The organism is Modestobacter sp. VKM Ac-2978, assembly GCF_026968025.1.
Taxonomy (GTDB): Bacteria; Actinomycetota; Actinomycetes; order Mycobacteriales; family Geodermatophilaceae; genus Modestobacter.
Map to the genome: position 1 here is coordinate 1 of NZ_JAPVBP010000005.1, position 114,990 is coordinate 114,990.

Below are 114,990 nucleotides of genomic sequence, written 5' to 3' on the forward strand. Positions count from 1 at the left end.
GGGAGAGTAGGACGCCGCCGGACATAACTCCCAGGACGGGGTCACAGCTACGGCTGTGGCCCCGTTCCTGCATTTCCAGGCCAGCATCACGGGCACCGTCCATGCGATGTACGAGTTGTCCTCACCATGCCGGTCCCGGCGTCGGTGGAGCAGTGGGACGGCGTCATGTGGAGCAGCCGTGCCCGGCATCGACCGGCGGGCCGCCCCACCGTGGGCGCCACGTCACGTGACGCAACCGGTCAACGACGGCGATCGGCCGGCGTGCTGGTGGCTCCGATGTTCTCGTCGAGCCACCGGTTCAGCGGGGAGAAGGCGCGCCACGCGTCGCGGACCCGCTCGAGCGCCGCGCGGGTGTGCAGCCAGTCCGCCGGCGCCCACTGCTGGGCGCCGTGCAGGGACTTGTGCCGGAGCAACTCGATCCGTGGGTGGTCCGCCGGCCAGCCCCGTGGAGTCCGGATCAGCGTGTCTCCGTCGACCTCGTAGTCCGCGTCGCGCAGCCGGCGCACCACGTCCGCCAGCCGGGCGCCCTGCACATCGTCGCCGACGGCCCGGCGGTACCGCTCCACCTGGTCGGGCTGCAGACGCCAGGAGCCACCCGCGACGCGCAGACCGTCTGCGGACACCTGCACGTAGACCGAGCCCAGCCCCGCGCCGTCCGGGTGGAACACCGCCCCCTGGTGGATCTTGTAGGGCGTCTTGTCCTTGCTGAAGCGCACGTCCCGGTACGGCCGGAAGAGCTTGGGCGTACCGAACTCCGGCGCGAGCTCGTCGGCCAGCGCCTGGAGCGGCGCCCGGACGTGTTCGTCGTAGCTCGCCCGGTGCTGAGTCCAGTAGGTCTTGCTGTTGTCCGCCTCGAGGCCCTCGTAGAAGACCAGGGCTTCGTCGGGGAAGCCGGAGAACGTCACGGTGCTGCTCGCTCCTCGTCGTGCTCGTCGTCGTCCAGCCGCGTCGTCCAGCGGAGCTGGGACAGCGGGGCGGCGCCGGTGTCCAGCGTCCGTGTCCACCCGTCCGTTGCCCAGCCCGCCGAGCCGAGGAACCGTCCGGTCGCCAGGTCGTCCTCGGGGACCCATGTGTGCAGGGAGCGGACCCTGCGCTCGGTGGCCAGGTCGGCGACCGCAGCGAGCAGTCGGCTCCCGTGACCACGCCGGCCCCAGCGGGGCTCGACGAGCAGGGTGGCGAGGTCGGCGACGTCGGGGTCGTCCGTGGGGCCGTAGGCGGCGAACCCGACCACGGTCCCCGACTCCACGGCGACCAGCACGCCGTGTTCGGACGTCGGGGGCGCGGCCACCGCCGTCCGCCAGGTCGTCGTGGCGGCGTCGTCGTCCCACTCGTCGAGCACCTGTGCCGGGAGGAGGGAGCGGTAGGCGGTCCGCCAGGTGACCACCTGGACGCGGGCGATCGCCTCCGCGTCCGCGGCGGCCGCCGGTCGTACGGACACGTCGGCGCGGCCGGTCAGTCCGCGTCCCTTCGGCAGCTCCATCGGGGCAGCGTAGGCGGTGGGTCGGGTGACCGGCCTCGGCGTCCGCGGGGGCCGACTGCCTGGGTCTGCTTGGATCCCGGGCCATGGAGCACGAGGTCGTCCAGCCACCGAAGGCCCGGGCGGGAGACCGGATCGCCGTCCTGTCGCCGTCGTTCGCCGCGCCGGGGGCGTACCCCGCAGTGCACGAGCAGGGGATGCGACGGCTCGCCGAGGTGACTGGTCTCGTCCCGGTGGAGTACCCGACCACGCGGCAGGTCGGCGCCTCGGCCCAGGCGCGGGCGGCCGACATCGACGCGGCCTTCGCCGATCCCTCGATCCGCGGCATCCTGGCCTCCATCGGCGGCGAGGACCAGATCACGGTCATCCCGCACCTGGACAGCCGGCTGCCGTGCGCCGATCCCAAGCCGTTCCTCGGCACCAGCGACAACACCAACCTCCACCAGTGGTTGTGGGCGAACGGCGTCGCGAGCTTCTACGGCGGGTCCTCCCAGGTGCACCTGGGGCCCGGTCCCGGCGTCGACGACGTGCACGCGCGCTCGCTGCGCGCCGCGCTGACGACCGGCGGGTCGCTGGAGGTCACCGACCCGGGGGAGTCGGAGGACGTGGGCGTCGACTGGGACGACCCCCGTGCGCTGGAGTCGTCCGGCGAGCGGGAGGCGACCGAGCCCTGGGCCTGGGATGGCCCCGCTCGCTCGGTCACCGGGCGCACCTGGGGTGGCTGTCTGGAGGTCCTCCAGTGGGTCCTCACCGCGGGCAGGTTCCCCTTCGACGCCGCTGTGCTCGAGGGCGGGGTGCTGCTCCTGGAGACCTCGGAGGAGCTGCTGCCGGCGCGCGAGGTCGGCTGGATCGTCCGATCGCTCGGGGAGCGCGGCATCCTCGGTGCGGTCGCTGCCGTCCTGCTCGCCCGACCACCGGTCTCGGACTTCAGCCGTCGCCCGGCTCCGGAGGAGCGCACCCGCCTGCGTGCGGAGCAGCGGGACGTCGTCGTCGAACTCGTCGCGCGCTACAACCCGGAGGCGGTGGTCTGCACCGGCGTCCCGTTCGGCCACACCCGGCCGCAGTGGGTCCTGCCGCACGGCGGCAGTGTCACCGTGGACGGCGTCCAGCAGCGGGTCCACGCGGACTACTCCTGAGCCGTCCGGGCGCTGGGCGACCGGAGCGTCGGACCGGCAGGGCAGGATCGGCGGGGTGACGTCCTCCGTCGAGCGGCTGCCCGCCGGGCTGGCCCGCCGCATCGCCCTGGCCGCTCAGGGTTTCGCCGAGCCGCGGCCCACCGGCAGCGTTGGCACCCGGCAGCTGCGCCGGACCGCCGAGCGGCTGGCCGTGGTGCAGATCGACTCGGTCAACGTGCTGTCCCGGTCCCACTACCTCCCCTTCTTCAGCCGGCTGGGTCCCTACCCGCGCAGCGACCTCGACGCCGTCTCGAACCGGCGGCACGACGTCTTCGAGTACTGGGCGCACGAGGCGTCGTTCCTGCCGGCCCGGCTCCACCCGCACCTGCGCTGGCGGATGGCCGCGGCCGACCGGGAGGCGTGGGGCTCGATGACCAGGGTGCAGCAGGAGCGCCCGGAGTACGTGGCGGCACTGCTGGCGCGGGTGCGCACCGACGGGCCGATCCGGGCCAGCCAGCTGCAGGAGGAACGGCCCAACCGGCCGGGCAGCATGTGGAACTGGCACGCCGGCAAGGCCGCGCTGGAGTACCTGTTCTTCACCGGTGCGCTCACCGCGCGCGGGCGCACGGCCGGCTTCGAGCGGGTCTACGACCTCCCGGAGCGGGTACTGCCGCGCGCCGTCTTCCAGGCGCCGACCCCGGAGCGGCCGGACGCCGTCCGGGAGCTGGTCCGCACGGCGGCGCGGGCGCTCGGGGTGGCCACCGAGTTCGACCTGCGCGACTACTTCCGGCTCGCCCCGGTCGACGCCCGGACGGCGATCGCCGAGCTGGCCGACGCGGGCGAGCTGCAACCGGTCGAGGTGGTGGGCTGGGACCGGCCGGCCTGGCTGGACCCGCAGGCGCGACGGCCACGGTGGATCCGGGCCCGCGCGCTGCTGTCCCCGTTCGACTCCCTGGTGTGGGAGCGCCCGCGGGTCGAGCGCATCTTCGGGTTCCGCTACCGGCTGGAGATCTACACGCCGGCCGCGAAGCGGGTGCACGGCTACTACGTGCTGCCGTTCCTGCTCGGCGACCGGCTCGTCGCCCGCGTCGACCTGAAGGCCGACCGGCAGGCCGGCGTGCTGCGGGTGCAGGGCGCTTTCGCCGAGCCGGGTGTCGACACCGCCGAGGTCGCCGCCGCACTGGCCGACGAGCTACGGCTGATGGCCGACTGGATGGCCCTGGACGAGGTGGTGGTGGCCGGCCCGGGTGACCTGGCCCCCATCCTGGGCTCCGCCCTCGCCGGCGGCGCCGTCCCCAGCTGAACGGCTCCTGGATCAGCGCCCCGGGGCAGCAGCGGCGCGGCGCAGGCGCAGGTCGCCGGAGACCGAGGTGAGCAGGAGGGAGAGAGGTTCTCCCTGCGTCGCGTCCGAGCCGGGGGTGTCGGCGTCGAGGTCGGAGGTCAACCGGCCGGAGATGCTCTGCACGTCGAGCCACACCCGCAGGCCGGGCTCGACGGCGACCGTCGTGTCGCCGGAGACCGTGGTGACCCGGACCGTGCCCGAGACGGCCCGCTCCACCCGGACGTCCCCCGACGCCGTCTTCGCGGACACGTCGGTCGCCACCCGGCCGAGCACCACGTCGCCGGAGGCGGTGCGCACGTCGACCGGGCCACGGACGTCGTCCAGGTGCAGGTCGCTGGAGGCGGTCGTGATCGTGAGCGGACCGTCGACCCGGTTGGTCCGCACGTCCCCGCTGGCCGAGCGGACCCGGAGCTCGGCGGCGTGTTCGACCGTGACGTCACCGCTGGCGGTGGTGACGGTGACGCGGCCGTGAGACCCGCTCAGTTCCGCACCGCCGGACGCGGTCGCGATGGTGACGTCCGCGTCCGGCGGGGTGGTCACCTCGACCCCGTACCGCGGGGTCCGGGCCATGCGTCGTTCAGGCACCGCGACACGCAGCGCGGTGCCGGTGGCCGACACATCGATGCGGTCGAGCAGCTGGTCGCCGGCTCCGTCGAGCGCCTGGACGGTGACCACCACCTCGGTGGCGCCCTCCACCGCGCGGACCGCGACCTGACCGGCAGGGTTGCGCACCTCGATCGTGCGGGGTGGGTCCGCCGGCGGGAAGCGGTGGGTTCGGACGGTCACGGGGACTCCAGGTCTGTCAGCTCCGGGCGAAGCCGGAGTAGCGGCGAGGGCCGCGCGCGGAGCGCGGCGGGTCGGTCGGTTCCCGCAGGCCGTCGGCGACGGCGCGGACGAGCCAGGCGTTGAGCGAGAGGCCGGCCGCGGCGGCGGCCGTCTCGGCGCGGGACTTCAGTGCCTCGGGGAGCCGGAGGCTGATCCGGGCGACGGCCCCGTCGTGGTCGGCCTCGGGCTCGTCGAGCGGAGGACCCGGGACCGGCTCCGGCTCGTGGCCGGGATCGGGGGTGTGGACGACGACGACCTCGGGGTCGCGGCCGCGGACCCGGATGTCGACCAGCCCGCCGTCCCAGGCGGCGGTGACCTCTGCGGCCATCGCCGAGAGGGCCTCGGTGACGGTGAGCCGGACGGCGGGTTCCAGCGCATCGGCGAGCAGTCGGGCGGTCTCCTGCGCCTGCTCGGTGCCGGCTGCCGCGGCCGCGGTCAGTGAGCTGCGGAGGGCGTCGACGTAGTCGGTCAGGTCCATGGCCGCCATCGTGACGTCAGCTGCGGCCGCGCGATCGGCGGGGTCGGCTGCGTCGGCGCTGGTCCGGGGAGGGGTGGCTCACTGCGACCCGCCGCCGAGCCAGCGTGGACGGCGACCGTGGCGGTGCCGGGTGCGCGGCTGTGCGTCGGGTGGCGTCTTCGGCGAGCGTGGCGCCACGGCCTTCTGCAGGTCCTCAAGGTGTGTCCAGTTCTCCATGACATCAGCATGGCACCACTGTGACGTCACATCAAGCGGCACGGTGACGTCGGCGGAGGTCGTGGCCGGGGTGAGGCGGGTGGTGCTGCTGTCGTCCTCCGGGTCCAGCGGCTCCCTGCTGCTGCAGGGGACAGCGGCCTCCCCCCGTACGCTCGACAGGTGCCCGCCATCGCCCCCCTGAAGGTGCAGGTCGTCGCGCAGACGCAGTTCACCCCGCCGGCGGACGTGCCCTGGGAGACCGACGCCGACGGCGGGCAGGCGCTCGCGGAGTTCGCCGGGCGGGCCTGCTACCAGTCCTGGACCAAGCCGAACCCGACCACGGCGACCAACGAGGGCTACCTGCGACACATCCTCGAGGTCGGCCACCTGTCGGTGCTCGAGCACGGCACCGTGACCATGTACCTCTCCGGCGTCTCGCGGTCGCTGACCCACGAGCTGATCCGGCACCGCCACTTCTCCTACAGCCAGCTGTCCCAGCGCTACGTGCCCGAGCAGGACGCCGCCGTCGTCGAGCCGGCGGTCATCGCCGAGGACCCCGAGCTGCACGAGAAGTTCCTCGCCGCCACCGATGCCGCACTGGCCGCCTACGCCGAGCTGCTCGAGGGGCTGGAGAAGCGCTTCGCCGACGTCCCGAACGCGACGCTGCGCCGCAAGCAGGCCCGGCAGGCAGCCCGTTCGGTGCTGCCGAACGCCACCGAGACCCGCATCGTCGTCACCGGCAACTACCGGGCCTGGCGGCACTTCGTGGCCATGCGGGCCAGTGAGCACGCCGACGTCGAGATCCGCGAGCTGGCCATCGCCTGCCTGCGCGAGCTGCAGGACGCCGCCCCGCACGTCTTCGGTGACTTCCGGATCAGCGAACTCTCCGACGGCACCGCCGTCGCCGCGAGCCCGCTGGTCGCCGAGGGCTGACCCGCCACCGTTCCGTCCCCACCCACGATCGCGACGAGGAGTCGACATGCCCGACGTGGCCGTCCAGCCGGAGGTCGACACGCAGTACGAGGACCTGCTCCGCCGGGTCCTGGAGACCGGGACGCCGAAGGACGACCGCACCGGCACCGGCACGCTGAGCCTGTTCGGGGAGCGGCTGCGCTACGACCTGTCCAGCTCCTTCCCGCTGGTGACGACGAAGTCGGTGCACTTCAAGTCGATCGCCTACGAGCTGCTGTGGTTCCTGCGCGGCGAGGGCAACGTCGGCTGGCTGAAGGAGCACGGCGTCTCGATATGGGACGAGTGGGCGGCCGAGGACGGCAGCCTGGGCCCGGTCTACGGCGTCCAGTGGCGGTCCTGGCCCACGCCGGACGGCGGGTCGATCGACCAGCTCTCCGCCGTCCTGGACACGCTGCGCACCAACCCGGACTCCCGGCGGATGGTGGTCTCGGCGTGGAACGTGGCCGCCCTGCCGGAGATGGCGCTGGCTCCCTGCCACGCGCTCTTCCAGTTCCACGTCGCCGACGGCAAGCTCTCCTGCCAGCTCTACCAGCGCAGCGCCGACCTGTTCCTCGGCGTCCCGTTCAACATCGCCAGCTACGCGCTGCTGACCCGGATGGTCGCCCAGCAGGTCGGCCTCGAGCCGGGCGACTTCATCTGGGTCGGCGGGGACTGCCACATCTACCGCAACCACCTGCCCCAGGTGCGCGAGCAGCTCTCCCGGGAGGTGCTGCCCTTCCCGCAGCTGGAGATCGACCCGGCGCCGTCGCTGTTCGACCACCGCTACGAGGACTTCCGCGTCGTCGACTACCGGCACCACCCGGCCATCCGGGGTGCGGTGGCGGTGTGACCGATCCGGCGACCCCGCGGCGCACGGTGCGGATGGTCTGGGCCCAGACCACCGACGGCGTCATCGGCGCTGACGGCGCACTGCCCTGGCACCTGCCCGAGGACCTGCGGTTGTTCAAGGCGCTGACCGTGGGCGGCACCGTGGTCATGGGCCGCCGCACCTGGGAGTCGCTGCCGGCGCGGTTCCGGCCGCTGCCGGGCCGCCGCAACGTGGTGCTCAGCTCGACGCTGGACCCGGCGGAGCCCGGGGCGCAGGTGGTCCGGTCGGTGACCGAGGCACTCGCGCTGGACGGCGACCTGTGGGTGATCGGCGGCGGGGCGGTCTACGGCGCGTTCCTCCCCTACGCCGACGAGCTGGTGGTGACCGAGGTCGACGTGCAGCTGCCGGGTGACACCTGGGCACCCCGCCCGGGCCCGGACTGGGCGCCGGGTACGCGGGTGCCCGACCCCGGTTGGTCGGAGTCGACGACTGGGCTCCGCTTCCGGGTCACCCAGTGGGGGCGTGGGACGGTCGCCCCGGACCTCGTGGCCCGCGTCCTCGCCGAGCACGAGCAGACCTGGGTCGCCGCAGGGCGGTCCGGGGGTGTCGGGGCGGGCCGGTAGATTCCAGGCCATGACCCCGGCCACGACCACGGACCCCGCCCGACCGTTCGGGCGCGTGCTCACGGCGATGGTCACCCCGCTCGCCGAGGACGGCACGATCGACCTCGCCGGCGCCCAGGAGCTCGCCGCGCACCTCGTCGACCGGCAGTCGCACGACGGCCTGGTCGTCTTCGGGACCACGGGTGAGTCGCCGACCATCAGCGACGGCGAGCAGCACGCGGTGCTCGAGGCCGTGCTGGACGCCGTCGGTGACCGGGCCATGGTGGTCGCCGGCGTCGGCACGAACGACACCGCGCACTCCATCGAGAAGGCCCAGTCGGCGGCCCGGCTCGGCGTGCACGGCCTGCTCGTCGTCACCCCGTACTACAACAAGCCCCCGCAGGCCGGGCTGCTGCGGCACTTCACCGCGGTCGCCGACTCCACCGACCTGCCGGTGATGCTCTACGATATCCCGCCGCGCTCGGTGGTCCCCATCGAGGTGGAGACGCTGGTCCGCGCCGCGGAGCACCCGAACATCGTCGCGGTCAAGGACGCCAAGGGCGACTTCGGCGCCCTCATGCAGACCCTGGCCCGCACCGACCTCGCCTACTACTCCGGCGAGGACATGCTGAACCTGCCGCTGCTCGCCGTCGGCGCCGTCGGCGTGGTGAGCGTCGTCGGGCACCTGGTCGGCACCCGGCTGGCCGAGCTGATCGCCGCCGTCGAGGCCGGCGACCTGGCCCGGGCGCGGGAGGTCAACGACGAGCTGCTGCCGGTGTACACCGGCATCTTCCGCACCCAGGGCACGATCATGGTCAAGGCGGCGCTGCGCGAGCTCGGGCTCCCGTCCGGCCCGGTGCGCCCGCCGCTCGTGGACGCCACCGAGGAACAGGTGGCGCAGCTGCGCGTGGACCTCGCCGCCGGAGGTGTCGTGCTGTGACGACGTCGAACTCCCCGCAGCCCCACCTGGACCTGAAGGCCCCGCCGCCCCTCCCGGCCGGCGGCCTGCGGGTGATGGCGCTGGGCGGGCTGGGGGAGATCGGCCGGAACATGGCCGTGCTCGAGTTCGACGGCCAGCTGCTGATCATCGACTGCGGGGTGCTCTTCCCCGAGGCGGAGCAGCCCGGCGTCGACCTGATCCTGCCCGACTTCGGGGTCATCGAGCACCGGATGGACGACATCGCCGCCGTCGTCCTCACCCACGGGCACGAGGACCACATCGGCGCCGTCCCCTACCTGCTCCGGCTGCGCGCCGACATCCCCCTGGTCGGCTCCCGGTTCACCCTCGCGCTGGTCAAGGCCAAGCTGCGCGAGCACCGGATCGACCCGGTGCTGGTCGAGGTGGCGGCCGGGGACGACCACCTGGCCGGGCCGTTCCACTGCGAGTTCATCAGCGTCAACCACTCCATCCCCGACGCACTCGCCGTCGCGGTGCACACCCCGGCGGGCACCCTCGTGCACACCGGCGACTTCAAGATGGACCAGCTGCCCCTCGACGGCGTGCTGACCGACCTCGGCGCCTTCGCCCGGCTCGGGGTCGAGGGCATCGACCTGCTGCTGAGTGACTCCACCAACGCCGAGGTGCCCGGGTTCGTCACCTCCGAGCGCAGCATCGGCCCGGTGCTGGGCTCGGTGTTCGAGCGCGCCTCCCAGCGGCTGATCGTCTCCAGCTTCGCCAGCCACGTGCACCGCATCCAGCAGGTGCTCGACTGCGCGGCCGAGCACGGGCGCAAGGTCGCGCTGGTGGGCCGTTCGATGGTCCGCAACATGGGGGTCGCCCAGGACCTCGGCCTGCTCCGGGTGCCTCCCGGGCTGATGGTCAAGCTCGACGAGGCCACCGCGATGCCCCCGGAGCAGGTGGTGCTGGTCAGCACCGGCTCGCAGGGGGAGCCGCTGTCCGCGCTGGGCCGGATGGCCCGCGGTGACCACCACCAGGTCACCATCGAGGCCGGCGACACGATCATCCTGGCGTCCTCGCTGGTGCCCGGGAACGAGACCGCCGTCTACAAGGTGATCAACGGCCTGGCCCGGCTCGGCGCCACCGTCGTGCACAAGGAGACGGCCCGGGTGCACGTCTCCGGGCACGCCCCGGCCGGGGAGCTGCGCACCCTGCTCAACGTGGCCAAGCCGAAGTACCTGATGCCGGTGCACGGGGAGTGGCGGCACCTGCGGGCGCACGCCGCGCTGGCTCAGGAGACCGGGATGAGCCGCGACCGCATCCTGCTGGCCGAGGACGGCGTCGTCGTCGACCTGGTCGACGGCAAGGCGTCGATCGTGGGCAGCGTGCCGATCGGCAACGTCTACGTCGACGGGCTCAACGTCGGCGACGTCGGCGAGGAGTCTCTGCAGGCCCGGCGGATCCTCGGGGACGAGGGCTTCGTCGCGCTGACCGTGGTCATCGAGCCCTCGACCCGCACCATCGTGCGGCCGGTGCACCTGTCGACCCGGGGCTTCTCCGACGACCCGGCCGCCTTCACCGAGGTGCTCGCCCTGGTGGAGGACGAGCTGAAGCGGGCCCTGGCGGCCGACGAGCAGGTCGACGCCCACCGGCTGTCCCAGGTGATACGCCGGACGGTCGGCAAGTGGGTGTCGGACACCTACCGCCGCCGGCCGATGATCATCCCCACCGTCCTCGAGGTCTAGCCGGGAGCGGATCGGGACGACGACGTCGCCGGGTCAGCTGATGCGCTCGGCGGTGACCACCAGGTTGTCGACGTAGCTGCGCGCGCCGCGGTCGAAGTCGCCGGTGCAGGTGACCAGCCGCAGCACGTCCTCCGTCGTCGCGCCGAACACCGCCGCCGTCGGGAACTCGTCCTTGGGCACCTGCTCGCTGCCGGTCACCTCGTACCGGGCGACGGCGCCGCCGGCGACGGTCACCTCGACGACGTCGCCCGGCACGAGGTCCCGCAGGTCGGCGAAGACCGCCGGCCCGGCCGTGGAGTCGACGTGACCGAGGAGGACGGTCGGGCCCCGTGACCCCGGCCGGCCTCCGCCGGTGAACCACCCGGCGTCGTCGAAGTCCGTCGGCACCTCGGCCGTGCCGTCAGCGGCCAGGCCCAGGTCGACCAGGTCGCGCCGGACCCCGATGGCCGGGATCGAGAGCGACTCCGGTTCCGGCACCGCGGCCGGGTCGAGCACCGTGGCGCCGACCGCCGCCGGTGCGGATGCCGCCGGCGGCGAGCTGGTCACCGGCGCGACGGCACCGGGCGGTGCCCCGGCCGCGGGACCGCTCACCGGGCCGCCGCACCCGCTGAGCGCGAGGGCCGCACAGCCGGCCAGCAGGGTCCCGCGTCCGGGGCGCACGGATCAGCCCCGGACCGAGCGGCGGTGCAGCCCGAACGCCGCTGCCCCGACCAGGGCGAGGGAGCCGCCGAGCGCGGCCAGCGGTGCGCCGGACGTCCCGTCCTCCGCCGTCCCGCCGGCGCCGGTCTCGATGCCGCCAATCGGCACCTGGGCCAGCTGCCCGCGCACCGCGCCCGCGACGAAGGCCGCGGTGTGGTTGTCGGTGGCGAACGCCGACGGGTCGGCCTCGATCTCGGCGAGGGAGAACCCGCTGCCGGTGTCGGTGCCGTCGGGGGCGACGCCGGTGGTGAACGGGCCCTCCAGGCAGCCGCTGCTCACCAGCTCGCCGCTGCCGTCGTCGACCGGGTCCGGCAGCGCGATCCGCGGCGGACCGGACTCGCCGGCCGCTGCCTCGTGGATGTGCGTCGAGGTCTTCGCCGCGCTCTGGTACGGCGGGGTCACCCCGGTGAGGGTGATGTCGTAGCAGATGATCTCGAGGTCGGAGTTGATCCGGTACATGAAGCTGCCGGAGGCGCCGGGCTCGCCCGGGGTGGGCACCCCGTCGGTGTCGACCACCGCGTCGGGCGTGGCCATCGCGGTGAACGCGCTGGTGAAGGTCGACGGTTCGGCCACCTCCGTCTCGGCGGAGGCGGTGCCGGTTCCGGTGAGGGCGACGACGCCCATCGCCCCGGCGACGACGGCGGCGCGGGCTGTGCGGGTGCGGGTCATGGCTGGCTCCTGGTCTCGGGATCGGACAACGGGGTCTACGGACCCCGGCGCCGTCCCGTTCACCGGCTCAGGAACTCGAGCTCAGGAGGTCGAGCTCAGAAGGTCGAGCGCAGCACGACCGCGCCGCTGGCGTCGACCACCTGGAAGCCCTCGGCGTCGTCGCGCAGGACCGGGGAGTTGAGGTTGCAGAACAGCTCCGCGGGGCCGGTGCCGAGGAAGGCCCCGGCGGGGGCCGCGTCCCCGTCGTCCTCGAGGACGGCGACCCGGTAGACCTCCCCGGCGGTGAAGCCGGCTCCGGCGAGCTTCACCTCCACCCCCCAGGTGTGCGGCACCACGTCGGCGGTCGCGGTGATGTCCGGGTCGGTGACCTCGACGGCCACGCTCTCCAGCGGCGGTGGGGGAGGGACCGGCCGGACCAGCCAGCCGACGGCGAAGGCCGCGGCAGCCGTGGCCAACACCAGCGAACCGGCGGCGAGCCGGGTCCGTCGGCGGCGCCGGGCCGGATCGGCCCGGGGGAGTGCGCCCTCGGCGGCGATCCGGGCCAGGACGGCGTCGGCCAGCCCGGGCGGGGGCGCCGGGTCCTCGTCGAGCCGGTCGGGGTCGGCGTCGGCGAGCCGGGCGGCGATCGGGGCCAGCTCGGCCAGCTCGGCGCGGCAGGCGGCACACCCCTCCAGGTGGGCCCGCACCACGGCGCGCTCGTCGGGGCTGCCCGCCCCCAGGGCGTACACGCCGAGCTCCTCGCGCAGTGCACGGTGCGCCTGTTCCTCGTTCACGGTTCCACCCCCATCTCCTCCATCGCCAGCCGCAGTGCCTTCAGGCCGTAAAACACCCTGCTGCGCAGTGTGCCCACCGGTACGCCGAGCTCCGCCGCGACCTCGGCGTGCGGCCGGCCACGCAGGTGGGTCTCCACGATCGCGGCCCGGTGTTCGACCCCGATCCGACGCAGCGCCTCCTCGACCACCCAGGCGTCGACCAGCCGCTCGTCCAGGGCAGGCCCGGGTGGGCCGGGGTCGTGCCGGGTGCCGTCGGTGAGCTGGCGCTGCCACGGGCGGGCCGCGCCGCGTCGCGCCTCGTCGACCAGCAGGTTGCGGGCGATGGCGAACAGCCAGGTGCGCAGGCTGGCCAGCCCGGGGTCGAAGGACCCCGCGGACCGCCAGGCCCGCAGGAACACCTCCTGCACGACGTCCTGGGCAGCACCCTGGTCACCGAGGTGACGCAGGGCGAAGCGGTAGAGCTCCGGCCCGTGCGCGGCGTAGGCGGCCGGGACGTCGAGGTGGCCGGTCCCGGCCGGTCGCAGCTGCCGCACCATGTCCCACCTCCCGATCGCCGGATGCCCTACCGGTGTGTACGGCGCTGGGACCGGATCGGTTCACCGGGCGTCGTGCCCGCGTTACGGACGCACGATCTCGATCGGGGTGATCCCCTCTGCCTCGGGCAGGCCGAAGCCGAGCACCTGGGCGTAGAAGGACAGCTCGCCGTCCAGGGCGGTGCGGATGTTCTCCGCCTTGCGGAAGCCGTGCTGCTCGCCGGCGAAGAGCACGTAGGCGTGCGGCACGCCCTTCGCGCGGAGGGCCGCGACCATCAGCTCCGCCTGCTCGGGCGGCACCACCCGGTCCTCGTCGCCCTGGAAGATCGCCAGCGGGGTGTCCAGTGCGTCGGTCGCGTTGATCGGCGAGCGCTCGGCGTAGACGTCGGCGCCGGCGGGCCACGGTGCGATCAGCCCGTCGAGGTAGCGGGACTCGAACTTGTGCGTGTCGGCGGCCAGCGCGGCCAGGTCGGCGACGCCGTAGTGGCTGGCCCCGGCAGCGAAGACGCCCGGGCGGAAGGTCAGCGCGGCCAGCGTGGTGTACCCGCCGGCCGAGCCGCCGCGGATCGCCAGCCGCGCCTGGTCGACGCGCAGCCCGGCGGGGCCGTCGCCGGAGGAGAGGTACCGGGCGCAGGCGACGACGTCGTCCAGGTCGGCGACGCCCCACTGCCCCTTCAGCGCCTCGCGGTAGCGCCGGCCGTAGCCGGTGGAGCCGCGGTAGTCGACGTCGGCGACGGCGAACCCGCGGGAGGTCCAGTACTGGACGCCGAGGTCCAGCACCGACCGGGCGGCGGCGGTGGGCCCGCCGTGCACGAGGACCAGGAGCGGCGGCAGCTCGTCGTCCGGGCCGGTGACCTGCGGGTTGGTCGGCGGGTACACCAGCGCGTGGGCCTCGGCGACCCCACTGGGCCCGGGCTCGGTGGGGAAGGTGACGTGCTGGGGGCGGGAGAACCAGGCCGGGTCCAGGCCGAGGTCGCGGGCCGGGCGGAGCACCTCGGGGGCACCGTCGGGACCGACCCGGAGGACGACCGCCTCGGACGCCGGGCCGCCGGCCACGCACACCACGCCGTCGGAGGCGCCGCGCACCTGGCCGAAGGCCCAGTACGGCAGGTCGAACTCGCGCGCCGTGCCGTCGGTGTCGAGCACGGCGAGCCGGTCGGCGCCGTCCCGGCCGTAGGCGAGCGCCACCCGGCCGTCGTCCAGCAGGTCGAACCGGCTCTGCCCGAAGACCCACTGCGGCCCGGCGATGTCGCTGCCGGCGTCGAACACCAGCTCGACCTCGCCGTGCGGCCGGCGCCGGTACAGCGACCAGACGTCCGTGCGGTCGGAGAGCCACCACAGCGCGGCGTCCGCGCCCCACACCGGCTGGACGACCGACTCGCCGTGCCCGCCGGCGATGACGTGCTCATCGCCCGCGCCGTCCCGGACCACCAGCTGGGCACCGTCCCACGGCATGTCCGGGTGGTCCCACCGCAGGAAGGCCAGCGCGGGGCCGTCGGGTTCCCGGCGCGGGTCGGAGACGAAGTCCGGCCCGCTGACCAGCACCTCCACGGTGCCGTCGGCGGCGACCCGGACCACCTCGTTGACGACCTCGGTGGCCAGGCCGGAGGCGGTGTGGGTCTCCCGGACCGCCAGGACGCCGTCGCCGTCGGCGTGCAGGTCGGCGAACCGGACGCCGGCGGGGACCTCGGGCTCGGGGGTGACCGCCACTGGTTCGCTGCTGCCCGGCGCCACCCGGTACAGCCGCTGGTCGGCGAAGTCGGTGAACCAGATGGTGCCGTCGGCCACGGTCCAGGCGCCGCCGCCGTACTCGTGCACCCGGGTGCGGGCGTTCCAGGGGGAGGGGAGCAGGTCGGTCGTCGTCCCGTCCGGCGCGCGGCGGACCAGCACGGTGCGGCCGCCCTCGCTGGGCCGGCCCTCGGCCCACCAGACGTCCTCGCCGTCCACGACGACCTCGCCGAGCCTGGCCGCGGCGCGCACCACGAGCTCGGAGGTGATCGGCGTCGGCCAGCTGCCGTGGGGGAGGGTCTGCTCGGGGGCGGTCACCCGGTCACGCTAGCCAGCCGGGCGGCTGGGTGTCAGCTGAGCCCGAGCCGGACACGCGGCGCTGAATGGACCCCGGCCACCGGCATCCCGATTACCGTCTGACGCATGCCTGCTCGCGCGTCGACGTCGAACCGGGCGCCTGCACGCGGCAGCGCCCCCGCACGCCCGCGCTCGGGCAGCACCGCAGCCAAGAAGCGCCCCCCGGCCAAGCGCGGGTCCACCGCGGCCCGCCGCCCGCCGCCGAAGAAGAAGCAGGGCACGCTCGCCGGCAGTCTCTGGCGCGGCGCGTCGGGCGCCTGGGGCCTGCTGGCCCGCGGCGCCGGCGGCGTGGCCCGCTCGGTCGCCCGGCCGGAGGAGGCCGAGCCACTGGGCCCCGAGCACCGCCGGGACGGCGTCGGCCTCGCGGTGCTCGGCCTGGCGATCGTGCTGGGCGCGGCGGTCTGGACCGGCGGGATCGGTCCGGTCGGCGCCGGCCTGGCCACCGGTGTCGAGTGGACGATCGGCGCGCTCACCGTCGCACTGCCGGTGGTGCTGTTGCTGGTCGCGCTGCGGCTGCTGCGGCACCCCCCGCACCCGGAGTCGCGCGGGCGGCTGATGATCGGCTGGCTCAGCGTGATCGCCGCCGTCGTCGGCGTCGCCCACGTCGTCGGACCGGACGCCGACCCGGCGGACCGGACCGGTGCCGGCGGCCTGCTCGGCTGGGCGGTCGGCATGCCGCTGACCGCGGGCGTCGGCCCGATCGTCACCGTGCTGCTGCTGGTCCTGCTCGCGTTCTTCGGCGTGCTCGTCGTCACCGCCACGCCGGTGCACCAGGTGCCCGAACGCCTGCGGGAGTGGGCCGACCGGCAGCTGGGCCGGGACGGCGACGAGGAGTACGACGACTACGACGAGTACCAGGACGAGGAGCCGGCGACCGAGCCGGTCTCGCGGGTCCGCAGGGGGCGCAAGGCCGCGGCCCCGGCGGTCGAGGACACCCTGGACACCGGGATCATCGACACCGCCGCGCTGGACGACGCCCCGGAGGCGGTCGTCCACGAGCCGGCCCCCGAGCCCGTGCCGGTCCGCCGTCCGGCGATCATCGACCGCACGGCTCCGCCGGAGGACCTGCCGCCGATCGAGGAGCCCGAGCAGCTCCGGATCCAGCCGGTCGAGGGCGCCTACACCCTGCCCTCGGTCAGCGTGCTGCGCGCGGGCACCCCGCCGCGGGCGAAGTCCAAGGCCAACGACGTCGCCATCGAGGCGATCACCGGGGTGCTCGAGCAGTTCAACATCGACGCCGCCGTCACCAGCTACACCCGTGGCCCGACGGTGACCCGCTACGAGATCGAGCTGGGCAACGCGGTCAAGGTCGAGAAGATCACCGCGCTGACCAAGAACCTCGCCTACGCCGTCGCCAACGACAACATCCGGATCCTGGCGCCCATCCCGGGCAAGTCCGCGGTGGGCGTCGAGGTGCCCAACACCGACCGCGAGACCGTCAGCCTGGGCGACGTCATGCGCTCGCAGGTGGCCAAGCAGGACCCGCACCCGATGCTGGTCGGCCTGGGCAAGGACATCGAGGGCGGCTTCGTCTGCGCCAACCTCGCGAAGATGCCGCACCTGCTGGTGGCCGGCGCCACCGGCGCCGGCAAGTCCAGCTGCATCAACTCGCTGCTGACCTCGCTGCTGCTGCGGGCCACCCCGGACCAGCTGCGGATGATCCTGGTCGACCCGAAGATGGTCGAGCTGACCCCGTACGACGGCATCCCGCACCTGATCACGCCGATCATCACCGACCCCAAGAAGGCCGCGACCGCGCTGGCCTGGCTGGTCGAGGAGATGGAGCAGCGCTACCAGGACATGCGGTCCACCGGCGTCCGGCACATCGACGACTTCAACAAGAAGGTCGAGCGCGGGGAGATCACCACCCCGCCCGGCAGCGAGCGGGTCTACCAGCCCTACCCCTACATCCTCACGATCGTCGACGAGCTCGCCGACCTGATGATGGTCGCGCCGCGGGACGTCGAGGAGTCGATCGTCCGGATCACCCAGAAGGCCCGTGCTGCAGGGATCCACCTGGTGCTGGCCACCCAGCGCCCGTCGGTCGACGTCGTCACCGGCCTGATCAAGGCCAACGTGCCCTCCCGGCTGGCCTTCTCCACCTCCAGCCTCACCGACAGCCGGGTCATCCTCGACCAGCCGGGTGCGGAGAAGCTGATCGGCATGGGCGATGCGCTCTTCCTGCCGATCGGCGCCGGCAAGCCGATCCGCGTCCAGGGCGCCTACGTCTCCGACGCCGAGATCGAGGCGGTCGTCGAGTTCGTCAAGCGCCAGGGCGAGCCGGAGTACCGCGAGGAGGTCTTCACCGCCGCGGCGGGGGAGAAGAAGGAGATCGACGAGGACATCGGCAGCGACCTGGAGCTGCTGGTCCAGGCCGTGGAGCTGGTGGTCACCAGCCAGTTCGGCTCCACCTCCATGCTGCAGCGCAAGCTGCGGGTCGGCTTCGCCAAGGCGGGCCGGCTGATGGACCTGATGGAGAGCCGCGGCATCGTCGGGCCGTCGGAGGGCTCCAAGGCCCGGGACGTGCTCATCAAGCCCGACGAGCTGGAGTCGGTCATGTTCACGCTGCGCGGGAGCGAGTAGCCGGGGGATCCGGTGGCGCCGGGCGGAATGTGGGACGGCGCCTACGATGGTGCGGTGCCAGCCCTGCCCAGACCCATGACATCCCCCGAAGGGCAGCCCGCCGGTCCCGCTCCCCGGCGCGTCGCCGTCGTCACCCTCGGCTGCGCCCGCAACGAGGTCGACTCCGAGGAGCTCGCCGGCCGGCTGGCCGGCGACGGGTACGAGCTGGTCGCCGACGGCGAGGCCGCCGACGCCGTGCTGGTGAACACCTGCGGCTTCATCGAGAGCGCGAAGAAGGACTCGGTCGACGCGATCCTGGCCGCCACCGACTCCGGCGCCGAGGTGATCGCCGTCGGCTGCATGGCCGAGCGGTACGGCGCCGAGCTGGCCGGGGCGCTGCCCGAGGCCACCGTGCTGGGCTTCGACGACTACGGCGCCATCGGCGACCGGCTGGACGACGTCCTCACCGGCCGGCCGCTGGTCCCGCACACGCCACAGGACCGGCGCACCCTGCTGCCGATCAGCCCGGTGCAGCGCAGCGCGGCGGTGCAGGCCCCGGACGCCCCGGCCATCCCCGGCCACGACTGGCTGCGGCGCAAGCGGCTGGCCAGCGGCCCGTCCGCGGCGTTGAAGATCGCCTCCGGCTGCGACCGGCGCTGCTCCTTCTGCGCGATCCCCACCTTCCGCGGGTCGTTCGTCTCCCGGCCGGCCGGTGAGGTGCTCGGCGAGGCGCAGTGGCTGGCCTCCCAGGGCGTCACCGAGATCGTCCTGGTCAGCGAGAACTCCACCTCCTACGGCAAGGACACCGGCGACCTGCGCTCGCTGGAGAAGCTGCTGCCCCAGCTGGCCGCCATCGACGGCGTCGTCCGAGTGCGGGTGGCCTACCTGCAGCCGGCGGAGCTGCGGCCGGGCCTGCTCGAGGTGATCGCCGCGACCCCGGGCATCGCCCCCTACTTCGACCTGTCGTTCCAGCACTCCTCACCGACGCTGCTGCGCCGGATGCGGCGCTTCGGCGGCACCGAGGACTTCCTCGGCATCATCGAGCGGGCCCGGGCGCTGGCGCCCGGGGCGGGCTTCCGGACCAACGTCATCCTCGGGTTCCCGGGGGAGACCGAGGACGACGTCGTCGAGCTCGAGCGGTTCCTGACCGAGGGGCGGCTGGACGCCGTCGGCGTGTTCGGCTACTCCGACGAGGACGGCACGGAGGCGCTCGGCCTGCCCGGCAAGCTGGACCAGGACCAGATCGACGCCCGGGTGCGGCGGATCACCGACCTGGTCGAGGAGCTCACCGCCCAGCGTGCGGAGGAGCGGATCGGCAGCACCGTGGAGGTGCTGCTGACCGAGGACCTGTCGGTCGACGACGAGCCCGGCATGTGGGCCGGCCACGCCGCCCACCAGGACCCGGACGCCGACGGCACGACGACGGTCTCCGGGGTGCCCGCCGACGCGGTCGCCGGACAGGTGGTGCGGGCCGAGGTGGTCGACACCGAGGGCGTCGACCTGGTCGCCCGCGCGCTGCTGCCCGTGCCTGCCGCGTCAGCTGTCGCCGAGACGGCCGGGGTCTGACCGGATGAGCGCGGGTGTACCGGCCGACCCGGCGGCGACGCCGCCGGAGAGCACCCGCCTGCTCAACCTGCCCAATGCGCTGACCATGCTGCGGCTGGCGGTCGTGCCGCTGTTCGCGGTGCTGCTGCTGTCCGACGGCGGGGCGGACGACGGGCGCCGTGCCTGGGCCACCCTCTTCTTCGTCGTCGCGATCATCACCGACCAGCTGGACGGCATGATCGCCCGCCGCACCAACCAGGTGACCGAGTTCGGGAAGCTCGCCGACCCGATCGCCGACAAGGCGCTCACCGGGACGGCGCTCATCGGCCTGTCGGTGCTGGACCTGCTGCCGTGGTGGGTGACGCTCATCATCCTGGCCCGCGAGCTGGGGGTCACCCTGCTGCGGTTCTGGGTCATCCGGCACGGGGTGATCGCCGCCAGCCGCGGCGGCAAGGCCAAGACCGTGCTCCAGTCGCTGGCCATCGGGATGTACATCCTGCCGATCGACGGGCTGTTCGGGTCGGCCCGCTGGTGGGTGATGGCGGCGGCCTTCGTGCTGACCGTCGTCACCGGCATCGACTACGTCTACCGGGCGGTGAAGCTGCGCCGCACCAGCGCCCGGGCCATGCGGGCCGCCGCGACCAGGCGGGCAGGCGCAGGCGACGAGCCCGGCGCCGGTGGGGGCCGCCGGGGCACCGTGGCGTGAGCTCGCCCGACGCTGCCGAGACCGCGCAGCAGGTGCACGCAGCCCTGCTGGCCCGCGGTGAGACGGTCGCGGCCGCCGAGTCGCTGACCGCCGGCCTGTTCTGCGCGACCCTCGCCGCGGTGCCCGGCGCCAGCGCCACCCTCCGCGGGGGAGCCGTCGTGTACGCCACCGACCTGAAGACGACGCTGGCCGGGGTCGCCCCGGAGCTGCTGGCCGCCTCCGGCCCGGTGAGCGAGCCCACCGCGGCCGCGCTCGCCGAGGGCATCCGCAGCCGCTGCGCCGCCACCTGGGGCGTCGGGATCACCGGGGTGGCCGGCCCCGACCCGGTCGACCAGCACGGGCCGGGGCGGGTCTACCTGGGTCTCAGCGACGGGCTGGTCACCGTCGTCCACGAGCTGGACCTCCCCGGGGACCGGGCCGCGGTGCGCGCCGGGGCGGTGCAGGAGGCGATGGCGCGGCTGCTGGGCCGGCTCGCCGAGCACGCGCTCCCCGGGAAGGCGGAGGACGACGGGGGTGTTACGCCATGAGCGGACGGACCTCCACCGGCACGGTGACCCGGGTCATGGCCGCGTACGGTGAGCACACGGCGTCTCCCGGTCGACCCGGTCGGTGGCGCTGCTCGTTCGACCTGCTCGTCAGAGTGGACAGGAGACGGCCATGACGCTGCTGCGCACCCAGCTGGGGAACACCCTGCGGGGTCACCGGCTGCGCCAGCGGCGGACGCTGCGCGACGTCTCCGGCGCGGCCCGGGTGAGCCTCGGGTACCTCTCGGAGGTCGAGCGTGGCCAGAAGGAGGCGTCCTCGGAGCTGCTGGCCTCCATCTGTGACGCCCTGGACGTGGAGCTGGCCGACCTGCTGGCCGAGGTGAGCCTGGAGATGCGGCTCGCCGACCCGGCCGGGCACCCGGTCCGCCCGGTCGCGGTCGCCCGTCCGGGAGCCGGCGACGACGACGCTGCCGCGGCGGCTGCAGCGGACGGGCCCGCCGAGCAGGAGGCTGCCGCGGCGCCGGTCGCCGAGCCGGCCCTGGCCCTCGTGGGCAGTGGCCAGTCGGCCCGTTCGGCCGCCCGGGCCCGTGGGGCCGTCTCGCTCGCTGCCTGAGGAAGGACCCCGCTGCCCCCCGCCCTTCGCGAGCTCAGGGCGGGCCCCTGCACCGGGGCCGGGGTCGCGGCCCCGTGCACCGGGCCAGTCGGTCTGGGCCGGGTTCGTCCAGCGCGGGCGGGTGGGCGCGACACGAACTGCGCTCAGGGTCCACCTCCTTGACCCAGTGCGACGGAACGGGCACAAAGTGTCCATGTCTTCCCCAGGATCCCGCCCCCCGCTGCCGCAGCACCCCTCGCTCCCGGTGCCGACCGTCACCGGTCGTGGCGGGGTCACCGTCCTGGAGGCGGACGCCGCCGAGTCCGCGGCCGCCGAGGCCGCGGCTGCGGGCGGGCAGCACCTGACGACCCCGGTGCCGGTCGGGGCCGCGTTCCTGCAGCCGCCGGCACCCGGCCACCACGTGACCGCGCCGGTGCCCTCGCTGACCGTCGCCGTCCCGGCCCCGCGCCCCACCGCCCCGCGTCCGGACGCCCGCCGTCCCGGGCGGGCCGGTGTGCCGATGAGCCGCACCCGGCGCGGCCTGCTCACCGGGGCCCGCACGGCCTTCGCCGAGCGCGGGGTCCGCAAGACCACGATGCAGCACGTCGCCGCCGCCGCCGGCGTCGCCAAGGCCACCCTGTACAACCACTTCCGGACCAAGGACGACGTGGCGCACGCGCTGATCGCCTTCGAGCTGGACCGGCTGGCCGCGCTCGCCGCCGAGCTGCCGCTGACCGTCGCCGTCCCCGCGCTGGCCGAGGAGGTCGGCGGGCACCCGGTGCTGCGTCGGCTGGCCGAGACCGAGCCGGAGACCCTCGTGCAGATGATGGGGCTGGACGCCGACCGCTGGGGCGACGTCGTCGTCACCCTCGGCTCGGCGCTGCGGATCTCCCGCCCGGAGGCCGAGCTGGTGTGCCGCTGGCTGCTCGGCCTGGTGCTGCAGCCGGGCACGGTGCAGGAGCGGGCCGCGCAGGCCGCCGTCGTCACCGGGCAGCTCGTCGGCTGACCCACCCGCGCCGCACCCTCGGCCGTCCCGGTCCCCGCGGACCGGGACGGCCGCGCGCCGTCCAGCCGGCACAGCGGTCCGTCGACCCGGCGACGTGACATCGTGTCGGGCGGCGCCCAGAGCCGGACCCCGTGCAGACCACGAGCGGAGCGCGTGATGCGGTACCTGTTCCGGCCCCCGGCCACCGAGGCCGCCGGGCTGCTGTCCCTGCCGTGGCACCAGCCGCTGGAGGAGTGGGACGAGGACCTGCTGCTCGAGGTGCCGCAGCGGGGCATCTCGCGGCACGTCGTCCGCTTCACCGCCGCCGAGGGGCGGGTCTTCGCGCTCAAGGAGATCGCCGAGCCGCTGGCCCGGCACGAGTACGCACTGCTGGCCGAGTTCGAGGGCGAGGGGCTGCCCTCGGTGTCGGTGCTGGGGATCTGCATCGACCGGCCCGACGACCAGCAGGCCATCCTGGTCACCCGGTACCTCGAGTACTCGATGTCCTACCGGTACCTGTTCTCCGGTCCGCGCGCCGCGGACGACCCGATGAAGCTGCTGGACACGCTGGTGGAGCTGCTGGTGCGGCTGCACCTGGCCGGCGTCTACTGGGGTGACTGCTCCCTGTCGAACACGCTCTTCCGGCTGGACGCCGGCACCTTCACCGCCTACATGGTCGACGCGGAGACCGCGGAGCGGCACCCCACGCTGTCGGCCCGCAAGCGCGCCTACGACGTCGACCTGGCGCGGGAGCGGGTCGGGGCCGAGTTGATGGACCTGCAGGCCGGCGAGCTGCTGGCACCGGAGATCGACCCGATCGAGATCGCCGAGAACCTGCCGATCCGGTACGACGCGCTGTGGGAGGAGGTGACCCGGGAGGAGGTCTTCCGCGCCGACGAGCAGGCGATCCGGGTCGCCGAGCGACTCCAGCGGATCAACGACCTGGGCTTCGACGTCGGCGAGATCGAGCTGGTGACCTCGGGGGACGGCGCGCGGCTGCGGGTGGAGACCCGGGTCGCCGAGCCCGGACAGCACCGGCGTGAGCTGCTCCGGCTGACCGGCCTGGAGGTGCAGGAGAACCAGGCGCAGCGGCTGCTCAACGACCTGCGGTCCTACCGGGCCTACCTGGAGCAGCGCGGCGGCAGCCCGGTGCCGGAGACCGTCGCCGGCCACCGCTGGCTGACCGAGGTGTACCTGCCGGTGGTGGGCGCGGTCCCCGATGAGCTGGCCGGCCGGCTGGAGCCCGCGGAGGTGTTCCACGAGGTGCTGGAGCACCGCTGGTTCCTCTCCGAGCAGGCCGGGTTCGACGTCGGCACCTGGGTCGCGGTGCGCTCCTACGTCCAGAACGTGCTGCCCCGGATGCCCGCTCAGCTCACCACGCCGTCGGTGATCGCGCACCGCTCCGAAGCCCGCTGAGGGCATTCGCCGAGGCCGCTCGGCGAGAGGAGACGACTGGGTCTCGCTCCGGTTGACAGCCGATGTGAGCCAGGCCACTCTCCGAGTTCCACGGTGACACGAGGTCACGTGGCGCCAACGGAGGCGGTGGTTCGGTGCCGGACGTCAGCAAGGTCGGAAGCGACAGCGTGCAGACCGGTCGGGCCGGTCCGTTCCACTCCCGCAGGTGGCGCAGGGCGTTGTCCGGTGCCGCGGCAGCTGGTCTCCTGAGCTCCGCGCTCGCGGCCTGTGGCAGCGACGAGGGGGGTGTGCCGACCCTCACCTGGTACACCAACCCCGACTCCGGGGGGCAGGCCGAGATCGCCGCCCGGTGCACGGAAGCTGCGGACGGCCAGTACGCGATCGAGACCGCCGTGCTGCCCCGGGAGGCCTCCCAGCAGCGGGAGCAGCTGATCCGGCGGCTGGCCGCGAACGACGCGTCGATCGACATCATGAGCCTCGACCCGCCGTTCATCCCGGAGTTCGCGGAGGCGGGCTTCCTCGCGCCGGTGCCCTCCGACGTCGCCGAGCGGGTCACCGAGGACGTGGTGGAGAGCGCGATCGAGGGGTCGACCTGGAACGAGGAACTGGTCGCCGTCCCGTTCTGGGCGAACACCCAGCTGCTCTGGTACCGCGAGTCCGTCGCGGAGGCGGCCGGGCTGGACATGAGCCAGCCGGTCACCTGGGACCAGATCGTGGAGGCAGCCCAGGCGCAGGACGTCCAGGTCGGTGTGCAGGGCATCCGGGCGGAGGCGCTGACCGTCTGGTTCAACGCGCTGATCGAGTCCGCCGGCGGGTCGATCATCGAGCAGAACTCCACGGACCCGTCGGAGATCGAGCTGGGGCTCACGTCCGAGGCCGGCATCCGTGCCGCTGAGGTGATGAGGATGATCGCCACCAGCGGGACGGCCGGCCCGGCGCTGTCGACGGCGAACGAGGACTCGACCGCCACGGCCTTCGAGGGCCCCAACGGCGGGTTCAACGTGAACTACCCGTTCGTCTACCCCCGGGCGCTGTCCGCCGTGGAGGCCGGGACCATGGACGCCGCGGTGCCCGAGGACTACGGCTGGGCGATCTACCCGCGGGTGGACGCCGACACCCCGGCCGCGCCGCCCTACGGCGGGATCAACCTCGGCGTCGGTGCCTTCAGTCAGTACCCCGACCTCGCCTACGCGGCGACCGAGTGCATCACCTCGACGGAGAACCAGGCCTACTACTTCGTCACCAACGGCAACCCGGCCTCCGACACCGCGGTCTACGACGACCCGGAGGTGCTCGAGCAGTTCCCGATGGCGCCCACCATCCGGGACTCCCTGGAGCTGGCGGCGCCCCGGCCGCAGACCCCGTACTACAGCGAGGTCTCCGGGGGGATCCAGCGGGTCTACCACCCGCCGTCGTCCGTCGAGCCGGAGCAGACGCCCGAGGCGGCCACCGAGCTGATCAACGCCGTGCTGCGGAAGGAGCAGTTGCTGTGACCGAGCGCGCGACGCGGGTGCCCGCGTCTTCCTCGACCTCCGGAGGGGTGATCCGGTGAGCACCACGACGCTCCCCCCGGCGGAGAAGACCCAGCCGGTCTCCGCCCCGGACGCGAAGACCAGCGACCGGGCCAAGAGCGAGCGGAAGCTGGGCTGGCTGCTGGCCGGCCCCGCCCTGTTCGTCATGCTGATGGTGACCGCCTACCCGATCGCCCAGGCGATCTACGACTCGCTGTTCGACTTCCGGCTGACCGACCCGGACAACCGGTCGTTCACCGGGCTGTCGAACTACGCGGTGATCCTCACCGACTGGCTGTGGTGGCGGTCCCTGCTGGTCACCGGGTTCATCACCCTGGTGACCGTGGCCGTGGAGCTGGTCCTGGGCTTCGCCCTCGCGATGGTGATGGCGAAGGCGTTGAGCACGATCCGGCCGGTGCTGCGGGCCGCGATCCTCATCCCGTACGCGGTCATCACCGTGGTGTCGGCGTTCGCCTGGCAGTTCGCGTTCGACATCCAGACCGGCTTCGTCAACAGCTGGTTCGGCTGGGTGCCGGGCATCGGCGCGGACACCGACTGGTTCGGTGGCACCTGGACCTCGCTGCTGGTCATCTGTCTCGCCGAGATCTGGAAGACCACGCCGTTCATCTCGCTGCTCCTGCTGGCCGGGCTCGCCCAGGTGCCGGAGGTGCTGCAGGAGGCGGCGAAGGTCGACGGTGCGAGTTGGTGGCAGCGGATGCGCAAGGTCACCCTGCCGAACATGAAGGCCGCGATCATGGTGGCCCTGCTGTTCCGCACCCTGGACGCGTTCCGGGTCTTCGACAGCATCTTCATCATGACCGGCGGGGCGAACGCGACCGAGTCGGTCTCCTTCCTCGCCTACCGGCAGACCATCTCGCGGCTGGAGATCGGGCTGGGGTCGGCGGTCTCGGTGCTGCTGTTCCTGGCGGTCGTGTTCATCGCGATGAGCTTCATCAAGGGCTTCAAGGTCGACCTGTCCCAGTCGAGGGGGGAGGGCTGATGTCCACCAAGGAGAAGACCTGGTGGGGCGTCGCCGGAGTGGCGATCGTCATCTACGCGTTGTTCCCGATCGCCTGGATCGTGTCGCTGTCGTTCAAGGCGCCCAGCGCCCTGAACAACGGCAACTTCCTCCCCGGCGCCCCGACGTGGGAGAACTACTCCCTGATCCTCACCGGTGGGGCCAGCGACCTGTTCCTGCCGGCGCTGCGCAACTCGTTCGGCATCTGCCTGATCGCCACGGCGATCTCGTGCCTGCTGGCCATGTTCGCCGCCTACGCGATCGCCCGGCTGGACTTCCCGGGGAAGAAGTTCATCCTCGGGACGGCGCTGGCCGTGGCGATCTTCCCGGTGATCTCGATCGTCACGCCGCTGTTCAACCTGTGGCGCAACATCGGGCTGTACGACACCTGGCCCGGCCTGATCATCCCGTACCTGTCCCTCACGCTGCCGATCTCGATCTGGACGATGTCGGCGTTCTTCCGGGAGATCCCCTGGGAGATGGAGCAGGCCGCGCAGGTCGACGGCGCGACCACCTGGCAGGCGTTCCGCAAGGTGATCGTCCCGCTGGCCGCGCCGGGTGTGTTCACCACGGCGATCATCGCCTTCTTCATCGCCTGGAACGACTTCGTCTACGGCATCTCGCTCACCTCCACCGAGGCGGCGCGACCCGTGCCCGCGGCGCTGGGCCTGTTCTCCGGCGCCTCCCAGTTCGAGGACCCGACCGGTGCGATCGCGGCTGCCGCGGTCATCGTCACCATCCCGGTCATCGTCCTGGTCCTGCTGTTCCAGCGGCGCATCGTCGCCGGTCTCACCAACGGCGCCGTCAAGGGCTGACGCCCTCCCGCCGACCCATGCTGATCGTGAAAGGGACGAACTGATGGCCTCGATCGAGATGAAGAACATCGTCAAGAAGTACGGCGACGGCTTCCCGGCGGTGAACGACGTGAGCCTGGACATCGACGAGGGGGAGTTCATGATCCTCGTCGGCCCGTCCGGCTGCGGGAAGTCCACGCTGCTGCGGATGATCGTCGGGCTGGAGGACATCACCAGCGGCGACATGGTGATCGGCGGCACCCGGGTCAACGACAAGGCACCGCGGGAGCGCAACCTGTCGATGGTCTTCCAGAACTACGCGCTGTACCCGCACCTGAGCGTGTTCGAGAACATCGCCTTCCCGTTGCGGCTGGCCAAGGTGGACGACGCGGAGGTGACACGCCGGGTGAACGAGGCTGCCGACGTCCTGGAGCTGCACGAGCACCTGGAGCGCAAGCCGGCCAACCTCTCCGGTGGTCAGCGGCAGCGGGTGGCGATGGGCCGGGCGATCGTGCGCCAGGCCGAGGCGTTCCTCTTCGACGAGCCGCTGTCGAACCTGGACGCCAAGCTCCGCGGGCAGATGCGCACCGAGATCTCCCGGCTGCAGCGCCGGCTGGGCATCACGACCGTCTACGTCACCCACGACCAGACGGAGGCGATGACGCTCGGCGACCGGGTCTGCGTCCTGCGCAAGGGGAAGATCCAGCAGGTGGCCTCCCCGCGGGAGCTGTACGAGCAGCCGGTCAACCTCTTCGTCGCCGGGTTCATCGGCTCACCGCCGATGAACTTCCTCCCCGCCCAGCTCGAGGGCTCCCGGCTGACCACGCCCTTCGGGGACATCGAGCTCGACGAGCGCCGGGCGGCCGCGGTCGCCGGCCGCGACCTGCTGCTGGTCGGCATCCGGCCGGAGTACTTCGAGGACGCCTCCCTGGTCGACGAGGCGAAGCGGCCGCTCGGGTCGGTCTTCACCGCTCGCGTGGACGTCACCGAGTGGCTCGGTGACTCCCAGTTCGCCTACATCCCCTACGAGGCGCCCGACGAGATCCGCACCCAGCTGCGCGAGCTGTCCAAGGAACTGGACTCCGAGGAGCTGCGCACCCAGGCGATCGTGTCCATCGATGCCACAAGCCGGATCCGGGAGGGCCGGGACGCGGAGTTCTGGCTGGACAGCCGCAAGGTGCACGTCTTCGACCCGACCACGGGGGACAACCTGACCCGGGACGCCGATGCTGGTGCCGAGCTGACCCGGCTGGCGGCCGAGGACCGGGTCGAGCAGGTCCAGTCGGCGGAGGGCGAGGGGATCAGCGCCGCCTGACGGCGTCCCGGGGGTGGGCCACGGGTGGCTGCCACCCACGCTGCCCGGTGCAGGAGGGCCTGCGCCGGGCAGCGGTCCGGCGCAGGCATGATCATGCCCGGGGTTTGTGCTGCGGCGTCGCTGCGCACCTGTCCCCGCAGAGACCCTGGCCGGACACTGGAGGCACCGCAGCATGGACATCACCGCGACCGACGAGTGGGCAGCCCTTGCCGAACACCACCGCGCGGTCGGCGCCCGGACGCTGCGCGAGCTGTTCGCCGAGGACCCCGAGCGCGGCACCCGGCTGACCGGCACCGCCGGCGACCTCCACGTCGACCTCGCCAAGCACCGGGTCACCGACGAGACGCTGCAGCTGCTGATGGCGCTGGCCGAGCGGGCCGGCGTGCCGGAGCGGATCGCGGCGATGTTCCGCGGCGAGCACATCAACACCACCGAGGACCGCGCCGTCCTGCACGTGGCTCTGCGCGCACCGGAGTCGGTGCCGCTCACCGTCGACGGGCAGGACGTCAGCGCCGACGTGCACGCAGTGCTGGCCAAGATGCGGGCCTTCGCCGACCGGGTGCGGTCGGGGGAGTGGACGGGGCACACGGGCGAGCGCATCCGGGCCGTGGTGAACATCGGCATCGGCGGCTCCGACCTCGGTCCGGCGATGGCCTACACCGCCCTGGCCGACTACAGCGACCGCGACCTCACCGCCCGGTTCGTCTCCAACATCGACCCGACCGACTTCGCCGAGAAGACCCGCGACCTCGACCCGGCGACCACCCTCTTCGTCGTCTGCTCCAAGACCTTCACCACCCTGGAGACGCTGACCAACGCGACCGTCGCCCGGGACTGGCTGCTGGCCTCGGGCGCCGACGAGTCAGCGGTGGCCGAGCACTTCGTCGCGGTCTCCACCAACACCGACGCGGTGGCCGAGTTCGGCATCGACACCGCCAACATGTTCGAGTTCTGGGACTGGGTGGGCGGCCGCTACTCCTTCACCTCCGCGATCGGGCTCTCGCTCATGGTCGCGATCGGGCCGGACGCCTACGACGAGATGCTCGCCGGCTTCCACGCCGTCGACGAGCACTTCCGCACCGCGCCCCTCGCGGAGAACATGCCGTTGGTCCAGGGCCTGCTGAACGTCTGGTACACCGACTTCTTCGGTGCCCAGAGCCACGCCGTCCTGCCCTACAGCCAGTACCTGTCCCGGCTGCCGGCCTACCTGCAGCAGCTGACGATGGAGAGCAACGGCAAGTCCGTGCAGGCCGACGGGCAGCCGGTGACGGCGGCGACCGGCGAGGTCTACTGGGGTGAGCCGGGCACCAACGGCCAGCACGCCTTCCACCAGCTGCTGCACCAGGGCACCTCGCTGATCCCGGCCGACTTCATCGGGTTCGGAGAGCCCAACCACGACATCGGCGAGATGCACGACCTGCTGATGGCCAACATGTTCGCGCAGAGCGCCGCGCTCGCGTTCGGCAAGACCGCGGAGGAGGTCGCCGCCGACGGCACGCCGGCCGACGTCGTCCCGCACAAGGTGATGCCGGGCAACCGGCCCTCGACCACGATCCTCGCGCCGAAGCTGACCCCGGGCACGCTCGGGCAGCTGATCGCCTTCTACGAGCACACCGTCTTCACCCAGGGCGCGATCTGGCAGATCGACTCCTTCGACCAGTGGGGGGTCGAGCTCGGCAAGGTGATGGCCCGGCAGCTGGCCCCGGCGCTGACCAGCGAGACCGCGCCGGACATGGACAGCCCCGAGATCGCCGCGGACGCCTCCACCGCCGCCCTCGTCGCGCACTACCGGCGGCTGCGCGGTCGCCCGGTCTGACGAAGGCCCCTGCCCCCACCGCTCGCCGGCTCGCGGCGGGTCCCTCCAGGGGGCCGCCGCGAGTCCGGGAGGGGGAGGGTGACGTGCGGTGGCTGGCCGGGGGCGCCGCCTGGGACGATGATCGGGACAGTGTCATCCGTGTCGCACCGCCCGCCGCCCGGCGGGGCTGGAGCACCGGACCAGGAGGAGCCATGCCGAACCCGTTCGTGAAGCTGTGGAAGTACCTGACGGCCTCGGCCAACAACCAGATCGACCAGCGGGCTGACCCGAAGATCCAGATCCAGCAGGCGATCGAGGCGGAGCAGCAGCGGCACCAGGCCCTGGCCAACCAGGCCGCCGCGGTGCTGGGCAACCAGCGGCAGCTGGAGATGCGGCTCAGCCGGCAGCTGGGTGAGATCGAGAAGCTCCAGGCCTCGGCGCGGCAGGCGCTGACCCTCGCCGATCAGACCCGCGCCGCCGGCGATGCCGCCAAGGCCGCTGACTACGAGCAGGCTGCGCAGGCCTTCGCCACCCAGCTGGTCGGCGCCGAGCAGTCGGTCGAGGACCTCAAGCGCAGCCACGACGAGGCGCTGCAGGCCGCCGAGCAGGCCAAGGGCGCGGTCGAGACGAGCCGGATGCGGCTGCAGTCGACGCTGGCCGAGCGCACCAAGCTGATGTCCCAGCTGGAGCAGGCCAAGATGCAGGAGCAGGTCTCGGCCTCGCTGCGGTCGGTCAACGAGCTGTCCGCGCCGGGCAACACCCCGAACCTCGGTGAGGTGCGGGACAAGATCGAGGCCCGCTACGCCACCGCACTGGGCCAAGCCGAGCTCGCGCAGGACTCGGTCGAGGGCCGGATGCTCGAGGTGGAGAAGGCGACCATCGACGTCGCCGGCGCCTCCCGGCTGGCCGAGCTCCGTGCGTCGATGGGCGGTGGCACCCAGGCCATCAGCGGCACCCAGGCCGCCGGCGCGATCGAGCAGGGCACCCCGCCGGTGACCGGGCTCGGCGCCGAGACCCCGGCTGCCCAGCCGGCGGAACGGCCCGAGCAGTAAGAACACTGCTGCCTCGCTCGTCCGAGGCGAGCCCCCCGGAGCCCCGTCGTCCTGCTGGACGGCGGGGCTCCGTCGGTCAGGTGGCGGCGATCGACGCCGGATGGCCGGGCTCCCCGGTGCGGGCCAGCGGGTCGATCGGGCTGCGTGCGGCCTGGCACGCCGGGCACCAGTAGGTCACCCTCTCCTGGGTGTCCGGCCCCTGGTCGCCCAGCAGGATCGCGGTGCGGCAGCGGCGGCACGGCCGGCCGCGGCGGCCGAACACCCAGTGGTCCTCCCCGCGCCGGGTGGAGCCGGTGGTGCTCTGCTCGGGGTGGTCGCGATTGGCGAACATCAACGTGCGGGCCCGTTCGACCAGCCCGGGCAGGTCGGGGACGTCGGCGACCCGCGTCCACGGGTGGGTGCGGGTCATGAACAGCGTCTCGACCTTGTAGAGGTTGCCGATGCCGGCGAGGTTGCGCTGGTCCAGGATCGCGACGCCGATCTGCTCGTCCGGGTGGGAGCGGAGCCGGCGCAGCGCCTCGTCGAGGTCCCAGTCGGGGCCGAGGACGTCGGGACCGAGATGGCCGACCAGCTCGCCCTCACCGCTGGTCGGCACGATCCGCAGGTCGTGCAGCCGGTAGCCGACGCAGTCCCACTCGTCGGTGGCCAGGATCGCCCGGATGCTGTGCGCGGGCCCGCCCTTCCACGGGGTGCCCTTCCGGTAGATGTGCCAGCTGCCGTCCATCCGGTAGTGCGTGCGCAGCGTGCGGCCGTCGGCGAAGCGGGTGAGCATGTGCTTGCCGCGGGGGACGACCTCGGTGACGGTGGCGCCGGCGAGGTCGACGGTGGCCAGCTGGGGCACGCGCAGCTCGCCCTTCGTGAGCGTGGCGCCGGCCAGCGCGGTGTTCATCCGCTGGGCGGCCAGCCAGACTGTGTCTCCCTCGGGCATCCCGCCATGATCCCCGCCCGCACGCGCTCCCGCCGGACCTGGCAGCCGCCGCGTCGGGCGTTGCTGGCGGTCTCCGGCGTGGCTAGTAGCGGGCGCGACGCGCCTCCGTACCGGGCTCCCCGGTGCGCGCCCGCGGATCCACCGGGGCGGGCGTGGCCTGGCAGCGCGGGCACCACCAGGTGACCCGCTCCTGCAGGTCGGGGTCCTGGTCGCCGAGCAGGATCGGCGTCCGGCATCGCCGGCAGGGGCGGCCCTTGCGGCCGGCGACCCAGTGGTCCTGCCCGCGGCGGGTCTCGCCGGTGGTGCTCTGCTCGGGGTGGTGCCGGTTGGCCAGCATCAGCGTGCGGGCCCGTTCGACCAGCCCGCGGAGGTCGGGGACGTCGGCGACCCGGGCCCACGGGTGCACGCCGGTGAGGAACAGCGACTCGACCTTGTAGAGGTTGCCGATGCCGGCGAGGTTGCGCTGGTCCAGGATCGCCACGCCGATCTGCTCGTCCGGCTGCGAGCGAAGCCGGCGCAGGACCTCCTCGACGTCCCAGTCCGGGCCCAGCACGTCGGGGCCGAGATGCCCGACCAGCTCGGACTCCTGGCTGGTGGGGACGAGCCGCACGTCGTGCAGCCGGTACCCGATGCACTCCCACTCGTCGGTGGCCAGCACGGCGCGGATGCTGTGCCCGGGTCCGCCCCGCCACCGGGAGCCCGGCCGGTAGATGTGCCAGCTGCCGTCCATCCGGTAGTGCGTGCGCAGCGTGCGGCCGTCGGCCAGCCGGGTGAGCATGTGCTTGCCGCGGGGGACGACCTCGGTGACGGTCGCGCCGGTCAGGTCGACCGCAGCCAGCTGCGGCACCCGTAGTTCACCCCGGCGCAGCGTGGCCCCGGCCAGCGCGGTGTGCATCCGCTGGGCGGCCAGCCAGACGGTGTCTCCCTCGGGCACGCGGTCCATGGTCCCCGGCGGACGGGTCTGGTGCTCGGTATCGCTGGGGGTGCCGGCGCGGGCGCCGGACCGCACGGGTGGACCCCGTCGCCGCTGACGGTGTGCACCCTCCCTCGGTCGGGTGGCCTCGTGTGAGGGGGGCGACAGGCGGGAACAGCCTGCGTTCCTTCAGCGCTGAGAGATCCTGTGACCGTGTCGACCCGCCTGCGCAGCCTGCCGGACCGCTTGACCGGCGGCATCGCGACCCGGCAGCCGACCCCGGCGCCGGAGCCGGTCACCGTCACCGTCGCCCGGGTGGTGCGCCCGGACCAGCAGAACGCCTTCGAGCGCTGGGCGGCCGAGGTGCAGGAGCTGGCGGCGACCTTCCCCGGTCACCTGGGTTCCTCCCTGCTGCGCCCCGGTGCGGGCAGCGACGAGTACCACCTGGTCTACCGCTTCAGGGACGACGAGTCCCTCGCCGCCTGGGAGCGCTCGCCGGAGCGGCGCGAGGCGCTGGACCGGGTGCACCAGCTGGTGGAGGACGAGCGGGTGGCCCGGGCCGTGGGCCTGCAGACCTTCTTCGCGGTGCCGGCCCGGCCGGGGCCGGCGTGGCGCAGCTGGCTGCTCACCGTCGCCGTCGTGCTGCTGTTCACCTCGACGTTCCAGCTCCTCGCCGTGCCCTTCGTCGGCGACTGGCCCTGGCCGGCGCGGCTGCTGCTGTCGGCGGCCTACGTGGTGACGGCGCTGCGGTGGTCCATGCCGCGGCTCAGCCGCTGGCTCGGCCCCTGGCTGCAGGCCTCTCGCCGCCGCTGACCCCCTGCGTGCGCCCGGCGCGCTCAGGGGCGCTCCGCGCGCCCGTTGTGCGCTCAGCGGCGCTCCGCGCGGCAGAGAGCGCCAGTGAGCGCACAACGGTGGGGTCGCGGGGCTAGTTGCGCAGGCGCAGGCCGCGCGGGGTGGCGGCGAAGCCGGCTGCCTGCAGCGCCGCGGTGAGCGGGCCGGACTCGTGCACCGACGCGCCGTCGGCCTTCTGCACGATCATCCGGCCCAGTGCCCCGGAGGCGACCGCGCCGGACAGCGCGGTGGCGGCCTCCTTGAGCACGGTCTCCTCCTCCGTCCAGGACAGCAGCGTCTTCCCGCCGCGCTCGACGTAGAGCACGAGCTCGCCGTCGACCAGCACGACCAGGGCACCTGCCTTCCGCCCGGCCCGGTGTCCGCTCTTCCGGCTGCCGGTGCCCTCACCGAGGTCGACGGCGGGGCCGTCGACCGGGCCGTCGGCGGAGGCGACCGCGCGCTCCGGCCAGGGGAGTGCGGCGCCGTAGACGTTGGCCGGGTCGGTGGCGGCGAGCACGACCGGGCCGGCGGGTGTGCGGTCGGGGCTGGCGAAGCTGCGCAGCCGGTCGACCGAACCGGGGGTGCCGAACTGGGCCGCGCCGAGGGTCTCGACGAAGTAGCCCCGGCGGGCCCGGCCGTTCTCCTCGAACGCCCGCAGCACCGGGTAGACGGCGGAGAAGCCCCCGGTCACCTGCTCGGCCTGCACCGCGCCGCGGGTCAGCACGCCGTGCCGTTCCAGCAGTGCCTCCGCCCGCGCGGTGGTGCGCTTGGTGGCGTTGCCCTCCAGCTCGGGCAACCGCGACCAGCGCCCGGCCATCGACGGGGGACCGGTGCGGCTGGGCATCGCCGGGCGGCCGAGCCTCGTGCGGCCGTACCGGCTGCGGTCCAGCCGGGCGCGGGGAGCGGCCGCCTGCTTCTTGTGCGTCCCGCCGCCAGACAACCGGGTGCGGAGCGGTGCGAGGGTGTCGTTGGTGAGGGCCCCGGCCCAGACCAGGTCCCAGACCTCCTCGGCCAGCGCGGTGTCGTCGGTGGCGCCCACCCGGTCGGACAGCGCCCGGAAGAAGAGCGCCTGGCCACCGGCGAGCTCGTCGAGCAGGAGCTGCCCGACGCCGCCCTCGGTCGCCGCACCCCCGGGCGGCTCGGGCAGGAGCAGCGGGGCCAGGTCGGCCGGCGCCAGGGTCACCCAGCCGTCACCACCGGAGAGCCCGCCCGCGCCGGCCCACAGCACCTCGCCGGCGCTGGTCAGCTCGTCGAGCATCGCGGGCGAGTAGTCATGCACCCGAGACGGCAGCACCAGCGACTCCAGCGCCGAGGCGGGCACCAGCGCGCCGGCCAGCTGCTCGACCACCGCCAGGACGCCGTCGACCCCGCGCATCCGGCCGCCGACCGACTGCCAGGACGGCGTGAACCGGGCCAGCGTGTCGATCGGGACCGGCTCGACCTCCTGGCGCAGCTTGGCCAGCGACCGGCGCCGGATCGAGCGCAGCACCTCGGCGTCGCACCACTCCTGGCCGATGCCGCCCGGCCGGAACTCGCCGGTGACCAGCCGGCCGGTGCCGACCAGCCGCTGCACGGTGGCGGTGACGACGGCGACGCCGAGGCCCAGCCGGGCCGCGACCTCCGGCGGGGCGAAGGGGCCGTGGGTGCGGGCGTAGCGGCCGATCAGGTCACCGAGCGGATCGGCCACCGGCTCGGTGAACACCTCCGGCACCCCGACCGGCAGTGCGGTGCCCAGTGCGTCGCGGAGTCGGCCGGCGTCCTCGATGGCGACGTACCGCTCCTCCCCGGCGATCCGCACCACGAGCGCCCGCCGGGCGACGACGAGCTCCGAGAGCCAGTCGGCCGGCACGCCGCGGGCCCCCGCCTCGGCCACGGTGAGGTCACCGACGCCGCGGAGGAGGTCGCTGGCGCCGTCGACGTCGCGCGGGTGCCGCTGCTCGGGCAGCCGCTGCAGCTCCGCCTCGACCTCGGCCATCGCATCGCCGTCGAGCAGTTCGCGCAGCTCGGAGCGGCCCAGCAGCTCGGCCAGCAGCCCGGTGTCCAGGGCGAGCGCCTGGGCGCGGCGCTCGGCCAGCGGGGCGTCGCCCTCGTAGATGAACTGGCCTACGTAGCCGAACAGCAGCGACTGGGCGAACGGCGAGGCCGTCTGGGTCTGCACGTCGACCAGCCGCACCCGGCGGGCGCGCACGTCGCTCATCAGCTCGACCAGCCCGGGCACGTCGTAGACGTCCTGCAGCACCTCCCGGACCGCCTCCAGGGTGATCGGGAACGAGGAGAACTCACTCGCCACCGAGAGCAGCTGGGCCGCGCGCTGCCGCTGCTGCCACAGCGGGGTGCGCCGCCGCGGGTCGCGACGGGGGAGCAGCAGTGCCCGGGCGGCGCACTCACGGAACCGGCTGGCGAACAGCGCGGAGTTGCCGACCTCGGCAGTGACCTCCCGCTCGACGTCGTCCGGGTCCAGCAGCGCGAGGTCGGCCTCCGGCGCCTCGCCGGTGGTGTCCGGGAGCCGCAGCACGATGCCGTCGTCGGAGTGCATGGACGCGACGTCGACGCCGTAGCGCTCGCGGAGCCGGGCGGCGAGCACCAGCGCCCAGGGGGCGTTGACCTGGGCGCCGAAGGGGGAGTGCACGACCAGCCGCCAGTCGCCGAGCTCGTCGCGGAACCGCTCGACCAGCAGCGTGCGGTCGTCGGGCAGGTGGCCGGTGGCCGCCTTCTGCTCGGCCAGGTAGGCGAACAGGTTGCTCGCACCCCAGGCGTCCAGGCCGGCGGCGCGGGCCCGGTCCATGCCCGCCTCCGGCGTGGCCGAGCCGACCTCGCGCAGGAAGGCACCCAGAGCCCGGCCCAGCTCCAGCGGGCGGCCCAGGGTGTCGCCGTGCCAGAACGGCATCTTGCCGGGCTGGCCGGGCGCCGGGCTGACCAGGACCCGGTCGTGGGTGATCTCCTCGATCCGCCACGAGGAGGACCCGAGCAGGAAGACGTCGCCCACCCGGGACTCGTAGACCATCTCCTCGTCCAGCTCACCGACCCGGCGACCACCGTTCGCCCCCGCACCGGAGACGAGGAAGACGCCGAACAGCCCGCGGTCGGGGATGGTGCCGCCGCTGGTGACCGCCAGCCGCTGGGCGCCGGCGCGGGCGGTGAGCGTGTCGGTGACCCGGTCCCAGGTCAGCCGGGGCCGCAGCTCGGCGAAGGCGTCGGAGGGGTAGCGGCCGGCCAGCATGTCCAGCACCGCATGCAGGGCGGAGTCGGGCAGCGAGGCGAAGGCGGCCGAGCGGCGCAGCACGGCGGCGACCTCGTCGACGGTGCGCGGCCGCTCGGAGACCATCGCGACGATCTGCTGGGCCAGCACGTCGAGTGGGTTGCGCAGGTAGCGGGTCGACTCGATGGCGCCGGCCCGCATCCGCTCGGCGACGACGGCGCTCTGCACCAGGTCGCCGCGGAACTTCGGGAAGATGACGCCCTCGCTGACCGCGCCCACCTGGTGGCCGGCCCGGCCCACCCGCTGCAGCCCGGCCGCCACGTTCGGCGGCGACTCGACCTGGACCACCAGGTCGACAGCGCCCATGTCGATGCCCAGCTCCAGGGAGGAGGTGGCGACCACGGCCGGCAGCTGCCCGGACTTGAGCGCCTCCTCGACCACCGCGCGCTGTTCCCGGGAGACCGAGCCGTGGTGTGCGGAGGCGACCGGCTTCACGTCCGCCGGCAGCCCACCGCCGGAGCCGGCCTGGGCCATCAGCTCGGCGGGGTTGGCGCCGTGCGGCATCGGCTCACCGGTGGCGCGCTCGTAGGCCAGCTCGTTCAGCCGGCTGGTCAACCGCTCGGCCAGGCGGCGGGAGTTGGCGAACACGATGGTGCTGCGGTGGGTCTCGATCAGGTCGAGCACCCGCTCCTCGACCGCCGGCCAGATCGACGTCCGCGGCTGGTTGCCCGCCGCCGACCCCTCCAGCTCGCCGGTGGGCTGCCCGAGCTGGCTCATGTCCTCGACCGGGACGACGACCGACAGGTCCCACTGCTTGGTCGACGGCGGGGCGACCACCTGGACCGGGCGGCCGCCGGCGAGGAAGGTCGACACCTCCTCGAGCGGGCGGACCGTCGCCGACAACCCGATCCGCTGGGCCGGCCGCTCCAGCAGCTCGTCGAGCCGGTCGAGGGAGACCGCCAGGTGCGCGCCGCGCTTGCTGCCGCAGACGGCGTGCACCTCGTCGAGGATCACCGTCTCCACCCCGCGCAGCGACTCCCGGGCCTGGCTGGTGAGCAGCAGGAACAGCGACTCCGGGGTGGTGATCAGGATGTCCGGCGGGCGCTTGGCGAACAGCCGTCGCTCGTCGGCCGGGGTGTCACCGGAGCGGATGCCGACGCTGATCTCCGGTCGTTCCTGACCCAGCCGGGCGGCGGCCTGACCGATCCCGGTCAGCGGTGCGCGCAGGTTGCGCTCGACGTCGACGGCCAGCGCCTTGAGCGGGGAGACGTAGAGGACCCGGCAGCGGGCCAGCGGGTCCTCCGGCGGGGGCGTGGCGGCCAGCCGGTCGAGCGACCAGAGGAAGGCCGCCAGCGTCTTGCCCGACCCGGTGGGGGCGACGACCAGGGCGTGCTCGCCGCTGCTGATCGCCGTCCAGGCGCCCTCCTGTGCTGCGGTCGGCTGCTCGAACGCACCGGTGAACCACGCCTGGGTGGGCGCCGAGAAACGCTCGAGAGCGGACACGCGACCAGTGTCCACGCGGGTACGACAGTTCGCCCCGGGCAGCCGGTGCCACTGGCCAGCGGTTCACCGCGGGCGGCGGGCCTCGATCAGGTAGCGCTGCGACCACGACACGAAGGCGCCGTCCCGCTCGATCCGGCGGTGCACCTCGGCGAGCTGCGGGCGGTACCGCTCCACCGAGAAGTCCGGCACCGTCCAGACCACCTTGCGCAGGAAGTGCACGACCGCGCCGACGTCGCGGAACTCCACCCGGCAGCGGGAGGCCCGCAGGTCGACCACCTGCAGGCCGGCCGCCCGGGCGGCCTCGGCGGCCAGGTCGCCGGTGGGCTCGTCGGCGCCGGGCAGGGGCCCCAGCAGCGCTTCGGCCAGCACCCGGTGGGTGCCCGACCCGATGCCCTGGCACAGGTGGCTGCCGCCGGGGGAGAGGACGCGGGCGATCTCGTCCCAGCGCTGGACGGTGGGGTGCCGGCTGCTCACCAGGTCGAAGGCGGCGTCGGGGAACGGGAGCGGGCCGTCGTCCGCCACCTCGGCCACCTCGCCGCCCCACTCCGCCAGGCGCCGCCGGGCGAGGGCGAGGTTCGGCGGCCACGACTCGGTGGCGGCCACCCGCCCGGGCCGCCGCGCGGCCCGGGCCAGTGCCTCGGCGTACACCTCGCCGCCGCCGGTCTGCAGGTCCAGCGAGCCGAGGGCACTCCCGAGCCGGTCGGCCAGCAGCCCGCGCCAGCCCCAGGGAGGGCGCTCCTCGGTCGCCCGGCCGACGAACCAGGAGAAGTCCCAGCCCTCGGTCGGCACGGCTGCGCCCTCGGCGACGAGCTCCTCGAAGGTGCGCACCGCGGCAGCCTGTCGACCCGTCGCCGGGTCGACAAGCGGATTCGTCGACATGCGGACCCGGGCGGATCACACTGGTGTCATTCAGCCGTCGTCCCCCAGGGGGCAGCCATGCAGCGAGCAGCGGTGCAGTCCTCCAGCATCGCGACCGTCGGCTACGACGAGGAGCAGCAGGTCCTCGAGATCGTGTTCACCGACGGACGCGTCTACCACTTCCTCGAGGTGCCGGCGGAGCGCGTGCTGTCCCTGCTCCGCGCGGAGAGCAAGGGCCGCTTCCTCAACACCGAGATCAAGCCCGACTTCGGCTACCGGGCTGTCGGCCGGCGCTGGGGCTGAGCCACACTCCGTGGCATGCGTCACAGCCTGTACGAGGCCGACCACGACGACTTCCGGAGCAGCGTCCGGGCCTTCTGCGAGAAGGAGGTCGCGCCGTTCCACGACGACTGGGAACGCGCCGGCATCGTGCCGCGGGAGCTGTGGACGACGGCCGGCGCGCAGGGGCTGCTGGGCATCGGGGTGGACGAGCGGTACGGCGGCGGCGGGGTGCGCGACTTCCGCTGGTCCTGCGTGCTGAGCGAGGAGCTCGTCCGGATCGGCGCCAGCGGTGTGGGCTTCGGGCTGCACAACGACGTCGTCGGCCCCTACCTGCAGGACCTCGCCACCGAGGAGCAGAAGCAGCGTTGGCTGCCCGGCTTCTGCACCGGTGAGCTGATCACCGCGATCGCGATGACCGAGCCCGCCGCCGGCAGCGACCTGCAGGGCATCGGCACCACCGCCCGCCGGGACGGCGAGCACTGGGTGCTCAACGGCTCGAAGACCTTCATCACCAACGGCATCAACGCCGACCTGGTCATCGTCGTGGCGCGCACGGACCCCGACGCGCCGGGGTCCAAGGGCCTCAGCCTGCTCGTCGTCGAGCGCGACATGGCCGGCTTCTCCCGGGGCCGGAACCTGGACAAGGTCGGGCTGAAGGCGCAGGACACCGCCGAGCTGTTCTTCGACGACGTCCGCGTGCCCGCCGCCAACCTGCTGGGCACCGAGGGGCGCGGCTTCGCCCACCTGATGCAGAACCTGCCGCAGGAGCGGCTGCACATCGCGGTCTCCGCGGTGGCCGCCGCCGAGACCGTGCTCGCGCTGACCGTCGAGTACGTCACCACCCGGACGGCGTTCGGCCGGCCCGTCGGGTCCTTCCAGAACTCCCGCTTCGTCCTCGCCGAGCTGCAGACGGAGGTGACGATCGCGCGGACCTTCGTCGACGAGTGCGTGCGCCAGCTCGACAGCGGCGACCTCACCGCGACCGATGCCGCGATGGCCAAGTGGTGGACGACGGAGCTGCAGAACAAGGTCGCCGACCGGTGCCTGCAGCTGCACGGCGGCTACGGCTACATGAGCGAGTACCGGGTCTCCAAGGCCTGGCGGGACGCCCGGGTGCAGTCGATCTACGGCGGGACCAACGAGATCATGAAGGAGATCGTGGGGCGTTCGATGGGTCTCTGACGACGTTGCCACCCACCGGAACCCTGGTTGTGTGGCGGCTCAGCCGGTCCCTAGGTTCGGCCCCGTCTCGGGGGACATCGGGGTCACCCCGGGCGCGACACAGGAGTCGCACATGAGACCGCACCGAACTCGACGCCTGCGTGCCGGCGTCGCCCTCGTCGCCGCGGCGGCGGTCGTCACCGGCGGGGCCACCCCGGCGCTCGCCTCGCCGGGCACCGACCGGCACGCCGACGGCAACGGACACCGCAACGGCAACGGGCACGGCCACGATCGTGGCCACCAGGACCGCATCGCGCGGCAGGTGGCCGCCCTGGTGGCCCAGCTGACCGTCCCGGAGAAGTTCGGGTTGCTCGGGGGGACCGCCGGTAGCAACGGTGCCGCCGGTGCCCTGGGCGGGGTCCCGCGACTGGGCATCCCGACCCTCGACATGGCCGACGGGCCCTCGGGCGTCCGCGCCGCGGAGCCGGCCACCGCGCTGCCGGCCCCGGTCGCGCTCGGGGCGACGTTCTCCCCGGAGCTGGCCGCCGCATACGGCGGGGTGCTCGGTCAGGAGGCCGACGCGCTGGGCATGGAGGTGCTGCTCGGCCCGATGATGAACCTGGTCCGCACCCCCTACGCCGGCCGGAACTTCGAGACGCTGAGCGAGGACCCGCTCCTCACCGCCTCCCTCGCGGCCCCGCAGGTCTCCGGCATCCAGGACCACGGCGTCATCGCCACGGCCAAGCACTTCGCGGCGAACAACCAGGAACTGGGCCGCGCCGGCCTGGACGTCCTGGTCGACGAGAAGACCCTGCACGAGACGGAGCTGGCCGGCTTCGAGGCGGTCGTCGACGCCGGGATCGGCGCGGTCATGTGCGCCTACAACCAGGTCGAGTCCGTCCAGGCCTGCCAGAACTCCGAGCTCCTCACCGAGGTGTTGCGCGAGCAGTGGGGCTTCGACGGCTTCGTCATGACCGACTGGTTCGCCATCCACGGGCCCGAGGCCCTGGTGGCCGGGCTGGACGTCGAGATGCCCCGGCCGATGGCCTTCCCCGAGCTGGCCCAGGACGTCGACGGCGACGGGCAGGTGACCGAGCGCGACCTGTCCGAGCCGGTCGCGGCCGCGCTGGACCGGGCGGTCACCGGCGTGCTGACCGCGATGGCCGAGGTCGGACTGCTCGACGGCGTGGGGGAGGACCCCGAGCGTGCGGTCGAGGAGAACGCCGCGGTGGCCCGGCAGGTGGCGACGGAGGGCGCCGTCCTGCTGCGCAACGAGCAGGGCGCTCTCCCGCTGTCCGACGAGGCACTGGCCAGTCTCGCGGTGGTCGGGCCCACGGCGGCCACCCCGTTGATCGGCGGCGGCGGCAGCGCCCGGGTCAACCCCGACGCCGGTGCGGTCGACAGCACCGTCGAGGTGCTCGAGGCCGGCGGCGCCGACGTCACCTGGGCGACCGGTGAGGACCTGGAGGGCGAGCTGGTGCCCGGCGCGGTGCTGGGCAGCGGCAGCCCGCTGGAACTCACCGGCGAGGCCGCTCTCACCGGGGAGTTCAGCGAGGACGTCACCGTCACCGCCCCCGAGGCCGGCACGTACACGTTCCACCTGCAGACCACCGGGCCCGGCGCCGAGGTGACCCTGGGCGAGGAGCAGGTGGCCTCCACCCAGAACCGGTTCGGTGCGCTGGGCGGCAGCCTCATCCCCACCGCTGACGGCTTCATCAACGACAGCTGGACCGTCGAGCTGGCGGCCGGCGAGCAGGTCGCCTTCACGGTGAGCGGCACCGGGACGGTCGAGGCGCCGGTGCAGCTCCGCCTGCACTGGACGACCCCGCAGCTGCGTCAGCAGCGGATCGACGAGGCCGTCTCCGCGGCCGAGGCGGCGCACACCGCGGTGGTCTTCGGCTACAACGAGGGCACCGAGGGGGAGGACCGGGCGTCGCTGGCGCTGCCCGGGTTCCAGGACGAGGTCATCGCCGCCGTGGCGGCGGCGAACCCGCGCACGGTGGTCGTGCTGAACACCGGCGACCCGGTGCTCATGCCGTGGCTGGACGACGTCTCGGCGGTGCTGCAGATGTGGTACCCGGGTCAGGAGGGCGCCGAGGCGACCGTCGACCTGCTCACCGGTGTGGCCGGTCCGGCCGGCAAGCTCCCGCAGACGTACCCGGCCGACCCGGCCCGGACGCCGGTCAGCGACCCGGCGAACTACCCGGGCGTCGACCTCGACGGTGACGGGGTGCCCGACCAGCAGACCTACACCGAGGGCACGGACGTCGGGTACCGCTGGTACGCGGCCACCGACACCGACCCGTTGTTCGCCTTCGGGCACGGGCTGTCCTACACGTCGTTCGACTACTCCCGGCTGCGCACCCGCACCGGCCGGGACGGCGTGGAGGTGTCCTTCGTGCTCACCAACACCGGGTCGCGGACCGGCACCGAGGTGCCGCAGGTCTACCTGGGCGCCGGCACCGCGGCCGGCACGCCGACGCTCCAGCTGGCCGGCTTCGACCGGGTGACGCTGGAGCCGGGCGAGCGGCAGCGGGTGACGATCGAGGTCGACGAACGCCAGCTCTCGGTGTGGGACGCCGAGGACGACCGGTGGGAGCGCGCCTGCGGCGTCCGTCCGGTGCTCGTCGGCGCAGCCTCGGACGACGTGCGGCTGACGGACTCGGTGCGCGTCCGCTGAGCCGCTCGGCCCGCCGGCGGACCCTCACCGGCGGGCCGTCGACCGGCCGATCAGCGGCGACGGTCGGGCACACTCACCCGGTGACCCGACCGTCGCTGTCCCCTCCCGACCAGGCCGTCGTCCAGCGCCGCACGCTGGGGGTGCTCTCGGCCGGGGTGGCCCTCGGCGGGCTCGGCGTGACCATCGGCATCACGGTCGGGGGGCTGCTCGCCCGGGACGTCGCCGGGAGCGACGCCGCCGCCGGGCTGGGGCAGACGGCGAGCGTCCTGGGTGCTGCCCTGATCGCCGTCCCGCTGGCCCAGGTCAGCGACCGGTACGGCCGACGCGTCGGGCTGTCCCTGGGCTACGGGGTCGCGGGCGTCGGCTCCCTGGTCGTCGTCGCGGCCGCGGCGTCGTCCTCCCTGCTCCTCCTGCTCGTCGGCCTCTTCCTGTTCGGGGCCGCCACCACCAGCGGGCTGCAGGCCCGCTACGCCGCCGCCGACCTGGCCGCTCCCGAGCACCGTGGCCGCTCGCTGTCCCTGGTGGTCTGGGCGACCACGATCGGCTCGGTGCTCGGGCCGAACCTGGCCGGCCCGGCCGACGACCTGGGGCGCGCGCTCGGGCTGCCTGCGCTGGGTGGGGCGTTCGTGCTGTCCATCGCGGTGTTCGCGGTCGTCGTCCTCGGGGTGCTCCTGCTGCTCCGCCCCGACCCGCTGCTGCTGGCCCGGGAGCTCACCGCGGCCACCCGCCCGGCCGGGCCGCCGGCCCTGCGGTCGGGTTCGGCAGCGGCGCTGCGCGCTGTGTGGGCGACCCCCGGTGGGCGGCTCGGGCTGACCGCCGTCGTCGTCTCGCACGCGGTGATGGTCGGGCTGATGGTGATGACCCCGGTCCACATGGGCGCCGGACACTCCGGGGCCGACGGGACGACGCTGCGGGTGATCGGCCTGGTCATCAGCGTGCACGTGGCCGGGATGTACCTGTTCTCCCCGGTGGTCGGCTGGCTCGCCGACCGAGCCGGGCGGGCGGCGACGGTCGCACTGGGTGGGGTGCTGCTCCTGCTGGCCGCCGTGGTCGCGGGCACGGCGCCCCCGGGGGCCGCCCTCCAGCTCGGCGTCGGGTTGTTCCTGCTCGGGCTGGGCTGGTCCTGTGGGCTGGTGGCCGGGTCGACCCTGGTCACCGAGTCCGTGTCCGCCGAGGTCCGCCCGTCGGCGCAGGGCGCGACCGACCTGCTCATGGGCCTGGGGGCAGCCGTGGCCGGCGCGGTGGGTGGCCCGTTGCTCGCGCTCGGCGGCTTCGGGCTGGTGGCGGCGGTGTCCGCAGCGCTCATCGGCCCACTGCTGGTGGTCTGGGTGCGGGCCCGCCCCCGGCTCAGCGCCGGTTGAGGTAGTCGCGGGCCAGCAGGACCAGGAGTGCGACCAAGGCGCCGACGATGGCGATCTGCAGGATCAGGTCCCAGGTGGGGGAGCCGGTGCTGGGGACCATGCGACGAGGGTAGAGGCCACGGCCCGGGGCCGGTGGTGCCCGGCGCACGGGCTCCCGGCGGGTGGGTACCGTCGTGGCGTGCGGCTGCAGGAGTTCCGGTCCCGGATGGAGCGCCAGTTCGGTGCGATCCGTGCGCAGAGCGTCGCCAGTGACCACGTCTTCGGTCCGCTGGGCGGGCGCACCGCCGCCGAGGCGATCGAGGCGGGCGTGCCGGTGCGCACGGTCTGGCTGGAGATCTGCAAGGAGTACGACGTCCCGCCGAAGGAACGCTGAGCCGTCCCCCCGGAGGGAGGTGCGGCCTCCGGCGGGACGAGGCCTCAGTCCGCGAGGACCGAGCGGACGTACTCGGCGAGCGAGGTGGTCGGCCGGCCGATGAGCGCCGACAGTGCGGTGCTTCCGGTCTCCAGGGCGCCCTGGGCGATCGACTGGTCGAGGCCGACGACGAACTCGGCGGTCTCCTGCGGCAGGCCCTGTCCGAGCAGGAACTGCACGTGCTCCTCGGCGGACAGGTCGCGGTAGGTGACCTCCCGGCCCGTCTCGGCGGCGACGGCGTCGGCCAGGTCGGCGAGCGTGAACGGCTGGTCCCCGCCCAGCTCCACGACGCCCGGCTCCGGCTCCGCCGCGGTCAGGACGGCGACTGCGCCGGCTGCGAAGTCGGCGCGCGTCGCCGCGGCGATCCGACCCGCCCCCGAGCTGCCGACGACCTCGCCGGTCGCAGCGGCCGTCGTGATCGGCTGGTCGTAGTTCTCCAGGTACCAGTTGTTGCGCAACACCACCGCCGGGAGCCCGGCCTCGGCGATCAGCTGCTCGGTGGCGGCGTGCTCGGGGGCCAGGGGGAGCGGGGTGTCGTCGACCTTCGGCGCGCTGGTGTAGACGACCAGCGCGACGCCCGCGGCCCGGGCCGCCTGCAGCACGTTGCCGTGCTGGGTCACCCGCTGGCCCACCTCGCTGCCGGAGACCAGCAGCAGCCGGTCGGTGCCCTGCAGGGCGGTCTGCAGGCTCGCCGGGTCACCGTACTCGGCCTGGCGGACCTGCACGCCACGGGCGGCCAGGTCGCTGGCCTTCCCGGGGGTGCGGACGACGGCGACGACCTCGCCGGCGGGCACCCCGGCGTCGAGCAGTCCGGTGACGACGAGCCGGCCGAGGTGGCCGCTGGCTCCGGTGACGGTGATCAAGGGGACTCCTCCGAGTGCTTCCTGCACGGTAGGCACTTACGAAAAGTGAGTGCCAGCCCGTCGGACGGTACCCTGGCGGCGTGCGCGAGGTGGCTGGGGGTGCGGTGGAGCAGACGGTCGAGCAGCTGGTGGCCGACGTCTTCCGGCGCGCCTGCACCTCCCGCGAGGCGCTGGAGCACGTGACCGGCAAGTGGTCGTTGCTGGCACTGTCGGCCCTGGCCGAGTCCCCGCACCGGTTCGGCGAGCTGCGCCGCCGGGTCGAGGGGGTGAGCGAGCGGATGCTGGCGCAGAGCCTGCAGACCCTCGAGCGGGACGGCTGGGTGCACCGCGAGGTGCGGTCGACGATCCCCCCGCACGTGGAGTACCGGCTGACCGAGGACGGCGTCGCCCTCGTGCCCCACCTGCTGGCGGTCATCTCCTTCGTCGAGGGGCGGATGCCGGCCGTGCACGCGGCCCGGGCCCTCGCCGACGAGGTCCGTCCGCCGCGCTGACCGGGCTGTCCCGGTGGACGCCGAGGGTGCTGGACGGCACGGCGCGCCGATCTGGCGTGTCACTGGATTCGAACAGGTGTTCGGCCTACGGTGGCGTCCACAGGTCCGGTGTCCGTCCACAGATGCACCCGGTCCGCGGAAAGTGTCAGACCCCCGCCCTAGCGTCGGCGACGACCCGCTACAGCGACATCCGAAGGTGGCCACCATGGCAACGCTCGACCGCGACAAGGCCCTCGACATGGCCCTCGCCCAGATCGACAAGCAGTTCGGCAAGGGCTCCGTCATGCGCCTGGGCGACTCGCCCGAGGTCGCCATGAAGGTCATCCCGACCGGCTCGATCGCCCTCGACATCGCCCTCGGCGTCGGTGGCCTGCCCCGTGGCCGTGTGGTCGAGGTGTACGGCCCCGAGGCGTCCGGCAAGACGACGGTCGCCCTGCACGCGGTGGCCAACGCCCAGGCGGCGGGCGGCATCGTCGCCTTCATCGATGCCGAGCACGCCCTCGACCCCGACTACGCCCGGGCGATCGGCGTCGACACCGACGCACTGCTGATCAGCCAGCCCGACACCGGTGAGCAGGCGCTGGAGATCGCCGACATGCTGATCCGCTCCGGCGCGCTCGACCTGATCGTCGTCGACTCGGTGGCGGCCCTGGTGCCCCGGGCCGAGATCGAGGGCGAGATGGGCGACAGCCACGTCGGCCTGCAGGCCCGCCTGATGAGCCAGGCGCTGCGCAAGATCACCGGCGCGCTCAGCAACTCCGGCACCACCTGCATCTTCATCAACCAGCTGCGGGAGAAGGTCGGCGTCGTCTACGGCTCGCCCGAGGTGACCACCGGTGGCCGTGCGCTGAAGTTCTACGCCTCGGTCCGTCTCGACATCCGCCGGATCGAGACCCTGAAGCAGGGCACCGACGCGGTCGGCAGCCGGGTCCGCGTGAAGGTGGTCAAGAACAAGGTGGCGGCCCCCTTCAAGCAGGCCGAGCTCGACCTGATCTGGGGCACCGGCTTCAGCCGCGAGGGCGGGCTCATCGACATCGGTGTGGAGCAGGGCTTCGTCCGCAAGTCCGGCGCTTGGTACACCTACGAGGGCGATCAGCTCGGCCAGGGCAAGGAGAACGCCCGCACCTTCCTGCGGGACAACCCCGACCTCGCCGACGAGATCGAGAAGAAGATCAAGGAGAAGCTCGGCATCGGGGTCGTCGCCGTCGAGGCCCCGGCGGCCGCTCCGGCCGACTTCTGATCCCGCCGGTGTCGGACGCCCCGTTCGACGACGGGCCGGGCGGCGAGGGCTCCGGGGACGACGTCGTACCGGCCGGTGACAGAGGTCGCCGGTCCGGTCGGCGTCGCCCCGGGGCCGGCAGTGCCCGCCGCGGTCCCGACTCGTCCGACCCGATCGGGTCGGGCGGGCGCCGGGAACGTAGCGGTCGCAGCTCGGGGCCCCAGTGGAGTCGCCGCTCGGCTGACCCGGAGGAGTCCGGTGACCCGGCCGAGATGGAGGACCCCGAGGCGGTCGCCCGGGGGATCTGTCTGCGGGCGCTGACCGGCACGCCGAAGACCCGCAAGCAACTGGCCGACCTGCTGGCCAAGAAGGACGTGCCCGACGAGGCCGCGGCCGCGGTGCTCGACCGGTTCACCGAGGTCGGCCTCATCGACGACGCCGCCTTCGCAGCTGCCTGGGTCTCCACCCGGCAGTCCGGTCGTGGGCTGGCCCGGCGGGCACTCAGCGCCGAGCTGCGGGCGAAGGGGGTCGACGGGGAGGTGGCTGCGGCTGCCGTCGCGGAGGTCGACCCGCAGGACGAGTGGGACTCCGCCCGGCGGCTGGTCGAGCGGAAGCTCCCCTCGATGCGCCGGCTCGACCGGGTCACCGCGGAGCGGCGTCTGATCGGCATGCTCGCCCGCAAGGGCTACGGCGGCGGGCTGGCCGGCTACGTGGTGCGCGAGGCCCTCGACGGCCGCGACGAGCCGGACGATGACTCCGCGTACCGCGCGGGCGCCGACTCGTGTGGCGGTTCACCAGACCGCTCCGACGTCGGCGAGGGGTTCGTCGAGCTGGACCCACCCGGTACTGCGCCCGTGGCCTGGTCCCGGGAGAGGTCAGAGGCACGGGCTGCGGCACGCGCTTCCCGTGAGGCCGCCGCAGCGGTCGGCCTCGACCCGTCGGGCATCGAGGGCAGTGTCGAGGTGGGGGAGGGGCGCGCCCGGCCGATCGGCCGGCGTCGTCCACCAACCGAGGGGATGCCGGCCGACGACTTGTCCTAGTCCGGCCGCCGGCGCGGATCAGCCGGGCAGGTGCCGCTTTGTTGCTGGTGGCGCGGTGCCGCGCGTCGGTGCCACCGGTCAGCACTGCCGGGCGAGTCGGAAGCCGAGGTCGTCGATGCGCAGGGTCGGGTGGCTCTTGCGGCGACACGACGCTCGACAGCTGTGCGGGTGGTCCTGCCAACCGCCGCCGCGGAACACCCGGTACGGGCCGTAGACGTCCGGGTCGAACAGGTCCCAGCACCACTCCCAGACGTTGCCGATCATGTCGTGGAAGCCCCAGGCGTTCGGCGCCCGGGTAGCGACCTCGTGCACCCGGTCCCCGGAGTTGCCGCGGTACCAGGCGATGTCGTCGAGCTGACCGTGCCGCACCTCAGAGCTGCCCGCTCGGCAGGCGTGCTCCCACTCCGCCTCGGTCGGCAGGCGGTAGCCCGACGCCGTGGCGTCCCAGCCGATGTCCAGTCCATCCGGGTCCCCGCCCAGCACGTAGCAGGGCTCCAGCCCGTCCGCCCGGGACAGGGAGTTGCAGAACCGCACGGCCTCGAACCAGGACACCTCGGTGACCGGCGTCCGGGGCCCCGCTGGGTTGGCCGGCGCTGCACCCATGACCGCGCCGTACAGCTCCTGGGTCACCGGTGTGGGGGCGAGCCAGAAGTCGGTGACGTCGATCGGCCAGGTGACCTGGGAACCCTCATCCCGGAGGACGATCTCCCCACCCGGCACCGGTAGCAGGTCCTCCAGTGTCGGCACCGGGGCAGTGGACCACGGCTCCAGGCGCGATGCGCCCAGTGGTCCGCGCGGCGACGCCCGCGCGAGCGCGTGGCCGGCCTGCATGGGCCCGCACCCCGGTGCCCGCGCAGGGCGTCCGTCAGGGAGTCAGCGGTTCAACCAGGCGGAGATGTCGATGGCCACGCCGTCGGCGGCCTCCTCGTCCGGCATCAGCCAACGCCGGCTGCGCTCCTGCCCGGCCCGCAGCCACAGCTCGATCGCGGTGTCGAACTGGGACATGGTGACCTCCTTGCCAGCCACCGAGCTGGACGGCCCCAGGAAGGTCACGTCGGACTCCTGGCCACCGGTGTACAGCAGCACCACCCGGCAGCGAGAGCGACGGTGCCGGGCCGGTGGCACGGCCTCTCGGACGATCGCCGAGTCCGCTCCGGAGGCGGCGGCGAACCGGCGTGCGCTGGCACGCAGCTTGCTCACGAAGATCTGGGTGGTGGTGGCCAGGTCGTCGTCCTCGTCGAGGTCCAGGTGCATGTGGCGCGGAGCGGCGGCAGTCGAGGTCACACCCCCACTCTCGGCAGTGAGCGACGGCACCGTCACCGGCTGAAAGTGCCAAGACGCGCCCCGGACTCCGGCAGTCGGCCAGCCAGCCGGGGGCGATGGGTCGGATGTGACGGCTTTGGGCGGGCGGGGTCTCGCCCGCCCCACAGGACCGAGGTCCCGGGCACACGCGGACCGGCTGCAGCGGGTGCCCTCAGCACTCGGCCCCGGCGTCCAGGGTGGACGCCGGGGCCGAGTGCGGACCATCGGGCTGCGCGGTCACTCGTCGTGCCGCCTCGGTCAGGTCGCGCCGCCTCCGCCGCCCATCTGGTCGGCGGGCGCAGCGGTCACCGCCTTGCGGCCGGCGCGGTTGGTACGGCGCTCGGTGTACCGGGCCAGCATGGAGAGGAGCACGTTGATCAGGATGTAGATCAGCCCGGCCGCCACGTAGAGCTGGAAGGTGTACCGGTCGCCGAAGAGGGAGTTGAAGTACTCGACGAGCCCACGCGCCTGCCGGAGCAGCTCCAGGTAGCTGATGATGAAGCCCAGCGACGTGTCCTTCAGCAGCACCACGAGCTGGGCGACCAGCACGGGGAGCATCCGCCGGGTCGCCTGCGGCAAGAGGATCAGGGTCATGACCTGCGACTTGCGCAGCCCGAGGCCGAACCCGGCCTCGCGCTGGCCCCTGTCGATGGACAGGATGCCGGCCCGGAAGATCTCGGCCAGCACGGCCATGTTGTAGAGGACGAGGCCGCCGGTCAGTGCGGTGAACGTGCTCAGCCGCACGCCGTACTTCGGGAGGACGAAGTACAGCGCGAAGATCACGACCAGCAGCGGGATCGCGCGGAAGAACTCGATGACCGCGGACACCGGGACGCGGATGAAGCGGTGGTCGGACAACCGCCCCACCGCCAGCAGCAGCCCCAGCAGCGTGGCGAGGACCATGGCGACCGCCGCGACCTGCAGGGTGCGCAGCAGGGCGCGGCCCAGCGCTTGCGGGACCCCGCTGGAGGGGTCGAACAGGATCGCCCAGCGCTCGGGCTCCAGCTGGCCGTTCCCACCCAGCCGGAGCAGGACGAAGCCGATGATCGCAAGGACGAGCACTGCGCCGATCGCGGTGCCGACCCGTGCGCGGGCGCGGGCGCGGGGCCCCTGGACGTCGAAGAGCACTGGTGTGGTCATCGGAGGATCGCCACCCGTCGTTCGATGCGGTGCACGGCCAGCGCCGACGGCAGCGTGATCAGCATGTAGCCCACCACGACCCCGACGAGGATGGCAGTCAGGTCACCGGCGCTGGCGTTCACGAGCCGTGGGAGCAGGGAGCTCAGTTCGCTCACCGAGAAGCCGGCCGCGATCGAGGTGTTCTTCACCATCGCGATCAGCACGTTGCCCAACGGCGGGACGACGGTGCGGAACGCCTGCGGGAGGACCACCTCGCGCAGTGACTGACCGAAGGTCAGGCCCAGGGCGCGGGCCGCCTCGGCCTGGCCGGGCGAGACGGAGTTGATCCCCGAGCGCAGCGCCTCGCAGACGAAGGCAGCGGTGTAGAGCCCGACCGAGAGCACCGCGCCCGTGAAGAAGTCGATCACGAAGTCGATCTGCGGCAGCCCGAAGATCATGAAGAAGAAGACCACCGTGAGCGGGGTGTTGCGGAAGGTCTCCACGTAGAACGTGGCCAGCCCGCGCAGCGGAGCGATCGGGCTGACCCGCATCGCGGCCAGCACCGTGCCGAGGACCAGGGCCACCAGGCAGGCGAGCAAGGACAGGCTCAGCGTCGTGAGGAAGGCGTCCCAGAACAGGTCGAAGTTGTCGATCAGGAACTGCACCACGCCTCCTCTCAGGGCGAGCGGCGGCGAGGCGCCGGCGAGCGGGGTCGACCCGCCGCCGGCGCCTCGCCGGGGTCAACAGGGTCAGTAGCGGTCGACCGAGGGCGGCTCGGGAGCGTCCGTGCCGGTGATGGCGCCGGCGGTGCGGTCCCAGGCCTCGGCCCACGAGCCGTCCTCGAAGGACGCCTCGAGGGTGTCGTTGATGAAGCTCCGGAACTCGTCGTCGCCCTTGGTGATGCCGATGCCGTAGGGCTCCTCGGTGAACGGGTTGCCCACCAGCTCGAACGCGTCGGGCGCGCCGGCGACCAGGCCGGTGAGGATGACGTTGTCGGTGGTGACCGCGTCGACCTGACCGTTGCGCAGCGCGTCGGCGCACTTGGAGTACACGTCGAACAGCGTCAGCGTCGCCTCGGGGTAGTTGGTGCGGATCTCCTCCGCGGGCGTCGAGCCCTCGACCGAGCAGACGTTCTGTCCGGCGAGGTCGTCCGGGCCCTCGATGCCGAGCGGGTTGCCGGCAGCGACCATGATGTCCTGGCCGGCCTCGTAGTACGGGCCGGCGAAGTCGATGAGCTCCTTGCGCGAGTCGTTGATCGTGTAGGTGGCCACGACCATGTCGACGTCCTCGTTCTGGATGAACGACTCGCGGTTGGCCGAGACCGTCTCCACCCACTCGATGTCGTCGGTGGCGATGCCCAGCTCGGCGGCGATCAGCTCGGCGATCTCGACGTCGAAGCCCTCAGGGACGCCGTCGGGCCCGGCCAGTCCGAACCCGGGCTGGTCGAACTTCGTGCCGACGGTGATCGTCCCGGACTCCGCGAGCTCGGCCATCGTCGTGCCCTCGTCGAAGGAGACGTCGTCGGCGACCTCGGCGTTGCCGCCGGCGGCGTCTTCGGTGGTCTCGCCGGCGTCGCTGGAGCAGCCGGCGAGGACGACGCCGGTGGCCGCGAGGGCGGCGGCGTAGCGGGTGATGCGCATGGAGGGTCCTCTCGTGGATGTGCGGGTGATCAGTGGTTCAAGATCTTGGAGAGGAAGTCCTTGGCCCGGTCGGAGCTCGGGTTGGTGAAGAACTCCTCCGGCGTCGCGGACTCGACGATGCGGCCGCCGTCCATGAAGACGACACGGTTGGCCGCCCGGCGGGCGAAGCCCATCTCGTGGGTGACCACGATCATGGTCATCCCGTCCTGGGCGAGCCCGACCATCACCTCGAGGACCTCGTTGATCATCTCCGGGTCCAGGGCCGAGGTCGGCTCGTCGAAGAGCATCACCTTCGGGTCCATCGCCAGCGCCCGGGCGATCGCCACGCGCTGCTGCTGGCCGCCGGAGAGCTGGGCGGGCACCTTGTCGGCCTGGGCTCCGACGCCGACCCGGTCGAGCAGCTCGCGGGCCCGCTTCTCGGCGTCGGCCTTGGACTGCTTGCGGACCTTGATCGGCCCCAGCGTCACGTTCTCCAGCACCGACTTGTGCGCGAAGAGGTTGAAGCTCTGGAACACCATGCCGACGTCGGCGCGCAGCCGGGCCAGCTCCTTGCCCTCCTCGGGCAGGCGCTCGCCGTCGATGGTGATCTCACCGTTCTCGATGGACTCGAGGCGGTTGATCGTGCGGCACAGCGTCGACTTGCCCGAACCCGACGGTCCGATGACGACGACCACCTCGCCGCGGTCGACCGTCAGGTCGATGTCCTGCAGGACGTGCAGTTCGCCGAACCACTTGTCGACGCCGGACATGCGGACGAGAGGGTCTCCGGTCGGGCGTTCGGTCACAGCGGGTGACCCTAGGTGGCTTGCACCCCAGGAACGTCGCGAAGGCATCACGAAGCTGTAACGAAGCTCCGGAGGACCCCGGCGTTCACCCGGTCGTGGTCCTGCCGGTCACCAACCGGAGTCGTCGACGTGCACCGGGTACCCCTCGCACCCCCGTACGATCCCGGTGGTGAACGGCAAGACCTACCTCGTGCGCACCTACGGCTGCCAGATGAACGTGCACGACTCCGAGCGCCTCTCCGGCCTGCTCGAGTCGGCCGGGTACTCGGCGGCCCCCGACGGCACCGACGCCGACGTCGTCGTGCTCAACACCTGCGCGGTCCGGGAGAACGCCGACAACCGGCTCTACGGCAACCTCGGGCACCTGCGCCCGGTCAAGGACGCCCACCCCGGCATGCAGATCGCCGTCGGTGGCTGCCTGGCGCAGAAGGACCGCGGCGAGATCGTCAAGCGCGCGCCCTGGGTCGACGTCGTCTTCGGCACCCACAACGTCGGCTCGCTGCCAGTGCTGCTGGAGCGGGCCCGGCACAACGCCGAGGCCCAGGTGGAGATCGTCGAGTCGCTGGAGGTCTTCCCCTCCACGCTGCCGGCCAAGCGGGACTCGGCCCACTCCGGCTGGGTGTCGATCAGCGTCGGGTGCAACAACACCTGCACGTTCTGCATCGTCCCGGCGCTGCGCGGCAAGGAGAAGGACCGCCGTCCGGGCGAGATCCTGGCCGAGGTGCAGGCACTGGTCGACCAGGGCGTGCTCGAGGTGACCCTGCTCGGGCAGAACGTGAACGCCTACGGCGTCGAGTTCCGCGAGCGCGGCGCCTTCGCCGACCTGCTGCGCGCGACGGGGCGGATCGAGGGCCTCGAGCGGGTCCGCTTCACCAGCCCGCACCCGCGTGAGTTCACCGACGACGTCATCGCGGCGATGGCGGAGACGCCGGTGGTCTGCCACCAGCTGCACATGCCGCTGCAGAGCGGGTCGGACGACGTGCTGCGCCGGATGCGCCGCGGCTACCGCCAGGACCGCTACCTCGGGATCATCGACCGGGTGCGGGCTGCCATGCCCGACGCCGCGATCACCACCGACATCATCGTCGGGTTCCCGGGCGAGACCGAGGCGGACTTCTCCCAGACCCTCGACGTCGTCCGGCAGGCCCGCTTCTCCAGTGCCTTCACCTTCCAGTACTCCAAGCGGCCGGGCACCCCGGCCGCGGAGATGGACGGGCAGCTGCCCAAGGAGGTCGTCCAGGAGCGCTACCTGCGACTGACCGCCCTGCAGGAGGAGATCAGCTGGGCGGAGAACCGGGCGCTCGTCGGCCGGCCGGTCGAGCTGCTCGTCGCCGCAGGCGAGGGGAGCAAGGACGCCGCCCGCGGCCGGCTCTCCGGCCGGGCCCGTGACGGCCGGCTGGTCCACTTCACCGCCGCCGACGGCGTCCGGGCCGGGGACGTCGTGGAGACGGTCGTGACCGCCGCGAAGCCGCACTTCCTGGTCGCCGACGGTGAGCTGGTCTCCCACCGGCGCACCCGGGCCGGCGACGCGAGCGAGGCCGGCACCCGCCCGACCACGCCCGGCGTCACGCTCGGCATGCCCGGGATCGGCGTCCCGGCGCCGCTGCCGGCCGCGGTCCCCGCCTGCAGCTGACCTCACCGGGCCCGGGAGGTCCCGGACGGACGAAGGACCGTCCCCCTGCACCGGGGGTCGGTGCAGGGGGACGGTCCTTCGATCAGGTCACCGGGTGGGACGTCCCGGTGGAGGTCAGCTGCCCGGGTGCAGCAGCACCTTGGTCCAGCCCTGGTCCCGGTCGTCGAAGCGCCGGTAGCCCTCCACGGCCTGGTCCAGGCCCAGCTCGTGGCTGGTGATCAGGCCCGGGTTGGCCTTGCCGTCGATGATCAGGTCCCGCAGCTGCCGGTTGTAGCGCTTGACCGGCGCCTGCCCGGTGCCCATCGACTGGCCCTTGGTGAAGAAGGTGCCGAACTGCCAGGGGATGCGCCCCTCCTTGGCCAGGTCGCTGGTCGCGCCCGGGTCCTGCGGCACGTAGACGCCGACGACGCCGATCCCGCCGGTGGAGCGGACCACCTGCACGAGGTTGTCCAGCACCAGCTCGGGGTGCTCCTCGCCACCGGAGTCGTGCGCCTGGTAGCCGACCGCCTCCACGCCGCGGTCGACCCCGCGCCCGCCGGTGGCCTGCATCAGCTGCTCCACCGGGTCACCGGCGCTGAAGTCGATCGGGGTGGCCCCGAACTTCTCCGCCAGCGCCAGCCGGTCGGTCTCCTTGTCCACGACGAAGACCTCGGAGGCGCCGCGGATCATGGCGCTGTGCGCGGCCATCAGCCCCACGGGGCCACCGCCGAACACCGCCACCCGGTCGCCGACCTGGAAGCCGGACAGCTCCACGCCGTGCCAGCCGGTCGGGAAGATGTCCGAGAGCATCGTGAAGTCGTTCTCGTGCTCGGTGCCCTCGGGCAGGTGCAGCAGGTTGAAGTCCGCCCACGGCACCCGCAGGTACTCGGCCTGCCCGCCGTCGTAGGGACCCATGTTCGCGTAGCCGTACGCCGCGCCGTCCATCCCCTCGGTGGGGTTGGCGCGCAGGCAGAACGACGTCCAGCCGTCGGTGCAGTTGCGGCAGGTGCCACAGGCGATGTTGAACGGGACCGACACCCGGTCGCCGACCTTGATCCGGTCGACGCCGTCGCCGACGGCCTCGACGACGCCCATGTTCTCGTGGCCGAGGACCTTGCCCTCCTCCACGGAGGTGCGGCCCTCGTACATGTGCAGGTCGGACCCGCAGATGTTGGTGGTGGTGATCCGGATGACCGCGTCGGTGGGCGCCTGGATCGTGGCGTCCGGCACCTCCTCGACGGCGACGTTCTTCGGGCCTCGGTAGACGACTGCCTTCATGGCGGGCTCCTCTGTCTCGACAGTGGTGTGGATCCCAGACCGGGCCGGCGGGGCGCAGATGGCGGCCCCGGGGAGGGACAGCGGCTCGCGAGCAGGGCTGCGGGCGCCGTCGTCACGGGCAGGACCCGGTCGTGGACAGACCTACCCGACCGATCGCGCGCTACACGAATGCACGCAACGCGATACGAGACAGGGCCCGTCCGGAACGACCGGACGGGCCCTGTCTCGTACCTGGCCCCGGTGGGGCCCTCGCTCAGCGACGGCCGGCGGACTTCTCGGCCTCGGCCAGCCACTCCCGGCGGGTGGTCAGGTTGGCCTCGGCCTCGCTGATGCGCTTCGCGTTGCCGGCGGCCTGCGCCTTGGCCAGCTGGTCCTCGGCCTTGGTCACCGCCGCCCGCATCGAGGTCAGCAGCGGGTTCTCCGGCTGGACCCGGGGGCGTGCGGACTCACTCGCGCCGCGGAACTTCTCCTCGACGGTGCGCATCCGGTCCTCGAGCTCGCGCATGGCGCCGCGGGGCACGTGCCCGATGGCGTCGTAGCGCTCCTGGATCTTGCGCAGTGCGTTCTGGTTGCCCTTGTTGGCCGGGTCGAGCTTCTCCGCCTCGGCGAGCAGCTCCTCCTTGGCCTTCTGGTTGGCCAGCTCGTCGCTGCTGCGCGCCTGGTCGTTGGCGGTGCGGGCGGCGAAGAACACGTCCTGGGCGGCGCGGAACTTCTTCCACAGGTCGTCGTCGGTGTCCCGGCCGACCCGCGGCACGGCCTTCCAGCGGTCCATCAGCCCGCGCATCGCCGCGCTGGTGGGGCCCCACTCGGTGGAGGCGGACAGCCGCTCGGCCTCGGCGATCAGCTCGCTCTTGGCCGCCCGCGACTCACCCCGCTGCTTGTCCAGCTCCGCGAAGTGGGCGCCACGGCGGCGACCGAAGGCGTCCCGCGCGGCCGCGAAGCGCTGCCACAGCGCCTCGTCGGTCTTGCGGTCGATGCCCTTGATCGTCTTCCACTCCTCGACGATCGCCTTGAGCCGGTCACCGGCGGCCTTCCACTGCGTGGAGTCCGCGGCGATCTGCTCCGCCTCGGCGGCGAGCGCCTCCTTGCGCTGGACCTGCACCGCGCGCTGGGCCGCCTTCTCGGCCCGGTTCGCCGCGACGGCGGTGTCGGCCATGCTGACCATCGCCCGGGCGCGGGCGGACAGGCTGTCCAGGTCGCCGACCGCCTGGGCGAGCGGGATCGAGTCGGCGAGCTCCTGGGCCTTGGTGCGGATCTCGCCCGGGTTGCCGGTGTGCGCGGCCAGCCGCGCCTCGAGCAGGGTGACCTCGGTGGCCAGGTCGTCGAAGCGGCGGCCGTAGTGGGCCAGGCCCTCGGCCGGGGCGCCGGCCTGCCAGGAGCCGACGGTGCGCTCGCCGGTGGCGGTGCGCACGTAGACCGTGCCCTCCTCGTCGACCCGGCCCCAGGCGGACGGGTCGGAGGCGGGCATGGCCGGGATGACGGTCGGGACGTCGGCCGGCGCCGAGCTGCTGGCGGTGCTGGACGGCGCGGGGGAGGGGGAGGGGGTCGGCCGTGGGGCGGACGCAGGGTCGTCGCCGGTCGATGCGTCGCCGGTCGATGCGTCGCCGGTCGATGCGTCGCCGGTCGGTGCGTCGGTGGCCGGGAGGTCGGTGGGGACGTCGGTGGTGGGGACGTCGCTGGTCGGGTCGGCGACCGCGGCATCGGCCGGGGCGGCGGCGGCAGGGGTGCCCGCCTCGGGGGTGACGGCCGCGGAGGCGGTGTCATCGGGCTGCGCAGCCGGGGGCTCGGCGGCCCCGGGTCCGTCGATGGCGGGGCCGCTGCCGTCGGGCTGCGCGTCCGCCGGGACGGCGGCGCCCGGGGTCGCGGCCAGTGGCCCCTCGTCGGGCGACGTCACCTCGACGACCGCATCCTCAGGGCGCTCCTCGGGGGCGGCGGTGGCCTGCTGGGTCCGGTCTCCGGTGTTCTCCGTGCTCGACACGTGAGCAGTCTCCCACGATGCATCCGCGACACTCCCTGGCGTGAGACCTCCTCCTCCGGTGACCGTGGCCTTCTGCCCGCAGTCGCCCCTGTTGCTCCCCGCGGTCGCCGGTGCCCCGAGCTGTGCGCTGTCGGTGCTGCGCGCCGCCGTCTCCACCGCCGTGCAGACCGTCCTGGAGCACCAGCCGGAGGTGGTGGTGGTCGTGGGGGAGGGTGCCGACGGCCTCCGGTTCGGTCCCGGTGACGCCGGTGACCTGCGCGGGTTCGGCATCGACCTGGAGGTCCCGTTCGCCGGCCGGGTGCGGCCCGGCGGGCACCGCGTCCCGCTGCCGCACCTGGTGGCCGCCTGGCTGCTGGACCGCGCGGGGCACACCGGCGGCCGGCTCGGGGTGGGGCCGGACGACCTCGCCGCCGTGCTGGCGGACCTGCCCGGTCCCGTGGGGGTGCTGGCGATGGGGGACGGGTCGGCCCGGCGCACCGAGAAGGCACCCGGTGCGTTCGACGCCGCTGCCGGCCCGTTCGACGCCGCGGTCACCGCTGCGCTCCGCACCGGGGACACCACCGCCCTGGCCGCCCTGGACCCCGCCGCGGCGCGGCGACTGCTCGCCGCCGGGACCCCGGTGTGGCGGGCGGTCGGCGCCGCGCTGAGCGGGCGCGTCGTCGCCGCCGAGCTGCACCACGACGACGCCCCGTTCGGCGTCGGCTACCCCGTCGCCACCTGGCAGGCCCGGTGAGCGCCGCGGGCCGCGGCGGGCCGCCGGTCACCGCCGGCGGCGGGCCGCCGGTCATCGCCGTCGTCGGGCCGACCGCCACCGGCAAGACCGCGCTGGCCGTCGCGCTGGCGCACCGGCTGGCCCGGTCCGGCGCCGGGGGTGAGGTGGTCAACGCCGACTCCATGCAGCTCTACCGGGGGATGGACATCGGCACCGCCAAGCCGACCGAGGCCGAACGCGACGGCGTGCCGCACCACCTGCTGGACCTGTGGCACGTGCGGGAGCCGGCCTCGGTGGCCGAGTACCGGCAGCGCGCCCGCGCCGAGGTCGACCGGCTCCGCGCAGCGGGCGTCGTCCCCCTGCTGGTCGGGGGCTCCGGGCTGTACGTGCGCGCGGTGCTGGACGAGCTGGACTTCCCCGGCACCGACCCGGTGGTGCGGGCCCGGCTGACCGGCGAGCTGGAGGCCCAGGGCGCAGCGGTGCTGCACGCCCGGCTGGCGGCGCTGGACCCGGCCGCCGCGACCGCGATCCTGCCCAGCAACGGCCGGCGGGTGGTCCGGGCGCTGGAGGTCATCGAGCTGACCGGGCAGCCGTTCACCGCGACGCTGCCCGCCCCGCGACCGCACTACCCGGCGATCACGGTCGGGCTGGACCGGGCGCCCGACGAGCTGGACGACCGGGTGGCCCGCCGGGTCGATGCGATGTGGGCAGCCGGCTTCATGGCGGAGGTCGCTGCGCTCGCCGACGACGGGTTGCGCGAGGGGCCGACCGCGTCCCGCGCCCTGGGGTACGCGCAGGTGCTCCAGCAGTTCGACGGGGTGCTCACCGCGCAGGAGGCGCGCGAGCGGACGGTCTCCAGCACCCGCCGGTTCGTCCGCCGGCAGCGGTCCTGGTTCCGCCGCGACGCCGGCACGGTCTGGTTCGACGCGGGCCGGCCGGACCTGCTCGACGTCGTCCTCGCCCTGGTCGCCGACCGTACGATCGACCGGTGATCGACAGCTCCGGCCCGCGGGTCCTCCTCGGCCACGGCACCGAGAACGACTTCGTCGTCCTGCCCGACCCCGCCGGGGACGTGTGGCCGGAGGCGCGCCTGGACGCCGACCTGGTGCGCCGGCTCTGCGACCGCCGCGCGGGCCTGGGCGGGGACGGCGTGCTGCGGGTGGTCCGGAGCCGGCACGTGCCCGACGCCCCCGGCGTGCTCGGTGCGGCACTGGCCGACTGCGAGTGGTTCATGGACCACCGCAACGCCGACGGCTCGTACGCGGAGATGTGCGGCAACGGAATCCGGCTGTTCCTGCACGTGCTGCTGGCCGAGGGGCTGCTGGAACGGGGAGTGGCCGAGGCCGGCGTCCTGGTCGGCACCCGGGGCGGGCCCCGCCGGGTGGGCGCCCGGCCCGACGGCGGCTACTGGGTCGACATGGGCCCGGCGGTCCCGCTGGGCCGGAGCGAGGCGCGCGTCGCCGGCGTCGCCCACCCGGGGCTCGGGGTGTCGATGGGCAACCCGCACCTGGTCTGCCTGACCGACGTCGAGGTCGACACTCTGGACCTGTCGGTGCTGCCCGGGGTCGACGACGCGATGTTCCCCGAGGGGGTCAACGTCGAGCTGGTGAACGTGCTCCCGCCCGAGGGCGCCTGCGCGCACGTGCGGCTCCGGGTCTACGAGCGCGGCGTGGGGGAGACCCGCTCGTGCGGCACCGGTGCCTGCGCCGCGGCCTACGCCACGTTGGCGGACGGCGGACGCGACGCCGGGACGGTCCTCGTCGACGTGCCGGGCGGCCGGTTGTCGGTGCAGTTCGACGGGACGACGACGGTGCTCTCCGGCCCGGCCGTCGTCGTCGCCACCGGGACCCTCAGCCGGGAGTGGCTCGCCGGCTGAGGGTCCCGGCTGCGCGACCGCAGGTCAGGGACGGTCGGGCTCGTCGGCCCGCGTCTCCGGGTCGTCGGTGGGCGCCTCGGGTTTGTCGCCGGGCCCCACGTTCCCGGTGCCGCGTGGTGCGCCGCGGCCGGTGTCCTGGTCCGCGCCACCGAAGACGTTGCGCGGCGGGTCGAGGCCGGCGGGGTCGCGGCCTGGGTCGTCGAGCTCCTCGTTCGGGCTGGTCATCGTCGTCCTCTCGAGCGGTGGACCGTGCCCCGCCGCCCTACCCGGCACCCGGCCGGCCAACCCGTCGGCTGCTCAGCCGGACCGCTCGGGATCGCTGCCGGCGGTCGGCGCCCGCGCCTCGGGCACGGTCGTCACTCCGCCGGCCGGGGCGTCCAGGCCGTCGGGCAGGTCGCGCATCCGCAGCAGGGGGCTCGCCACCACCCAGCCGGCCGCCAGCAGCTGACCGGCCGCGGCGATCCACAGCGTCGGCAGCACGCCGAGCCAGGTGCCCAGGACGCCGCCGAGCAGGCCGCCCAGCGGCATCGTGCCGTAGACCAGGAAGCGCACCGAGGCGTTCATCCGGCCCAGCAGCGCCGGTGGGCACAGCCGCTGCCGGAAGCTGACCTGGGTGATGTTGTAGACGACCACCGCCCAGCTGAAGCCGAACTGGCCGAGCGTCAGGAAGACCAGCGGGGCGCCGGTGGCGGCCAGCGGCGTGAGAGCGGTGAACGGCACCATCACCATGACCGCCAGCGGGATCGCCCGGCCCTCGCCGACGGTGCGGGCGAAGCGGGCGGCCGTCGCCGCGCCGACCAGTCCGCCCACCGCGCCGGCGGAGAAGACCAGGCCCAGCACGCTCTCGGACAGCTCGAGCCGGCGCAGCGCGTAGAGGACCAGCAGGGTCGTGGTGATCGTGGAGAACAGGTTCGACGTGCCGGTGCAGGCGACGATCCGGCGGAGCAGCGGCTGGTGGACGACGAAGGACAGCCCCTCGCCGATCTCGGCGCGCAGCGACCGCCGCCCGGCCCGGTCGGGAACGGTGTCCGGGCGCTGGATCCGCCCGATGAAGAACGCCGAGAGCAGGAAGGACGCCGCGTCGACGGCGATCAGCAGGGGGGCGCCCAGCACCCGCAGCAGCACGCCCGTGATGCCCGGCCCGGCCACCTGGGCGACGGCCCGGCTGGCCTCCAGCTTGCCGTTGCCGTCGACCAGCTGGTCGCGGTCGACCAGGGCGGGCAGGTAGCTCTGGTAGGCGACGTCGAAGAAGACGGTCGCCGTGCCGGTCGCCGCCGCGACGACGAACAGCTGCCCGAGGGTGAGGGCGTCGAGGAGGTACGCGATCGGCAGGGTCGCCAGCACCGCCGCGCGCACCAGGTCGGCGGTGACCAGCACCCGACGGCGCCGCCAGCGGTCGACCCAGGCACCGGCCGGGAGCCCGATGAGCAGGAAGGCGGCGGTCTCGAGTGCCGTCAGGACGCCCATCTCCAGCGGCGTCGCCTCCAGCAGCGAGACCGCCAGCACCGGCAGGGCCAGCAGGGTCACCTGGGTGCCCACCTGGCTGACCGTCTCAGCGGCCCACAGCTGACGGAAGTCGTGGTGCCGCAGCAGGCTCCGGTCGCGGGTCACCGGCGCAGCCTCCCGCCACTGATCGGGGGAAGTCAATCACTGAGCCGTGTCGACGTCCTAGGCTGCCGGGATGGACGAGCCGGAGGCCGGTGCGGGCGAGGCGGTGGCCGGTGCGGGGGCGCGGCGGTTCGTCGGGGAGCGCCGGCCGGCCACCGACGCCGAGGCGCGCGCCCTCGCCTCCGCCGTCCGGCTGCGGATCCTGCGGCTGTGCCTGGACGAGGCGCTGACCAACAAGGAGCTCGCCGCGCGGCTGGGCCGCAACCCGGCGACCGTGCTGCACCACGTCCGCACCCTCGTCGACACCGGCTTCCTGGTCGCCGAGAGCGCGCGGCGGGGCGCCCGGGGCGCCCGGGAGGTGCCCTACCGGGCGACCGGGAAGAGCTGGCTGATGGACGGCGCCGGCGCCTCGGGCGCTGCCCGGGACGCCGCGCTCGCCGCCTTCCTCGAGGAGGTCGCCGCGGTGGGGGAGAGCCACCTGGAGAGCACCCGGTTGGGCCTGCGGCTGGGTGCGGCGGACCTGGCCGAGTTCCGCGAACGGCTGCACCGGTTGCTGGACGAGTACGCCACCCGGCCGGCGGACCCCGGGGCGGAGCGCTGGTCGCTGTACCTCGGGATGCATCCGGAGGTCCGAGGTGTTGTACCGGGCGATGACAACAGGTGATGTGACAAGTCGGTCGCCCCAGGACCAGGGGCATGCCACGCTGGAGACGATGACGACAGCCCAGAACCGCGCGATCCTCGACGAGGCCGAAGCCCGTGTCGACAAGGCGCGCGCCAGCATGCCCGACACCAAGCCGGCACCGGCCGGTCAGTGGGACGCCGCCGACGACACCACCGGCTCCTACGTCAAGGAGGAGCGCGGCGCACTCCGTCGGGTCGCGGGGCTCGGCACCGAGCTCACCGACGTCACCGAGGTCGAGTACCGCCAGCTCCGCCTGGAGCGGGTCGTCCTGGTCGGCGTCTGGACCGAGGGGACGGCGGCCGACGCGCAGCGTTCGCTGACCGAGCTCGCCGCGCTCGCCGAGACCGCCGGTTCCCAGGTGCTCGACGCGCTGATGCAGCGCCGGGACAAGCCGGACCCGGCCACCTACGTCGGCTCGGGCAAGGCCGCCGAGCTGCGCGAGGTCGTCGCCGCCACCGGCGCGGACACCGTGATCTGCGACGGGGAGCTGGCCCCCGGCCAGCTCAACCAGCTGGAGAAGGTGCTCAAGGTCAAGGTGGTCGACCGGACCGCCCTGATCCTGGACATCTTCGCCCAGCACGCCACCAGCCGGGAGGGCAAGGCCCAGGTCGAGCTGGCCCAGATGCAGTACATGCTGCCCCGGCTGCGTGGCTGGGGTGAGTCGCTGAGCCGGCAGGCCGGTGGTCGGGTCGCCGGCGGTGGCGGCATCGGCACCCGTGGTCCGGGTGAGACCAAGATCGAGACCGACCGCCGCCGGATCCGCTCCCGGGTGAGCAAGCTCCGCAAGGAGATCGCCGGGATGGCGACCGCCCGGACGACGCAGCGCAACTCCCGCGACCGCAACGCGACGCCGAGCGTGGCGATCGCCGGCTACACGAACGCCGGCAAGTCCAGCCTGCTCAACCAGCTCACCGGGGCCGGCGTGCTGGTCCAGGACGCGCTGTTCGCCACCCTGGACCCGACGGTCCGTCGCGCGCAGACGCCCGAGGGGCGCGAGTACACGATGACCGACACCGTCGGCTTCGTGCGCCACCTGCCGCACCAGCTGGTCGACGCGTTCCGCTCCACGCTGGAGGAGGTGGCCGACGCCGATCTGCTCGTGCACGTCGTCGACGGTTCCGACTCCGACCCGCTGGGCCAGATCGACGCCGTGCACACGGTGCTCAACGAGATCGACGCGTCCGCCGTCCCGGAGCTGATCGTCGTCAACAAGGTCGACGCGATGACCGAGGAGGACATGCTGGCGCTGCGCCAGGCGCTCCCCGGGGCGATGTGGGTCTCGGCCCGGACCGGCGAGGGCATCGAGGCGCTGCGCGACGTGATCGCCCAGCGGCTGCCGCACCCGCACATCGACGTCGAGGTGCTGGTGCCCTACGACCGGGGTGACCTGGTCGCCCGGGTGCACCGGGACGGCGAGGTCGTCGAGGAGGCGCACGAGGCCACCGGGACCCGGCTGACCGCGCGCGTCAACGCCGGCCTGGCCGCCCAGCTCGACGATTTCACCGCGCCGGCCACCGAGGACTGACGGAGGGCCCCGCTGCCGCTCGCACGTTCGTGCCGGGCTCCGGCAGCGGGGCGAGCGGACAGCCCGGCGGATCACGACCAGGTCACGGCCCCGGTACCGTGACGCGATGACCAGGGGAGCGGTGGACCGGACGGCGACCGCTGCCGATCGACCGGTCGCACCGGTGGTCGGGGTGGGCCGGCCGCCGTGGTGGCTGCTCGTCCTCGCCGCCCTCGTCACCGTCGCGGTCACCGTCAACCTGCTCAGCCGCGGGTGGCTGGAACGGATGGACCTGCGGGTCTCCGAGGTGACCAGTGTGTGGGCGCTGCGGGACTCGTGGGCCTACTGGCCGATCTGGGTCGTCACCCAGATCGGCGGGCGGGTGACGATCCTGGTGGTGCTGGCCGGGCTGGTCGGGTGGCTCGCCGTGCGGCAGCGGACGCTGGTGCCGCTGGTCCGGGTGGTCGTCGCGCTGGCCCTGCTCACCACCGTGGTCTACGCGTTCAAGTGGGGCACCGGTCGTACGGCCCCGGCCTTCCCCGGGTCGTTCTTCCACACGGACGGGGCCAGCTACCCCTCGGGGCACGTGGCGAACGCCGTCCTCATGTGGGGGGTGGCCCGATGGCAGGCCGTCGAGTTCGGCCTGCCCGCGGGCGTGCAGCGGGCCACCTGGCTGCTCAGCGTGCTGGGGCCGGTGGCGACGGGTGTGGCCATGGTGGCGCTGGACTTCCACTGGGTCACCGACGCGGTGGTCGGGCTCGCGGTCGGACTGCTGCTGTTGGGCGTGGTTCACGCACTGGACGCTGTCGCGATGTCACGCTGGGTTCGTGCCAGAGTCGGCCGATCCCAGGCGTAGCCGCGCCACCCGCCGCAGGACGACGGCCGGCGCCGTCCTCTGTGCGCCCGTCGGCCTGCTGGTCGCACTGCTGCCTGCCGGGTCGGCGACCGCCGACGACGGGACCGCTCCCTACGGCGAGCCGACCACCCGGTGCGAGATCACCGACCCGCGGCTCCCGGAGCTCTCCGGCCTGGCCGGCGCCGGGGAGTCGATGCTCGCGATGAACGACGGCGGCGACCGCGCCGAGGTGCTGGTGCTCGACGGAGCCTGTGCGGTGGGCGAGGTGCGCACGGCGGAGGTCGACCCGTACGACCCCGAGGACCTCGCCCTCGCCGCCGACGGGACCATCTGGCTCGCCGACATCGGGGACAACGCGCAGAGCCGGGAGACGGTGGCGCTGATCGGTCTGCGCCCCGACGGGACCACCGTGCTGACCAGGCTCACCTACCCCGACGGTCCGCACGACGCGGAGGCCCTCCTGCTCGCGCCCGACGGCACCCCGTACCTGGTGACCAAGGAGGTGTTGGGCGCCAGCTCCGTGTACCGCCCGGATGCGCCCCTCGGCGACGGAGCCACCGTGCCGATGAGCAAGGTGGCGGCGCTCGGGTTCACGTTGACCGGCACACCGGGCGGCCCGGTGGGCCGGGCCGGCCAGCTGCTGGTCACCGGTGGCGCCGTGTCGTCGGACGGCTCGCGGATCGCCTTGCGGACCTACACCGACGCCTATGTCTGGCCGTTGAGCGGCTCCGACGTCGCCGGGGCGTTGGCCGGGCCCCCGGTGCGGGTGGCGTTGCCGGAGGCCCCCCAGGGCGAGGCCATCGCCTTCGCGGCGAACGACCGGGACCTGCTCGTCGCCGGCGAGGGACTCCCTGCGGTGGTCACCCAGGTGCCGGCCACCGGTGACCTGGCGGGGACGGCCCCGGCGGAGCCAACCGAGGCCGCCGCCGGGTCGCTGGCGACCGCCGGTGGGGTCGAGCCGCTGACCGCCGGTCTCATCGCCGCGGCCGTGGCCACCGTGCTCGTGTGGGTCGGCGGCAAGCTCCGGCGGAACCCGGCCTGAGCACGGCTCCCGTGCCCGAGGTCAGACCCGGCGCAGGACGGTGACGACCCGGCCGAGGACCGTGGCGTCGTCACCCGGGATGGGCTCGTACGCGGCGTTGTGCGGCATCAGCCACACGTGCCCGTCGCGCCGCTTGTAGGTCTTCACCGTCGCCTCGCCGTCGATCATCGCGGCGACGATCTCGCCGTTCTCCGCGGTCGGCTGCTGCCGGACGACGACCCAGTCACCGTCGCAGATCGCCGCGTCGACCATCGAGTCACCCGCGACCTTCAGCATGAACAGGGTGCCCTCGCCGACCAGCTCGCGGGGGAGGGGGAAGACGTCCTCGACCGCCTGCTCGGCCAGCACCGGACCGCCGGCGGCGATCCGGCCGACCAGGGGCACGTACGTGGGTCGGGGGGCAGTGGCGTCGTCGACGCCACTGGCTGCACCGGAACCGGCCAGCGCCTCGGCCGTGGCCTCGTTCGTCGTCGCGGTGCTGTCGCCGGGGAGGCGCACGTCGAGTGCGCGCGGCCGGTTCGGATCACGGCGCAGCCAGCCCTTGCGCTGCAGCACCGACAACTGGTGGGCCACGGACGAGGCGGAGGAGAGACCGACCGCCTCACCGATCTCGCGGACCGAGGGCGGGTAGCCGCGGCGCTCGATCGAGTCACGGATGACCTCGAGCACCCGGCGCTGCCGCTGGGTCAGTCCGTCGCCGTCGGCGGCCCGGTCGGGGAACTCCCGCACCGCTGCTCCCGCCCCCGCCGCAGCCGTGGGCGCTGCGCCGTCGGCGGGTGCCGGGCTGGACGCTCCACGCCGCGAAGGGCTCTTGCCGCCGCGCGCCTTCGGGCCGTCGACCGCCATGTGTCCTCCTCGTCCGGCTGCCTCGGCAGCAGTTCCCGGTGGCGTCCTGCCGTACCGACGGCCGTGTCGCCACGGCGAGCCGGGACCGCGGACGCCGTCCTCGATCGCCTCGGAACCGTATCGCCTCAGGCCTCTCCGTTCAAACACCTGTTCGAAGAAGTCGCCGTGTCGGCGTGTTCCTGTCGGGGGTGTGCGGTAGACATCGCCCAGACGTTCCGTTCGAACGCCTGTTCGACCACCCGGTACCGCGAGACCTCTGGAGCACCCCGATGGCCAGTTCGCAGCTCGAGCTCCCCGTGGCCGCCCCGGCCTCGATGGCGGTCGTGCTCCCGTTCCCGGGGGCGCGCCAGGTGGCGCACTCGCCCGGGTCCGTGGTGCGCGGTCGGCCTGCACCCCTGCCCCGGGCGGTTCGCCCTGCGGCGGCCCTGTGGGGTCCCGGGCATCCCGACGTGCGCCCTGGTCGGCGGGTCGGCGTTGCGGGCGGGGGCGCCGCCGGCTGCGCGAGGCGCACGGGAGGGGGCGGCGGTGGGGCCGCCTCGGGTAGACAGGCGCCGTTGCGGCTGACCCGGCGCGGGCGGCGAGTGGTCGCCGGGCTGTCCATCGCCTTCGGGGTGTCCGTCGCCGCGGCGACGTTCGCCGCCGAGTCCGGCGGCCCCGGCGGCGGCCTCGAGCTGGCCGGCTCGACGACGGTCGTCGTCCAGTCCGGGGACACCCTGTGGTCGATCGCCGGCGAGATCGCGCCGGAGGAGGACCGTCGCGCGGTCGTCGACGCGCTCCTGGACGTGAACGGCCTCTCCGACGTCGACCTCGTCCCCGGTCAGGTGCTCGAGCTGCCCTGACCGGCGGCGCACCGGTGTCCACCTCGGTGCGAAGGGCCCGACCGAGGCGCCGGTGGTTGTGGCGGGAGGGGCTCCGAGGGGCGCCCGGGTCAGATGCGGAAGACGACACGCTCGCCAGGGCTTGCACACCTGTAGGGGTGGTCGTACGGTTCCACCACAACATCTAGTAGTTACAGAGCTGTAAGCCATCCACAGTCGTTCCACACGTTGTCCCCGGCGCATCCACCGGATGTCCCCGGCCCAGTCCACAGCACGGCCATCGGGTCGGGGCCCGGTCACGGTGTCACGACGCCGCGGCGAGACCCTGCGCGACACCTCGGGAAGGAGGAGATCGACATGCGTTGTCCCTTCTGCCACAACCCCGACAGCCGGGTCATCGACTCGCGGGAGACCGACGAGGGGGCGACCACCCGCCGTCGACGCTCCTGCCCGGGCTGTGGACGCCGCTTCACCACGGTGGAGGAGGCGGTCCTCGCCGTCGTCAAGCGCAGCGGCGTGAGCGAGCCCTTCGCCCGGGGCAAGGTCGTCGCCGGGGTGCGGCGGGCGTGCCAGGGGCGGCCGGTCGACGAGCACCAACTGGCCCTGCTGGCCCAGCAGGTCGAGGACGCGGTACGCGCCACCGGCTGCGCCGAGATCCCCAGCCACGAGGTCGGCCTGGCCATCCTCGGCCCGCTGCGCGATCTCGACGAGGTCGCCTACCTCCGCTTCGCCAGCGTCTACCGCAGCTTCTCCTCGGTCGCCGACTTCGAGAAGGAGATCGCCGAGCTGCGCGCCGCACCGGCCCGGAGCACTGCCCGCGCCGGTGACGCGCCACCCGTCGAGCGCGACGCGGTCGACGGCGACCAGGAGACCCCCGCGACCGGGAGCCCCGCGACCGGGACCACCACCCGCCGGCGAGCCCCCGAGCGGCCGCGACCGGCCGACACCGGCAGCGCCGCCGGCCCGTGAGAACTGTCCGACCCCTCCGCTAGACAGGTCTCGACGAGGAGACCGCACGACCCGGCTCCGGCACCCGCCGGCTTCCCCAGCCGCTCCGCCCGCACCACCGCACCAGTCCGACCCAGGGAGCCCTCGCACGATGACCGAGACAGCTGACCGCCTCACCACCAGCCGGAACCGCCGCACCGCCAAGGCCCCCAGCCGGGGGAAGGGCCTGAAGGTCAAGCGCGTGTTCACCACCGCGGGGGTGCACCCCTACGACGAGGTCGTGTGGGAGCGCCGCGACGTCGTCATGACCAACTGGCGGGACGGCTCGATCAACTTCGAGCAGCGTGGGGTCGAGTTCCCGGCCGAGTGGAGCATCAACGCCACCAACATCGTCACCACCAAGTACTTCCGGGGTGCGGTCGGCAGCTCGCAGCGCGAGACGAGCCTGCGGCAGCTCATCGACCGGGTCGTCCTGACCTACGGCGCGGCCGGCCGTGAGCACGACTACTTCGCCAGCGAGGGCGACGCCGAGGTCTTCGAGCACGAGCTGACCTGGATGCTGCTGCACCAGGTGTTCAGCTTCAACTCGCCCGTCTGGTTCAACGTGGGCACGGCCTCCCCGCAGCAGGTCAGCGCCTGCTTCATCCTGGCCGTCGACGACCAGATGGACTCGATCCTGAACTGGTACCGGGAAGAGGGCCTGATCTTCAAGGGCGGCTCGGGTGCCGGGCTGAACCTCTCCCGCATCCGCTCCTCCAAGGAGCTGCTCTCCTCCGGTGGCACCGCCTCCGGGCCGGTCTCCTTCATGCGCGGGGCCGACGCCTCCGCGGGCACGATCAAGTCCGGTGGCGCCACCCGCCGCGCGGCGAAGATGGTCGTCCTCGACATCGACCACCCCGACATCGAGGAGTTCATCGAGACCAAGGCGCGCGAGGAGGACAAGATCCGCGCGCTGCGGGACGCCGGGTACGACATGGACCTGGGCGGCAAGGACATCACCAGCGTCCAGTACCAGAACGCCAACAACTCCGTCCGGGTCAACGACGAGTTCATGCGCGCGGTCGAGGAGGGCACCGACTTCGGGCTGCGGGCCCGCGGCGACGGCTCGGTGATCGAGACCGTCGACGCCCGTGAGCTGTTCGGCAAGGTCACCAAGGCGGCCTGGGAGTGCGCCGACCCGGGCATCCAGTACGACGACACCATCAACGACTGGCACACCAACCCCGAGACGGGGCGGATCAACGCCTCGAACCCCTGCTCGGAGTACATGAGCCTGGACAACAGCTCGTGCAACCTGGCGTCGCTGAACCTCATGAAGTTCCTCAAGGACGACGGCACCTTCGACTCCAAGAACTTCGTCAAGGCCGTCGAGCTGATCATCACCGCGATGGACATCTCGATCTGCTTCGCCGACTTCCCGACCGACCCGATCGGCGAGACCACCCGGGCCTACCGCCAGCTGGGCATCGGGTACGCCAACCTCGGCGCGATGCTCATGGCCACCGGCCACGCCTACGACTCCCGCGGCGGGCAGTCCCTGGCCGCCGCCATCACCTCGCTGATGACCGGCACCGCCTACCGTCGCTCGGCCGAGCTGGCCGGGGTCGTCGGTGCCTACGACGGCTACGCCCGCAACGCCGACGCCCACGCCCGGGTCATGCGCAAGCACGCTGCCGCCAACGACGCGATCCGCCCGGTCGGCGCCGACGACGCCGACGTGCTCAAGGCCGCGACCGCTGAGTGGCAGGAGTGCCTGGCGATCGGCACCGAGAACGGCTGGCGCAACGCGCAGGCCTCCGTGCTGGCCCCCACCGGCACGATCGGCTTCATGATGGACTGCGACACGACCGGCATCGAGCCGGACTTCTCGCTGGTCAAGTTCAAGAAGCTGGTCGGCGGCGGCTCGATGCAGATCGTCAACCAGACGGTCCCGCGGGCGCTGAAGAGCCTGGGCTACCAGGACGAGCAGGTCGAGGCGATCGTCGAGTACATCGCCGAGCACGGCCACGTCGTCGACGCCCCGAGCCTGCGCCCGGAGCACTACGAGGTGTTCGACTGCGCGATGGGCGAGCGGTCCATCTCCCCGATGGGCCACGTGCGCATGATGGCCGCGGTGCAGCCGTTCATCTCCGGCGCGATCAGCAAGACGGTGAACATGCCGGAGTCGGCGACCGTCGAGGAGGTCGCGGACATCTACTTCCAGGGCTGGAAGATGGGCATCAAGGCGCTGGCCATCTACCGCGACAACTGCAAGGTCGGCCAGCCGCTGTCCGGTGGCAAGGGCAAGAACGACGGCACCAAGGACGAGGCCCCCGTCGCGGCGGCCGCCCCGGCCACCGCGCTGGCGCACCCGGTGCGCAAGCGGCTGCCGAAGAAGCGGACCAGCGTCACGACGTCGTTCAGCGTCGCCGGTGCCGAGGGCTACATGACCGCCGGGATGTACGAGGACGGCAGCCTGGGCGAGGTCTTCCTCAAGCTGGGCAAGCAGGGCTCGACCCTTGCCGGTGTGATGGACGCCTTCTCGATCGGGATCTCCCTGGCCCTGCAGCACGGGGTGCCGCTGGAGACCTACATCCAGAAGTTCACCAACATGCGGTTCGAGCCTGCCGGCATGACCGACGACCCGGACATCCGGATCGCCCAGTCGGTGATGGACTACATCTTCCGTCGCCTGGCGCTGGACCACCTGCCGGTGGAGAAGCGCGCCAACCTGGGCATCTTCACCGCCGAGGAGCGATCGGCCCAGGTCGCCGGCTCCTACGGCACCTCGGCCTCGACCCCGGCGGTCGAGGAGGACGACGTCGACCTGGAGCAGCTGCGCGGCTCCGCGCCGATCGAGACCGCCAAGGTGGAGGAGAAGGTCACCCCGGCCGGCCCGACCTCGATCAAGGAGGCCCACTCCTCGGCCGAGCTGCTCGAGCTGGTCACCGGTACGGCCACCGACGCGCCGCTGTGCATGACCTGCGGCACGAAGATGCGCCCCGCCGGCAGCTGCTACGTCTGCGAGGGCTGCGGCTCCACCAGCGGCTGCAGCTGATGGCGAGGCTCGCCGGGATGTCCTGCGGCTTCTCGCGGAATGTCCCGGCGGGCTCGCCGGAATGTCACCGCGGCTTGCGGTGACGTTGTGTATCAACCTCGCCTGACGGCGCGATCTTGATACAAGGCTCCACTTGCCGCCCCGGCCCTCTGAAGAGGGCCGGGGCGGCTCCCTATGCCCATGTGGGAGAAGAGAGGCCGGTGACCCAGCCCCCGTCACCGCCACGGTCACGACCGGTCGCGGCCGGCAGCAGCGCCCGGGTCGCCGGCCCGCGCCGGCCACAGACCGGCGGGCGCGTCGCCGGGAAGGCGTACGCGCCGATCGCCCCACGGGAGGCCGGCAGCGACGAGTCGCGCTGGCCGCACCGCGACTACTCAGACGTGCAGCCGCGATCACTGCGCGAGGCCTACCAGTGGTGGCAGCAGATTTGTCGCGGCGTGCCGCCGCGCCGCCGCTCCCGCGGGTGGGAGCAGCAGCAGCTGGCCGAGGAGTCCGGCATCGCGCTGAACACCGTGCAGCGCATCGAGCGCGGCGAGTGGGTCGCGGCCCACAACCTGTTCCAGGTGTGCTCGGTGCTGGACCTGCGGGTGGAGCAGACCGTCGACCTCGACGACCCGGCGCAGGCCTTCGGCAAGGGCAGCGACCCGGACCGGGACCGGCGGCTGGCACGCCCCGCGGCCACCGATCGGGTCGCCACCCGTGAGGAGGTGCTCGCCGGCCGCACGGTCATCGCGGCGCTGGCCCGCCACCACAACCTGACCGAGCCGCGCGTGGACGACGAGGGCACCGTGTACGTGCGCAGCAACGCCTCCGGGGTCGCCCCGCTATGGCGGTTCGCATCCGTGGTCGCCCAGACCGTCGGTGCGTGGGTCAACGTGTCCTCTGACGAGGGCGAGGCCAATCGCCATGAGGCGCAACCGCTGTGACCGACGAGGAGATGACGGTGTCGAGCAAGTCCGTGCAGCTCAACAAGCGCTGGACGCTGGGGGAGCCGCTGGGCGCCGGTGGGTACGGCCAGGTCGTCTCGGCCATAGGTGAGGACGGCACTCTGGCGGCTGTCAAGCTGGTCCCGAAGAGGCCCGGCGCCTCCCGCGAGCTGCTCTTCGTCGACCTCTCCCTACCGGGTCAGGCAGTCCGCAACGTCGTCCCGGTCCTGGACTCCGGCGAGACCGACGACTCCTACGTCATCGTCATGCCCCTGGCCGAGGAGTCACTGCGGGACCGACTGAAGGCCGTCGGTGGCCCGCTTCCGCTCGAGCAGGCACTCACGGTGCTGACCGACGTCGCTAGTGCCCTGGCCGACCTCGATGGTCGAGTGGTCCACCGGGACCTCAAGCCGGAGAACGTGCTCTTCGTTGACGGCAGCTGGTGCCTCGCGGACTTCGGCATCTCCCGCTACGCAGAGGCCGTCACCGCGACCGAAACGCACAAGTCCGCAGGGTCCCGCGAGTACTCGGCCCCGGAGCGCTGGCGTCTTGAGACGGCGACCGCTGCGGTCGACGTCTACGCCCTCGGGGTCATGGGCTACGAGCTGCTCGCCGGTGAGCTGCCCTTCCCGGGCCCCGACTTCCGCGACCAGCACCTGCACGGCACCCCGCCGCCACTGCCGACGGCGTCACCGCGACTGGCCGCTCTCATCGAGGAGTGTCTGTACAAGTCGCCGCAGGCGCGACCAGTGCCGGCGAACCTGCTGGCTCGGTTGCAGAGGGCCGCCGACACCACGCTGACGCCAGGCGCAGCGGCGCTGGCGGGCGCGTACCAGCAGGTGGCGGCGCAACGTCGGACGGAGGAGGCAGCGGCCTCTCGCGCGCGAACCGAACAGGAGCGCCGGGAGGGGCTGGCAGACGCGGCCAGCCGGTCACACGAGCGCACGTCGGCGACGTTGCTCGAGACCGTCATCGACCTGGCTCCCTCCGTCACTGTCACCCGCCGTCCCGAGGGCTGGAGTGTGGAGCTCAACAACGTGCGGTTCGGCTTGTCCAGCCCGGTGCCCTTCGACGGCGAGAGCTGGGGCGACTTCAAGCCGGCGATCGACGTCGTGGCCGCGTGCACCGTGAGCATCGTCATCCCCCGGGGCAGCTCGGGCTACGAAGGGCGTAGCCACTCGCTGTACTACTGCGACGCCCAGCGTGCAGGCCAGTACGCATGGTTCGAGACGGCGTTCATGGAGACCCCGGGCGGCCGGAGCCGCCGGCAGCGGGGTCTGGACCCCTTCTCCCTGCAGCCTGGGGAGTCCGCTGGGGCGGCACTCTCCAACGTGATGGCGGAGACGCAGGTCGCCTGGCCGTTCACAGAACTGGTGACGGGCGAGCCAGAGGAGTTCGTTGACCGATGGGTCGGATGGTTCGGGGACGCAGTGCAGGGGCTGCTGTCGCGGCCGATGATGATGCCCGAGCGGCGCCCGGAGGGCACGTGGCGTCGCTGATGGCTGGGCCACTGTTGATGGGTGCAGCGCTGCTGCCGTGGGGATGAACCTGCTGCGCCCGGCGGCGGCGTGAGGTTCAGCGAGCTCGTCGCCACCGAGCACCGCCAAGACGACGACTGGTTCGACCCGGTCCTCTCGGAGGACACGCCCCTCTATGTCGACCCGTTCCTCGTCTTCAACGACGACGACCCGATCTTCGCCGGTTCCCACGACGACGTCATCGGGTTCTTCACGCTGTGCCGCGACCTGGTGCGCACCGCCGGTGGGAACACCGCGTCGCCGTACTGGAGGAAGGCGCTGCGGCTGCTGACGTTCCCCGAGCCGAAGGAGTTCGCGCTCGGCATGTCGATGGGCTCGCCCAACGGTTCCGGCACCGGACCCGACTTCGCAGTGGCGATGGCCGAGGCGCTGGAGATCATGACCCGGGCCGTGGAGCGCGGGGTGGACTACGTCGACGTCTTTGCCCTGTTCGTGCCGGGCCTGGGCGTCGACCGGATCAGCGACATGCTGTGCAACATCCTCAAGGCCCGGTTCATCGCGTACACGCAGGCCGTGTGCACCGATCGGGGCATCGGGACCGAACTGATGACGGTCCGCAACGCGTCCTGGCAGCCGACCACGGGCCGGTGGTCTGATGCCCGGGCGTCCCTGCCCCGGAGCCCGGTCACGAAGGGCGCGGTGCTGCTGACCCCGGAGCGGTTCCTGCAGGACATCCCGCAGCGGGTCACACCCGATGTGTTCTGGTCGTGGGCGGACGCGCACGTGGCCCACGACCTGCGGGCCGACCTCAACATCGATCTCGCGGAGGCCCTGGACCACCGGGGTCGCGTCGAGGCAGGGCGTCGGCTGGCCCGGCGCAGCCCCGAGAGCGCGTTCGAGTTCGTCGATCAGGTCGCCGCCGACGACCACCAGCCCTACGACGTCCGCGCCGACCCTGCCCTCAAGGTGGGCTGGTACGAGCGGGGGCGGGCGATGGCCCAGCGGATGGCGACCGACGCCGGACCGCTGCCCGAGCCGACGACGGAGGATGAGTTCTGCGCCTGGGTCGGCACGCTCGTCGACCGGTTCCAGCACGCCGTCGAGGACACCGACGCGTGGCGGGCGCTGTGGAACGACAACTACACCAAGCCGCGGCAGGAGAAGATCGTCCAGGCGGTCGCCGGAGTGCAGTGGGTCGAGGCGTGCCGCGCCTCCGGCATCGACATCAGCCGTGAGGCCAACGTTGGCCGCGGCCCCGTCGACTTCAAGTTCTCCGTCGGCTGGCAGCACCGCGCCCTCATCGAGGTCAAGCAGATGCACAGCACGAAGCTGGTTCGAGGCGCCGAGGCGCAGCTGCCGCAGTACCAGCGCAGTGAGCAGATCCGGTGCGGGTACTACGTCTGCGTCGGGTACACAGACGACGACTTCGACCCCCGCCGCCTCGACCGGGTCAAGAGGACGTGCGAGACCTTGTCAGCGCAGTCGGGCTGGACCATCACCCCGCGGTTCATCGACGCCCGGCCGAAGCAGTCAGCCTCCAAGCTGTAGCCGCCGTGTGCGCTCTCGGCGGCGGGGCCGCCGCGGGGTTGGCAGGTAGTCGCCTCGGGCGGCGCTCTTCCTGTGGTGGCACCGCCCGCAGAGCGTCACCAAGTTCGACGGGTGGTTGTTGCTGTGGTCCCCGTCGTAGTGGTCGACGTGCAGACCCTGCCCTCCCGGCGACCACAAGTTGCAGCTCTCGCAGGCATCACGGCGGAAGGCCAGGTGAACCTGCCCGCTGTAGCGGAGGAGCGGGGCCATCTGCTCGCCCACCGGGGCAGCTCGCCCCGCTCTCAGTCCCTCGCGATGCTCCTCCCCGTGGGCGTCGTAGCAGCGGCCTGACCCCGTCAGGTGCAGATGGAGACCGCAGCAGTGGTAGTGCTGCGCCCTCATCCGCTTTCGGCAGTGGTCGCACCGGCCGGTCTCGCAGGCCCACGTTGGGGCGGCGGCATCGGTGATGCGCAAGATCGGCATGCTCCAGCCGATGCGTGGGTCGACCAGGTCCGTCGAGGCTCCCGTCAAGGCATCGTCTACAACGGCGGTCTTGCCGGCGGAGGTCACCGCGTGGATGAACTGCTCAGGGGTCAGGTCCGCGATCCACAACGTCTGGCCCGTGGGAAGCACGGTGCGGTAGGTCCGAACGTCGGGCACCTGTACGTCCTGCATCCGGGCCTCCCCACCTCGTAGCTTGGTCGGAGCAGTGAGAGGCCGCGGACCAGTCCGTGACCTGTCGAGTCGCGGCTGCCGCTGTGCGGCCGTTCGTCCGCTGAGCCCAGAAGCCGAGCAGGTCAGCGGACGGCTCGTCTCAAAGCCTTACGGACCACGTTGGACTGATGGGTGTCATGAGAGCTAGGTGCCGTCGGGCGACCTCACCCGGATGAGCGACGGCAGCTCACCGGTGCCTCGCTACCGTCAGACCGTGCCGTTCCCGCCGCGTCCCGAGGCGTGTGTTCGTTCTGAGCTTCAGGGGTCGGCCAGCCCTCGCCCGAACCGGCAGCTGCAAGATCGAGTGGAGAGCTACATCGTCGAGCAGTACCTCGCTGGGCGGAGCCTGCGCGTCCTCGCTGAGTAGACCGATCGCAGCTTCAGCGCTGTGCGCAAGATCCTCGACCGACGTGGTTCGGCGCGAAGGAAGACTGGGGCGCCCCGGCTCACCGACGAGACCGCCGGCGGCGGCTCGGACATCTGACCGGCAGAGGGGTGTCCGATCGAGCCGAGGCCTCCGCGATGCTGGGTAGGAAGATGGAGTGAGCGCAGCAGAGGACACCGCCGAAGCCCTGGTCGACGTCTGGTCGGAGGAGGTTCGGCGGCTGGTTCCCGAGGTTCAAGCAGTCCGTGAGAAGTACGACCGCGACAGCCGGGCGATGGACCGAGGCGACTCCTGGCCGCCGCTCACTGAACGGGACATGTTCGCCGACTGGCGACGGCTGTGGGCCGCGCAGCACCACCTTGTCTGGGCCGCTTACCAGCTGGAGAGGTGGGTCGCGCGCCTGGCCAGGGAGCGCCGCAAGAAGGTGCCCAAGCCGGACTCGGTCCTAGCGGACCTGCGGAACGCGCTTGAGCACCTTGACGAAGCCGCCCTCGACGAGTCAACCGCGACGGCGACGGACAACCCCGCGCGCACCACGTCACTGCGCAAGCTGCCCGGGAGCCAGTTGGTCATTGGCGTTGGCGGCAACCCGCGCCAACTGTTCGACCTGATCGACTCTGCTGAGATCGAGCAACGGGCGTGGGAGCTCACAACGAGCACCGACCGTCTGGAGGCCGAAGGCGAGGCGTGGGCACAGGAGTTGATGGGCAGCGGGGAGTGGCCGTCGGCCGACGATGAACCGCGCTGATCCGACAGTGCCCTCGGGTGCCGGTTGCCAGACACCGGACGGTGGCAACCGCGTCGAGCGCTTCGTCACCCGCCGCGACGTCACGGCACCGGGCGGCCTAGCCGGCGCAGCTCGACCGGGGAGAGGTCTAGGCCCGTTGCACGACGGCTTCCTCGCCCGTGTCAGGAGCGCGCCGGTCGTCCCGGTGATCGGTGACATCCCGCTAGTGCCGGCGCATCGGCAGGTGTCCTGAGCCGGAGCGCGGTCGTTGGCCTGTCAGCTCGACGTGGACGCGTCCGGGGTGTCCCACAGGACTGTCAGGGACAGCACCTCGCCTTCTACGGAGTCGACGACGGCCAGGCGAGCGATGTCGCCGTCGTGGGCCTCTACGAGGTCGCCGGCGGCCAGGGCCACCGGCGGCGAGACTCCCGACGTCTGGGCCAACGTGGACCCGTCTGGGCTGAGGTGGAAGTCGACCTGAACCCGGGCCTTCGCGGCGTCCCGTGGCGGTGCTGTGTGATGCGTGCGGCCGAGGAGTTGGTGCAACAGGACGTCGTACGACCACCCATACCGGACTGCCGCGACGGCGTACCGGTCTCGGACAGTGGAGTCATCGACCTTGTCCAGGAGAAGTCGGATGTGTCCCCACGGCAGGGCATCCAGCGGTGGGGTCGCTGCCGGGTCTGGCCAGGCCTCGGTGAACTTCTGCATGTAGCGCAGGTTGACCGCGGAGAGGCTGGTCATCTGTGGGAACCGCGCCCGCAGGTCAGCTCCCAAGCGCTCGATGACCTCAGCGGACCAGTCGTCGTTCCGTCCCTGCAGCAGGGTGCGTCCGATCGCCCGGAACAGGTTGAGCATCTCCGCGTTGGCGGCCCGCATCCCGGCCAACTGCGACGCCTGCACCTGCCGCTGCAGGTCGACCAGCAGGTGCTCGTAGTCGGTGGGTGGCGGAGACGCAGTCGCGGCCATGAGCGCGATGGTGCCGTAGGGCACCGACAAGCGGCGCCGGGGCCGCAGCCAGACACCGTGGGCAACGACCGATAGCCCCGGTCCCGGCGTCATGGCTGACGCAACGGGCAGGGCGCTGGCAGCTAGGGCTCGGGTTGGCGAGAGTGAGTCATGAGCATCTGCCGTGAGCCGCTAGAGGCTCTGCGTACTGCGGTTCACCTTCCGCTGTGGGCGGGGGCATGAGCGAGGTCACGGTCGGGCAGGCGGCGGGGAGTGCCGGCGTGCCGGTGGCGGTGCTGCGGGAGCTGTGCGAAGCCGGGAAGGTGACGGCACGCAAGGGCGAGCGGGGTCACTGGTACCTCGACACCTCGAACGTCCCCTCCCGGGACTGGGTCCTCGGAGCGGTCCGCCAGCAGTACCGGGAGGACGTCGTCCAAGCTCAAGAGGCGATGGACCGCTTCGCGCGGGAACTCGAGGCGGTGCAGCTCGACCTCAACGAGGCGGCCGAGGACACCACCGGACGAGGTCGGCTCGGCAATGACCTGCGGTCGATCAGCTCGGCGGAGGGACCGTTCAACCGGGCGCTGCGCGCCTTGTCCTTCGACCTGCTCGGTTTGGAGATGACTCACCGCTCGTTGCGGGACATCTCCTGACTACTGCTCCTCAACGTGCACCGGTCACAGGCAGGGGCGCTCCTCGATGAGGTAGAACTCCGGGTCGCCCGGGATCAGCTCCGCGGGGCCTGCAGCGGCCGGCCGCCCGTTGTAGGTGACCAGCTCACTGGCCGTCTCCGTGGTCGAATCCTCGGCCGCCATGTCGACGGTGACCGACTCGTACTCAAGCAGCGTCCCGACCGAGTCGGTGATGCCGATGGTGAGCACGATGCTGGCACCGGCCGGCGCCCGGTTCGTCCCGGTGGTGGCGAGGGTGAACCAGTAGCCATCGAGCCCGTCGTCGGTCGGCCGGATGTCGAGGACCTCGGCGCTGACGTCGATGTCGGCCTCGGTGGCGCACCGCGGTGTCGGCGGCTCCTCCGGTGGCGCTGCCTGGATGACCGGCGGAGGGGCCGGTGCCGGCGAAGACCCAGAACCGCTTCCGCCAGAGGTGACCTCGCTGAGCGTCAGCTCACCACCGAGGACCGGGGGAGGGGTGGTTCCGCACTCGTTGTAGTAGTGCCTGGCGATACCCAGGTTGCTGTCCCCGGGGTTGGCGTCGTACCACTGGGTCAGCTCGCTGCATGTGCCGCCGGTGCGCGCCAGCTCCAGCTCGACGTCGGCGAGGCGGGCGGGGTCGCTGATCGCGTAGGGGTTGGCCGGCTCCGGTGCAGGCGCCGTGTACTGCGGCAGGTAGCTGCTGGCCGAGGAGTAGTCCGGTTCTTGGTCCTCGCCGCAGCCGGTCAAGCTCACCACCGACAGCAGGGCCGACGCGGTGAGGAGGCGCCGCCGCGCGGCACGTAGGCGGCGGTGGCGCCGCATGCCAGGCCGGTTGGCGGCTGGGCTGGTCATGGTCACTGCGTCCCCGCTCTCAAGACCGGGCGCAGCAGCCCGAGCGACGCCAGCATCATGCAGGTCGCCTGCGTTGGGCGGGTGGAGAACTGGGTGAGTCCGACCACATCTGGCTTGGCTGCAGCACGCCATCACGTTCCCCGACCCTGAGCCGTGGACCGGGGCGGTCCGCCAGCTCAGGGGCCGGGCCTCGCCGGACGCTGATCGGCGACGGTGGCCCTCCGTAGACTGGCGGTGGCCCTCCGTAGACTGCGGCAGCCCCGCACGACCCGCACGATCGGTGCGCTGGGCAGGGAGGGGACCCAACCACATGTACTTGAGTCGCGTGCACGTTCGTGGCCTGCGCGGGGCCGCCGACGGAGAACTCGAGATGCACCTCCCCGGCCGGTTCGCGGTCCTGGCCGGCGCCAACGCTGCTGGGAAGACGACCCTGAGTGAGGGCATCTACCTGGGGCACGCCAACCGCTTCCCCCGGCTGCCGAGGCAGTCAGCTGCCGCCCTCGGAACTGGCGAGCGCGACGTGACGGTCGAGTACTCATACGAGGCCGACGCCCGCACGGAGGGCCCCCTGGGCAGGCAGTTGCAGGGCCAGACCGGCCGCACCGCTCCCGACACGGTGGCCGCCACTTGGTCCAAGACGCTCTCCCGCGACCTCGGCACGGTGAACGCCAAGCCCCTGATGCGCTCTGAAGAAGCTGAGTCCAAGACCTACCTCGTCCATTTGCCGGCCTGGCGCAACCCCCTGGACGAGCTCGCGCGCCGCGAGACCCGCATCCTCGTCGAGCTGTTGCGCGCCCAACAGCAGAACCGGGGCCGCGGTCGCGACCTCAGCAACCTGCGCGGGCGAGCGTCCGGCCTGCTGGAGAACCTGGCTACTGACCCGCTGCTGCAGCAGCTGGAGGGACGGGTCGCGGAGCACCTGCGCGCGCTGTCGGGTGGGGTGGCCCGGAACTGGCCCTACATCCGTGGGCAGGTGGCCGACGACCGGTACCTCGCCCGCGTGCTGGAGCTGATGCTGGCAACGGCCGAGGGCAGGGAGTTCGCCCTGCCGTTGGAGGTGGTGGGCCTCGGGTACGTCAACCTGCTGCACATCGCGGTCACGCTGGCCGCCATCCCCGACGCCACCGAAGCTGCCGCAGCCGAGGCGAACCTCGCCGCGGACGACGACCGCGAGTCAACGTCGCCGGCCGACGGTGACCCTGCCACCCAGTCGGAGGATGAGCAGGCGGAGGCTGCTCGCGAGCTACGCCAGGCTCAGGCCGAACGGGAGAGCACCGAGGACTCCTTCTTCCCCAACGGGCCGTTCCACGTCACCGTCGTGATCGAGGAGCCCGAGGCGCACCTGCATCCGCAGCTGCAGCACTCCCTGGTGAGGTACCTCCGGCGGCAGGTGCGTGAGCGTCCGGAGCTGCAGGTCATCCTGTCCAGCCACGCGACCGACGTGATCACCTCCTGCGACCCGGAGGAGGTCGTCATCGTGCGGCGCGACCAGCAGGGACGCCGCGTCTGCCGCGCCGTGGCGGACATCGACATGGTCGATAAGCAGGAGGTGCTGCGGAAGACGCGGCTGCACCTGGACGCGAGCCGGTCGGCCTCACTGTTCGCTGACCGGCTGGTCCTGGTTGAGGGCGTCACCGAGGCGGCGGTTCTGCGCGAGTTCGGGTGGGTGTGGGCCGGCGACGACATCGACAAGCAGGCGTTCATCGACGCCCTGACCGTTGTGCCGATGGGCACGAAGGTGGGTCCGTGGGCGGTGCGGCTGCTCGCGACCCGCGGGCAGGAGCTCTGCACCCGCCTGGCGGTGCTGCGGGACAGTGACCTGGACTTCGACGAGACCCCCGAACAGCCGGTCTGGGCTCCGGACCACGACTCTGACGTGGTGCTGATCGAGCACAGTCACCCGACGCTCGAGCCGGAGCTGACCCGCGGCAACGAGGTTCTGGTCGCTCAGGCGCTCGCTGACGCGGGGATCGAGGTAGCGGCGGAGGTGACGGCGGAGACGGTGCACGAGCTGTTCCGCAGCAAGCGCACCCGCGGTGGTGTCACCATGCCCGCCGGGGCCGCAGCTCGGCGCAAGGGCGAGTTCGCCATGTCCCTCGCCGGCCTTCTTCGGGACGCCCGCGACGGCCTGGATGTCCCAGTCGTCGAAGTGTTCGGCGTCTTCGTTCCCGATCCGCTGCAGCGGATCTTCGCTCACCTGTACGAGGGTCTACAGCCGCCCGCTCCCGCTACGGTGAGCCCCGGGGAGCCGGAGGGTGAGGCGCCCTGGTGAGCATCGTGCTGACTCCCGCTGGCGCGATCGGCGGTCTCACCGACGAGCAGCAGCTCGCTGCCGCGGCCCGTACCAAGAACGTCTTCATCGAGGCCGGTCCGGGGACAGGCAAGACGACGGTGTCGGCTCACCGCTTCGGTGTGCACCGGTTCGCCCTGGGGCACGGGTATGACCAGCGGGCCATCGTCGCGGTCAGCTTCACGCGCGCGGCGACGTACAACCTTGCCCGGCGAGTGCAGCGGCTGTGGGGACCGAGTGCGCTGACCTGGCCGCACCGCATCGTCACCCTAGACACGCTCATCTGCGACCTGCTGCACGACCTGCTGCGCAATGGGCTTCTGGTGTGGCCGAACACGGAGACGATCTGGGCGGATGGCGACATCACGCTGGACATCCACGACAGCTGGGCGCGGTTTCGGAACAGCACGCCGAATCAGACCAAGTGGAGAGATCGCCACAAGGCGACCAGGCACCGGTTGACTCTGTCCGGACGCCACGTGACGGTGCAGGAGGAGCTCAACACTGACCCGTCCCGGTCGGTCTCCGCTGCCGTGACCATCCCGCTGCTGCGTGCGGGGAAGTGCACCCACCAGGAGGTCCGTGACCTCGTCGGTCTGGCGTTGCAGGACCCATCGTGTGCCGCTCGTATCCGGCAGCGGCTCGCCACCACCATGCGGGCGCTGATCGTCGACGAGGTCTTCGACGCCAACGACCTAGACATCGCCTTCATCGAGACGGCCATCGCCGCCGGCATCGCCGTCACCCTTGTCGGCGACCCGTGGCAAGCCCTGTACGACTTCCGCGGCGCCCGCCCCGCGCAGGTGATGGCGCTGCTGCAGCGCGCCGACTTCCGCACGCTCCAGCTGACCCGCTCCTTCCGGTGGCGCGACGACAGTCAGCGCGACGTCGCGCTTGACTTGCGCGATGGGCAGGGCGTCGTGCTCCCGGTGGTGAAACCGGGCGACGGCACAGGGAAGCTCGATGTCGTCCTCGCCCCGTGGTGGCAGGACCTATGGGACCTCGACGGCAGCGTCCTACCGCTGGCTTTCCACGGGTACAAGGGCAACGGCTACGAGGAGGCCGCCGCAACCCTGCTGCTCAACCACGTCACGCGCAGCATCCTCGACATGGACGCGACGTACCTCAACGACGCGCTGACCGCGCTCGACGTGGGAGACCACGACCCTCCCCGTGAGCTCGAGCCGGGCCTTCAACGGGTGGCGGAGTTGTTGCGCGTGGGCGGCAAGCAAGTCCTCAACTCCGCCTACGACGAGCTGAACCGCCTGGTCAGCACTGTCTCGGAGCGAAAGTTCCGAGCCGCACATGGAGCGCACACCAAGCGGTTGGCCCAAATCCAGGAGCGGCTGGTCTACCCCGGCCGCCCGGTGCCTGGGCTGACGACCCACCAGGCGAAGGGCAGCGAGTGGGATTCGGTCGGCGTACGCCTCAACGATGACGGACGTGCAGCCCTGGCCAGCGGTCTGTCGCCCGAACACGAACGTGACCGCAGGCTCTACGTGGCCTGTACCCGGGCACACCGGCGAACCGTCGAGGTCGAGCCGCCCCCGACGCCCCTCAAGAAGTCCAAGAGGAAGTCGAAGAAGCAGGCCTAGCGGCCGTTGGTCAGCGCTCCCGTCGGCCGGCCCGGCGCCCGGGGCGGGTGACAGCAGCCTGGTGCTAGCGCGCGGGCGCCTATTCCGGCAGCCGCCGCCCATCGTTGATACAACGGCCGCATGACCATGACATGTTCGATGCCCTCGTGCGACTACGTCGCCCCCAACGGACCGCGCATCAGCGGCCCAGCGCTCGCGTCGCTCAACGCGAAGGTCCGATCGTCCCAGCGGAAGGGCGACGTAGCCGGTCGGCAGATTGCGCAGGCCGCGCTGCATGCGCGCCTGGCCGGTCTGCAGGTACCGGTCACCCGGTGTCCGCGCGGCGACATCATGCTGACGGAGGAGAACTGACGCCTCACCGAGCCGCCAGGGGGAGCGTTCGCAGCACGTCGGCCGTGGGTCGTGGGAGCGGCCTACGGCCGGACAGGAGAGCGCCGTCGCGCACCGGCTGCCAGGGTGTGGCGGTGACCACCAGCAGCTCGTTCTACCTCGGCCCCCGGAAGTCCCGACTGCCCGTCAAGACCTGGGACGACGTCGTTGCTGCGGCCGCTGCCGGCGTGCTCGACGAGAACCACTGGGTGGAGCTGAAGCAGGCGGTGCCGGCGGCGAATAAGCCCGCGAACCTCGAGCTGGCTAGGGACCTGGCGTCGCTGAGCGTCGACGGTGGCGTGTTCATCGTTGGCGTTGAGGACGCCGGTGGCGCAGCGGGTGCTGTTGTCGGCACGCCGCTAGAAGGTCTTCGAACCCGGATCACCCAGGTCGCCAGCATGCGCATCGACCCGCCGCTGTCGGTCGCCTTCGACGTCTTCCCCAAGCCCGGTGATCCCGACGTCGGTGTGCTTGTTGTCAGTGTGCCGGCGAGCGAGGGCGCCCCGCACCAGGTGGACCAGCGCTACTGGGGTCGCAACGACCAGGGCAAGCGGGCGCTGGGCAACGATGAAGTCCGTCGCCTGCTAGCTGACCGCCAGGCCCGTTCGGACGGGTTTGTAGACCGCTTGCGAGAGGTGTCGGTGCGGCTGGACGGGGAGAACCTGTCCGACCGCGGACGACTGTTCCTGCTGCTTGAGCCGGGTGCGGAATCAGGTCAGCCGGTCACCGACCTACTGGCCGGCAAGATCCTCCTGCAGGTGGCTGGCGAGGCGCGTTTGTTCGAGCCGCAGTGGTACCCGTCCTTGTACTCGATCCACAACAACCTGGCCCACCCAGACGGACTGGCGGCTACGTCCTGGCTGCCGGACGATGGTCCCAGCAACAAGGACCCGCTCTCGATACTGCTCACCGACGAAGGCAGTCTTCTTATGGCTTGCCCGGCCGTGCAGCTCTACGGCCGGGAGGTCGACGCGCCGGCGGTGGTGGTCACCGGACACGTGCTCGAGACTCTGCACTCCGCCGTCGCGCTCGCCGCCTACGTCGCGAACGAGTACACCGGCTACCAGGGCATTTGGCGCGGGGGAGTGCTGGTGACCGGACTACGAGGTCTACTGCCCAGTCAGGCCTACAACGAGATGACCTTCCAGCGGTTCGCGCCGTACCCGGTCGATGAGTACGTGATGACGACGGACACCAGCACACGGGAGATGACGGAGGCAACCTCGGTCGTGGTGGAGCGCTTGGCCAAGCGGCTCCTGCGCGGGCTGGGAGTCGTCAACCGCTTCTTGCCGTACAGCGACCCGTCGGACATCGCGCGGCGACTCTGACGTCCCTCCGCCTACTCCGCGCGGACGATTGACCGCGCACGGGAGGCCGATCGAGGTGAAGGAGGAGACCGGCCAGTTCGGTCTGTGGATGTCAGGCGGGAAGCGGGACGCGAGGGTCAGCTGCTGGACGAACGCAGTCGACGCCACCGGGCCGGCCGCTCGTCGGGCAGCTGCTCAAGGTGACCCAGCTCTGTCAACCGCTGGAGCAGCTTGTGTACGTTCGGCCGCTGCAAGCCGGTCGCGGTCTCGACATCAGCGGCCGACAACCCCACCGGCGAGTCGAACCCACCGAGCGCCAGCACCTCAAGCTGCCGCGGCCCGAGACCGCCGCGGGGGGCATCCGCCCTTACCATCGACTGCTCGAACGTGGCGGCTGCCCGGTCGCCAGTGTCCTCGGCATGTAGGTCGGCCAGCCGAGCACCCAGCAGTGTGAGAGCCCGGCCGATGGAGACGAGTGCGTCGGCGAACGCCAGTTCGCGCGCCCGATCCGGAGCCGTCGCACCGCCTTGCCGGTCTGCGTCTGTCACGATGTATCAAGGTAGTTGACGAGCTTGACAGTTGATACGCAATGTCAGTACCGAGTCTTGGAATGAGACTTGGACGAGTCTCGGCAGCTGACCCCTGAACCGGGCAGTCCCCTCACCGGGAGAGCCCGGGCCGGTTCGATCGAGCGAGGCCCCGCACGGAGTGATCCGTGCGGGGCCTTGCCGTCTCCGGGCACAGCGCGGCCGTCCCCTCAGGTCCTGTCCTGGGTGGCGCCCTCTACGTTGGCCGGGTGGCGGATCGGGGCGACCAGGCAGCGCCACCCCGGACCGAGAACGAGCACCTGCTGGCCAAGAGCAGCGGCCGTGCGTTCGGCGGTGCGCTGCTGTTCGCCCTACCGCTGCTGATGACCATGGAGATCTGGGAGCTGGGTCTGTCCATCCCGAGGTACCGCCTCGGCCTGCTCCTGGCGGCGACCGTGCTGCTCGTCGTCTTCCTCTCCCAGCACTTCGGCGCCGGGATGCCCGGGGTCGGCTGGCCCGGCTACCTCGCCGACGCGGGAGTGGCCTTCGTGATGGCCGCGGTGGCGACGGCGCTGGTCCTCGGGGTGCTCGCGGTGATCAGGCCCATGCAGGGCTGGCAGGACGCCTTGTCGATCATCAGCTTGGAGATGCTCCCGGCCGCCGTCGGCGCATCGTTCGCACGCAGCCAGCTGGGCGTCGGCGGCCGGCGGGTCCCGACCACCACCTACGGCGGCGAGCTGCTCCTGATGGCGGCGGGTGCGGTCGTCTTCGCGGCCAACATCGCCCCCACCGAGGAGGTCGTGCTGCTCGCGGCGGAAATGGGCGCCTGGCACCCGGTGGCCCTCGTCGTCCTGTGCCTGCTCCTGATGCACGGCTTCGTGTACTCGGTGGGGTTCCGGGGGCAGGAGCCGGCCGTCGGCGGGGTGCTGCGCTCGTTCCTCACCCTGACCGTCGTCGGCTACGTCATCGCGCTGGTCGTGTCGGCCTACCTGCTGTGGACGTTCGGCCGGTTCGACGGGGTGGGTCCGGCTATGGCCGTCACCGAGGCCGTCGTCCTGGCGCTGCCGGCGAGCCTGGGTGCGGCGGCCGCCCGGCTGATCCTGTGAGGACGACGTGAGCGACGCCGATGACCGGGACGAGACCGGGACCGCCGACAGCGACACCAGCCGCGGCGAGTACCTGCTCGGCGCCCTCGGGGCCGTGGTGGTCCTCTTGGTCCTCGCCTTCCTCGTCCACCAGGCCGTCGTCGTGCGCGACGGCGGCCCCCAGCTGTCGGTCACGGCGGCGGCGGCGCAGCAGGTCGAGGGCGGCTGGGCAGTGCCCATCGAGGTGGTCAACGAGGGTGGCCAGACGGCCGAGCAGGTCGAGGTGACAGGGGTGCTCACCCGCGACGGCAGCGAGGTCCAGCAGGCGACCGCCACGTTCTCCTACCTCGCCCCGGACAGCCGGCAGTCGGGGGCCCTGCTGTTCTCCGATGACCCGACCGACGGCAGGCTGGAGATCCGTCCAGCCGCCTACACACTGCCCTGACCGTCGGACGGGGATTTGGACGGCCGTTGACAGCTGACGCAGGCGGCACGACGCGTCCTGCGGTCGGAGCTCCGTGGCTGAGCTGCCCGCACGGCTCCGGCGGGGGACGGCGGCGCGGATCGTCGGCAGGTCGTGGTGGAGTGCGTCCATGACCTGGGAGACGCACCCCGTGACCCCGGACCGTTTCGAGGACTTCGCTGACGTCGTCAACCGCACCCGCCGTGCCAACCACTGCTGGTGCCTGTCCCACCGGCTGCGTGCCACCGAGATCGACGAGCTCGGTGGTGGGAGCCGGGAGCAGGCCATGCGGCGGTTGTGTGAGCGCGAACATCCTCCGAGGGTGGTCACCTACCGGGACGGTGAACCGGTGGGTTGGTGCAACATCGGCCCGCGCGCGGAGATCACCCGGCTGGCCGGCTCGCGTCTCATCCGGCCGGTCGACGACCTGCCGGTGTGGAGCATCGTCTGCGTCGTGGTCCGCTCGGGCCACCGTCGCCAGGGGGTGACGGCGCCACTGATCGAGGGTGCGGTCGCCTTCGCCGCTGAGCACGGTGCCCCGGCGGTCGAGGCGCACCCGGTCGACCCCCCGGGGCGCATGGACCTGACGATGTCGTTCGTCGGGACCCGGTCGATGTTCGAACGAGCCGGCTTCCGCGTGATCGGCACCACCGATGCCGTGGCGAGCGGGATGCCACGCCTGGTCATGCGGCGGGACCTCCGCTGACCAGCCCCGGGCCACCTCGCGCCATCCCCGGGGGTGCGGCCGGTCGCCGGGTGCCGGGGAGGTCCTGCCCGACCGTTGCCGTCTACGTTGGCGGCCTACCTGCTGCCCCGACCGGGTAGGCCCTCGGGCACGGAGCGCCCACCGGTCGTGCAGGCCCCCGGCCGACCGCTGACGAGCGAAGGAGCGAGATGACCAGGGACCACCGTCGGCTGCGAGGACCTGCTGCCGGCTGGCGGCGTCGGGCGCTCCCGCTCGGCGTGCTCCTCGTCGTCACGACCGGCCTCGTCGGTTGCGGGCAGGACCCGGCGCCGGTGGAGCCCGAGGTCACGGCCGAGGAGCTCCAGGACGTCCGGGACCAGATCGAGGCGCTGGAGCGGCGGGTCGGGGCGCTGGAGTCCGAGTCCACCGCCGAGCCGACGGCCGAGCCCGACGAGGGCGACCCGACCGAGCCGCCCGTGGAGCCGACCCCGCAGTTCACCGACGGCGAGGACGTGTCCGTGCGGGCCGAGGTCGTCGGCCTGATCGCCACCACCGACATCGGCACCGCGTTCCGCGTCTCCACCGGCTCCGGGCGAGCCGTGGCGGTGGTGTCGGCGACCCCGGTCCCGCCGCTGGCGGTGCAGGACGTCGTCCGGGTCACCGGCACCGCGACGACGGTGGACCCGGAGACCTTCGAGCGGGACTTCGGGATCGCCGCGGCCGTGGTCTTCGACGACCCGGACGCCTTCTTCGCCGGCGAGGCCGGGCAGATCGCCATCGCCGCCGACCAGGTGGAGCTGACCGGGGCGTCGGCCGTCGACTGAGCCGCCCGGGGGCGACCGCCGGTCAGGCCGGAGGAGCCGCGGCCGGCAGCGGGCGGTCCGACCCGTCGAGCGGCTCGTCGGACGCGGGGTGGGTCCGCAGATGCTCCACGACGCGGTAGACCACCGCGAGCATCGGGACCGCCAGCAGGGCACCGGGCACGCCGGCGACCAGGCCGCCGGCGGTGACCCCCAGCAGGATGACGACCGGGTGCAGCCGGACCGCCCGGCCCATGATCAGCGGCTGCAACACGTTGCCCTCGACCTGCTGGACCACCAGCACGACCACCAGCACGATGACCGCATCGGTCACCCCGTTGGTGACCAGGGTGACCAGCACCGCCACCGCGCCGCTGACGGTCGCGCCGACGATCGGGACGAAGGCGCCGATGAAGGTGAGCAGCGTCAACGACAGCCACAACGGCACACCCAGGACGAGCAGCGCCAGTCCGATGCCGACGGCGTCGATCAGGGCCACCACGATCACACCGCGGACGTAGCCGGCCAGCGTGTCCCAGGCCGCGAGCCCGGCGCCGTCGACCCTCGCCCGGCTCCGGTCGGGCACCCGGGCCAGCAGCCAGGCCCACATCCCGGCGCCGTCCTTGAGCAGGAAGAACACCAGGAAGACGATCAGCACCAGCCCGCCCAGTGCGAACAGGCCCAGCTGGGCCCCGGCACCCGGGCTCGGGGTGGCCTCGTACAGCCGGGTGACGATGTCGTTGCGGACGTCGGCGACCTGCTGCGCGTCCAGCTGCAGCGGACCCTCGATCAGCCACACCCGGATCCGGTCGATCCCGGCCGCCAGCGGCCGGGTCAGGTCCTGCAGGGTCGCGGCGGCCCGGAAGCCGATCAGGAAGCCGATGCCGGCCAGCACACCCAGCAGCAGCAGGACGGCGCCCAGCGCCGCCAGACCGCCGGGCACGCCCACCCGGCGCAGCCGGCCGGCGACCGGGGCGCTCAGCGCGGTCAGCAGCACCGCGACCGCCACCGCGAAGGTCAGCATGGGCAGCCGGAAGAGCAGCCAGAAGACCAGCCAGACGACGGCCGCGAGCGCCAGCGTGGCCCCGCCCACGGCCATCGTCCGCAGCGCCCAGGCGGGCATCACGCTCGGCTGGACCGGTGCGGCGACGGCAGGTCGAGTGGGCGCGGGGACGGTGGGGGACTCCGTGCTGGCCGGCCGCTCGGCGTGCTCGTCGTCGGCAGGAGGGCCGCCGTCCAGGTGGCGGTCCCGGCGGCCGGTGGCCCTCGCCCGGCGGATCATCGTCTGCTCCTGTGTCCCGTGCCCCGCACGATCACGTCTTCTCGGACTGCTGTCGGCGCGGCGCCCGACGCAGCATGACCCGGTACCCGACCAGCAGCATCGCGTCGGCCAGCAGCCGCCAGAGTCCCAGGAGGACGGCGGTGGCCGGCGACGTGGTCCCGTACCGCTCGGAGAAGGCGGCGAAGGACTCCAGGTACACCAGGTGGCCGCAGGTGGCCGACCGCCCCCGCAGGCCGCGGCCGCCGGTCGCGGGTCCGTGCCAGCCGACCGCGGGTCCGGGTGAGCGCGCGCAGCTGCGGCACGGAGAGGGCGGAGGTCATCGGGGCGGGCCTACCCGACCGGAGGCGTCGGGCAATCCCCGGGCGGCGGAGCGGGCCGGCGTCAGCAGGTGGGGCCGTCGTCGGCTGGGCGGGTGATCGGCTCGACCGGCGGCGTGGTGCTGGCGACCGCCGGCCGGTCGGCACCCGCCGTCCGGCCGAACTCCTGGGTCGCCCACACCGACCCGTCGGGGCCGCAGTGGACGCCCACCCCGAGCCGGTCCCAGCCGGGGTTGAGCACGTTGGCCCGGTGGCCGTCCGAGCGCATCCAGCCGGCGTGGATCGTCCCGGCCGGCACCGGGCCGGTCGCGGAGAAGATGTTCTCGCCCACCGCCCGGAACCCGGACAGCTCGTCGCCCTGCAACAGCGACTGGATGTCCTGGTGCTCGAACTGCCCGGTGTCGGCCATCTCCGTGCTCCAGTCGCGGGCGACCGTGGCCAGCGCGTCGTTCCAGGCCACCGGTTCCAGCCCGCGGGCCTCCCGCTCCTCGTTCACCCGGTCGAACACCGCCCGGGCGATCTGGTCCTCGGCCGGTGCCGCCGCATCCCCGGCGGGTGCCGACTGCGGTGCCGGGCCGGACGCGACGAGGGCGTCGGACCCGGAGGGTGAGGCGACGACGCACCCGGTGGAGCCGAGCAGCACGGCCAGGGCACCGGCGACGAGCGCCGGGCGGATGCGGATCACCCACGAGGCGTACCCGGTCGGACCCAGCGCAGCCCCCACCGGGCTCGATCGCGGCCGATCCGTGACCCGGTCCCCGGTCCGGTCCGTCGCCCAGGCGGCGCAGGCCGCTGCCGCCGTGGCAGACCCGTCAGACCGCGCCCGAGCGCACCGCCCGGCCGGGCAGCACGTCGGTGCGCAGCTCCCCGTCGCGGACCAGCGGCGTCCCGGCGACCAGCACGTGCCGGAAGCCGCTGGACGGCGCGACCTGGGTGTACGTCGCGTGGTCGGTGACCGTGCCCGGGTCGAAGACCACGAGGTCGGCGTCGGCGCCGACCTGTACCCGGCCCTTGCGGCGCATCGCCGGGACGGCGCCCTCCAGGATCTGTGCCGGCAGCAGCGACGAGCGGCGCAGCGCCTCGGTCAGGCTGAGCAGACCTCGTTCCCGCACCAGCCAGCGCAGCGTCCGCGCGTAGGAACCGGCCGAGCGCGGGTGGGTGACCATGTCCGGTCGAGGTGGCCAGGAATCCGGTGCGGGGCCTCCGCCCGGGGCGACCAAGGGCATCGCGTCGGTGGCGATCGCGGTGTCGGCCAGGGTGAACGACCGCTCCAGGACGGCGAGGTCGGCCGGGTCGTCCTCGTCGAGGAAGTGCACCACCACGCCGCCGCCGGGGTCGGTCGCGCGCAGCTCGGCCAGCCGGCGGTCGTCGGCGACCCGCTCCCCGGTGGGCAGGTAGGTCAGCTGCCGTGGGCCGATCCCCAGCCGGTTCAGCAGCTCGGGGGCGAGGAACGCCGCGCCGATGACCGTGGAGCCGGCGCCGTAGGGATAGGCCTCGGTACTGACGCTGACGCCGCCCACCCGGGCGGCGTCGATCGCGCCGGCGACCTCGTCGATCATCCGGGTGGAGGTGCTGTTCACGTGGCACATGTGCATGTGCGCCCCGGTGCCGGCCGCGGCGGCGATCACCTCCAGCGCGCCCTCCAGTGAGGTGCCCGGCTCGGCGGTGGAGATGAAGCGGGTGTGGGTGAAGGTCGGCACGCCCAGCCGGGCGGCGAGACCGGCCAGCCGGAAGTACTCGGCCCGGCCGCTGTCCGGCGCGTAGCCGACCAGCACCCCGATGCCCAGCGCGCCCTCGCCGACCGCGTCGGCCAGCAGGTCCAGGATGCGGCCGACGTCCCGGTCGCTCGCCGGACCGCGCCAGTTCGGCAGCGACTGGTGGGTGGCGAACAGGTCCAGCGAGGCGTCGGCCACCAACGGCACCCGGTCGAGCACGTGCATCCGGGCGTCGGTCCAGGACGCGGAGAACCCGAAGTTCACCGGCCGGCCCTCTGCCTCGGCCCGGGCGTAGGCGCCGGCGACCGGCAGCACCCCGGCCTCCAGCTCCAGCGCGGTGGTCACGCCGTCGAGGGCCTGCAGCCGTAGCCCGGTGGTGCTCTGCGCATGGCTGTGCAGGTCGATGAAGCCGGGCGCCAGCACCTGCCCGGCGACGTCCCACACCTCCCGGGCCGGCGGCGCCGCCTCACCGACCGAGGTGATCGCGCCGCCGGTGATCCCCACTGCCCGCACCCCGTCCAGGCCGGTCTCCGGGTCGATGACCCGGGCGCCGGTCAGGACGAGGTCGGCCACTGGTGCGGGCATCAGGCCTGCCGCGGTTGCGCGCGGGCGCCGTAGTGCAGGTACTCGCTGCCGTCGGGCAGCGCGTAGAAGACCGCCGCCATCCAGGTCTCCTCACCCGGCGCCCGGGTGGCGTACAGCCCCTGCTCGACCGGGTGCAGCTCCAGCTCCTCCACGGTCGCGCCGGTGGACAGGGCGACCTCCCCGGTCGGGATGATCCGCAGCACCAGCCCACCGTCGCGCTCGAACACCTCGGTGGTGATCGAGCTGCGCTCGTAGGTGCCCACGTAGCCGGAGTGGTCCACGTCCGGCGCGGTGGCCGGCGGCTCCAGCTGCCCGGCCATCTGCACCCCGGCGAGCTCGGCGAACAGCTCGCGGTACAGGTCGCTGTACAGGTCGCGGGGGTGGCCGCCGTTGGTCAGCAGCGCCACCGCGAGGCCCTGGGAGGGCAGCACCCGCAGGAAGGCGTTCTGCCCGATCGTCGTCCCGTCGTGGCCGTAGAGCCGTTCGCCGTCCCAGTCGAACCGGATCCAGCCCAGCCCCCACGAGTCACCGAGGGAGTACTTGTCCGGCAGGTCGGTCTGCAGCTCCTGCATCCGGGCCGTGGCGGCCGCGGACAGCAGCACGTCGCCGTCCGGGCCGCGACCGTCGCGCAGGTGCAGCCGGGCGAAGGCGGTGACGTCGCGGGCGGTGGCGTTGACCAGGCCGGCCGGCCCGAGCGAGCGGGGGAGCAGCCAGGTGGTCGTCGGCTGCAGGTCGGCGTCCTCGCCCGGCTCGATGTGCCCGACGGCGGCGCGGTGCAGGATCGCCTCCTCCGGCAGCGTGGAGGTGTGCGTGAGCCCGAGCGGCTCGATGATGCGCTCGCGCAGGGCGGCGTCCCAGGTCTTTCCGGTGAGCACCTCGACCACCCGCCCGGCGAGGTTGAACCCGGAGTTGCAGTACGAGAAGGTGGCGCCCAGCGGGTGGTTCTGTGCCACGTCGGCCAGCGCCGCGACGTACTTCTCCAGCACGTCGTCGCCGCGGCCGGTGTCGGTGAAGACGTCGCCGTCGATGCCGCTGGTGTGGGTGAGCAGGTGCCGCATGGTCACCTGCTTGGCGACGTCGGGATCGCCCAGCTGCAGCTCCGGCAGCACCTCGACCAGCGGGGCGTCCAGGTCGAGCTTGCCCTCGTCGACCAGCTGCATCACCAGCGTGGCGGTCCAGACCTTGGTGATCGAGCCGATCTGGAACACCGAGTCGGTGGTCACCTCCACCCCGGTCCCCATGTTCAGCACACCGGTGGCGGCCTCCACCAGTTCGTCCGCGCCGCCGTCGGCGCCCAGCCGCAGGACGGCGAGCGTCGCGCCGGGCACCCCGTGTCGCCGGGCCAGCTCGTCCAGTCGCTGCTGCCAGTGCTGCTGGTCGATCGCAGGGCGTGTGGCCGTGGTCATCTGCTGCTCCGTCCGGTCGGCGTCCGGGGCCGGTCCGACCCACGGGCGCAGCCTGCCGCGCCGGCCGTCACGGATCTTCGTCGGCGCCGACGAAGGCGCCCGCGCAGCGCTGGCCGCGACCACGAACAACCAGCTGACTAGCGCTCCTACGGTGCCCGCATGACGAAGCTGGACGAGGTCGGAGCCTGGATCCGCGACCGCCTGCCGGCGCTGCTGGCCGAGCACGGGGTGCCGGCCGCCGGGGTGGCCGTGCTCGCCGAGGGTGAGGTGGTCGACGCCGCTGCCGGGGTGCTCAGCACCGTGACCGAGGTGGCCGCGACACCGGACACGCTGTTCCAGATCGGCTCGATCACCAAGGTCTGGACGGCGACCCTGGTGATGCAGCTGGTCGACGAGGGCCTGGTCGCCCTGGAGGACCCGGTCAGCCGGCACCTGCCCGGCCTGACGCTGGCCGACGAGTCGGCGGCACGCACCCTCACCGTGCGCCAGCTGCTGAGCCACACCGCCGGCTTCGAGGGCGACGTGTTCACCGACACCGGCCGCGGCGACGACGCCCTGGAGCGCTACGTCGCCGGGCTCGGCGACGTGGCACAGCTCTTCCCACCCGGCGAGCAGTTCTCCTACAACAACGCCGGCTACTGCGTCCTCGGCCGGCTGGTGGAGGTGCTGCGCGGCAAGCCGTTCGACGAGTGCCTGGCGGAGCGCCTGTTCACCCCCCTCGGCCTCACCCACGCCGCGGCCAGCCCGTACGAGGCGATCGTCCACCGGGTCGCGGTCGGCCACGTGCGCCCCGAGCCGGACGCCGCGGAGGTGCCGGCACCGATGTGGGCCATGGCCCGGTCCAACGCCCCGGCCGGCTCGATGCTGTCGATGCGGGCGCGGGACCTGCTCGCCTTCGCCCGGATGCACCTGGAGGCGGGCAAGGCCGCCGACGGGTCGAGCGTCCTGGACGCCGGCACGGTCGCGGCGATGCAGGAACGCCAGGTGGACCTCCCCGACATCCGGGTGATGGGCGACGCCTGGGGGCTGGGCTGGGAGCTGTTCGACGGCCAGGGCACCCCGGTCATCGGGCACGACGGCAACACCATCGGCCAGGCCTCGTTCCTGCGGGTCCTGCCCGAGCAGGGCATCGCGGTCGTGCTGCTCACCAACGGCGGGGACCCCTACGGGCTGTACCGGGACGTCGTGGGCCACGTGCTGCGGGAGCTGGCCGACGTGCAGCTGCGGGCGCTGCCGGTGCCGCCGGTCGACCCGCCCCGGGTCGACGCGACGCGGTACGCCGGCACGTACAGCAGCCGGGTGGCCGACCTGGTCGTCAGCCAGGACGACGACGGCCGGATCTGGCTGGAGATGCGCCCCAAGGACATCGCCCTGGAGATGGGCGAGCAGCCCGAGCGCAGCGAGCTGGTCTCCTTCGCCCCGGACACGCTGATCCCGGTGCAGGCCCAGTCCGGCCTGCACGTGCCCTTCGCCTTCCTCGGCGACGACGGCGCCGGTCATGCGCGGTTCATGCACATCGGCCGCGCCGTCCCGCGGGTCGCCGGATGACACCGCCCGGCCGGCTCGTCACCCACGACGAGCCGGTGCGGTCGGCCTCGTCCGTCCGGACGAAGAACCTGCGGCTGTCGCGCGGCAGCCTTCTCGCAACCGCCGCATCAGGAGAGGACACACCATGAGGCTCATCCGGACCGGCGTCGGCGTCTCCGCCGCCACGCTCCTCCTCGCCGGGTGCGGTGGCGGAGACGACGGGGGTGGCGGCAGCGGTGAGGTCGTCGACGGCGGCACCTTCACCATGGCGCTGTCCTCCGACCCGGGGAACCTCGACCCGCAGGCCTCGGCGGCCAGCGACCTCTTCCAGCTCAGCCACTTCGCCTACGACTCCCTGGTGTTCATCGACAGCGAGGGGGAGGTCGTCTCGGGGATCGCCGAGGAGTGGACGGTCGACGCCGAGACCGTCACCCTGACCATCGGCGACGACGTCACCTGCTCCGACGGTTCGCCCTTCACCGCGAGCGACGCGGCGGCCAACCTCAACTGGATCGCCGACCCGGCCAACCAGAGCCCGTTCCTCGGGGTCTTCGTGCCGGCCGGCGTCCAGGCCACCGCGGACGACGCCACCGGCACCGTGACCATGGACCTGGCCGGGCCCGCGCCCTTCGTGCTGGAGGGCCTGGCCGGCGTCCCGATGGTCTGCGCCGCAGGCCTGGAGGACCGCGACCAGCTGGCCGCGGAGACCCTCGGCACCGGGCCCTACGAGCTCACCGAGGCCGTCCCCAGCGACCACTACACCTACACCCTGCGCGAGGGGTACACCTGGGGCCCCGACGGCGCAGGCACCGACGTCGAGGGCATGCCCGACGAGATCGTGGCCCAGGTCGTCGGCAACGAGACCACCTCGGCGAACCTGCTGCTGTCCGGCGGGCTCAGCGCCGCCCAGATCCTGGGCCCGGACGCCGGGCGGCTGGCCGAGGAGGGCCTGTTCGACGCGACCGTCACCGCGGTGCTGGGCGAGATGTGGTACCACCACGGCGAGGGCCACCCCACGGCCGACCCGGCGGTGCGGATGGCGCTGACCCAGGCGGTCGACCTGGACCAGCTGGCCGAGGTGATCACCGCCGGCCGCGGCGGACCCGGCACCACGTTCGCCGCCTCCGCCCCGGCTTCCTGCCCCGGCGACTCGATCTCCGGCGCGCTGCCCGAGTACGACCTGGCGGCCGCCCAGCAGCTGCTCGACGAGGCGGGCTGGGAGGCCGGCGCCGACGGCGTGCGCAGCAAGGACGGCCAACGGCTGGAGCTGACGTTCCTCTACGACAGCGCGCTGGGCGCGCCGGGCTCCGCGGCCGCCGAGCTCGTCGTCGCCGCCTGGACCGAGCTCGGCGCCGAGGTGACGACGACGCCGAAGGACGAGACCGCCGCGGTCGAGACCATCTTCGGCACCGGTGACTGGGACGTCGCCTGGATCCCGGTCAACGTCAGCAGCCCGGACCAGCTGGTGCCCTTCCTGTCCGGCCCGACGGTGCCCGACGGCAACAACTTCGCCGCCATCGACAACGCCGACTACACCCAGCTGGTGGCCGAGGCGATGACCATGATCGGCACGGAGGGCTGCGACACCTGGCTGGAGGCGGAGTCCGCCCTGGTCCGGGACGCCGACGTCGTCCCGTTCGCCAACCAGGACGTGAGCTTCTTCGGCAGCGGCGCGGAGTTCGAGGTCGTCGACGTCCTCCAGCCGACCAGCATCCGGATGGTCGACTGACCCGGCCCCGGACGACGACGCAGACGGCGGGGAGGGGGTGACGGTGACGAGCACGACGACGACGACCGGCACGGCGACGGCGACCGGCGCGACGGCGGCGCCCGGCGCGACGGCGGGGCGCCGGGGGGTGGACGCGGCACTCGACAGCCCGTGGCTGCGGTTCGCCGCCCGGCGCGCCGGCCGGCTCGTCGTCTCGCTGTGGGTGCTGGTCACCGCGTCGTTCCTGATGATCCACCTGATCCCGGGTGACCCGGTCCGGGCGGCGCTGGGGCCGACCGCGCCGGCGTCGCTGGTGGCGGCCCGGCGGGCGTCCCTCGGCCTGGACGACCCGCTGTGGCTGCAGTACGTGCACTACCTGCAGGGCGTCCTCACCGGCGACCTCGGGACGTCGCTCACCTCCCGGCTGCCGGTCTCGGAGGTGATCTCCCAGCGGCTGCCGGCGACGGCGCAGCTGGCGGTGCTGGCGTTCCTGGTGGTCGTGGCCCTCGCCGTCCCGATCGGGGTGGCGATGGGCGTGCTGACCCGGGGTGGGCGCGCCCGTCGCCGCGAGCTGGCGTTCTCCTCGGCGAGCGTCGTCGCCGGGGCGGTCCCGGACTTCCTGCTCGGCGTCGGCCTGGTCTACGTCTTCGGCGTCCAGCTGGGCTGGCTGCCGGTGGCCGGCCAGCGGGGTGCGAGCTCCTACGTCCTGCCGGTGCTGGCCCTGGCCGTCGGGCCGGCCGCCGCGCTGGCCCGGATCCTGCGGGTGGAGATGCTCTCGGTGCTGCAGGCCGACCACGTGCGCACCGCCCGGGCCAAACGCCTCCCGGCGCCGAAGGTCTACCTCCGGCACGCCATGCCGAACGCGCTGACCGCGACGATCACGCTGGGCGGGCTGCTGCTCAGCGCGCTGGTCGCGGGCACGGTGCTGGTGGAGAACGTCTTCGCCTGGCCGGGGCTGGGCAGCACGATCGTCTCCTCGATCCTGCTCAAGGACTACTCCGTGGTGCAGGGCATCGTGCTCGTCTACGGCGCCGGGGTGCTGCTGGTGAACCTGACCGTCGACGTGGTGCTCGCGCTGCTGGACCCGCGCTCGGCCATCCGGGAGAGCTGAGCCGATGACGACCGCACCGATGCCGCCCACCGCCGCCGACCAGCCGGCCGCCGCCCCCACCCGGCGGTCGGCGGCGCGGGCCCGCTGGCTCGCCGTGCTCCGCACCCCGGTCGGCGCCGGCGCGGGCCTGCTGCTGGCCGTGGTGCTCCTGCTTGCGGTGTTCGGCCCGGTGTTCTGGTCCGACGCGGCCGACACCGTGGACACCACCGCAGCGATGCAGGGCGCCTCCGGTGAGCACTGGGTGGGCACCGATGCCCTGGGCCGCGACCTGTTCGCCCGGGTGCTGGTGGCGACTCGGCTGTCCATCGGCCTGGCGCTGCTGGCGACGCTGATCGCGGTGGTCCTCGGGTTGCTGCTGGGCACCGCGCCGCTGCTGCTGGGCCGGCGCGCCGGGCGGCTGGTGACCGCAGGGGTCGACATCGCCGTCGCCTTCCCCGGGCTGCTGCTGGCGCTCTTCTTCGCCGTCGTCTTCGGGGTGGGGGCGACCGGGGCGGTGCTGGCCATCGGCTTCGCCGGTGCACCCTCCTTCGCCCGGCTCTCCCACACGCTGGCCGCCGGGATCGCCGACCGCGACTTCGTCGCCGCCGCCCGCATCGCCGGGGTGGGCCGGGTGCGGGTGCTCCTGCGGCACGTGCTGCCCAACATCGGCGAGCCACTGGTGGTGAACGCGACGATCGGCGCCGGCGGCGCACTGCTGGCCTTCGCCGGGCTGTCCTTCCTCGGTCTGGGCGTGCAGGCGCCCAGCTACGACTGGGGGCGGCTGCTCCAGGACGGGCTCAGCGGCATCTACATCCACCCGGAGGCGGCGCTGGCCCCCGGCGTCGCGATCGTCGTCGCCGGCCTGGCGTTCAACCTGTTCGGTGAGGCGGTGGCCAAGGGCATCGGGCTGACCGCCGCCGTGAACGGGGCGTACCCGGTGCCCGGGGGCTCCCGGGCCGACACCGTGCCGGCCCCGGTCACCGACGACGGCACCCCGGCCACCGACCCCGGCCCGGCGGCGGACCGGCCGGTGCTCGACGTCCAGGACCTCTCGGTGACCTTCCCGGGGCCCCGTGGGCTGGTGCGCCCGGTCCGCGGGGTGAGCTTCCGGATCGGCCGGGGCGAGGCGGTCGGGGTCGTCGGGGAGTCCGGCTCGGGCAAGTCGCTCACCGCACTGGCGATCGCCCGGCTGGTCGAGCAGCCCGGCGAGGTCACCGCGGACCGGCTGGAGTTCCAGGGCACCGACCTGCTGACCGGGTCCGAGCGCAGCCACCGCAGGCTGCTGGGCACCTCGTTCGCGATGGTCTTCCAGGACCCGATGACGTCGTTCAACCCGACCCGCCGGATCGGGCGTCAGCTGGCCGAGGTCGCCGAGGAGCACCAGGGGATGAACCGGCGGCAGGCGCTGGACCGCGCCGTCGACCGGCTTCGCAGTGTCCGGGTGCCCGCGGCCGAGCGCCGCGCGCACCAGTACCCGCACGAGTTCTCCGGCGGGATGCGGCAGCGGGCGATGATCGGCATGGGCCTGATGGGCGAGCCGACGCTGATCGTCGCCGACGAGCCGACCACCGCGCTGGACGTGACCGTGCAGCGGCAGGTGCTGGACCTGCTGGCCGCGGTGCGCGCCGCCGACGGCGTGGCGCTGCTGCTGATCAGCCACGACGTCGCCGTCGTCGGGCAGGTGTGTGACCGGGTGCTGGTGATGTACGCCGGCCGCGTGGTGGAGGACCTGCCGGCGGCCGAGCTCGACACCGGAGCCCGCCATCCCTACACGCGGGCGCTGGTGGCCGCGGTCCCCGACATGGACGTCGACCTGGACGCGCCGCTGCCGGTCATCCCCGGCCGGCCGGTCGACCCGGCGCACCAGCCGCCGGGCTGTGCCTACGCGCCCCGGTGCCCACTGGCGTCGGCGCGGTGCACCGACGAGGACCCGGCCCTCGCCGACGACGGGGCCGGCTGGCGGGTGGCCTGCTGGCACGCCGGTGAGGTCACCGACCGCGCCGTCCCCGGTGCTGCGCCGGTGGCGGTCTCCCTGGGGGAGCGGGCATGAGCGAGCTGCGGTTCGACGACGTGAGCGTCCGGTACGGCTCCCGGCGGCGGGCGATGACCGCCGTCGACCGGGTGAGCCTCACGGTGCCGGACGGCGCGGTCGTCGGCCTGGTGGGGGAGTCCGGCTCGGGCAAGTCGACGCTGGCCCGCGCGGCCGTGGGCCTCACGCCGCTGTCCGGGGGCCGGATCCTGCTCGACGGGGAGCCGCTGCGGCACGGATCGGGCCCGCGGCCGGTGCAGATGGTCTTCCAGGACCCGTACTCCTCGCTCGACCCGCGGATGACGATCGGGGACAGCGTCGCGGAGGCGGTGCCGCGCGGGGTCCGGTCGGCCGAGCGGCGGCGTGAGGTGGCCCGGCTGCTGGACCTGGTCGAGCTGGACCCAACCCGGGCCGGCGCCTACCCCGGCCAGCTGTCCGGCGGTCAGCGGCAGCGGGTGGCGCTGGCCCGCGCGCTGGCCGCCCGGCCCGCGGTGGTCGTCGCCGACGAGATCACCTCCGCGCTCGACGTCTCCATCCAGGGCACGGTGCTGAACCTGGTGCGCCGGCTGCAGCGGGAACTGGGCACCTCGATGTTGTTCATCTCGCACAACCTGGCCGTCGTCCGGTACGTGGCCAGCGAGATCGCCGTGATGTACCTGGGCCGCATCGTCGAGCACGGGCCGGCCGAGCAGGTGCTCGCCGACCCGCAGCACCCCTACACCCGGGACCTGCTCGCAGCCGTGCCCGACTCCGCGCACGCCCGCTCGGATCGGCCCGCCCCCGACCCGACGCCGGCGGTGGTGGCGGCCGCGGAGCCCGCCGACCCGCACGCCCCGCCACCGGGGTGCCGGTACCACCCGCGCTGCCCGATCGGGCCGCTCGTCCACCCGGAGCGGGAGGTGTGCCGGACCACCGAGCCGACGGCCGACCACCGGCACGCCGCCGCCTGCCACTTCGCGCCGGCGCACGAGCCCGTGGCCAGTCGCACCAGCTGACCGGCGTGTGCCGGCCCTCGGTCAGCCCATCGACTTCTGGCCGTCGATGGTCTCGCGCAGGACGTCGGCGTGGCCGGCGTGCTGGGCGATCTCGGCGATCATGTGCAGCACGACCCGGCGGGCGGACCACCGGGCGCCCGGCTCGAACCACGGCGCCGCCGGCAGTGGGTGAGTGACGTCCAGGCTCGGCAGGGTCCGGACCAGCTCGTCGGTGCGCTGGGCGACCGTGGCGGCGTCGGCGAGCAGCTCGGCCAGCGTCTGGTCCGGGCCCATCACGAACTCCGCCGCCCACTCCTCCGCCGTCGACTCGTCGAACGCCGGGAAGGTGGCCGGGCCGGTCACCATGAACTCCGCCCACATCCGTTCCATGGCGGTGACGTGCTTGAGCAGACCGCCCAGGGTCAGCTCACTGACGGTGGGCCGCAGCCGGGCCTGCTCGTCGGTCAGCCCCTGCACCGTGTGGATCAGGAACATGCGGTGCTTGGCGAGCGACTCGAGCAGGTCTGCCCGCTCGCCGGTGACAGGGGTGGGGGTGGTGGTCTGGGTGGTGGTCATCGGTGTGCCCTCTCGTGGATGGGATCTCGTACCGACGATGCTGCCGGGCATCGGTGCCAGATCCTGTCCGCGATGGATGGCAGTCTCAGCGCATGGTCGACCCCACCTCCCGTGCGCTGCGCCTGCTCTCGCTGATGCAGGGCCGCCGCGACTGGGCCGGCGCCGACCTGGCCGGCCGGTTGGGCGTCTCGCTGCGGACGCTGCGCCGGGACGTGGACCGGCTGCGCGAGCTCGGCTACCCGGTGGAGGCCCGTCCCGGGGTGGACGGCGGCTACCGGCTGGCCGCCGGGGCCGCGCTGCCGCCGCTGGTGCTCGACGACGACGAGGCGGTGGCGCTCACCGTGGGGCTGCAGGCCGCGGCGGCCGGGGCGGGCGCCGGGATGGCCGAGCCCTCGGTGCGGGCCCTGACCAAGGTGCTGCCGGTGCTGCCCGCCCGGCTGCGCCGCCGGGTGGAGGCGCTGCGGGCGATGACCGTGCCCGCCCCACCCTGGTCCGACGGCGGCCCCGCGGTCGACCCGGGCGTGCTGGTGGCGGCCGCCCAGGCCTGCCGGGAGACCGAGCGGCTGGAGTTCACCTACACCGCGGCCGGGAGACCACCGGCGGACCGGCTGGTGGAGCCGCACCGGCTCGTGCCGCTGGGCCGCCGCTGGTACCTCGTCGCCTCCGACCCGTCCCGTGGTGACTGGCGCACCTTCCGGCTGGACCGGATGTCCGGGCTGCGGGCCACCGGGGCCCGGTTCGCCCCGCGACCGCTGCCGGCCGAGGACGCCGCCGCATTCGTCCGGGCGGGCATGGACCAGTTCCGCACGCCGACCGTCGTGGAGGCGGTGGTCGAGGCCCCGGCGGCGGTCGTCCGCGACCGGGTCGGTCGGTGGGTGCGGGTCACCGACGAGGGCCCGGACCGCTGCCGGCTGCACCTGGAGACCGACGACCTGGACTGGCCGGCCCTGGTGCTGGGCGCCGTCCGCGCGGAGTTCACCGTGGTCGCCCCGGCCGAGCTGCGGGAGCGGCTCGCGGAGTGGTCGGAGCGCTTCGCCCGCGCGGTGGCCGGCTGAGCACCAGTCACCGAGCAGTTCACCAGCGCAGCAGCCGCAGCTCCAGCATCGCGGCGAACCGGGAGTCGGCGTCGCCCAGGTCGATCCCGCCGACCTCGGCGATCCGGCGCAGCCGGTAGCGGAAGGTGTTGGGGTGCACGTGCACCTTCGCGGAGGCGGCGATCGCGTCCCCGAAGGCGTCCAGCCAGGCGCGCAGCGTCTCCACCAGTTGGGCGCGGTGCGCGGCGTCGTACTCGGCCAGTCGGGCGACCGGCCCCGAGGCCTGGTGTCCCTCGGCGGCGGCCAGGTCGGCCAGCTGCAACATCAGCGACTCGATGTGCACGTCGCCGGCGCGGGCCACCCGGCGCGAGGTGGTGCCGTTGCGCAGCACCCGCAGGGCCCGGTCGGCGGCGTCCCGGGAGCGGGTCAGCGCCGAGACGTCGAGGGCGACGGTGCCGACGCCGATCATCCCGGGCACCCGGCCACCGGTGCGCTGCAGGAACTCGGTGGCCACCGCGGCGGCCCGCGCGTCCGCCGTCGGTGCGTCCGCCCCGACCGGCAGGACGCCGTAGCAGACCCCGCCGACCAGGGCGACGACGGAGCCGGGGTGCAGCGCGGTGAGGTGCACGGCCAGCGCGTCCGCGGAGCGCTGCCGCTCGGCCTCGCGCCGGGCCAGGGTCAGGGTGCCGTGCTCGTCGGTGTTCTCGGTCAGCCCCATCGCCAGCACGATGAGCGGCCGGTCGGCCAGCCCCAGCCGGCTCAGCGCGTCGACCGTGCCCGGCCCGCCCTCCAGCGCCGTGGCGACCAGCTCGCTGGCCAGCCGCCGTTCCACGTCGGCACCGGCCCGCATCCGCAGCAGGTGCAGGGCGACCAGCTTCGCCGCGTCGACCAGGCTGCGCTCGCGCGAGGGGTCCAGCGGCTCGTCGACGGCGGCCCAGATGGTGCCGAGGATCTCGTCGCCGGCCCGCACCGCGACCGCCACCCGGGCGATGGTCACCTCCGGCATCCCGAGCACCTCCGGCGCCATCCACACCGGGCGGTCGGTGGCGTACAGCTGCCGGAACACCCCGTGCGCCTCGAGCCGGCGGGTGAACCGGTCGGGCACCTGGCGGCCGAGGATGGTCTGGATGCGCGACTCGTCGGCCTCGTCCTGGCGGCCGGAGAAGGCGAGGATGTGCGAACTGCGGTCCTCGATGGTCACCGGGGCGTCCAGCAGCGAGGCGATCGCGTTGGCGAGGGCGAACAGGTCCCCGCCCGGCACCCCGCCCAGCGACTCGGCGCCCGCGGTGCCGACCCCGCCCTCGCCGAGCAGCGAGCGGACCAGGGTGGCCAGCTGGTTCCAGCTGGCGCCGCGGGTCAGTGCGAGCAGCACGGTGCCGGTGCGCTCGGCGACCGCGGAGATCCGTGGGTCGGGGGGCGCCGGCGCCCGCACGATCAGCCCGGCCCCGCCGGCGGCGGCGGTCTGCTCCAGCAGGTCGAGGACGGCGTCCGGCTCGTGCACGCCGACGCCCAGCACCAGCGCCCGGGAGGGCAGCGCCGGAGGGTCGACCGGGTCGTGGATGACCAGCCCGCCGACGCCCTGCTCGGCCAGGTCGGCCGTCGGGTCGCCGGCCGCCACCTCGAGCAGCGTGGTGCCCAGGTGGTCCAGGACGTGGCCGAGGCTGGCCCGGTGCGCCGCCGCCGGGGCAGCGGCGAGCGTGGACAGACCCGGGACCGAGCTCGCAGGCAGGCTCACCGGGCCGACCCTAGGGGCGGCGGCGGCCGCGCGGACAGTCCTCCCGCACGACTCGGAGGTGCCCGGTTCGTCCGGTCGGACGAACCGGGCACCTCAGCGCAGGTCGATCTCCTCCACCGAGGTGGTGACCTCCTCGAGCAGCGCGGCGTCGGGCTCGACCCCCAGGCCGGGGCCGGTCGGCACCCGCAGGTGCCCGTCGTCGAGCCGGAACGGCTCGGTGATGTCGGTGGCGTAGTACCGGTCGGAGGCCGAGGTGTCCCCGGGCAGGGTGAAGTTCGGCAGCGCGGCCAGTGCCACGTTGGCGGCGCGGCCCAGCCCGGTCTCCAGCATCCCGCCGCACCACACCGGCACGCCGTGCGCGGCGCACACGTCGTGGATCCGCCGGGCCTCCAGGTACCCGCCGACCCGGGCGGGCTTCACGTTCACGATCGAGCAGGCGCCCAGCCGGATCGCCGCCGCGGCCGAGCGGGCCGAGGTGATCGACTCGTCCAGGCAGATCGGCGTGCGCACCGTGCGGGCCAGCTCGGCGTGGCCGAGCACGTCGTCCTCGTCCAGCGGCTGCTCGATCAGCAGCAGGTCGAAGGGGTCCAGTCGGGCCAGGTGCCGGGCGTCGGAGACGGCGTAGGCGGTGTTGGCGTCGACCTGCAGCGCGACGTCGCCGAAGCGCTCCCGGACCGCGCGGACCGGCTCGACGTCCCAGCCCGGTTCGATCTTGAGCTTGATCCGCAGGTAGCCCTGCTCCAGGTAGCCGCCGACCGCGTCGAGCAGCTCCGGGATCGAGTCCATGATCCCGACCGAGACCCCGCAGGGCACCCGGTCGACGGCGGCGCCCAGGAACGAGCCGAAGGAGCGCCCGTCCGCGCGCAGCTCGGCGTCCAGCACCGCCGTCTCGATCGACGCCTTGGCCATCCAGTGCCCGGAGTACGGCGCCAGCGCCCGGCCGACGGCGTTGGCGTCGAGGTCGGGGACGGCGGCGACAGCAGGGAGGAAGAACCGGCGCAGCACGTCGGCGACGCCGTCGACGTACTCGGCGGAGTAGCGCGGGTCCGGCAGCGCGGCGCACTCGCCCCAGCCCTCCGCCACGTCGGTCCGCGCCCGCACCAGCAGGATGTCGCGGGCGGTCTGACTGCCGAACGACGTGCGGAAGGGTGCCACCAGCGGCATCCGGATCCGGCGCAGTTCCACGGCCTCGAGCTTCACGGTGTGGCCCTCCCGGCCTCAGGGGCGCCGGGGAGACCCGGGCCGTCGACGACGTACCAGCCCTCGCGGGCGAACCCCCGCACGCGGGCTCCTGCGGTCAGCGCACCGCCGAGGGCGGCCCGCACGGCGATGCGCCACTCCGCGGCCAGCGCGGCATCGCGGGCACGCAGTGTCTCGACGTCGGCCGGGACGGCGATCAGCGCGGGCACCCCCGGCGTCCCGGGCCGGGCCTCCGGGCGCCCGTCGGGCCCCACGGCCAGGACGGCGGACGCGCCGGCCGCCAGCAGGGCGGGCAGGTCGACCTCCACCGGCTGGCCGGCGACCGCCCGCACCACCGCGGGTGCCTCCAGCGACCAGCAGGTGAGCAGCCGGTCGGACTGGTCGGAGGCGTTGATCGTGTCGCCCATCGGGCCGTAGAAGTCCGGCAGGTACTCCACCGGCGTGGCGGCCAGCCGGCCCAGGTTGAACCAGGCGTTGCGCCGGACGAGCGGGTCGAAGGTCCAGCTGATCCGGTCGAGGCCGTGCTGCAGTGCCCACGCCCGCTGGTGCAGCTTCAGCGCCCGGCCGACGCTGCGTCGCTGCGCCGACGGCGCGACGCCGGTGACGTGACTGTGCAGGGCGGTGCCCGACGGGGCGGCGAAGAAGGCCACGCAGGCCCCGACCAGCTGCCCGTCGGCGTACGCACCGAACAGCGGGTTGCCGGCCTTGGTCAGCGCCCGCATCAGCTCCACGGTCACCGGCCGGTTGTCCGGGGCGGGGTGCCAGATGAAGTCGAAGAGCGCCTGGACGGCCCGCAGGTCGGCCAGGTCGGTGAGCGCGACGACCCGCACCCCCGAGGCGGCGGCGGCCTCCGCGGCGACCACCGAGGCCGCACCGGCGCCGGCGCGGGCCGCACCCTGACCACCCGGCCCGGTGGCGGGCAGGGGCAGCGGGGTCCCGGCGATCAGGTCGGTCACACCGCCCATGGTCCGTGCGGTGGTCCCGCCCGGGCTTGGTGCGGGGTGCTCATTCACCGGGGCGGTCTTCGTCCGGAACGCCAAGGCCCCCGCCGTCCAGCACTGCCTGCACCAGGCCGGCGAGGAGCGCGGCCCGGCCGGGGAGCTGGTCGGCGAGCACGTGCTCGTCGACGGCGTGCGCCCCGCCGCCGACCGCGCCGAGCCCGTCCAGCGTGGGCACCCCGATGCCGGCGGTGAAGTTGCCGTCGGAGGCGCCCCCGACGGTGACCCCGGCCGGCGCCGGCAGGCCCAGCTGGGCCGACACCGCTGTGGCCAGCGCGAACAGCCCGGCCGAGGCGGTCTCCTCCAGCGGCGGCCGGTTGATCCCGCCGCGCAGCTCGAGGACCGCACCCGGCAGCTGCGGCGTCAGCGCGCGCATCCCGGCGTCGACCCGCTCCTGCTCGGCGGCGGTGCGCGCCCGGACGTCGACACTGAGCCGGCCGGTGGCCGGGACGGTGTTCGTGGTGGTGCCCGAGGTGAGCACCGTCGGGGTGACCGTGGTGCCCAGCGCGGGGTCGGCCAGGTCGGCGATCGCCAGCACCTGGTGGGCGAGCTCGACGGTGCTGCTGATGCCCTTCTCCGGTTCCAGCCCGGCGTGGGCGGCCCGACCGGTCACCAGGAGGTCGTACATCGAGGCGCCCTTCCGGCCGGTCTTGAGCGCACCGCCGTCGGCGCTGGCCTCCAGCACGAGCACCGCGTCGCAGCCCGCGGCCTCGGCCCGGATCAGGTCGGCCGACGTCGGGGAGCCGATCTCCTCGTCCCCGGTGACCAGCACGGTCACCCCGTCCAGGTCCTCGCCCCCGGCCTGCAGCCGGGCCAGCGCGGTGAAGACGAGCACGATGCCGGCCTTCATGTCGAAGCAGCCCGGGCCGCGCACCACCCCGTCGGTCACCGACCACGGGATCTCCGCCAGGGTGCCCAGTGGCCAGACCGTGTCCTGGTGGCAGAGCAGCAGCACCCGGCGGGGGCCCGCACCGAGCCGCCAGCGCAGGTGCGTGCAGCCCTCGTGCAGCAGCACCTCCGGCTCGGCCCCCAGCGCCTTCGCGCCCATCCGGGCCACCCGGGCCGCCCCGGCGGCCACTGCTGCCGGGTCGGCCGAGGGTGACTCGACGGTCACCAGCTCCTCGAGGTCGGCCAGCATCGCCGGCAGCAGCGCGTCGAACTCGGTGGGTCGGACGTCGTGGGGCAGCAGGTGGGTCACCGGGGGATCAGCCCTTCCTCGGGTTGGCGCGGCCGCCGGAGTGCACGTACGCGCTGCCGTCGGCCAGTTGGTAGAACGTGACCGCCGTCCAGCCGTGGGTACCCGGGGCGCGCATCGCGAACAGTCCGTCGGACACCGGCACGAGCTCGTGCTCCTGCACCGGCTGGCCGGTCGCCTCGGCCACGGCGCCGACCGCGGTCTGGCGCAGCACCAGCCCGCCGTCGCGCTCGAACACCTCCGTCTGCACCGAGCTCCGCTCGTAGGAGCCCACGTGGCGGGTGAGGTCCACCGCCGGTGGCTCGGCCGGCGGCTCCAGGCGGTCGGCCATGGTCACCCCGGCCAGCTCGGCGAAGACCTCGCGGTAGAGGTCGGCGTAGACGTCCAGCATGTCCCCGCCGTTGGTCAGCAGCGACACCACCAGGCCCTCGCCCGGGCGCTCGCCGGGCAGCACCCGCAGGAACGCCCCCTGACCCAGGGTGCCGCCGTCGTGGCCGTGCAGCCGTGCCCCGTGCCAGTCGAACCGGATCCAGCCCAGACCCCAGGATTCGCCGATCGCCCAGGTGTCCGGGAGGGCGGTCTGCGCGCTGGTCATCGCCGCCGCCGACTCCGCGGACAGCAGCCGGGTGCCGTCGGCGGTCACGCCCCCGCGCAGGTGTGCGGCGGCGAAGGCGGTGACGTCGCGGGCGGTGGCGTTGACCAGGCCGGCCGGGCCGAGCGAGCGGGGCAGCAGCCAGGTCGGCGACGGCTGCGGCTCGGCACCGGGCTCGGTGGCGATGTGCCCGACCGCGGCGCGGTGCAGGATCGCCTCCTCCGGCAGCGTGGAGGTGTGCGTCAACCCGAGCGGCTCGATGACCCGCTCGCGCAGGGCGGCGTCCCAGGTCTGGCCGGTGAGCACCTCGACCACCCGGCCGACCAGCGTGAAGCCGGAGTTGCAGTAGGAGAAGGTGGCGCCCAGCGGGTGGTTCTGCGCCACGTCGGCCAGCGCGGCCACGTACCGCTCGATGCAGTCGTCGCCGCGGCCGGTGTCGGTGAAGACGTCGCCGTCGATGCCGCTGGTGTGGGTGAGCAGATGTCGCATGGTCACCCGCTTGGCGACGTCGGGGTCGCCCAGCTGGAGCTCGGGCAGCACCTCGACCAGCGGGGCGTCCAGGTCCAGCTTCCCCTCGTCGACCAGCTGCATCACCAGCGTCGTCGTCCAGACCTTGGTGATCGAGCCGATCTGGAACACCGAGTCGGTGGTCACCTCGACGCCGGTCGCCTTGGTCAGCACGCCGGTGGCGGCCTCCACCAGCTCGTCGTCGGCACCCGGAGTCACCCGCCGGATCGCCAGCACCGCCCCCGGGACGCGGTACGCCGCGGCGAGCTCGTCCAGCCGCCGCTGCCAATGCGCGGCGTCCAGGACGGGGCGGCTGTTCCCGTGCTGCTGCGCCCAGGCGATCAGCCGCCGGCTGTAGCCGACCCGGTGCGAGGGCCGGCCGTCCAGGATGAACAGGTGTGAGCCGCCCGGGAAGAGGACCAGCTCGGTGGGGACGCGCTGGGTGCGCAGCGCGGTGAACCACTGCTCGGCCTGGCCGACCGGGCAGCGCTCGTCCGCACCGCCGTGCAGCACCAGCGTCGGCGTGCGGACCCGGTGCACGTTCGTGATCGGCGAGAGCGCCCGGACGGCGTCGGGGTCGGTCACCGGGTCGCCGTACTCCAGCGCGAGCACCTCCCCGGCGTCGCTGGTGCCGGTCATGCTGGTCAGGTCGGCGACCACCCCGCCGGCGATCGCAGCCGCGAACCGGTCGGTGCGGCCGGTCAGCCAGCAGGTCATGAAGCCGCCGTAGCTGTAGCCGGTGAGCACCAGCCGCGCCGGGTCGGCCACGCCCTCGGCGACCAGCTGGTCGACCGGGTCCAGGAAGTCGCGTTCGTCGGCGGTGCCCCAGCCGCGGACGGCGCCGGTGAGGAACGCCCGCCCGTACCCGTCGCTGCCGCGCGGGTTGACCAGCAGCACCGCCCAGCCCGCCGCGACCAGCGCCTGGTGGTACGGGTGCGCGGCATCGGCCACCGGGGACCAGGCGTTGTGCGGGCCGCCGTGCACGTCGACCAGCAGCGGCGCCGGCTGCGGGGTCGCCGGGTCGACCAGCAGCCAGCCGTGCACCTCCGTGCCGTCGTGCACGGTGAACGTCCGGGGCTGCGGCCGGACCAGCGCCACCTCGGGGAGCGAGGCCGCCGTGTGCGTGGTGAGCCGGGTGACGGTGCCCGAGCGCAAGTCGACCACGCCGACCTCGCCGTAGCTGGCCGGGTCGGCCAGGACGACGGCGGCGACGTCGGCCTCGCCGGCCACCGACAGCCCGGAGACGACGACGTCCGCGCCGGTCAGCACCGGACGGGGCGTGCCCGACCCGTCGACGGCGGTCGCGTAGACGTGCGAGCAGCCCCGGTCGCGGACGCAGAAGACGACCTCGGCGCCGTCCCGGGTCAGCTGCGGCAGCCCGCCGGGGTAGCCGGGGCCGCCCGGCATGACGTTGCGGTCCAGCGGTGCGGCCAGGTCGCGCTCGGCCGGGACGGCGTCCAGCGGCTGGACGAGCAGGCCGGCGTGGTCGACGGCGACCGTGGGCTGGCCGGTGACCAGCAGCGCCTCGCCGTCGGCGGTCCACACCATCGGGCCGGCCAGGCCGAGGCCGTCACCGACCCGGCGGGGTGGGCCACCGGCGACGTCGACCACGTGCGCCGGGGTGCGGTGGGTGAGGTCGGCGTCGGGGTCGGTCGCGGCGGCGAAGGCCAGCCGGCTGCCGTCGGGGGACCAGGCCGGCCGGCCGGCGTGCCAGTCACCCGAGGTCAGCTGCCGCACCTCGCCGGTCGCCAGGTCCAGCACGTGCAGGTGCTGCCGGACCCCGCGCAGCAGCCCCACGCCGTCGGCCTTGTGGCCGATCCGGGTGGTGCTGATCGGCGCGTGGTCGTCCTGCTCGGCCGGGCGGACCGGCGCGGTGAAGGCGATCCGGTCCCCGGCCGGGCTCCAGACCGGGGCGCCGGCGCCGGCGGGCAGGTTGGTCACCTGCTCGGCCTCACCGCCGTCGACCGGCAGCAGGTGCAGCTGCGGCGGCCCGTCGCCGCGGCGGAGGAAGGCGACCCGGTCGCCGGCGGGGGAGAAGGCCGGGCCGGTGTCGGCGGTGCCCCGGGTCAGCGGCGCCGGCGCGCCCCAGCCGTCGGCCGCGGCGCGGACCCGCCAGAGCGCGTACCGGTCGGCGTCGGCCGCGGTGTCGGTGGTGCGCAGCACGTAGACGACGGCGCGCCCGTCGGGGGAGACGGTGGGCTCGCCCGGCAGCTGCAGGGCGTGCACGTCCTCGAGAGCGAGTGGTCGACCCATGGGGCGAGCCTGCTGCCCGAGCTCCGCGTGCTCTTCGTCCGAGGCGACGAAGCGCTGCCGGGTGTGCTGGCGGCTGCGACCAGCGCAGGGTCAGGTCCGCTGCCGGGTGGCCAGGGTGTTGAGCAGCGCCGCGGCCTGCCGGGCGCCCGGCACCGTGACGGCGAAACGTCGTCCGTCGCCCTGGACCACCTCGACCGCCGCACCCCCGCGCAGCACGACGGCCCGGCGCCCGTCCCGGCCCACCCGGTAGCCCCAGCCGCCGAACTCGCGCAGCGGCCGGACGTCGACCACGGTGGCCTCGGCGATGTCGGCGAGCGGCACCTGCCAGGCGGGGCGGCCCAGCGGGGAGCGCACGGTCAGCCCACGCTCGTCGACCCAGACGCGGGCGGAGCCGAACAACAGGCCGATGACGAGCAGCAACGCAAGGGCCAGCAACAGCGGCGCCGGGGCGATGCCGAGGAGCACCAGCCCGCCGAGCACGAGGCCACCGGTGCCGAGCACGGCGAGGCCGACCGGCTCCATCGTCGCCCGGCCGGACCAGACGGCCCGCTCGCCGGGGGCGACGGACAGCCGGGGTGCCGTCTCGGGCGGGGCGCTGGATGCCCGTGCCGCTCCGGGCGGCGTGCCCGGCAACAGCCGGGCGGCGGCCGTGCCGACGAGGACGGCCAGCAGGCCGGCGACGATCACGGCCAGGGTGGGGGAGGGGGCCGTCGCGGGGTCGGCCAGGCCGCGCTGCCCGGCGATGCTGCCGACGACCAGCCCGACGCAGAAGACCGAGATCCCGGTCGCCGAGCCGGCCGCCAGTCGGCGCTCGGGGGCGGCGACGCGCCGGGCGCGCAGGACCAGCGCCGTGCCCAGCGACCCCAGCGCGGGGACGATGCCGGTGAGCAGCACCGTGCGCAGCGGGGCGGCGAAGCCGTCGGCGCCGTCGGTGCCCCAGTGGACAGCGACCGGCATCGGCAGTTCCGGCCGCCAGGACGCCACCAGCGCAGCACCGGCCGCCCAGACGGCCAGCGGCAGCGCGACGGCGGCGATCTCCCGGGCCCGGCGGAACGGGCTCCGCGCTGCGGTGAGGTCCCTGTCGTGTCCGTCGTTCAGGCCATCGTTCATGCCATCGCCTCTCTGACCATCTCGGTGACCTCGGTGGCGCTGAGCCCCAGGCGCCGCGCCTCCTCGACCAGTGCGTGCACTGCCTGGCGCAGCGCGGCGACCGCCGGTGCGGCGTCGGTGCGCACCTGGGCGCCGCGGCCGCGGCGGAGTTCGACCAGGCCCTCGGCCCGCAGCTCCTGGTAGCCGCGCAGCACGGTGTGCAGGTTGACCCCCAGCGCGGCCGCCAGGTCGCGGGCGCCGGGGAGACGCTCGCCCGGGGCGATCTCGCCCACGGCGATGCCCCGCCGCACGGCCGCGGAGATCTGCGCGTGCAGCGGCGCGGGGGAGTCGGGGTCGATGCGCACCAGCACGTTGGCAATCTAACTGTTCTATGCGGACTAGAACAAGTGCCACCTGTTCCCGGCGTCGGTCGGCGACGGCGGCATGATGCAGCGGGGTCCGCCGACCGGCTCGCACGCAGGTCGGCCGACGGACGCGCGACAGGAGGAGGGCGCCGGTGACCGAGCTGGAGACGATCGCCGAGGAGCTCTACGCCGTCGCCCCAGAGGAGTTCGTCGCAGCCCGCACCGCTGCCCGGGATCGGGCCCGCGCGGCCGGGCACAAGGAGCTGGCGAAGGCGGTCGCCGCACTGCCCAAGCCCACGACGGCGGCCTGGGTCTGCAACCTGCTGGTCCGCCGCCAGGCCGAGGAGGTCGACCAGCTGCTCGAGCTCGGGGAGCTGCTGCGGCAGGCCCAGGTCGACCTCTCCGCCGACCAGCTGCGCGCGCTGGGCCGGCAGCGGAACCAGGTGGTCGCCGCCCTGGCCCGGCAGGCGCGTGCGGTCGCGCACCGGGAGGGGCACGACGTCAGCAGTGCGGTCGCCGACCAGGTGGAGAGCACCCTGCGGGCGGCGATCGCCGATCCCGACGCCGGGACGGCGCTGCGGGCCGGCCGGCTGACGACCGCCCTGTCCTACAGCGGCCTGGGTCCGGTCGACCTCGGTGGCGCCGTGGCGACCCCGATCCGCGCCGGTGGGGCGGCCCCGGCCCCGGCCCGCGGTCAGGAAGCCCGGCCAGTTGCGGGCGCGGCGCCGGACGCCGACGCAGCCAAGCGGAGTCAGGCGGAGGAGCGGCGCCGCGAGGCCGAGGAGCGCCGCCGGGAGGCCGAGGAGCGCCGCGCTCGTGAGCTGGCGCAGGCCCGGCGGGACGCCGAGGAGGCCGCCGGGGTGGCCCGGGACGCCGACGCCGCCGTCGCGGCGGCGGAACAGCAGGTGGTCGAGGCAGCGGAGCGACGCGACGAGCTCCAGGAGCGGGCTGCCCGACTGGCCGAGGAGCTCCGACGGGTCGAGCGGCAGGCCGGCGAGGCGGCGGGCGCGGTCGGGGAGGCCGAGCACCGGCGGGACGCCGCGGTCCGCCGCGCGCACACCGCCGCCGCGATCCGGGACCGCGCCGCGGCGCGGGTGGAGGAG

At 73.4% G+C, this 114,990-nt stretch carries 102 protein-coding genes (1 of these 102 only partly in view); 60 read left to right on the plus strand and 42 right to left on the minus strand.

Features of this window, described 5'->3' with window-relative positions:
- Positions 1–239: 239 nt before the first annotated feature.
- Complete coding sequence (locus O2W53_RS13280; RefSeq protein ID WP_269163518.1) at positions 240–905, minus strand: DUF2461 domain-containing protein; 666 nt, start codon at positions 903–905, stop codon at positions 240–242.
- Positions 902–1,480 (minus strand): GNAT family N-acetyltransferase, encoded by a 579-nt coding sequence (locus tag O2W53_RS13285; RefSeq protein WP_269163519.1) that lies wholly within the window; start codon positions 1,478–1,480, stop codon positions 902–904. Before O2W53_RS13285 ends, O2W53_RS13280 begins: the two co-directional genes overlap by 4 nt.
- Positions 1,481–1,563: 83 nt before the next feature.
- Here O2W53_RS13285 and O2W53_RS13290 point away from each other — a divergent pair, with 83 nt between their 5' ends.
- Positions 1,564–2,613 carry an LD-carboxypeptidase gene (locus O2W53_RS13290; RefSeq protein WP_269163520.1) on the plus strand — a complete coding sequence of 350 codons (1,050 nt, stop codon included), beginning with the start codon at positions 1,564–1,566 and terminating at the stop codon, positions 2,611–2,613.
- Between the two features lie 55 nt (positions 2,614–2,668).
- Entirely contained in the window at positions 2,669–3,895 is a 1,227-nt protein-coding gene (locus O2W53_RS13295; protein ID WP_269163521.1) for a winged helix-turn-helix domain-containing protein, read from the plus strand.
- A gap of 12 nt (positions 3,896–3,907) precedes the next feature.
- Here O2W53_RS13295 and O2W53_RS13300 read toward each other — a convergent pair whose 3' ends face one another.
- Both O2W53_RS13300 and O2W53_RS13305 read right to left on the minus strand, forming a co-directional pair.
- Positions 3,908–4,720, minus strand: coding sequence for a DUF4097 family beta strand repeat-containing protein (locus O2W53_RS13300; RefSeq protein WP_269163522.1), 813 nt, complete (start codon positions 4,718–4,720; stop codon positions 3,908–3,910).
- Between the two features lie 16 nt (positions 4,721–4,736).
- Positions 4,737–5,237, minus strand: coding sequence for a toxin-antitoxin system HicB family antitoxin (locus tag O2W53_RS13305; protein WP_269163523.1), 501 nt, complete (start codon positions 5,235–5,237; stop codon positions 4,737–4,739).
- Positions 5,238–5,612: 375 nt separating this feature from the next.
- Here O2W53_RS13305 and thyX point away from each other — a divergent pair, with 375 nt between their 5' ends.
- From thyX to O2W53_RS13330, 5 genes are read left to right on the plus strand one after another with little or no spacing between them, the layout of a single operon-like run.
- Complete coding sequence (thyX, locus tag O2W53_RS13310; RefSeq protein WP_269163524.1) at positions 5,613–6,365, plus strand: FAD-dependent thymidylate synthase; 753 nt, start codon at positions 5,613–5,615, stop codon at positions 6,363–6,365.
- 46 nt (positions 6,366–6,411) lie between these two features.
- Positions 6,412–7,233, plus strand: coding sequence for a thymidylate synthase (locus tag O2W53_RS13315; protein ID WP_269163525.1), 822 nt, complete (start codon positions 6,412–6,414; stop codon positions 7,231–7,233).
- Positions 7,230–7,835 (plus strand): dihydrofolate reductase, encoded by a 606-nt coding sequence (locus O2W53_RS13320; protein WP_269163526.1) that lies wholly within the window; start codon positions 7,230–7,232, stop codon positions 7,833–7,835. The genes O2W53_RS13315 and O2W53_RS13320 overlap by 4 nt, the downstream gene beginning before the upstream one ends.
- A 10-nt stretch (positions 7,836–7,845) precedes the next feature.
- Positions 7,846–8,754 (plus strand): 4-hydroxy-tetrahydrodipicolinate synthase, encoded by a 909-nt coding sequence (gene dapA, locus O2W53_RS13325; protein WP_269163527.1) that lies wholly within the window; start codon positions 7,846–7,848, stop codon positions 8,752–8,754.
- Positions 8,751–10,457 carry a ribonuclease J gene (locus tag O2W53_RS13330; RefSeq protein WP_269163528.1) on the plus strand — a complete coding sequence of 569 codons (1,707 nt, stop codon included), beginning with the start codon at positions 8,751–8,753 and terminating at the stop codon, positions 10,455–10,457. The genes dapA and O2W53_RS13330 overlap by 4 nt, the downstream gene beginning before the upstream one ends.
- A gap of 33 nt (positions 10,458–10,490) precedes the next feature.
- Here O2W53_RS13330 and O2W53_RS13335 read toward each other — a convergent pair whose 3' ends face one another.
- From O2W53_RS13335 to O2W53_RS13355, 5 genes are all read right to left on the minus strand, one after another.
- On the minus strand, positions 10,491–11,048 hold the full coding sequence (locus O2W53_RS13335) for a class F sortase (RefSeq protein ID WP_269163529.1): 558 nt from the start codon (positions 11,046–11,048) through the stop codon (positions 10,491–10,493).
- A gap of 72 nt (positions 11,049–11,120) precedes the next feature.
- Positions 11,121–11,825 carry a CHRD domain-containing protein gene (locus tag O2W53_RS13340; protein WP_269163530.1) on the minus strand — a complete coding sequence of 235 codons (705 nt, stop codon included), beginning with the start codon at positions 11,823–11,825 and terminating at the stop codon, positions 11,121–11,123.
- Positions 11,826–11,920: 95 nt separating this feature from the next.
- A complete protein-coding gene (locus O2W53_RS13345; RefSeq protein WP_269163531.1) occupies positions 11,921–12,598 on the minus strand; it encodes an anti-sigma factor family protein in 678 nt (225 codons plus the stop codon).
- Positions 12,595–13,134, minus strand: coding sequence for a sigma-70 family RNA polymerase sigma factor (locus O2W53_RS13350; protein ID WP_269163532.1), 540 nt, complete (start codon positions 13,132–13,134; stop codon positions 12,595–12,597). The genes O2W53_RS13345 and O2W53_RS13350 overlap by 4 nt, the downstream gene beginning before the upstream one ends.
- 81 nt (positions 13,135–13,215) lie before the next feature.
- Positions 13,216–15,177, minus strand: coding sequence for a S9 family peptidase (locus tag O2W53_RS13355; RefSeq protein WP_269163533.1), 1,962 nt, complete (start codon positions 15,175–15,177; stop codon positions 13,216–13,218).
- A gap of 105 nt (positions 15,178–15,282) precedes the next feature.
- Between O2W53_RS13355 and O2W53_RS13360 the strand changes: the two genes are divergently transcribed.
- The 13 genes from O2W53_RS13360 (at position 15,283) to O2W53_RS13420 (ending at position 30,992) form a co-directional block, all read left to right on the plus strand.
- Positions 15,283–17,799 carry a DNA translocase FtsK gene (locus O2W53_RS13360; RefSeq protein WP_269163534.1) on the plus strand — a complete coding sequence of 839 codons (2,517 nt, stop codon included), beginning with the start codon at positions 15,283–15,285 and terminating at the stop codon, positions 17,797–17,799.
- A 75-nt stretch (positions 17,800–17,874) separates the two neighbouring features.
- On the plus strand, positions 17,875–19,344 hold the full coding sequence (rimO, locus tag O2W53_RS13365) for a 30S ribosomal protein S12 methylthiotransferase RimO (RefSeq protein WP_269163535.1): 1,470 nt from the start codon (positions 17,875–17,877) through the stop codon (positions 19,342–19,344).
- 4 nt (positions 19,345–19,348) lie between these two features.
- On the plus strand, positions 19,349–20,029 hold the full coding sequence (pgsA, locus tag O2W53_RS13370; protein WP_269163536.1) for a CDP-diacylglycerol--glycerol-3-phosphate 3-phosphatidyltransferase: 681 nt from the start codon (positions 19,349–19,351) through the stop codon (positions 20,027–20,029).
- Entirely contained in the window at positions 20,026–20,556 is a 531-nt protein-coding gene (locus O2W53_RS13375) for a CinA family protein (RefSeq protein WP_269163537.1), read from the plus strand. The genes pgsA and O2W53_RS13375 overlap by 4 nt, the downstream gene beginning before the upstream one ends.
- A gap of 130 nt (positions 20,557–20,686) precedes the next feature.
- Complete coding sequence (locus O2W53_RS13380) at positions 20,687–21,127, plus strand: helix-turn-helix domain-containing protein (protein ID WP_269163538.1); 441 nt, start codon at positions 20,687–20,689, stop codon at positions 21,125–21,127.
- A gap of 193 nt (positions 21,128–21,320) precedes the next feature.
- On the plus strand, positions 21,321–22,112 hold the full coding sequence (locus tag O2W53_RS13385; RefSeq protein WP_269163539.1) for a TetR/AcrR family transcriptional regulator: 792 nt from the start codon (positions 21,321–21,323) through the stop codon (positions 22,110–22,112).
- Positions 22,113–22,268: 156 nt separating this feature from the next.
- Positions 22,269–23,507, plus strand: coding sequence for a DUF4032 domain-containing protein (locus O2W53_RS13390; RefSeq protein WP_269163540.1), 1,239 nt, complete (start codon positions 22,269–22,271; stop codon positions 23,505–23,507).
- Between the two features lie 287 nt (positions 23,508–23,794).
- Positions 23,795–25,000 (plus strand): extracellular solute-binding protein, encoded by a 1,206-nt coding sequence (locus O2W53_RS13395; protein WP_269163541.1) that lies wholly within the window; start codon positions 23,795–23,797, stop codon positions 24,998–25,000.
- Between the two features lie 55 nt (positions 25,001–25,055).
- Positions 25,056–26,018: a carbohydrate ABC transporter permease gene (locus O2W53_RS13400; RefSeq protein WP_269163542.1), complete on the plus strand. Its 963-nt coding sequence runs from the start codon at positions 25,056–25,058 to the stop codon at positions 26,016–26,018.
- Entirely contained in the window at positions 26,018–26,851 is an 834-nt protein-coding gene (locus tag O2W53_RS13405) for a carbohydrate ABC transporter permease (protein WP_036334056.1), read from the plus strand. Before O2W53_RS13400 ends, O2W53_RS13405 begins: the two co-directional genes overlap by 1 nt.
- Positions 26,852–26,894: 43 nt before the next feature.
- Positions 26,895–28,145, plus strand: a complete 1,251-nt coding sequence (locus O2W53_RS13410; RefSeq protein ID WP_269163543.1) for an ABC transporter ATP-binding protein — start codon at positions 26,895–26,897, stop codon at positions 28,143–28,145.
- Between the two features lie 172 nt (positions 28,146–28,317).
- Complete coding sequence (pgi, locus tag O2W53_RS13415; RefSeq protein ID WP_269163544.1) at positions 28,318–29,961, plus strand: glucose-6-phosphate isomerase; 1,644 nt, start codon at positions 28,318–28,320, stop codon at positions 29,959–29,961.
- A gap of 191 nt (positions 29,962–30,152) precedes the next feature.
- Complete coding sequence (locus O2W53_RS13420; RefSeq protein WP_269163545.1) at positions 30,153–30,992, plus strand: PspA/IM30 family protein; 840 nt, start codon at positions 30,153–30,155, stop codon at positions 30,990–30,992.
- A gap of 76 nt (positions 30,993–31,068) precedes the next feature.
- Here O2W53_RS13420 and O2W53_RS13425 read toward each other — a convergent pair whose 3' ends face one another.
- Together O2W53_RS13425 and O2W53_RS13430 are read right to left on the minus strand one after the other, a co-directional pair.
- On the minus strand, positions 31,069–31,920 hold the full coding sequence (locus O2W53_RS13425) for a DNA-formamidopyrimidine glycosylase family protein (protein ID WP_269163546.1): 852 nt from the start codon (positions 31,918–31,920) through the stop codon (positions 31,069–31,071).
- A gap of 82 nt (positions 31,921–32,002) precedes the next feature.
- Positions 32,003–32,863, minus strand: coding sequence for a DNA-formamidopyrimidine glycosylase family protein (locus O2W53_RS13430; RefSeq protein WP_442929282.1), 861 nt, complete (start codon positions 32,861–32,863; stop codon positions 32,003–32,005).
- Positions 32,864–33,046: 183 nt separating this feature from the next.
- Here O2W53_RS13430 and O2W53_RS13435 point away from each other — a divergent pair, with 183 nt between their 5' ends.
- Complete coding sequence (locus O2W53_RS13435) at positions 33,047–33,646, plus strand: antibiotic biosynthesis monooxygenase (protein WP_269163548.1); 600 nt, start codon at positions 33,047–33,049, stop codon at positions 33,644–33,646.
- Positions 33,647–33,758: 112 nt separating this feature from the next.
- Here the strand turns inward: O2W53_RS13435 and O2W53_RS13440 are convergent, their stop codons facing one another.
- Positions 33,759–38,366, minus strand: coding sequence for an ATP-dependent helicase (locus O2W53_RS13440; protein WP_269163549.1), 4,608 nt, complete (start codon positions 38,364–38,366; stop codon positions 33,759–33,761).
- A gap of 63 nt (positions 38,367–38,429) precedes the next feature.
- A complete protein-coding gene (locus tag O2W53_RS13445) occupies positions 38,430–39,194 on the minus strand; it encodes a class I SAM-dependent methyltransferase (protein WP_269163550.1) in 765 nt (254 codons plus the stop codon).
- A 108-nt stretch (positions 39,195–39,302) separates the two neighbouring features.
- Between O2W53_RS13445 and O2W53_RS13450 the strand changes: the two genes are divergently transcribed.
- The 5 genes from O2W53_RS13450 to O2W53_RS13470 all read left to right on the plus strand — a co-directional run bounded on the left by O2W53_RS13450 (position 39,303) and on the right by O2W53_RS13470 (position 45,081).
- Positions 39,303–39,527 (plus strand): KTSC domain-containing protein, encoded by a 225-nt coding sequence (locus tag O2W53_RS13450; protein ID WP_269163551.1) that lies wholly within the window; start codon positions 39,303–39,305, stop codon positions 39,525–39,527.
- Between the two features lie 15 nt (positions 39,528–39,542).
- The gene (locus O2W53_RS13455; RefSeq protein WP_269163552.1) at positions 39,543–40,688 is read left to right on the plus strand and encodes an acyl-CoA dehydrogenase family protein; all 1,146 of its coding nucleotides are present in this window, start codon (positions 39,543–39,545) and stop codon (positions 40,686–40,688) included.
- Between the two features lie 112 nt (positions 40,689–40,800).
- A complete protein-coding gene (locus O2W53_RS13460; protein ID WP_269163553.1) occupies positions 40,801–43,347 on the plus strand; it encodes a beta-glucosidase family protein in 2,547 nt (848 codons plus the stop codon).
- Between the two features lie 80 nt (positions 43,348–43,427).
- A complete protein-coding gene (locus O2W53_RS13465) occupies positions 43,428–44,708 on the plus strand; it encodes an MFS transporter (protein WP_269163554.1) in 1,281 nt (426 codons plus the stop codon).
- Between the two features lie 178 nt (positions 44,709–44,886).
- The gene (locus O2W53_RS13470) at positions 44,887–45,081 is read left to right on the plus strand and encodes a DUF3046 domain-containing protein (protein WP_036334075.1); all 195 of its coding nucleotides are present in this window, start codon (positions 44,887–44,889) and stop codon (positions 45,079–45,081) included.
- A gap of 44 nt (positions 45,082–45,125) precedes the next feature.
- On the opposite strand, the gene O2W53_RS13475 is transcribed toward O2W53_RS13470, so the two are convergent.
- Positions 45,126–45,983, minus strand: a complete 858-nt coding sequence (locus O2W53_RS13475) for an NAD(P)H-binding protein (RefSeq protein ID WP_269163555.1) — start codon at positions 45,981–45,983, stop codon at positions 45,126–45,128.
- Between the two features lie 80 nt (positions 45,984–46,063).
- Between O2W53_RS13475 and O2W53_RS13480 the strand changes: the two genes are divergently transcribed.
- The 3 genes from O2W53_RS13480 to O2W53_RS13490 all read left to right on the plus strand — a co-directional run bounded on the left by O2W53_RS13480 (position 46,064) and on the right by O2W53_RS13490 (position 48,733).
- Complete coding sequence (locus O2W53_RS13480; protein WP_269163556.1) at positions 46,064–46,474, plus strand: winged helix-turn-helix transcriptional regulator; 411 nt, start codon at positions 46,064–46,066, stop codon at positions 46,472–46,474.
- A gap of 205 nt (positions 46,475–46,679) precedes the next feature.
- Positions 46,680–47,714 (plus strand): recombinase RecA, encoded by a 1,035-nt coding sequence (recA, locus tag O2W53_RS13485; protein ID WP_269163557.1) that lies wholly within the window; start codon positions 46,680–46,682, stop codon positions 47,712–47,714.
- 251 nt (positions 47,715–47,965) lie between these two features.
- Positions 47,966–48,733, plus strand: coding sequence for a regulatory protein RecX (locus tag O2W53_RS13490; RefSeq protein ID WP_269163558.1), 768 nt, complete (start codon positions 47,966–47,968; stop codon positions 48,731–48,733).
- Positions 48,734–48,811: 78 nt separating this feature from the next.
- On the opposite strand, the gene O2W53_RS13495 is transcribed toward O2W53_RS13490, so the two are convergent.
- From O2W53_RS13495 to O2W53_RS13520, 6 genes are all read right to left on the minus strand, one after another.
- Positions 48,812–49,480, minus strand: a complete 669-nt coding sequence (locus O2W53_RS13495; RefSeq protein WP_269163559.1) for a formylglycine-generating enzyme family protein — start codon at positions 49,478–49,480, stop codon at positions 48,812–48,814.
- Positions 49,481–49,606: 126 nt separating this feature from the next.
- Entirely contained in the window at positions 49,607–50,017 is a 411-nt protein-coding gene (locus O2W53_RS13500; protein WP_269163560.1) for a hypothetical protein, read from the minus strand.
- A 276-nt stretch (positions 50,018–50,293) separates the two neighbouring features.
- A complete protein-coding gene (locus tag O2W53_RS13505; protein ID WP_269163561.1) occupies positions 50,294–51,175 on the minus strand; it encodes an amino acid ABC transporter permease in 882 nt (293 codons plus the stop codon).
- Positions 51,172–51,819, minus strand: coding sequence for an amino acid ABC transporter permease (locus O2W53_RS13510; RefSeq protein WP_036334129.1), 648 nt, complete (start codon positions 51,817–51,819; stop codon positions 51,172–51,174). Before O2W53_RS13510 ends, O2W53_RS13505 begins: the two co-directional genes overlap by 4 nt.
- Positions 51,820–51,903: 84 nt before the next feature.
- Positions 51,904–52,794 (minus strand): glutamate ABC transporter substrate-binding protein, encoded by an 891-nt coding sequence (locus O2W53_RS13515; RefSeq protein ID WP_269163562.1) that lies wholly within the window; start codon positions 52,792–52,794, stop codon positions 51,904–51,906.
- A gap of 29 nt (positions 52,795–52,823) precedes the next feature.
- Positions 52,824–53,543: an amino acid ABC transporter ATP-binding protein gene (locus tag O2W53_RS13520; RefSeq protein WP_269163563.1), complete on the minus strand. Its 720-nt coding sequence runs from the start codon at positions 53,541–53,543 to the stop codon at positions 52,824–52,826.
- Between the two features lie 205 nt (positions 53,544–53,748).
- Here O2W53_RS13520 and miaB point away from each other — a divergent pair, with 205 nt between their 5' ends.
- Positions 53,749–55,212, plus strand: coding sequence for a tRNA (N6-isopentenyl adenosine(37)-C2)-methylthiotransferase MiaB (gene miaB, locus O2W53_RS13525; protein WP_269163564.1), 1,464 nt, complete (start codon positions 53,749–53,751; stop codon positions 55,210–55,212).
- 114 nt (positions 55,213–55,326) lie between these two features.
- Here miaB and O2W53_RS13530 read toward each other — a convergent pair whose 3' ends face one another.
- Both O2W53_RS13530 and O2W53_RS13535 read right to left on the minus strand, forming a co-directional pair.
- Positions 55,327–56,469 carry a glutathione-independent formaldehyde dehydrogenase gene (locus tag O2W53_RS13530; protein WP_269163565.1) on the minus strand — a complete coding sequence of 381 codons (1,143 nt, stop codon included), beginning with the start codon at positions 56,467–56,469 and terminating at the stop codon, positions 55,327–55,329.
- A gap of 253 nt (positions 56,470–56,722) precedes the next feature.
- A complete protein-coding gene (locus O2W53_RS13535; RefSeq protein WP_269163566.1) occupies positions 56,723–58,447 on the minus strand; it encodes a DUF349 domain-containing protein in 1,725 nt (574 codons plus the stop codon).
- A 40-nt stretch (positions 58,448–58,487) separates the two neighbouring features.
- Here O2W53_RS13535 and O2W53_RS13540 point away from each other — a divergent pair, with 40 nt between their 5' ends.
- The 3 genes from O2W53_RS13540 to dapF are packed head-to-tail and all read left to right on the plus strand — an operon-like array spanning position 58,488 to position 61,035.
- Positions 58,488–59,180, plus strand: a complete 693-nt coding sequence (locus O2W53_RS13540; protein ID WP_269163567.1) for a hypothetical protein — start codon at positions 58,488–58,490, stop codon at positions 59,178–59,180.
- Positions 59,177–60,151, plus strand: a complete 975-nt coding sequence (gene miaA / locus O2W53_RS13545) for a tRNA (adenosine(37)-N6)-dimethylallyltransferase MiaA (RefSeq protein ID WP_269163568.1) — start codon at positions 59,177–59,179, stop codon at positions 60,149–60,151. The genes O2W53_RS13540 and miaA overlap by 4 nt, the downstream gene beginning before the upstream one ends.
- Positions 60,148–61,035: a diaminopimelate epimerase gene (gene dapF, locus O2W53_RS13550; RefSeq protein ID WP_269163569.1), complete on the plus strand. Its 888-nt coding sequence runs from the start codon at positions 60,148–60,150 to the stop codon at positions 61,033–61,035. The genes miaA and dapF overlap by 4 nt, the downstream gene beginning before the upstream one ends.
- A 24-nt stretch (positions 61,036–61,059) precedes the next feature.
- Here the strand turns inward: dapF and O2W53_RS13555 are convergent, their stop codons facing one another.
- Together O2W53_RS13555 and O2W53_RS13560 are read right to left on the minus strand one after the other, a co-directional pair.
- Positions 61,060–61,260 (minus strand): hypothetical protein, encoded by a 201-nt coding sequence (locus tag O2W53_RS13555; RefSeq protein ID WP_269163570.1) that lies wholly within the window; start codon positions 61,258–61,260, stop codon positions 61,060–61,062.
- A gap of 72 nt (positions 61,261–61,332) precedes the next feature.
- A complete protein-coding gene (locus O2W53_RS13560) occupies positions 61,333–62,646 on the minus strand; it encodes an MFS transporter (RefSeq protein WP_269163571.1) in 1,314 nt (437 codons plus the stop codon).
- A 70-nt stretch (positions 62,647–62,716) separates the two neighbouring features.
- Here O2W53_RS13560 and O2W53_RS13565 point away from each other — a divergent pair, with 70 nt between their 5' ends.
- From O2W53_RS13565 to O2W53_RS13580, 4 genes are all read left to right on the plus strand, one after another.
- On the plus strand, positions 62,717–63,307 hold the full coding sequence (locus O2W53_RS13565) for an ArsR/SmtB family transcription factor (RefSeq protein ID WP_269163572.1): 591 nt from the start codon (positions 62,717–62,719) through the stop codon (positions 63,305–63,307).
- Positions 63,308–63,356: 49 nt separating this feature from the next.
- A complete protein-coding gene (gene hflX, locus O2W53_RS13570) occupies positions 63,357–64,853 on the plus strand; it encodes a GTPase HflX (RefSeq protein WP_269163573.1) in 1,497 nt (498 codons plus the stop codon).
- 106 nt (positions 64,854–64,959) lie between these two features.
- Complete coding sequence (locus O2W53_RS13575; protein ID WP_269163574.1) at positions 64,960–65,688, plus strand: phosphatase PAP2 family protein; 729 nt, start codon at positions 64,960–64,962, stop codon at positions 65,686–65,688.
- Positions 65,660–66,730, plus strand: coding sequence for a hypothetical protein (locus tag O2W53_RS13580; protein WP_269163575.1), 1,071 nt, complete (start codon positions 65,660–65,662; stop codon positions 66,728–66,730). The genes O2W53_RS13575 and O2W53_RS13580 overlap by 29 nt, the downstream gene beginning before the upstream one ends.
- 21 nt (positions 66,731–66,751) lie before the next feature.
- Here the strand turns inward: O2W53_RS13580 and lexA are convergent, their stop codons facing one another.
- Positions 66,752–67,576 carry a transcriptional repressor LexA gene (lexA, locus tag O2W53_RS13585; RefSeq protein WP_269163576.1) on the minus strand — a complete coding sequence of 275 codons (825 nt, stop codon included), beginning with the start codon at positions 67,574–67,576 and terminating at the stop codon, positions 66,752–66,754.
- A gap of 554 nt (positions 67,577–68,130) precedes the next feature.
- Between lexA and O2W53_RS13590 the strand changes: the two genes are divergently transcribed.
- The 6 genes from O2W53_RS13590 (at position 68,131) to O2W53_RS13615 (ending at position 76,331) form a co-directional block, all read left to right on the plus strand.
- A complete protein-coding gene (locus O2W53_RS13590; protein WP_269163577.1) occupies positions 68,131–68,415 on the plus strand; it encodes a LysM peptidoglycan-binding domain-containing protein in 285 nt (94 codons plus the stop codon).
- Between the two features lie 336 nt (positions 68,416–68,751).
- Positions 68,752–69,363, plus strand: coding sequence for a transcriptional regulator NrdR (nrdR, locus tag O2W53_RS13595; protein WP_269163578.1), 612 nt, complete (start codon positions 68,752–68,754; stop codon positions 69,361–69,363).
- 130 nt (positions 69,364–69,493) lie between these two features.
- Entirely contained in the window at positions 69,494–72,379 is a 2,886-nt protein-coding gene (locus tag O2W53_RS13600) for a vitamin B12-dependent ribonucleotide reductase (RefSeq protein WP_269163579.1), read from the plus strand.
- Positions 72,380–72,579: 200 nt separating this feature from the next.
- Entirely contained in the window at positions 72,580–73,305 is a 726-nt protein-coding gene (locus O2W53_RS13605) for a helix-turn-helix transcriptional regulator (RefSeq protein WP_269163580.1), read from the plus strand.
- 17 nt (positions 73,306–73,322) lie between these two features.
- Positions 73,323–74,804 carry a serine/threonine-protein kinase gene (locus O2W53_RS13610; protein WP_269163581.1) on the plus strand — a complete coding sequence of 494 codons (1,482 nt, stop codon included), beginning with the start codon at positions 73,323–73,325 and terminating at the stop codon, positions 74,802–74,804.
- A 69-nt stretch (positions 74,805–74,873) separates the two neighbouring features.
- Positions 74,874–76,331, plus strand: a complete 1,458-nt coding sequence (locus O2W53_RS13615) for a hypothetical protein (protein WP_269163582.1) — start codon at positions 74,874–74,876, stop codon at positions 76,329–76,331.
- Here O2W53_RS13615 and O2W53_RS13620 read toward each other — a convergent pair.
- A complete protein-coding gene (locus O2W53_RS13620) occupies positions 76,314–76,985 on the minus strand; it encodes an HNH endonuclease (protein WP_269163583.1) in 672 nt (223 codons plus the stop codon). The two genes, O2W53_RS13615 and O2W53_RS13620, sit on opposite strands and share 18 nt — an antisense overlap.
- 581 nt (positions 76,986–77,566) lie before the next feature.
- Between O2W53_RS13620 and O2W53_RS13625 the strand changes: the two genes are divergently transcribed.
- The gene (locus tag O2W53_RS13625) at positions 77,567–78,157 is read left to right on the plus strand and encodes a hypothetical protein (protein WP_269163584.1); all 591 of its coding nucleotides are present in this window, start codon (positions 77,567–77,569) and stop codon (positions 78,155–78,157) included.
- Between the two features lie 255 nt (positions 78,158–78,412).
- Here O2W53_RS13625 and O2W53_RS13630 read toward each other — a convergent pair whose 3' ends face one another.
- Entirely contained in the window at positions 78,413–79,105 is a 693-nt protein-coding gene (locus tag O2W53_RS13630) for a DUF1016 N-terminal domain-containing protein (protein ID WP_269163585.1), read from the minus strand.
- 218 nt (positions 79,106–79,323) lie between these two features.
- Between O2W53_RS13630 and O2W53_RS13635 the strand changes: the two genes are divergently transcribed.
- The gene (locus tag O2W53_RS13635; RefSeq protein ID WP_269163586.1) at positions 79,324–79,737 is read left to right on the plus strand and encodes a hypothetical protein; all 414 of its coding nucleotides are present in this window, start codon (positions 79,324–79,326) and stop codon (positions 79,735–79,737) included.
- A gap of 24 nt (positions 79,738–79,761) precedes the next feature.
- On the opposite strand, the gene O2W53_RS13640 is transcribed toward O2W53_RS13635, so the two are convergent.
- Positions 79,762–80,589 (minus strand): hypothetical protein, encoded by an 828-nt coding sequence (locus O2W53_RS13640; protein WP_269163587.1) that lies wholly within the window; start codon positions 80,587–80,589, stop codon positions 79,762–79,764.
- Between the two features lie 310 nt (positions 80,590–80,899).
- On the opposite strand from O2W53_RS13640, the gene O2W53_RS13645 reads away from it, so the two are divergent.
- The 4 genes from O2W53_RS13645 (at position 80,900) to O2W53_RS13660 (ending at position 86,171) form a co-directional block, all read left to right on the plus strand.
- On the plus strand, positions 80,900–82,861 hold the full coding sequence (locus O2W53_RS13645; RefSeq protein WP_269163588.1) for an ATP-dependent nuclease: 1,962 nt from the start codon (positions 80,900–80,902) through the stop codon (positions 82,859–82,861).
- Entirely contained in the window at positions 82,858–84,474 is a 1,617-nt protein-coding gene (locus O2W53_RS13650; protein ID WP_269163589.1) for a UvrD-helicase domain-containing protein, read from the plus strand. The genes O2W53_RS13645 and O2W53_RS13650 overlap by 4 nt, the downstream gene beginning before the upstream one ends.
- A 120-nt stretch (positions 84,475–84,594) precedes the next feature.
- Positions 84,595–84,825, plus strand: coding sequence for a hypothetical protein (locus O2W53_RS13655; RefSeq protein ID WP_269163590.1), 231 nt, complete (start codon positions 84,595–84,597; stop codon positions 84,823–84,825).
- A gap of 113 nt (positions 84,826–84,938) precedes the next feature.
- Positions 84,939–86,171 (plus strand): AlbA family DNA-binding domain-containing protein, encoded by a 1,233-nt coding sequence (locus O2W53_RS13660; protein WP_269163591.1) that lies wholly within the window; start codon positions 84,939–84,941, stop codon positions 86,169–86,171.
- A 116-nt stretch (positions 86,172–86,287) separates the two neighbouring features.
- Here O2W53_RS13660 and O2W53_RS13665 read toward each other — a convergent pair whose 3' ends face one another.
- Positions 86,288–86,698 (minus strand): MarR family transcriptional regulator, encoded by a 411-nt coding sequence (locus O2W53_RS13665; RefSeq protein ID WP_269163592.1) that lies wholly within the window; start codon positions 86,696–86,698, stop codon positions 86,288–86,290.
- Between the two features lie 248 nt (positions 86,699–86,946).
- On the opposite strand from O2W53_RS13665, the gene O2W53_RS13670 reads away from it, so the two are divergent.
- From O2W53_RS13670 to O2W53_RS13685, 4 genes are all read left to right on the plus strand, one after another.
- On the plus strand, positions 86,947–87,783 hold the full coding sequence (locus tag O2W53_RS13670) for a TIGR02587 family membrane protein (RefSeq protein ID WP_269163593.1): 837 nt from the start codon (positions 86,947–86,949) through the stop codon (positions 87,781–87,783).
- 7 nt (positions 87,784–87,790) lie between these two features.
- Positions 87,791–88,207 (plus strand): hypothetical protein, encoded by a 417-nt coding sequence (locus O2W53_RS13675; RefSeq protein WP_269163594.1) that lies wholly within the window; start codon positions 87,791–87,793, stop codon positions 88,205–88,207.
- Between the two features lie 148 nt (positions 88,208–88,355).
- Complete coding sequence (locus O2W53_RS13680; protein WP_269163595.1) at positions 88,356–88,931, plus strand: GNAT family N-acetyltransferase; 576 nt, start codon at positions 88,356–88,358, stop codon at positions 88,929–88,931.
- Positions 88,932–89,119: 188 nt separating this feature from the next.
- On the plus strand, positions 89,120–89,734 hold the full coding sequence (locus O2W53_RS13685; protein WP_269163596.1) for a hypothetical protein: 615 nt from the start codon (positions 89,120–89,122) through the stop codon (positions 89,732–89,734).
- Positions 89,735–89,756: 22 nt separating this feature from the next.
- On the opposite strand, the gene O2W53_RS13690 is transcribed toward O2W53_RS13685, so the two are convergent.
- From O2W53_RS13690 to O2W53_RS13710, 5 genes are all read right to left on the minus strand, one after another.
- A complete protein-coding gene (locus tag O2W53_RS13690) occupies positions 89,757–90,992 on the minus strand; it encodes an AI-2E family transporter (RefSeq protein ID WP_269163597.1) in 1,236 nt (411 codons plus the stop codon).
- A 31-nt stretch (positions 90,993–91,023) separates the two neighbouring features.
- Complete coding sequence (locus tag O2W53_RS13695) at positions 91,024–91,191, minus strand: hypothetical protein (protein WP_269163598.1); 168 nt, start codon at positions 91,189–91,191, stop codon at positions 91,024–91,026.
- 182 nt (positions 91,192–91,373) lie between these two features.
- Entirely contained in the window at positions 91,374–91,994 is a 621-nt protein-coding gene (locus tag O2W53_RS13700) for a CAP domain-containing protein (RefSeq protein WP_269163599.1), read from the minus strand.
- A 127-nt stretch (positions 91,995–92,121) separates the two neighbouring features.
- Positions 92,122–93,609, minus strand: a complete 1,488-nt coding sequence (locus O2W53_RS13705) for an amidohydrolase family protein (protein ID WP_269163600.1) — start codon at positions 93,607–93,609, stop codon at positions 92,122–92,124.
- A complete protein-coding gene (locus tag O2W53_RS13710; RefSeq protein ID WP_269163601.1) occupies positions 93,609–95,015 on the minus strand; it encodes a serine hydrolase domain-containing protein in 1,407 nt (468 codons plus the stop codon). The genes O2W53_RS13705 and O2W53_RS13710 overlap by 1 nt, the downstream gene beginning before the upstream one ends.
- A gap of 159 nt (positions 95,016–95,174) precedes the next feature.
- Here O2W53_RS13710 and O2W53_RS13715 point away from each other — a divergent pair, with 159 nt between their 5' ends.
- From O2W53_RS13715 to O2W53_RS13735, 5 genes are all read left to right on the plus strand, one after another.
- The gene (locus O2W53_RS13715; protein ID WP_269163602.1) at positions 95,175–96,563 is read left to right on the plus strand and encodes a serine hydrolase domain-containing protein; all 1,389 of its coding nucleotides are present in this window, start codon (positions 95,175–95,177) and stop codon (positions 96,561–96,563) included.
- Positions 96,564–96,687: 124 nt separating this feature from the next.
- A complete protein-coding gene (locus O2W53_RS13720) occupies positions 96,688–98,271 on the plus strand; it encodes an ABC transporter substrate-binding protein (protein ID WP_269163603.1) in 1,584 nt (527 codons plus the stop codon).
- A gap of 43 nt (positions 98,272–98,314) precedes the next feature.
- Positions 98,315–99,361, plus strand: a complete 1,047-nt coding sequence (locus O2W53_RS13725; protein ID WP_269163604.1) for an ABC transporter permease — start codon at positions 98,315–98,317, stop codon at positions 99,359–99,361.
- A 4-nt stretch (positions 99,362–99,365) separates the two neighbouring features.
- A complete protein-coding gene (locus O2W53_RS13730; RefSeq protein ID WP_269163605.1) occupies positions 99,366–101,390 on the plus strand; it encodes a dipeptide/oligopeptide/nickel ABC transporter permease/ATP-binding protein in 2,025 nt (674 codons plus the stop codon).
- The gene (locus O2W53_RS13735; protein ID WP_269163606.1) at positions 101,387–102,364 is read left to right on the plus strand and encodes an ABC transporter ATP-binding protein; all 978 of its coding nucleotides are present in this window, start codon (positions 101,387–101,389) and stop codon (positions 102,362–102,364) included. Before O2W53_RS13730 ends, O2W53_RS13735 begins: the two co-directional genes overlap by 4 nt.
- A 21-nt stretch (positions 102,365–102,385) precedes the next feature.
- Here the strand turns inward: O2W53_RS13735 and O2W53_RS13740 are convergent, their stop codons facing one another.
- The gene (locus O2W53_RS13740; RefSeq protein ID WP_269163607.1) at positions 102,386–102,919 is read right to left on the minus strand and encodes a DinB family protein; all 534 of its coding nucleotides are present in this window, start codon (positions 102,917–102,919) and stop codon (positions 102,386–102,388) included.
- Between the two features lie 92 nt (positions 102,920–103,011).
- Here O2W53_RS13740 and O2W53_RS13745 point away from each other — a divergent pair, with 92 nt between their 5' ends.
- On the plus strand, positions 103,012–103,974 hold the full coding sequence (locus O2W53_RS13745) for a helix-turn-helix transcriptional regulator (RefSeq protein ID WP_269163608.1): 963 nt from the start codon (positions 103,012–103,014) through the stop codon (positions 103,972–103,974).
- Positions 103,975–103,993: 19 nt separating this feature from the next.
- Here O2W53_RS13745 and O2W53_RS13750 read toward each other — a convergent pair whose 3' ends face one another.
- The 7 genes from O2W53_RS13750 to O2W53_RS13780 all read right to left on the minus strand — a co-directional run bounded on the left by O2W53_RS13750 (position 103,994) and on the right by O2W53_RS13780 (position 113,893).
- Positions 103,994–105,688: a helix-turn-helix domain-containing protein gene (locus O2W53_RS13750; protein ID WP_269163609.1), complete on the minus strand. Its 1,695-nt coding sequence runs from the start codon at positions 105,686–105,688 to the stop codon at positions 103,994–103,996.
- A 93-nt stretch (positions 105,689–105,781) separates the two neighbouring features.
- Positions 105,782–106,888, minus strand: a complete 1,107-nt coding sequence (gene menC, locus O2W53_RS13755) for an o-succinylbenzoate synthase (protein ID WP_269163610.1) — start codon at positions 106,886–106,888, stop codon at positions 105,782–105,784.
- Positions 106,885–107,853 (minus strand): GNAT family N-acetyltransferase, encoded by a 969-nt coding sequence (locus tag O2W53_RS13760; protein ID WP_442928884.1) that lies wholly within the window; start codon positions 107,851–107,853, stop codon positions 106,885–106,887. The genes menC and O2W53_RS13760 overlap by 4 nt, the downstream gene beginning before the upstream one ends.
- Before the next feature lie 40 nt (positions 107,854–107,893).
- A complete protein-coding gene (locus O2W53_RS13765) occupies positions 107,894–109,084 on the minus strand; it encodes a M20 family metallopeptidase (RefSeq protein ID WP_269163612.1) in 1,191 nt (396 codons plus the stop codon).
- 7 nt (positions 109,085–109,091) lie between these two features.
- A complete protein-coding gene (locus O2W53_RS13770) occupies positions 109,092–112,433 on the minus strand; it encodes a serine hydrolase (RefSeq protein WP_269163613.1) in 3,342 nt (1,113 codons plus the stop codon).
- Positions 112,434–112,523: 90 nt separating this feature from the next.
- Positions 112,524–113,543: a hypothetical protein gene (locus O2W53_RS13775; RefSeq protein WP_269163614.1), complete on the minus strand. Its 1,020-nt coding sequence runs from the start codon at positions 113,541–113,543 to the stop codon at positions 112,524–112,526.
- Complete coding sequence (locus tag O2W53_RS13780; protein ID WP_269163615.1) at positions 113,540–113,893, minus strand: GntR family transcriptional regulator; 354 nt, start codon at positions 113,891–113,893, stop codon at positions 113,540–113,542. Before O2W53_RS13780 ends, O2W53_RS13775 begins: the two co-directional genes overlap by 4 nt.
- A gap of 146 nt (positions 113,894–114,039) precedes the next feature.
- On the opposite strand from O2W53_RS13780, the gene O2W53_RS13785 reads away from it, so the two are divergent.
- A protein-coding gene (locus O2W53_RS13785) for a hypothetical protein (RefSeq protein WP_269163616.1) crosses the window boundary here: on the plus strand, positions 114,040–114,990 show its 5' portion. Its footprint extends 21 nt past the window's final position; only the first 951 of its 972 coding nucleotides appear in the window; it begins with the start codon at positions 114,040–114,042; the stop codon falls past the right edge of the window.

Excerpts from the sequence above, each read along its gene's own strand:
- O2W53_RS13740 (WP_269163607.1), bottom strand. The coding sequence starts at position 102,919 with ATGACCACCACCCAGACCACCACCCCCACCCCTGTCACCGGCGAGCGG.
- O2W53_RS13555 (WP_269163570.1), bottom strand. The coding sequence starts at position 61,260 with ATGACCAGCCCGAACGAGGAGCTCGACGACCCAGGCCGCGACCCCGCC.
- O2W53_RS13380 (WP_269163538.1), top strand. The coding sequence starts at position 20,687 with ATGACGCTGCTGCGCACCCAGCTGGGGAACACCCTGCGGGGTCACCGG.
- O2W53_RS13350 (WP_269163532.1), bottom strand. The coding sequence starts at position 13,134 with ATGGTGCGGCAGCTGCGACCGGCCGGGACCGGCCACCTCGACGTCCCG.
- O2W53_RS13635 (WP_269163586.1), top strand. The coding sequence starts at position 79,324 with ATGAGCGAGGTCACGGTCGGGCAGGCGGCGGGGAGTGCCGGCGTGCCG.
- O2W53_RS13705 (WP_269163600.1), bottom strand. The coding sequence starts at position 93,609 with ATGCCCGCACCAGTGGCCGACCTCGTCCTGACCGGCGCCCGGGTCATC.
- nrdR (WP_269163578.1), top strand. The coding sequence starts at position 68,752 with ATGCGTTGTCCCTTCTGCCACAACCCCGACAGCCGGGTCATCGACTCG.
- O2W53_RS13420 (WP_269163545.1), top strand. The coding sequence starts at position 30,153 with ATGCCGAACCCGTTCGTGAAGCTGTGGAAGTACCTGACGGCCTCGGCC.
- O2W53_RS13460 (WP_269163553.1), top strand. The coding sequence starts at position 40,801 with ATGAGACCGCACCGAACTCGACGCCTGCGTGCCGGCGTCGCCCTCGTC.
- O2W53_RS13775 (WP_269163614.1), bottom strand. The coding sequence starts at position 113,543 with ATGAACGATGGCCTGAACGACGGACACGACAGGGACCTCACCGCAGCG.
- O2W53_RS13640 (WP_269163587.1), bottom strand. The coding sequence starts at position 80,589 with ATGACCAGCCCAGCCGCCAACCGGCCTGGCATGCGGCGCCACCGCCGC.
- O2W53_RS13450 (WP_269163551.1), top strand. The coding sequence starts at position 39,303 with ATGCAGCGAGCAGCGGTGCAGTCCTCCAGCATCGCGACCGTCGGCTAC.
- O2W53_RS13490 (WP_269163558.1), top strand. The coding sequence starts at position 47,966 with ATGGAGGACCCCGAGGCGGTCGCCCGGGGGATCTGTCTGCGGGCGCTG.
- O2W53_RS13575 (WP_269163574.1), top strand. The coding sequence starts at position 64,960 with ATGACCAGGGGAGCGGTGGACCGGACGGCGACCGCTGCCGATCGACCG.
- O2W53_RS13770 (WP_269163613.1), bottom strand. The coding sequence starts at position 112,433 with ATGGGTCGACCACTCGCTCTCGAGGACGTGCACGCCCTGCAGCTGCCG.
- O2W53_RS13305 (WP_269163523.1), bottom strand. The coding sequence starts at position 5,237 with ATGGACCTGACCGACTACGTCGACGCCCTCCGCAGCTCACTGACCGCG.
- O2W53_RS13655 (WP_269163590.1), top strand. The coding sequence starts at position 84,595 with ATGACCATGACATGTTCGATGCCCTCGTGCGACTACGTCGCCCCCAAC.
- rimO (WP_269163535.1), top strand. The coding sequence starts at position 17,875 with ATGACATCCCCCGAAGGGCAGCCCGCCGGTCCCGCTCCCCGGCGCGTC.
- O2W53_RS13340 (WP_269163530.1), bottom strand. The coding sequence starts at position 11,825 with ATGACCCGCACCCGCACAGCCCGCGCCGCCGTCGTCGCCGGGGCGATG.
- recA (WP_269163557.1), top strand. The coding sequence starts at position 46,680 with ATGGCAACGCTCGACCGCGACAAGGCCCTCGACATGGCCCTCGCCCAG.
- O2W53_RS13720 (WP_269163603.1), top strand. The coding sequence starts at position 96,688 with ATGAGGCTCATCCGGACCGGCGTCGGCGTCTCCGCCGCCACGCTCCTC.
- O2W53_RS13315 (WP_269163525.1), top strand. The coding sequence starts at position 6,412 with ATGCCCGACGTGGCCGTCCAGCCGGAGGTCGACACGCAGTACGAGGAC.
- O2W53_RS13630 (WP_269163585.1), bottom strand. The coding sequence starts at position 79,105 with ATGGCCGCGACTGCGTCTCCGCCACCCACCGACTACGAGCACCTGCTG.
- O2W53_RS13715 (WP_269163602.1), top strand. The coding sequence starts at position 95,175 with ATGACGAAGCTGGACGAGGTCGGAGCCTGGATCCGCGACCGCCTGCCG.
- O2W53_RS13645 (WP_269163588.1), top strand. The coding sequence starts at position 80,900 with ATGTACTTGAGTCGCGTGCACGTTCGTGGCCTGCGCGGGGCCGCCGAC.
- O2W53_RS13290 (WP_269163520.1), top strand. The coding sequence starts at position 1,564 with ATGGAGCACGAGGTCGTCCAGCCACCGAAGGCCCGGGCGGGAGACCGG.
- O2W53_RS13690 (WP_269163597.1), bottom strand. The coding sequence starts at position 90,992 with ATGATCCGCCGGGCGAGGGCCACCGGCCGCCGGGACCGCCACCTGGAC.
- O2W53_RS13745 (WP_269163608.1), top strand. The coding sequence starts at position 103,012 with ATGGTCGACCCCACCTCCCGTGCGCTGCGCCTGCTCTCGCTGATGCAG.
- O2W53_RS13530 (WP_269163565.1), bottom strand. The coding sequence starts at position 56,469 with ATGAAGGCAGTCGTCTACCGAGGCCCGAAGAACGTCGCCGTCGAGGAG.
- O2W53_RS13425 (WP_269163546.1), bottom strand. The coding sequence starts at position 31,920 with ATGCCCGAGGGAGACACAGTCTGGCTGGCCGCCCAGCGGATGAACACC.
- pgi (WP_269163544.1), top strand. The coding sequence starts at position 28,318 with ATGGACATCACCGCGACCGACGAGTGGGCAGCCCTTGCCGAACACCAC.
- O2W53_RS13360 (WP_269163534.1), top strand. The coding sequence starts at position 15,283 with ATGCCTGCTCGCGCGTCGACGTCGAACCGGGCGCCTGCACGCGGCAGC.
- O2W53_RS13455 (WP_269163552.1), top strand. The coding sequence starts at position 39,543 with ATGCGTCACAGCCTGTACGAGGCCGACCACGACGACTTCCGGAGCAGC.
- O2W53_RS13600 (WP_269163579.1), top strand. The coding sequence starts at position 69,494 with ATGACCGAGACAGCTGACCGCCTCACCACCAGCCGGAACCGCCGCACC.
- O2W53_RS13505 (WP_269163561.1), bottom strand. The coding sequence starts at position 51,175 with ATGACCACACCAGTGCTCTTCGACGTCCAGGGGCCCCGCGCCCGCGCC.
- O2W53_RS13520 (WP_269163563.1), bottom strand. The coding sequence starts at position 53,543 with ATGTCCGGCGTCGACAAGTGGTTCGGCGAACTGCACGTCCTGCAGGAC.
- pgsA (WP_269163536.1), top strand. The coding sequence starts at position 19,349 with ATGAGCGCGGGTGTACCGGCCGACCCGGCGGCGACGCCGCCGGAGAGC.
- lexA (WP_269163576.1), bottom strand. The coding sequence starts at position 67,576 with ATGGCGGTCGACGGCCCGAAGGCGCGCGGCGGCAAGAGCCCTTCGCGG.
- O2W53_RS13735 (WP_269163606.1), top strand. The coding sequence starts at position 101,387 with ATGAGCGAGCTGCGGTTCGACGACGTGAGCGTCCGGTACGGCTCCCGG.
- O2W53_RS13685 (WP_269163596.1), top strand. The coding sequence starts at position 89,120 with ATGACCAGGGACCACCGTCGGCTGCGAGGACCTGCTGCCGGCTGGCGG.
- O2W53_RS13405 (WP_036334056.1), top strand. The coding sequence starts at position 26,018 with ATGTCCACCAAGGAGAAGACCTGGTGGGGCGTCGCCGGAGTGGCGATC.
- O2W53_RS13515 (WP_269163562.1), bottom strand. The coding sequence starts at position 52,794 with ATGCGCATCACCCGCTACGCCGCCGCCCTCGCGGCCACCGGCGTCGTC.
- O2W53_RS13390 (WP_269163540.1), top strand. The coding sequence starts at position 22,269 with ATGCGGTACCTGTTCCGGCCCCCGGCCACCGAGGCCGCCGGGCTGCTG.
- O2W53_RS13430 (WP_442929282.1), bottom strand. The coding sequence starts at position 32,863 with ATGGACCGCGTGCCCGAGGGAGACACCGTCTGGCTGGCCGCCCAGCGG.
- O2W53_RS13285 (WP_269163519.1), bottom strand. The coding sequence starts at position 1,480 with ATGGAGCTGCCGAAGGGACGCGGACTGACCGGCCGCGCCGACGTGTCC.
- dapA (WP_269163527.1), top strand. The coding sequence starts at position 7,846 with ATGACCCCGGCCACGACCACGGACCCCGCCCGACCGTTCGGGCGCGTG.
- O2W53_RS13730 (WP_269163605.1), top strand. The coding sequence starts at position 99,366 with ATGACGACCGCACCGATGCCGCCCACCGCCGCCGACCAGCCGGCCGCC.
- O2W53_RS13620 (WP_269163583.1), bottom strand. The coding sequence starts at position 76,985 with ATGCAGGACGTACAGGTGCCCGACGTTCGGACCTACCGCACCGTGCTT.
- hflX (WP_269163573.1), top strand. The coding sequence starts at position 63,357 with ATGACGACAGCCCAGAACCGCGCGATCCTCGACGAGGCCGAAGCCCGT.
- O2W53_RS13710 (WP_269163601.1), bottom strand. The coding sequence starts at position 95,015 with ATGACCACGGCCACACGCCCTGCGATCGACCAGCAGCACTGGCAGCAG.
- O2W53_RS13565 (WP_269163572.1), top strand. The coding sequence starts at position 62,717 with ATGGACGAGCCGGAGGCCGGTGCGGGCGAGGCGGTGGCCGGTGCGGGG.
- O2W53_RS13385 (WP_269163539.1), top strand. The coding sequence starts at position 21,321 with ATGTCTTCCCCAGGATCCCGCCCCCCGCTGCCGCAGCACCCCTCGCTC.
- O2W53_RS13680 (WP_269163595.1), top strand. The coding sequence starts at position 88,356 with ATGACCTGGGAGACGCACCCCGTGACCCCGGACCGTTTCGAGGACTTC.
- O2W53_RS13760 (WP_442928884.1), bottom strand. The coding sequence starts at position 107,853 with ATGGGCGGTGTGACCGACCTGATCGCCGGGACCCCGCTGCCCCTGCCC.
- O2W53_RS13410 (WP_269163543.1), top strand. The coding sequence starts at position 26,895 with ATGGCCTCGATCGAGATGAAGAACATCGTCAAGAAGTACGGCGACGGC.